This is a genomic window from Listeria marthii, assembly GCF_014227425.1.
Classification (GTDB): Bacteria; Bacillota; Bacilli; order Lactobacillales; family Listeriaceae; genus Listeria; species Listeria marthii.
In genome coordinates this window covers 173,014-288,356 of sequence record NZ_JAASWB010000003.1, presented here as the reverse complement: position 1 = coordinate 288,356, position 115,343 = coordinate 173,014, and the positions used below count along the sequence as shown (strand labels likewise).

General features: G+C 38.1%; 111 protein-coding genes, 1 other RNA gene, 1 riboswitch and 2 other annotated features (2 of these 115 only partly in view). Of the genes, 20 read left to right on the top strand and 92 right to left on the bottom strand.

The genetic code is table 11. The annotated features are described in order from the left end of the window. Together HCJ55_RS06785 and murB are read right to left on the bottom strand one after the other, a co-directional pair. On the bottom strand, positions 1-960 hold the 5' portion of the coding sequence (locus tag HCJ55_RS06785; protein ID WP_008947797.1) for an AI-2E family transporter. The gene continues 78 nt to the left of window position 1, outside the view; only the first 960 of its 1,038 coding nucleotides appear in the window; the start codon lies at positions 958-960; its stop codon lies beyond the left edge, outside the window. 29 nt (positions 961-989) lie between these two features. After that, positions 990-1,886, bottom strand: coding sequence for a UDP-N-acetylmuramate dehydrogenase (murB, locus tag HCJ55_RS06780; protein WP_008947798.1), 897 nt, complete (start codon positions 1,884-1,886; stop codon positions 990-992). Between the two features lie 214 nt (positions 1,887-2,100). Here murB and HCJ55_RS06775 point away from each other — a divergent pair, with 214 nt between their 5' ends. Next, positions 2,101-3,084, top strand: coding sequence for an ABC transporter ATP-binding protein (locus HCJ55_RS06775; RefSeq protein ID WP_185502221.1), 984 nt, complete (start codon positions 2,101-2,103; stop codon positions 3,082-3,084). Then, positions 3,081-4,595, top strand: coding sequence for an ABC transporter permease/substrate-binding protein (locus tag HCJ55_RS06770; protein WP_185517538.1), 1,515 nt, complete (start codon positions 3,081-3,083; stop codon positions 4,593-4,595). The genes HCJ55_RS06775 and HCJ55_RS06770 overlap by 4 nt, the downstream gene beginning before the upstream one ends. A gap of 38 nt (positions 4,596-4,633) precedes the next feature. Here HCJ55_RS06770 and HCJ55_RS06765 read toward each other — a convergent pair whose 3' ends face one another. The 8 genes from HCJ55_RS06765 to HCJ55_RS06730 all read right to left on the bottom strand — a co-directional run bounded on the left by HCJ55_RS06765 (position 4,634) and on the right by HCJ55_RS06730 (position 12,002). Beyond that, the gene (locus HCJ55_RS06765; protein WP_008947801.1) at positions 4,634-5,464 is read right to left on the bottom strand and encodes a hypothetical protein; all 831 of its coding nucleotides are present in this window, start codon (positions 5,462-5,464) and stop codon (positions 4,634-4,636) included. A gap of 137 nt (positions 5,465-5,601) precedes the next feature. Continuing rightward, positions 5,602-6,948, bottom strand: a complete 1,347-nt coding sequence (locus tag HCJ55_RS06760) for an Nramp family divalent metal transporter (RefSeq protein WP_185517536.1) — start codon at positions 6,946-6,948, stop codon at positions 5,602-5,604. A 112-nt stretch (positions 6,949-7,060) separates the two neighbouring features. Further along, positions 7,061-7,732, bottom strand: a complete 672-nt coding sequence (locus HCJ55_RS06755) for an ABC transporter permease (protein WP_008947803.1) — start codon at positions 7,730-7,732, stop codon at positions 7,061-7,063. A 14-nt stretch (positions 7,733-7,746) separates the two neighbouring features. Next, positions 7,747-8,673 (bottom strand): osmoprotectant ABC transporter substrate-binding protein, encoded by a 927-nt coding sequence (locus tag HCJ55_RS06750; RefSeq protein WP_008947804.1) that lies wholly within the window; start codon positions 8,671-8,673, stop codon positions 7,747-7,749. 1 nt (position 8,674) lies between these two features. Next, the gene (locus HCJ55_RS06745) at positions 8,675-9,331 is read right to left on the bottom strand and encodes an ABC transporter permease (RefSeq protein WP_008947805.1); all 657 of its coding nucleotides are present in this window, start codon (positions 9,329-9,331) and stop codon (positions 8,675-8,677) included. Between the two features lie 3 nt (positions 9,332-9,334). Beyond that, complete coding sequence (locus HCJ55_RS06740) at positions 9,335-10,519, bottom strand: betaine/proline/choline family ABC transporter ATP-binding protein (RefSeq protein ID WP_008947806.1); 1,185 nt, start codon at positions 10,517-10,519, stop codon at positions 9,335-9,337. A gap of 291 nt (positions 10,520-10,810) precedes the next feature. Further along, on the bottom strand, positions 10,811-11,371 hold the full coding sequence (thiT, locus tag HCJ55_RS06735; RefSeq protein WP_008947807.1) for an energy-coupled thiamine transporter ThiT: 561 nt from the start codon (positions 11,369-11,371) through the stop codon (positions 10,811-10,813). A 67-nt stretch (positions 11,372-11,438) separates the two neighbouring features. Continuing rightward, positions 11,439-11,549, bottom strand: a riboswitch (TPP riboswitch). A gap of 69 nt (positions 11,550-11,618) precedes the next feature. After that, positions 11,619-12,002 carry an MmcQ/YjbR family DNA-binding protein gene (locus HCJ55_RS06730; protein ID WP_061114292.1) on the bottom strand — a complete coding sequence of 128 codons (384 nt, stop codon included), beginning with the start codon at positions 12,000-12,002 and terminating at the stop codon, positions 11,619-11,621. A 139-nt stretch (positions 12,003-12,141) separates the two neighbouring features. Between HCJ55_RS06730 and HCJ55_RS06725 the strand changes: the two genes are divergently transcribed. Further along, a complete protein-coding gene (locus tag HCJ55_RS06725; protein ID WP_185502226.1) occupies positions 12,142-13,743 on the top strand; it encodes an ABC-F family ATP-binding cassette domain-containing protein in 1,602 nt (533 codons plus the stop codon). A 40-nt stretch (positions 13,744-13,783) separates the two neighbouring features. On the opposite strand, the gene HCJ55_RS06720 is transcribed toward HCJ55_RS06725, so the two are convergent. The 8 genes from HCJ55_RS06720 to HCJ55_RS06685 all read right to left on the bottom strand — a co-directional run bounded on the left by HCJ55_RS06720 (position 13,784) and on the right by HCJ55_RS06685 (position 23,867). Further along, complete coding sequence (locus tag HCJ55_RS06720) at positions 13,784-14,434, bottom strand: hypothetical protein (protein ID WP_185502227.1); 651 nt, start codon at positions 14,432-14,434, stop codon at positions 13,784-13,786. A 53-nt stretch (positions 14,435-14,487) separates the two neighbouring features. Beyond that, positions 14,488-15,828: a dihydrolipoyl dehydrogenase family protein gene (locus HCJ55_RS06715; protein WP_185517534.1), complete on the bottom strand. Its 1,341-nt coding sequence runs from the start codon at positions 15,826-15,828 to the stop codon at positions 14,488-14,490. A gap of 88 nt (positions 15,829-15,916) precedes the next feature. Beyond that, positions 15,917-17,584 carry a ribonuclease J gene (locus HCJ55_RS06710; protein ID WP_185502229.1) on the bottom strand — a complete coding sequence of 556 codons (1,668 nt, stop codon included), beginning with the start codon at positions 17,582-17,584 and terminating at the stop codon, positions 15,917-15,919. Positions 17,585-17,603: 19 nt separating this feature from the next. Further along, complete coding sequence (gene dapA, locus HCJ55_RS06705) at positions 17,604-18,485, bottom strand: 4-hydroxy-tetrahydrodipicolinate synthase (RefSeq protein WP_185502230.1); 882 nt, start codon at positions 18,483-18,485, stop codon at positions 17,604-17,606. A 14-nt stretch (positions 18,486-18,499) separates the two neighbouring features. Further along, positions 18,500-19,711, bottom strand: a complete 1,212-nt coding sequence (gene dapG, locus HCJ55_RS06700) for an aspartate kinase (protein ID WP_185517532.1) — start codon at positions 19,709-19,711, stop codon at positions 18,500-18,502. Between the two features lie 11 nt (positions 19,712-19,722). Continuing rightward, positions 19,723-20,766, bottom strand: coding sequence for an aspartate-semialdehyde dehydrogenase (locus HCJ55_RS06695; protein ID WP_185502232.1), 1,044 nt, complete (start codon positions 20,764-20,766; stop codon positions 19,723-19,725). 197 nt (positions 20,767-20,963) lie between these two features. Next, on the bottom strand, positions 20,964-23,129 hold the full coding sequence (locus HCJ55_RS06690) for a peptidoglycan D,D-transpeptidase FtsI family protein (protein WP_185517531.1): 2,166 nt from the start codon (positions 23,127-23,129) through the stop codon (positions 20,964-20,966). A gap of 129 nt (positions 23,130-23,258) precedes the next feature. Then, entirely contained in the window at positions 23,259-23,867 is a 609-nt protein-coding gene (locus tag HCJ55_RS06685) for a superoxide dismutase (RefSeq protein ID WP_008947817.1), read from the bottom strand. 302 nt (positions 23,868-24,169) lie between these two features. On the opposite strand from HCJ55_RS06685, the gene HCJ55_RS06680 reads away from it, so the two are divergent. The 4 genes from HCJ55_RS06680 to HCJ55_RS06665 all read left to right on the top strand — a co-directional run bounded on the left by HCJ55_RS06680 (position 24,170) and on the right by HCJ55_RS06665 (position 27,249). Further along, a complete protein-coding gene (locus HCJ55_RS06680) occupies positions 24,170-24,970 on the top strand; it encodes a DUF1189 domain-containing protein (protein ID WP_008947818.1) in 801 nt (266 codons plus the stop codon). A 112-nt stretch (positions 24,971-25,082) separates the two neighbouring features. Next, positions 25,083-26,189: a flavodoxin-dependent (E)-4-hydroxy-3-methylbut-2-enyl-diphosphate synthase gene (gene ispG, locus HCJ55_RS06675; RefSeq protein WP_185517529.1), complete on the top strand. Its 1,107-nt coding sequence runs from the start codon at positions 25,083-25,085 to the stop codon at positions 26,187-26,189. A 35-nt stretch (positions 26,190-26,224) separates the two neighbouring features. Next, on the top strand, positions 26,225-26,932 hold the full coding sequence (locus HCJ55_RS06670) for an AzlC family ABC transporter permease (RefSeq protein WP_185517528.1): 708 nt from the start codon (positions 26,225-26,227) through the stop codon (positions 26,930-26,932). Continuing rightward, complete coding sequence (locus HCJ55_RS06665; protein WP_185517526.1) at positions 26,923-27,249, top strand: branched-chain amino acid transport AzlD family protein; 327 nt, start codon at positions 26,923-26,925, stop codon at positions 27,247-27,249. Before HCJ55_RS06670 ends, HCJ55_RS06665 begins: the two co-directional genes overlap by 10 nt. A gap of 83 nt (positions 27,250-27,332) precedes the next feature. Here HCJ55_RS06665 and prsA1 read toward each other — a convergent pair whose 3' ends face one another. The 7 genes from prsA1 to cshB all read right to left on the bottom strand — a co-directional run bounded on the left by prsA1 (position 27,333) and on the right by cshB (position 33,687). Next, positions 27,333-28,214, bottom strand: a complete 882-nt coding sequence (gene prsA1 / locus HCJ55_RS06660; protein ID WP_185479896.1) for a post-translocation chaperone PrsA1 — start codon at positions 28,212-28,214, stop codon at positions 27,333-27,335. A 137-nt stretch (positions 28,215-28,351) separates the two neighbouring features. Continuing rightward, complete coding sequence (gene zurR, locus HCJ55_RS06655; RefSeq protein ID WP_003721950.1) at positions 28,352-28,777, bottom strand: transcriptional regulator ZurR; 426 nt, start codon at positions 28,775-28,777, stop codon at positions 28,352-28,354. Next, positions 28,758-29,636 (bottom strand): zinc ABC transporter permease ZurM, encoded by an 879-nt coding sequence (gene zurM / locus HCJ55_RS06650; RefSeq protein WP_008947824.1) that lies wholly within the window; start codon positions 29,634-29,636, stop codon positions 28,758-28,760. The genes zurR and zurM overlap by 20 nt, the downstream gene beginning before the upstream one ends. Continuing rightward, entirely contained in the window at positions 29,611-30,384 is a 774-nt protein-coding gene (gene zurA / locus HCJ55_RS06645) for a zinc ABC transporter ATP-binding protein ZurA (protein WP_185517525.1), read from the bottom strand. Before zurA ends, zurM begins: the two co-directional genes overlap by 26 nt. A 145-nt stretch (positions 30,385-30,529) precedes the next feature. Continuing rightward, positions 30,530-31,456: a manganese-dependent inorganic pyrophosphatase gene (locus HCJ55_RS06640; RefSeq protein ID WP_185502238.1), complete on the bottom strand. Its 927-nt coding sequence runs from the start codon at positions 31,454-31,456 to the stop codon at positions 30,530-30,532. 15 nt (positions 31,457-31,471) lie between these two features. After that, a complete protein-coding gene (locus tag HCJ55_RS06635; protein ID WP_008947827.1) occupies positions 31,472-32,365 on the bottom strand; it encodes a deoxyribonuclease IV in 894 nt (297 codons plus the stop codon). Positions 32,366-32,379: 14 nt separating this feature from the next. Then, positions 32,380-33,687 (bottom strand): DEAD-box ATP-dependent RNA helicase CshB, encoded by a 1,308-nt coding sequence (gene cshB, locus HCJ55_RS06630; RefSeq protein WP_008947828.1) that lies wholly within the window; start codon positions 33,685-33,687, stop codon positions 32,380-32,382. Positions 33,688-33,832: 145 nt separating this feature from the next. On the opposite strand from cshB, the gene HCJ55_RS06625 reads away from it, so the two are divergent. Further along, positions 33,833-34,828, top strand: a complete 996-nt coding sequence (locus tag HCJ55_RS06625) for a 4-hydroxy-3-methylbut-2-enyl diphosphate reductase (protein ID WP_185517523.1) — start codon at positions 33,833-33,835, stop codon at positions 34,826-34,828. Positions 34,829-34,873: 45 nt separating this feature from the next. Here HCJ55_RS06625 and HCJ55_RS06620 read toward each other — a convergent pair whose 3' ends face one another. The 9 genes from HCJ55_RS06620 to recO all read right to left on the bottom strand — a co-directional run bounded on the left by HCJ55_RS06620 (position 34,874) and on the right by recO (position 45,373). Next, positions 34,874-35,995, bottom strand: coding sequence for a Nif3-like dinuclear metal center hexameric protein (locus HCJ55_RS06620; RefSeq protein ID WP_008947830.1), 1,122 nt, complete (start codon positions 35,993-35,995; stop codon positions 34,874-34,876). Continuing rightward, positions 35,992-36,696 (bottom strand): tRNA (adenine(22)-N(1))-methyltransferase, encoded by a 705-nt coding sequence (locus HCJ55_RS06615; RefSeq protein WP_185517521.1) that lies wholly within the window; start codon positions 36,694-36,696, stop codon positions 35,992-35,994. Before HCJ55_RS06615 ends, HCJ55_RS06620 begins: the two co-directional genes overlap by 4 nt. A gap of 67 nt (positions 36,697-36,763) precedes the next feature. Next, complete coding sequence (gene rpoD, locus HCJ55_RS06610) at positions 36,764-37,888, bottom strand: RNA polymerase sigma factor RpoD (RefSeq protein WP_003721960.1); 1,125 nt, start codon at positions 37,886-37,888, stop codon at positions 36,764-36,766. Positions 37,889-37,982: 94 nt separating this feature from the next. After that, positions 37,983-39,866: a DNA primase gene (gene dnaG, locus HCJ55_RS06605; RefSeq protein ID WP_185517519.1), complete on the bottom strand. Its 1,884-nt coding sequence runs from the start codon at positions 39,864-39,866 to the stop codon at positions 37,983-37,985. 19 nt (positions 39,867-39,885) lie between these two features. Beyond that, positions 39,886-40,326 (bottom strand): YaiI/YqxD family protein, encoded by a 441-nt coding sequence (locus HCJ55_RS06600; protein WP_008947833.1) that lies wholly within the window; start codon positions 40,324-40,326, stop codon positions 39,886-39,888. 189 nt (positions 40,327-40,515) lie between these two features. Further along, positions 40,516-41,340, bottom strand: coding sequence for a pyruvate, water dikinase regulatory protein (locus HCJ55_RS06595; RefSeq protein ID WP_003730433.1), 825 nt, complete (start codon positions 41,338-41,340; stop codon positions 40,516-40,518). Positions 41,341-41,374: 34 nt separating this feature from the next. Continuing rightward, the gene (glyS, locus tag HCJ55_RS06590) at positions 41,375-43,441 is read right to left on the bottom strand and encodes a glycine--tRNA ligase subunit beta (protein WP_185502243.1); all 2,067 of its coding nucleotides are present in this window, start codon (positions 43,439-43,441) and stop codon (positions 41,375-41,377) included. Continuing rightward, positions 43,434-44,324, bottom strand: coding sequence for a glycine--tRNA ligase subunit alpha (glyQ, locus tag HCJ55_RS06585; protein ID WP_008947835.1), 891 nt, complete (start codon positions 44,322-44,324; stop codon positions 43,434-43,436). The genes glyS and glyQ overlap by 8 nt, the downstream gene beginning before the upstream one ends. Before the next feature lie 67 nt (positions 44,325-44,391). Next, positions 44,392-44,565, bottom strand: a binding site (T-box leader). A gap of 40 nt (positions 44,566-44,605) precedes the next feature. Beyond that, positions 44,606-45,373, bottom strand: coding sequence for a DNA repair protein RecO (gene recO / locus HCJ55_RS06580; RefSeq protein WP_008947836.1), 768 nt, complete (start codon positions 45,371-45,373; stop codon positions 44,606-44,608). A gap of 140 nt (positions 45,374-45,513) precedes the next feature. On the opposite strand from recO, the gene HCJ55_RS06575 reads away from it, so the two are divergent. Continuing rightward, entirely contained in the window at positions 45,514-46,140 is a 627-nt protein-coding gene (locus tag HCJ55_RS06575; RefSeq protein WP_185502244.1) for a DUF4352 domain-containing protein, read from the top strand. 47 nt (positions 46,141-46,187) lie between these two features. On the opposite strand, the gene era is transcribed toward HCJ55_RS06575, so the two are convergent. The 16 genes from era to HCJ55_RS06495 all read right to left on the bottom strand — a co-directional run bounded on the left by era (position 46,188) and on the right by HCJ55_RS06495 (position 61,550). Beyond that, complete coding sequence (gene era, locus HCJ55_RS06570; protein ID WP_008947838.1) at positions 46,188-47,093, bottom strand: GTPase Era; 906 nt, start codon at positions 47,091-47,093, stop codon at positions 46,188-46,190. Next, on the bottom strand, positions 47,090-47,485 hold the full coding sequence (locus HCJ55_RS06565) for a cytidine deaminase (protein ID WP_008947839.1): 396 nt from the start codon (positions 47,483-47,485) through the stop codon (positions 47,090-47,092). Before HCJ55_RS06565 ends, era begins: the two co-directional genes overlap by 4 nt. Before the next feature lie 24 nt (positions 47,486-47,509). Next, positions 47,510-47,905, bottom strand: coding sequence for a diacylglycerol kinase family protein (locus HCJ55_RS06560; protein WP_008947840.1), 396 nt, complete (start codon positions 47,903-47,905; stop codon positions 47,510-47,512). Next, on the bottom strand, positions 47,883-48,368 hold the full coding sequence (ybeY, locus tag HCJ55_RS06555) for an rRNA maturation RNase YbeY (RefSeq protein ID WP_008947841.1): 486 nt from the start codon (positions 48,366-48,368) through the stop codon (positions 47,883-47,885). Before ybeY ends, HCJ55_RS06560 begins: the two co-directional genes overlap by 23 nt. Before the next feature lie 17 nt (positions 48,369-48,385). Further along, positions 48,386-50,542: a cyclic-di-AMP phosphodiesterase PgpH gene (gene pgpH, locus HCJ55_RS06550; protein WP_185502245.1), complete on the bottom strand. Its 2,157-nt coding sequence runs from the start codon at positions 50,540-50,542 to the stop codon at positions 48,386-48,388. A 15-nt stretch (positions 50,543-50,557) separates the two neighbouring features. Continuing rightward, positions 50,558-51,517: a PhoH family protein gene (locus HCJ55_RS06545; RefSeq protein ID WP_003726017.1), complete on the bottom strand. Its 960-nt coding sequence runs from the start codon at positions 51,515-51,517 to the stop codon at positions 50,558-50,560. Positions 51,518-51,704: 187 nt separating this feature from the next. Further along, the gene (locus HCJ55_RS06540) at positions 51,705-52,151 is read right to left on the bottom strand and encodes a GatB/YqeY domain-containing protein (RefSeq protein ID WP_003736634.1); all 447 of its coding nucleotides are present in this window, start codon (positions 52,149-52,151) and stop codon (positions 51,705-51,707) included. 19 nt (positions 52,152-52,170) lie between these two features. Beyond that, positions 52,171-52,344 (bottom strand): 30S ribosomal protein S21, encoded by a 174-nt coding sequence (rpsU, locus tag HCJ55_RS06535; protein ID WP_003719762.1) that lies wholly within the window; start codon positions 52,342-52,344, stop codon positions 52,171-52,173. Positions 52,345-52,541: 197 nt separating this feature from the next. Continuing rightward, positions 52,542-53,309: a 16S rRNA (uracil(1498)-N(3))-methyltransferase gene (locus HCJ55_RS06530; protein ID WP_185502246.1), complete on the bottom strand. Its 768-nt coding sequence runs from the start codon at positions 53,307-53,309 to the stop codon at positions 52,542-52,544. Further along, positions 53,310-54,254: a 50S ribosomal protein L11 methyltransferase gene (gene prmA, locus HCJ55_RS06525; protein WP_185517517.1), complete on the bottom strand. Its 945-nt coding sequence runs from the start codon at positions 54,252-54,254 to the stop codon at positions 53,310-53,312. Positions 54,255-54,326: 72 nt separating this feature from the next. Next, positions 54,327-55,457, bottom strand: coding sequence for a molecular chaperone DnaJ (dnaJ, locus tag HCJ55_RS06520; protein WP_008947846.1), 1,131 nt, complete (start codon positions 55,455-55,457; stop codon positions 54,327-54,329). 142 nt (positions 55,458-55,599) lie between these two features. Next, entirely contained in the window at positions 55,600-57,441 is a 1,842-nt protein-coding gene (gene dnaK / locus HCJ55_RS06515) for a molecular chaperone DnaK (protein ID WP_185502248.1), read from the bottom strand. Positions 57,442-57,474: 33 nt separating this feature from the next. Next, on the bottom strand, positions 57,475-58,050 hold the full coding sequence (grpE, locus tag HCJ55_RS06510; protein WP_008947848.1) for a nucleotide exchange factor GrpE: 576 nt from the start codon (positions 58,048-58,050) through the stop codon (positions 57,475-57,477). Between the two features lie 41 nt (positions 58,051-58,091). Further along, the gene (gene hrcA / locus HCJ55_RS06505; protein ID WP_185391397.1) at positions 58,092-59,129 is read right to left on the bottom strand and encodes a heat-inducible transcriptional repressor HrcA; all 1,038 of its coding nucleotides are present in this window, start codon (positions 59,127-59,129) and stop codon (positions 58,092-58,094) included. Between the two features lie 146 nt (positions 59,130-59,275). Then, complete coding sequence (hemW, locus tag HCJ55_RS06500; protein WP_185517515.1) at positions 59,276-60,433, bottom strand: radical SAM family heme chaperone HemW; 1,158 nt, start codon at positions 60,431-60,433, stop codon at positions 59,276-59,278. Between the two features lie 88 nt (positions 60,434-60,521). Next, positions 60,522-61,550 (bottom strand): NAD-dependent epimerase/dehydratase family protein, encoded by a 1,029-nt coding sequence (locus tag HCJ55_RS06495; RefSeq protein ID WP_185517659.1) that lies wholly within the window; start codon positions 61,548-61,550, stop codon positions 60,522-60,524. 112 nt (positions 61,551-61,662) lie between these two features. Between HCJ55_RS06495 and HCJ55_RS06490 the strand changes: the two genes are divergently transcribed. Beyond that, positions 61,663-62,100, top strand: coding sequence for a MerR family transcriptional regulator (locus HCJ55_RS06490; protein WP_185517513.1), 438 nt, complete (start codon positions 61,663-61,665; stop codon positions 62,098-62,100). 46 nt (positions 62,101-62,146) lie between these two features. Here HCJ55_RS06490 and lepA read toward each other — a convergent pair whose 3' ends face one another. Further along, positions 62,147-63,973, bottom strand: a complete 1,827-nt coding sequence (gene lepA / locus HCJ55_RS06485; protein ID WP_008947853.1) for a translation elongation factor 4 — start codon at positions 63,971-63,973, stop codon at positions 62,147-62,149. Positions 63,974-64,217: 244 nt separating this feature from the next. On the opposite strand from lepA, the gene rpsT reads away from it, so the two are divergent. Continuing rightward, on the top strand, positions 64,218-64,472 hold the full coding sequence (gene rpsT / locus HCJ55_RS06480; RefSeq protein WP_003726526.1) for a 30S ribosomal protein S20: 255 nt from the start codon (positions 64,218-64,220) through the stop codon (positions 64,470-64,472). 85 nt (positions 64,473-64,557) lie between these two features. On the opposite strand, the gene holA is transcribed toward rpsT, so the two are convergent. From holA to HCJ55_RS06420, 12 genes are all read right to left on the bottom strand, one after another. Next, complete coding sequence (gene holA, locus HCJ55_RS06475; protein WP_008947854.1) at positions 64,558-65,589, bottom strand: DNA polymerase III subunit delta; 1,032 nt, start codon at positions 65,587-65,589, stop codon at positions 64,558-64,560. Between the two features lie 67 nt (positions 65,590-65,656). Further along, complete coding sequence (locus tag HCJ55_RS06470) at positions 65,657-67,879, bottom strand: DNA internalization-related competence protein ComEC/Rec2 (RefSeq protein WP_185517511.1); 2,223 nt, start codon at positions 67,877-67,879, stop codon at positions 65,657-65,659. Between the two features lie 34 nt (positions 67,880-67,913). Continuing rightward, on the bottom strand, positions 67,914-68,474 hold the full coding sequence (locus HCJ55_RS06465) for a ComE operon protein 2 (protein ID WP_008947857.1): 561 nt from the start codon (positions 68,472-68,474) through the stop codon (positions 67,914-67,916). 71 nt (positions 68,475-68,545) lie between these two features. After that, entirely contained in the window at positions 68,546-69,148 is a 603-nt protein-coding gene (locus HCJ55_RS06460; RefSeq protein ID WP_185502255.1) for a helix-hairpin-helix domain-containing protein, read from the bottom strand. 100 nt (positions 69,149-69,248) lie between these two features. Beyond that, a complete protein-coding gene (locus HCJ55_RS06455; protein WP_185517508.1) occupies positions 69,249-69,980 on the bottom strand; it encodes a class I SAM-dependent DNA methyltransferase in 732 nt (243 codons plus the stop codon). A 56-nt stretch (positions 69,981-70,036) separates the two neighbouring features. Then, complete coding sequence (gene rsfS / locus HCJ55_RS06450; protein ID WP_185391406.1) at positions 70,037-70,393, bottom strand: ribosome silencing factor; 357 nt, start codon at positions 70,391-70,393, stop codon at positions 70,037-70,039. 4 nt (positions 70,394-70,397) lie between these two features. Beyond that, a complete protein-coding gene (gene yqeK, locus HCJ55_RS06445; RefSeq protein ID WP_185517506.1) occupies positions 70,398-70,973 on the bottom strand; it encodes a bis(5'-nucleosyl)-tetraphosphatase (symmetrical) YqeK in 576 nt (191 codons plus the stop codon). Then, complete coding sequence (locus HCJ55_RS06440) at positions 70,960-71,526, bottom strand: nicotinate-nucleotide adenylyltransferase (RefSeq protein ID WP_008947862.1); 567 nt, start codon at positions 71,524-71,526, stop codon at positions 70,960-70,962. Before HCJ55_RS06440 ends, yqeK begins: the two co-directional genes overlap by 14 nt. 18 nt (positions 71,527-71,544) lie before the next feature. Further along, positions 71,545-71,835, bottom strand: a complete 291-nt coding sequence (gene yhbY, locus HCJ55_RS06435; protein WP_185391409.1) for a ribosome assembly RNA-binding protein YhbY — start codon at positions 71,833-71,835, stop codon at positions 71,545-71,547. Beyond that, a complete protein-coding gene (gene aroE, locus HCJ55_RS06430; RefSeq protein WP_185517504.1) occupies positions 71,835-72,656 on the bottom strand; it encodes a shikimate dehydrogenase in 822 nt (273 codons plus the stop codon). Before aroE ends, yhbY begins: the two co-directional genes overlap by 1 nt. 19 nt (positions 72,657-72,675) lie before the next feature. After that, on the bottom strand, positions 72,676-73,776 hold the full coding sequence (gene yqeH, locus HCJ55_RS06425; RefSeq protein ID WP_185391411.1) for a ribosome biogenesis GTPase YqeH: 1,101 nt from the start codon (positions 73,774-73,776) through the stop codon (positions 72,676-72,678). Beyond that, positions 73,773-74,294, bottom strand: a complete 522-nt coding sequence (locus HCJ55_RS06420) for a YqeG family HAD IIIA-type phosphatase (protein WP_008947866.1) — start codon at positions 74,292-74,294, stop codon at positions 73,773-73,775. The genes yqeH and HCJ55_RS06420 overlap by 4 nt, the downstream gene beginning before the upstream one ends. A gap of 163 nt (positions 74,295-74,457) precedes the next feature. On the opposite strand from HCJ55_RS06420, the gene HCJ55_RS06415 reads away from it, so the two are divergent. Continuing rightward, complete coding sequence (locus HCJ55_RS06415; RefSeq protein ID WP_185502260.1) at positions 74,458-76,266, top strand: M3 family oligoendopeptidase; 1,809 nt, start codon at positions 74,458-74,460, stop codon at positions 76,264-76,266. Between the two features lie 35 nt (positions 76,267-76,301). On the opposite strand, the gene HCJ55_RS06410 is transcribed toward HCJ55_RS06415, so the two are convergent. The 6 genes from HCJ55_RS06410 to mltG all read right to left on the bottom strand — a co-directional run bounded on the left by HCJ55_RS06410 (position 76,302) and on the right by mltG (position 80,838). Then, positions 76,302-77,003: a 5'-methylthioadenosine/adenosylhomocysteine nucleosidase gene (locus tag HCJ55_RS06410; RefSeq protein ID WP_008947868.1), complete on the bottom strand. Its 702-nt coding sequence runs from the start codon at positions 77,001-77,003 to the stop codon at positions 76,302-76,304. 49 nt (positions 77,004-77,052) lie between these two features. Next, positions 77,053-77,685, bottom strand: a complete 633-nt coding sequence (locus tag HCJ55_RS06405) for a YrrS family protein (protein ID WP_185479871.1) — start codon at positions 77,683-77,685, stop codon at positions 77,053-77,055. A 50-nt stretch (positions 77,686-77,735) separates the two neighbouring features. Further along, positions 77,736-78,218 (bottom strand): transcription elongation factor GreA, encoded by a 483-nt coding sequence (greA, locus tag HCJ55_RS06400; RefSeq protein WP_003722004.1) that lies wholly within the window; start codon positions 78,216-78,218, stop codon positions 77,736-77,738. 192 nt (positions 78,219-78,410) lie between these two features. Then, entirely contained in the window at positions 78,411-79,040 is a 630-nt protein-coding gene (gene udk, locus HCJ55_RS06395) for a uridine kinase (RefSeq protein WP_003747779.1), read from the bottom strand. Next, a complete protein-coding gene (locus tag HCJ55_RS06390; RefSeq protein ID WP_185506848.1) occupies positions 79,037-79,690 on the bottom strand; it encodes an O-methyltransferase in 654 nt (217 codons plus the stop codon). The genes udk and HCJ55_RS06390 overlap by 4 nt, the downstream gene beginning before the upstream one ends. 77 nt (positions 79,691-79,767) lie before the next feature. Continuing rightward, the gene (gene mltG / locus HCJ55_RS06385) at positions 79,768-80,838 is read right to left on the bottom strand and encodes an endolytic transglycosylase MltG (protein WP_185503533.1); all 1,071 of its coding nucleotides are present in this window, start codon (positions 80,836-80,838) and stop codon (positions 79,768-79,770) included. Between the two features lie 202 nt (positions 80,839-81,040). Between mltG and HCJ55_RS06380 the strand changes: the two genes are divergently transcribed. Next, entirely contained in the window at positions 81,041-81,667 is a 627-nt protein-coding gene (locus HCJ55_RS06380) for a DedA family protein (protein ID WP_008947873.1), read from the top strand. Positions 81,668-81,712: 45 nt separating this feature from the next. Here HCJ55_RS06380 and HCJ55_RS06375 read toward each other — a convergent pair whose 3' ends face one another. The 6 genes from HCJ55_RS06375 to HCJ55_RS06350 form a co-directional block, all read right to left on the bottom strand. Then, a complete protein-coding gene (locus HCJ55_RS06375; RefSeq protein ID WP_185502265.1) occupies positions 81,713-82,015 on the bottom strand; it encodes a DUF1292 domain-containing protein in 303 nt (100 codons plus the stop codon). Between the two features lie 15 nt (positions 82,016-82,030). Then, on the bottom strand, positions 82,031-82,447 hold the full coding sequence (gene ruvX / locus HCJ55_RS06370; protein ID WP_003730148.1) for a Holliday junction resolvase RuvX: 417 nt from the start codon (positions 82,445-82,447) through the stop codon (positions 82,031-82,033). Then, entirely contained in the window at positions 82,444-82,716 is a 273-nt protein-coding gene (reoM, locus tag HCJ55_RS06365; protein WP_003719797.1) for an IreB family regulatory phosphoprotein ReoM, read from the bottom strand. Before reoM ends, ruvX begins: the two co-directional genes overlap by 4 nt. Before the next feature lie 91 nt (positions 82,717-82,807). Next, on the bottom strand, positions 82,808-85,447 hold the full coding sequence (alaS, locus tag HCJ55_RS06360) for an alanine--tRNA ligase (protein WP_185502267.1): 2,640 nt from the start codon (positions 85,445-85,447) through the stop codon (positions 82,808-82,810). A 308-nt stretch (positions 85,448-85,755) separates the two neighbouring features. Next, positions 85,756-86,451 (bottom strand): ABC transporter ATP-binding protein, encoded by a 696-nt coding sequence (locus HCJ55_RS06355; protein ID WP_008947876.1) that lies wholly within the window; start codon positions 86,449-86,451, stop codon positions 85,756-85,758. An 8-nt stretch (positions 86,452-86,459) separates the two neighbouring features. Continuing rightward, positions 86,460-87,956, bottom strand: coding sequence for an ABC transporter permease (locus HCJ55_RS06350; protein ID WP_185517502.1), 1,497 nt, complete (start codon positions 87,954-87,956; stop codon positions 86,460-86,462). A 166-nt stretch (positions 87,957-88,122) separates the two neighbouring features. On the opposite strand from HCJ55_RS06350, the gene pieR reads away from it, so the two are divergent. Continuing rightward, a complete protein-coding gene (gene pieR / locus HCJ55_RS06345; RefSeq protein WP_008947878.1) occupies positions 88,123-88,809 on the top strand; it encodes a two component system response regulator PieR in 687 nt (228 codons plus the stop codon). Continuing rightward, the gene (pieS, locus tag HCJ55_RS06340; protein WP_185502270.1) at positions 88,806-90,245 is read left to right on the top strand and encodes a two component system sensor histidine kinase PieS; all 1,440 of its coding nucleotides are present in this window, start codon (positions 88,806-88,808) and stop codon (positions 90,243-90,245) included. The genes pieR and pieS overlap by 4 nt, the downstream gene beginning before the upstream one ends. Positions 90,246-90,285: 40 nt before the next feature. Here the strand turns inward: pieS and recD2 are convergent, their stop codons facing one another. From recD2 to HCJ55_RS06305, 7 genes are all read right to left on the bottom strand, one after another. Beyond that, on the bottom strand, positions 90,286-92,682 hold the full coding sequence (gene recD2, locus HCJ55_RS06335; protein WP_185506852.1) for an SF1B family DNA helicase RecD2: 2,397 nt from the start codon (positions 92,680-92,682) through the stop codon (positions 90,286-90,288). 24 nt (positions 92,683-92,706) lie between these two features. Beyond that, positions 92,707-93,345, bottom strand: a complete 639-nt coding sequence (locus HCJ55_RS06330) for a tetratricopeptide repeat protein (protein WP_185480320.1) — start codon at positions 93,343-93,345, stop codon at positions 92,707-92,709. A 42-nt stretch (positions 93,346-93,387) separates the two neighbouring features. Further along, positions 93,388-94,128, bottom strand: coding sequence for an alpha/beta hydrolase (locus HCJ55_RS06325; RefSeq protein ID WP_185517500.1), 741 nt, complete (start codon positions 94,126-94,128; stop codon positions 93,388-93,390). Between the two features lie 118 nt (positions 94,129-94,246). Further along, entirely contained in the window at positions 94,247-95,362 is a 1,116-nt protein-coding gene (gene mnmA / locus HCJ55_RS06320) for a tRNA 2-thiouridine(34) synthase MnmA (protein ID WP_008947884.1), read from the bottom strand. 18 nt (positions 95,363-95,380) lie between these two features. Then, complete coding sequence (locus tag HCJ55_RS06315) at positions 95,381-96,529, bottom strand: cysteine desulfurase family protein (RefSeq protein ID WP_185517498.1); 1,149 nt, start codon at positions 96,527-96,529, stop codon at positions 95,381-95,383. 114 nt (positions 96,530-96,643) lie between these two features. After that, positions 96,644-96,838, bottom strand: a non-coding RNA gene (ssrS, locus tag HCJ55_RS06310) — 6S RNA. Positions 96,839-96,908: 70 nt separating this feature from the next. Then, positions 96,909-98,192: a replication-associated recombination protein A gene (locus tag HCJ55_RS06305; protein WP_185502274.1), complete on the bottom strand. Its 1,284-nt coding sequence runs from the start codon at positions 98,190-98,192 to the stop codon at positions 96,909-96,911. Between the two features lie 147 nt (positions 98,193-98,339). Here HCJ55_RS06305 and cymR point away from each other — a divergent pair, with 147 nt between their 5' ends. From cymR to HCJ55_RS06285, 4 genes are all read left to right on the top strand, one after another. Beyond that, positions 98,340-98,762 (top strand): cysteine metabolism transcriptional regulator CymR, encoded by a 423-nt coding sequence (gene cymR, locus HCJ55_RS06300; protein ID WP_008947887.1) that lies wholly within the window; start codon positions 98,340-98,342, stop codon positions 98,760-98,762. A gap of 244 nt (positions 98,763-99,006) precedes the next feature. Next, a complete protein-coding gene (locus HCJ55_RS06295; protein WP_185517496.1) occupies positions 99,007-100,212 on the top strand; it encodes an ammonium transporter in 1,206 nt (401 codons plus the stop codon). 13 nt (positions 100,213-100,225) lie between these two features. Beyond that, positions 100,226-100,591, top strand: coding sequence for a P-II family nitrogen regulator (locus tag HCJ55_RS06290; RefSeq protein ID WP_185502276.1), 366 nt, complete (start codon positions 100,226-100,228; stop codon positions 100,589-100,591). A 149-nt stretch (positions 100,592-100,740) separates the two neighbouring features. Next, positions 100,741-101,121, top strand: coding sequence for a hypothetical protein (locus HCJ55_RS06285; protein WP_008947890.1), 381 nt, complete (start codon positions 100,741-100,743; stop codon positions 101,119-101,121). A 44-nt stretch (positions 101,122-101,165) separates the two neighbouring features. On the opposite strand, the gene aspS is transcribed toward HCJ55_RS06285, so the two are convergent. Next, positions 101,166-102,941 (bottom strand): aspartate--tRNA ligase, encoded by a 1,776-nt coding sequence (gene aspS / locus HCJ55_RS06280; RefSeq protein ID WP_185517494.1) that lies wholly within the window; start codon positions 102,939-102,941, stop codon positions 101,166-101,168. 1 nt (position 102,942) lies between these two features. Then, on the bottom strand, positions 102,943-104,220 hold the full coding sequence (gene hisS / locus HCJ55_RS06275) for a histidine--tRNA ligase (protein WP_185502278.1): 1,278 nt from the start codon (positions 104,218-104,220) through the stop codon (positions 102,943-102,945). A 63-nt stretch (positions 104,221-104,283) separates the two neighbouring features. After that, positions 104,284-104,510: a binding site (T-box leader), on the bottom strand. Positions 104,511-104,669: 159 nt separating this feature from the next. On the opposite strand from hisS, the gene HCJ55_RS06270 reads away from it, so the two are divergent. Continuing rightward, positions 104,670-105,953 carry an N-acetylmuramoyl-L-alanine amidase family protein gene (locus HCJ55_RS06270; protein WP_008947893.1) on the top strand — a complete coding sequence of 428 codons (1,284 nt, stop codon included), beginning with the start codon at positions 104,670-104,672 and terminating at the stop codon, positions 105,951-105,953. 38 nt (positions 105,954-105,991) lie between these two features. On the opposite strand, the gene dtd is transcribed toward HCJ55_RS06270, so the two are convergent. From dtd to yajC, 8 genes are all read right to left on the bottom strand, one after another. Continuing rightward, positions 105,992-106,444: a D-aminoacyl-tRNA deacylase gene (dtd, locus tag HCJ55_RS06265; RefSeq protein WP_008947894.1), complete on the bottom strand. Its 453-nt coding sequence runs from the start codon at positions 106,442-106,444 to the stop codon at positions 105,992-105,994. A gap of 14 nt (positions 106,445-106,458) precedes the next feature. Next, positions 106,459-108,675 carry a RelA/SpoT family protein gene (locus HCJ55_RS06260; RefSeq protein ID WP_008947895.1) on the bottom strand — a complete coding sequence of 739 codons (2,217 nt, stop codon included), beginning with the start codon at positions 108,673-108,675 and terminating at the stop codon, positions 106,459-106,461. Positions 108,676-108,880: 205 nt separating this feature from the next. After that, entirely contained in the window at positions 108,881-109,402 is a 522-nt protein-coding gene (locus HCJ55_RS06255) for an adenine phosphoribosyltransferase (RefSeq protein WP_003727399.1), read from the bottom strand. Beyond that, a complete protein-coding gene (gene recJ, locus HCJ55_RS06250; protein ID WP_185517492.1) occupies positions 109,392-111,743 on the bottom strand; it encodes a single-stranded-DNA-specific exonuclease RecJ in 2,352 nt (783 codons plus the stop codon). The genes HCJ55_RS06255 and recJ overlap by 11 nt, the downstream gene beginning before the upstream one ends. 105 nt (positions 111,744-111,848) lie before the next feature. Beyond that, on the bottom strand, positions 111,849-112,193 hold the full coding sequence (locus HCJ55_RS06245; protein WP_185502281.1) for a LapA family protein: 345 nt from the start codon (positions 112,191-112,193) through the stop codon (positions 111,849-111,851). A gap of 95 nt (positions 112,194-112,288) precedes the next feature. Beyond that, positions 112,289-114,553, bottom strand: coding sequence for a protein translocase subunit SecDF (secDF, locus tag HCJ55_RS06240; RefSeq protein ID WP_008947898.1), 2,265 nt, complete (start codon positions 114,551-114,553; stop codon positions 112,289-112,291). Between the two features lie 101 nt (positions 114,554-114,654). Continuing rightward, on the bottom strand, positions 114,655-114,945 hold the full coding sequence (locus HCJ55_RS06235) for a post-transcriptional regulator (RefSeq protein ID WP_185391599.1): 291 nt from the start codon (positions 114,943-114,945) through the stop codon (positions 114,655-114,657). 143 nt (positions 114,946-115,088) lie between these two features. Further along, positions 115,089-115,343: the 3' portion of a preprotein translocase subunit YajC gene (gene yajC / locus HCJ55_RS06230; RefSeq protein WP_008947900.1), read on the bottom strand. It continues 66 nt past the right edge of the window; the window shows 255 of its 321 coding nt (coding positions 67-321); its start codon lies beyond the right edge, outside the window; it ends in the stop codon at positions 115,089-115,091.

Here is a 115,343-nt window from a genome sequence, read left to right as displayed (position 1 = left end):
TACAACTGGAATACCAACGATTAATCCCCAAATCCCAAAGAAATGCTCTCCGAAAATAAGAATAATGAAAGTATAAAAAACTGGTAAATTGGTTTTTGCCGACATAAGTTTTGGATTAAGCACATAAGATTCTAATGCATGGATAATGATAACGACTATTAAGATGTAGAAAATATATTCTACGCCACCGATGGAATAACCGATAATCGTTAGCGGGATAAGCGAAATAATAACCCCAGCTACCGGAATTAATCCAAGTAAGAACACCATAATCGATAAAGTCATCAATTGCGGGAAACCTAAAATCCAAAGCGCGATCGTTGTTAAAAACGCATTTACAAGCGCGATAATAAATTGAGCTTCGATTACTTTACCGAAAGTCGCAACAAATTTGGACCCGAAGAACTTCACTTCCTCGTAGATAAAAGCAATTTTACTAGTAGAAAATTGATTCGTGAAGGAAACTAGATGCTCTTTTCCAAGAGAGAAAAATAGGCTTAACATGAGCGCGATAAACACATTCATCAAGACTGTCCCAACGTTCGTTAAATACGTTAAAATCATCGAAACCCCTTGCTCTGTGTACTTCATAATATCAAATTGATTCGCTAAGCTAACAATATAATTAATGAAATCATTGTTGCTATCTGTTTTTAAGAACGTATTACCGAATTTCACCAACTGATTTATTTGATCCGCTAAGACAGGAATGTACTTAACGAATACAAACACGATGACGGCAGCAATTAAAGCATAAAGTAGCAATACAATAATTTGTCGATAAATCGAGATTCTCCGTAAAATAAAGTTTTCGAGACGTGTTATCAGGTAAGAAAAAATAAATGTTAATAAAATAATATTCATTTGGCTTCTGAGTAAGTATAAGACGAAGGCGATTAATATAAAGACGCCAACCCTTCGTACGCTGCGATTTTGTAAAAATGAACTAAGCTCTTTCAAAAATAGATGACCTCCTACTTGTGTTGTGGCTACTTATCTTCGCCAATAATTTTAACTTCTGTTTCTAGTTCTACATCGAATTTCTCACGGACGGTTTTTTGAACATAGGCAATTAAATCCATGTAGTCTGTGGCAGTTGCGCCGCCGATATTTACAATAAACCCAGCATGTTTTAAGGAAACTTGAGCCCCACCGATAATATGTCCTTGTAAGCCGCTGTCTTGAATGAGTTTACCGGCAAAATGACCTGGTGGACGTTTGAACACACTTCCGCAAGAAGGATATTCTAGTGGCTGTTTTGATTCGCGTGCTGCGGTTAGTTCATCCATTTTTGCTTGGATGGCATTTTTATCCTCTAATGCTAAAGAAAAAGTTGCATCCAGTACGATGTAATGTTTCTCAGCAATGGTGCTAAAGCGATACGCTGCTTTTAGTTCTGAGCGCTTTAATTTTTTTAGTTCGCCCGTTTGTGTTAATACGGTAGCAGCTTCTAAAACATCGCTGATTTCGCCGCCGTATGCGCCGGCATTCATATGTAATGCTCCACCAATAGAGCCAGGAATCCCACACGCGAATTCGAGGCCACTAAGGCTTTCATCAAGTGCAAATTTGGCCGTATCGATAAGTTTAGCACCACTCATTGCAGTAATTTGTGTGTTGTTTCTTTCAATTGTTTGGAGTAAATCAAGATGTAAGATAACACCGCGAATTCCGCCATCTTTAATAATAAGATTAGATCCGTTACCAAGAATAGTTAATGGAATTTTATTTTGGTGGCAGTAAGATACTACTTCTTGCGTCTCTTCTATTGTTTTCGGCATAACGAAAATGTCTGCCATACCACCTGTTTTTGTATACGTGTAGTTAGATAAGGGTTCATTTAATTTTATCGTTATATGTGGGAACTGTGTTTGTAAGTTATTCATTATTTATTTCAAACCTTTCATGGTTGTAGTTTAAAAATCACTTTCTTTATTTTATCATGGAACCGCACTTTTACAAAGAATTCCAGAGTTTTTTTAACAAAATAGGAATATTTAAGTATATTTTAGGGTAATTGGATGATATGTTCTTGAGTATTAAAATTAAAAATGTTAAAATATAGAACATACATTCGATTAAAAAGAAAGGGATGAAAAAATGATTCGTTTTGATAATGTGTCAAAAAAATATAACGAAGATAAGACTGCTGTAAACAACGTGACTTTAGATATCAAGGATGGCGAGTTCTTTGTTTTCATCGGGCCGAGTGGTTGCGGGAAAACGACAACATTAAAAATGATTAATCGCTTGATTCCACTAACAACTGGAACCATTTATATTAATGAAAAGCGAATTAGTGATTACGATATTCATGAACTTCGCTGGGATATCGGCTATGTATTGCAGCAAATTGCACTCTTTCCTCATATGACAATTGAAGAAAATATTGCGATTGTTCCAGAATTAAAGAAATGGAGCAAAGAAAAAATTCACGACCGGATTACGGAATTACTAGATAGTGTTGGCTTAGATCCAGAAAGTTACCGTAATCGTAAGCCAGCAGAACTTTCAGGTGGAGAACAGCAACGTGTTGGAGTCGTTCGCGCCCTTGCAGCTGATCCAGGGATTATTCTGATGGATGAACCTTTTAGTGCGCTTGACCCTATCTCTCGCCAACGTTTACAACAAGATATTTCTGCGCTTCAAAAGAAAATTAAAAAAACCATCGTATTTGTTACGCATGATATGCAAGAAGCTCTTGCGCTTGGAGACCGAATTTGCGTAATGCAAGGCGGCGAAATTGTTCAAGTAGCTACCCCGGAAGAAATTATCAAAAATCCGGAAAATGATTTTGTTAAAGATTTCTTAGCATCTGGTCATGCTTTCAATACGCCAATTTTAGAAGGTAGTTTTACGGTCAATGATTTAATTGAAGCTGATTTGTTTTATGCGTATCAAGCTAGCGATGGCACACTTGGCATTTCGTCCAAGGAACCTGTCGAAAATCTTGTACGCCGCATTGCTGAAGAACAATCGATTCCTGTGACAGACGAAATGGGTAATTTTATTGGTACGATTGCAAATAAACATGTGATGCAATTTTTAGCGCGTCATCTAGAAAGTTCGGGTGAGCTGGTATGAATACACTTCTAGATACATTTGCTGTCCGTAAAGATGAACTGTTCACGGCTTTAGTGCAGCACATTCAGATTTCTTTCGTCTCTCTTTTTATTGCCGTGTTAATTGCGTTACCGCTTGGGATTTACTTAACTAGACATAAGCGACTTGCTGAGCCAATTATTCAAGTGGCTGCCATTTTCCAAACGATACCGTCTCTTGCCCTACTGGGATTATTAATTCCGCTAGTTGGTATTGGGATTGTACCGGCGATTATCGCGCTTGTTATTTATGCCCTTTTGCCGATTTTAAGGAATACATATACTGGGATAAAAGAAGTAGATCCGGCACTTGTCGAAGCTTCACGCGCAATGGGAATGAACAAATGGAAACGACTATACAAAGTACAACTACCGCTTGCGATGCCTGTAATTATGGCTGGTATTCGTACGGCGATGGTATTAATTATCGGTACCGCAACACTTGCCGCATTAATTGGCGCTGGCGGACTTGGGGACTTAATTTTACTGGGGATTGATCGCAATGATAATAGTTTAATTTTACTTGGTGCTATTCCAGCTGCATTACTAGCTATCTTGTTTGATTTCCTACTGCGTTTCCTTGAAAAAGCATCCTTTAGAAGCACGATTATTACGATTTCAGCAGGGATTTTACTCACCGCCGCAATCATTGTCGTTCCTTATTTTGCGTCCGATAAAAAAGAAATTACAATCGCTGGTAAATTAGGTGCAGAGCCAGAAATTTTGATTAATATGTACAAGTTAGTTATTGAAGACGAAACGGATTTAAAAGTTAATGTGAAGCCTAATATGGGTAAAACAAGCTTCGTATTTAATGCCTTAAAATCCGGTGATATTGATATTTATCCTGAATTTACAGGAACAGTATTAGAAACCTTCTTAAAAGAAAATGCGAAAACCCATGATCCTGAGCAAGTTTATACGCAGGCACGTGACGGTTTGGCAAAAGATTTTAACATGACTTACTTAAAACCGATGAAATACAACAACACCTACGCACTTGCGGTATCACCTGAATTTGCGAAAGAAAACAATTTGGAAAAAATATCTGACCTCGGTCCGGTATCCGACCAAGTCAAAGCAGGATTCACGCTTGAATTCAAAGACCGTTCGGATGGCTATAAAGGCATTCAAGATAAATACGGCCTGACATTCTCAAACTTGAAAACAATGGAACCAAAACTGCGCTATAATGCGATTAAATCTGGGGATATTAACTTATTAGATGCTTATTCGACAGATAGCGAACTAGCTCAGTATAAATTAAAAGTACTGGAAGATGATCAGCAACTCTTCCCTCCTTATCAAGGTGCGCCACTTATGCTGACAAAAACATTAGATAAATATCCAGAACTGAAAAAACCATTAAACAAACTCGCTGGAAAAATTACTGACGATGAAATGCGTAAAATGAACTACGAAGTGAATGTAAATGGTAAATCAGCTTATACTGTTGCTAAAGATTATTTACAAGATCAAGGTATAATCAAATAAAAAAAGCTAAGTGGCGTAAAAACCACTTAGCTTTCTTTTTATTGTCTGATTAAATTTTTAACTTTATTAACGTTTGGTTTATAGAAACGACAATGTGTTTCAAATTCTTTATTAAATTCAGCTGCTCGTTGGGTTAAGGATTGCTCGTGATCTAACATTAAGCCTTCTTCAAGGAGCGGTGTAAGGGAAATGATTTGGTCGAAAACTAGACCAGCATTCGTGTCGCTTAAAACAGAAACCATTTTGCCAAGTGCTTTTTGTTTTTCTGTAGGAAGCTCTTTTTGATGAAGATGGAACCATTTTGCGAGTTGTTTACGATTTTTGCGCGTTGCTTCTAAATAAATGCTTTGCGCATAAGCCGCTTTAGCAAACGCAATCGATAAGTTTTCAGCAGATTCCCAGTCTTCGTCTAAAATTTCCCCTTGCATCTTGATTTTTTGATTGAGTAAACTAATATCTTCTTGATAAATATCCATTTTGTGTTGTTGTTGTTTGTAGACTTCCATCGCTAAATTAAGTTCATCAATGGTTGGCTGCATTTTTTCACCAAAAATAGTATTATCATTTAAAATTAATTGTGTTTGTTCTATTTTTTCAGCAATAATGCTATCGCGTTCTTTAATTACGTGCGCTCGTTTACCTAAGTATTCAAAATAGAAGTTATACTTTTGAATGCGATTAACAACTGCTTCTGCTTCTTTCACTGTCACTGGTTCTTCTTCGGAATTTAAGACAGTCACACCAGCTACTTTACTTAATTTGGTATAAATAATAATCGTGTAAACTTCGCCGTCCAAATTGATTGTGTACGGTAGTTTATGTTGCTGCTCTAAAAGCCTTTTATGTTGTTTTAATAGTTTATCCGTCATTGTTATTCAACACCTTTACTACGCCATTAGTATTATATAATTCAATTATATAGTATAAAGATGAAAATTTCGAGGGAAAGAAATGAGAAAATTATTTTTAATTGTTTACATAATATAATTATTGTCCTCTTACCTCTTTACAATGACGTTAAAGTATAGAATAACAAGTAGATATTTAAGACAGCGATGAAAATGGCGACCGTCCAAGAAATGATTTTTAACCATGTCGGGTTAACGAATTCGCCCATCTTCTGTTTATCGCTTGTAAACATGACTAACGGAATAACTGCGAATGATAATTGCATCGAAAGAATAACTTGGCTAAATATTAATAGTTCATTTATTCCATTTGCTCCGTATAAAGCTGTGATAACAACTGCTGGGACGATTGCCAGTACACGTGTTAACAAGCGGCGAACTACTGGTTTTAAACGGATATTTAAGAAACCTTCCATAACAATTTGCCCAGCTAGTGTGCCTGTTAATGTAGAGTTTTGTCCGGAAGCAAGTAAGGCTACAGCAAATATGGTGCTGGCGATGCTGCTACCAAGTGTTGGATTAAGTAATTTATAGGCATCCTCAATTCCAGCTACATTATGTTGCCCGGTAGTATAAAAGGCTGCCGCAGCTAAAATTAAAATCGATGCGTTAATTAATAAAGCGATCGTTAAGGAAAAAGTGGAATCGATAAATGAAAAACGAATTGCCTCTTTCTTCCCTTCTTTTGTCCGAGCATATTGTCTTGTTTGCACGATAGATGAATGCAAATATAAATTATGTGGCATTACTGTCGCGCCAAGAATACCGAGTGCAATATAAAGCATTGCGGGATTAGTAACGATTTCTGATTGTGGGATAAACCCTTTAGCAATTGCTTGCATGTCTGGATGAGACATCACCATTTCTGCTCCGAAGCATACTAGAATCGTAACCATTAAAGTAATAACAATCACTTCGATATAGCGGAAACCTTTATGTTGTAAAAATAGCACGAGAAAAATATCTAACGCGGTAATACAAACGCCCCAAATTAACGGAATGCCGAATAGTAAGTTAAGCGCAATCGCACTACCGATAACTTCGGCGATATCAGTGGCGATGATTGCTAGTTCGGCCAAAATCCAGAGGACAAAGCCAAATGGTTTCGAAAAATGATCACTAGATGCCTGTGCTAAATCTCGACCAGTAACGATGCCTAATTTAGAGGCAAGTGATTGTAATAGTACGGCTAAAATATTAGAAATTAAAATAACAGATAATAAAGTGTAACCAAATTCTGATCCCCCAGCAATAGATGTTGCCCAGTTACCAGGATCTACATAACCTACCGCGATAAGTGCGCCTGGCCCCATAAAGGCAAATAATTTCCGGAAGAATTTTGCGTTTTTTGGAATAGCGACTGAATTATTGACTTCGCTCAAGCTGGGAGCATTTTGTGCTTTTCTCCAGCTTTGTTTTGTGCGTTCTGTTTTCTCCTTTTTCATGCTCCCTGACCTTCTTTCGTTTATGATAAAAAGTTTACTACGGGAAACATTTTTTGTCAAACGAAAAACACAACCTTTTGTTGAAGATGAGAGGTTGTGTTTTCGAGCGGTTCTATAAGGCTTCGGTTAATGATTTTCTTTTGTTTTTCACTGGGTTTAATGTGCGTTCGACCCAACCAAGTAGCAGATCGGCTAAAATGGCCATGACTGCCGTTGGGATTGCACCAGCTAAAATGATCGCGGTACCGTTTGTAGCATTAGTTCCGCGGACGATGATGTCTCCAAGGCCTCCTGCTCCAACGAATGTCCCGATTGCTGCGACTCCAATCGCGATAACAAGTGCATTTCTGATACCTGCCATAATAACGGATAATGCAAGTGGCATTTCGATAAGGCGTAGCACTTGCCATTTTGTCATTCCCATTGCTTTACCGGATTCAAGAAGCGCCCCGTCGACGTTTCTAATGCCTGTGTAGGTGTTTTTTAGAATTGGTAGTAAAGAATATAGGAATAAGGATAAAACGACTGTATTCGTCCCTAAGCCCATGATGAGCATAAGTACAGCTAACAGGGCGAGTGCTGGGATTGTTTGGATGATATTGGCAATTTGGATAACCCAGCCGGCTAAGCGTTTTTTCCTAGCAATATATACTCCGAGTGGTATTGCAATGATTGCTGCGAAGATAACTCCGTAAGCACTCATTAAGAAATGCCGCCAGAACTCTTCCATGACATAACTTCCATTTGTTTGGTAATAGTCAATTAATTGTTTTAATGTTTCCATCTTTTGGCACCTCCTTAGTTTTTACCGTCAAAGTAATTATTTTTTTGTAGGAATTCTTGCGCTACAATGGATGGTTCTTTTAATTTGCCATCTGCCTCATAATTAAGCTTTTGCATTTCTTCAGTGGAAATTTTACCTTTTAGCTTATTAATCGTAGTTTTTAGTTCTGGGTGTTTCTTTAAAATTTCATCTGTTGCGAGTGCTGAAGCGTCATATGGTGGGAAGAATTTTTTATCATCTTTTAATAGTTTTAAGTTGTATGTTGGGATACGGCCGTCTGTTGAGTAACCAAGCGCCACGTCCATTTGATTGTTTTTAAGCGCAGTGTAAATTAAGCCAATTTGCATTGGGAAGATTTTCTTGAATTCGATGTCATAGGCTTTTGAGAATGCTTTATAGCCGTCTCCTTCGCGTTCCATCCAAGAATTATCAACGCCAGCAGTGAGTTCATTTTCCACTTTGCGCATATCACTTACGGTATTTAGGTTGTATTTCTTAGCGGTATCTTGACGCACCATAAACACATAAGTATTAGCAAAGCCGTAAGAATCAAACCATGTTTGGTGGAAACGTTCTTCAAACCCTTTTTTAACAGCAGCTAAGGCTTTTTCTGGGTCTTTAATAGCATCTTCGCCGAGTGGCCCAACTAAATCGGTTCCAGTGTATCTTGTAGCTGTAATATCTACATCACCGTTAAGCATTGCTTGGTGTTGCACGATAGTTGATCCGAGGTTGTTGACGATTTCTACTTTTAAGCCCGTGTCATGCTCAATCAATTCTTTTAAAATATTGGAAACGATTTGTGACTCAGTTGTGGCCATTGCACCAATACGGATAGTATCTTTGGAACTTCCTCCAAGACCTGGTAAAGAACAACTAGATAAGAAAAGCGAACTGGTTAGAAGTAGCACGCTGAATAATGCGATTAATTTTTTCTTCATATCATTCTCCCCCTTCCCGAGCTTCGCGGATGGCTTTTGGAGTGAGGCGATATTCTAATTTTCCAAGCGCGAATTCTACTACAAGGGCTAAAATGGTTACTGGAATTGCTCCGCCGAGAATTAAATCTGGACGGTATAAGTTCAAGCCATTAAAAATAAAGTCTCCAAGTCCGCCAGCACCAATATAGGAAGCAAGTGTTGCCCAAGCGATAACGTAAACGGCAGATAAACGAATGCCGGCCATAATAATTGAGATAGAATTAGGAATTTCAACATTTACAATCAGTTGCCAATTCGTCATCCCCATTCCACGACCAGATTCGATTAAATTTTTATCAACCCCTCGAACCCCGATAAAAGTGTTACGCAAGATTGGTAAAAGCGCATAAATAAATAGCGCAATAATCGCCGGTAGCGTTCCAACCCCAAGAAATGGAATAATGAATGCCAAAATGGCGAGTGATGGGACAGTTTGAAGAACACTAACTACACCAATAACAAAGTTCGCTACTCTTGGTGAACGAGTGAGTAAGATTCCAGTTGGTACCGCAACGACAATCCCTAAAATAACGGCAGATAAGGAGATAAATAGATGTTGCCATGTTTGGACAAGTAAGTTATGGCCGTTTTCTTGAAAAAAAGTAACAATTGCGTCCATAGCTTATCCCTCCTGCTTCATTTCTGGCTCTGTCGTTTCGGAAGCGGCATGTTCCTCCTGCGTTTCTGCTCCTTCGCCCCAGATGGAATCATAAACGATATCTACTAAGCTCGCACGAGTGACAATCCCGACAAGCCGTTTATCTTTATCAACGACCGGAATATATTTATAGCCACGTTTTAATATCCGTTGCACTGTATCGCGAAGTAACGTATCTTCATTGACATAAAAAACGTTTTTCTCGATTATATCCATAACAGAAGTTGCAGTACGACGATTTAAATCAATTTGCTCTACGTCGATAAAGCCTTTTAATACATTGCCTTCATCCACTACTAGTAACGTATCTACTCGTTTTTCTTTCATAATAGTAATCGCGGCTTGTAGTGATTTATCCGCTGTAATAGAAACGGGATTCGTATTCATAATTTGCGCTACTTGAGTAACATCTGGTTTCGCTTCAATTAAGCGATCTTTCCCGATGAAATCACGCACAAAGGAATTCGCCGGATTGCGTAAAATTTCATCTGGCGTATCAAATTGAACGATTTCGCCTGCTTTCATAATAACGATACGGTCTGCAAGTTTAATTGCTTCATCCATATCATGCGTAACGAAAATAATCGTTTTTCCAAGCTCTTTTTGCAAGTTTTTGAATTCTTCTTGAAGAGAATCACGAGTAATTGGATCTAGTGCGCCAAAAGGTTCATCCATTAAAATTAAATTTTGTTCAGCCGCAAGCGCTCTCAGAACACCGATACGTTGTTGCTGTCCACCACTTAATTCATAAGGATATCGGTCTAAAAACTCTTCTGGTAAATCTACTAATTTAATTAATTCTTTGGCCCGTTCTTGTTTTTTCTCTTCGGACCATTTAAGTAACTTTGGAACAAGGACGATATTTTCACGAATCGTCATATGTGGCATTAAGCCAATTTGTTGGATAACATAACCAATCGAACGTCTTAGTTTGACAGGATCTTCCGCCATGATGTCTTTGTCATTAATAAATATTTTACCTTCTGTAGGTTCAATAAGCCGGTTAATCATCTTCATTGTTGTCGTCTTTCCACAACCACTTGGACCGATAAAACAAACAAATTCTCCTTTATCGATGCTAAGAGTTAGATCATTAACAGCTTTTTTGCCCCCTTTATAAGTCTTCGTTACGTGTTCAAATTTTAACACGCTTATACACCTCCATTTTTTCTTTACCACTACCAAAAAATTGGCAATCGATAAATATTTTCCCTAAAGAGTACTGATTTAAACTTTTTAAATACAAAAAAAACAGCTTAAAGACAGTGTTACATTCAAACGGAAGTTCCTAGACAAGATGATTTCGTACTTGTGGCACGTGTGACATCGATGCTAAACTTTAATCGTGAAAATGAGCATTGTAATAAGCTGCAATATAGTATTTATTTAATTATAACACACTTAAAAAGGCCCAAAAGCAAATGCTCTCGGACCTTGTGGTTATTTTGGTAAGAATAATTTGGGTGAGGTTTTTAGTAATATCGAGATGACGATACCAGCAACAATGACCGTAGCCAAGCAGCTAGCCCCATTCATGACAATCGAAAACAGCTGAGCGCCCCAACCTTGAAAAGCATAAGCCCCCCAGAATAACACGCCAGCAACATAATGCCAAAAATATTTAGCAACGCCACCAATAATCATGGTTCCCCACGCCCATTGGATTGCCTTTTTAAGTTGATTAGCAGCTAAATTGCTTCGAACTTGCTTACTGAATACGCCACTAAACGCAACAAAACTGAAAGCTAAAATGTACTCAATAAATGCTTGTGACGGCATTAAAATATAGGCTTTCCCAGTGAGAAAATGTAGTAACCCCCACAGTAGTCCAGCGAATCCAGCAGCCCAAAAACCGCGGCGGATCGCAATCACATACATAGGAATCATTCCCAGTGAAATCGAGAAACTAGAGCCGATGTCCAGCGGGATAAAACTTAGTACCATCGCCACTGCGGCAAAGATAGCACACTCAAGTAAAATGATTAATCGTTTGTTTTGCATAAAAAATAAACTCCCCTCTTCTTTTTGGTCAAAAACGTACCCCAGAAGAAAGCAGTTTCTATGGTTAGAAATGCAATCGCCACAATCCCTACGCTCGTATTAACGAACAGGTTCAAAGGGTCAGAATCCAAAAACACGTGGACTCAATCTCAGCTAAGAAGCCCCCCCTGTGGTAACGTCTATGAAATTATCGTACAACAATTATTATAGCATGCACTTCTTTTTTGTAAAGAATTTTTTCTTTTCTTTAGTCATTTGCAGAAAATTTCACAGTATTTTGCGCTTTTTTCGGCAATTTATCAAAAATAAGCTGATAACTATTTTGAATTAACGCAAATTCAGTTTCAGCTTCCACATCGTATTTTTCATTAATAACAAGCGTAATCCAATGCTTTTTATTTAAATGATAGCCTGGTTTTATGCTCAAATATTCATCGCGCAACAAATCAATTCTTTCAGGCTGACATTTAACGCTGACATATAAATCCCCGTGGTATAAATGTATCAGTGCGAATATTTTACCACCAACCGTTAAGGCATGCGTTTTTTTATCAAACGGAAAAGTTTCTTTGGCAGCTTGTAAAGTAAGACAAAGCGCGACTTTTTCTTGTAAAGTTTGCTCGTAATCCATCCAGCTCTCCTCCTTATTTTCATATTATAACATTTATTTATGTGTGTATGCTTTCTTTGCTTCACTAACCATGTTAAAATAGAAGTAATTGTGCTTTTTCTGATTTCAAGAAGAAGTAACTTAGTATTGGAGGAAGAAAATGTTAACTGTAAATAATGTTGGCTTACGCTACGGCGATAAAAAGCTATTTGAAGATGTTTCGATTAAATTTTTGCCAGGTAACTGTTACGGTCTTATTGGCGCAAACGGTGCTGGTAAATCAACGTTCCTAAAAGTGCTTTCTGGCGAGCTTGATTCACAAAGTGGTAATGTGCATATTGGTTCAGGTGAGCGTCTAGCTGTCCTTCGCCAAGATCATTTCCAGTATGATAATGAACTTGTTCTTAACACTGTTATTATGGGACATGAACGTCTATACAAAATTATGGACGAAAAAAATGCCATTTACATGAAAGAAGATTTCAGCGATGCAGATGGTATCCGTGCTGCGGAACTTGAAGGCGAATTTGCTGAATTAAATGGTTGGGAAGCGGAATCTGAGGCTGCTGTTTTATTAAACGGCTTAGGTATCCCTACTGACTTACACGGAAAACTTATGAAAGATTTAACTGGTGGAGAAAAAGTGAAAGTGCTTCTTGCGCAAGCTTTATTCGGTAAACCAGATATCTTACTTCTGGATGAGCCTACCAATCACCTGGACATCCGTGCGATTCATTGGTTAGAAGAATTTTTAATCAACTTTGATAATACTGTTATCGTTGTATCCCATGACCGTCACTTCCTAAACAAAGTGTGTACGCATATTGCGGATCTTGATTTCAGCAAAATTAAATTATATGTCGGAAACTATGATTTCTGGTATGAATCAAGCCAATTAGCTCAAACAATGATGGGCGATCGTAATAAGAAAAAAGAAGAAAAAATGAAAGAATTACAAGAGTTTATTGCCCGGTTTAGTGCCAATGCATCTAAATCCAAACAAGCAACAAGCCGTAAAAAAATGCTCGAAAAAATCACGCTGGAAGATATTCAACCTTCTAGTCGTCGTTACCCTTTCATTCAGTTCAAACCGGACCGCGAAGTTGGGAATGACCTACTAACAGTAACAAACTTATCTAAAACAATTGATGGCGTGAAGATTCTTGATAATCTTTCCTTCTCCATTAATCGTAATGACAAAGTTGCTTTAGTTGGCGATGATGAAGTTGCTAAAACCGTTCTTTTCCAAATCCTTGCTGGCGAAATGGAACCTGACGAAGGTAGCTATAAATGGGGTATTACAACTAGCCAAAGCTACTTCCCGAAAGATAACTCCGAATTCTTCGAGGAAAACGATATGAGCCTTGTGGAATGGTTACGTCAATTCTCTCCAGAAGATGACAGTGAAGCATTCTTACGTGGATTCCTTGGTCGTATGCTATTCAGTGGTGATGAAGTACTGAAAAAAGTACGCGTCCTATCCGGTGGAGAAAAAGTTCGTTGTATGTTATCCAAAATGATGCTTTCAGGTTCTAACGTTCTTTTACTAGACGAACCTACTAACCACTTGGACTTAGAATCAATTACAGCATTAAATAATGGTTTGGAAGGTTTTAAAGGCGCAATGATCTTTGCTTCCCATGACCATCAGTTACTACAAACAATCGCAACTCGTATTGTTAACTTATCAAAAGACCAATTTTACAATAAAGAAATTTCTTATGATGAGTATTTAAAAGAAGTTATGAATGTAACGGAATAATAATAAAAAAACAATATCCCATTTTCGGGATATTGTTTTTTTATTTTAGTTCAATTTTGCCTGTTTCTGTTGTAATTGGTGTGGATGAATCTTTTAAATAACTAAGGAAACTATAAGAAACCCATGTAATATCAGACACTTTGTCTAATTTATCGACTGGGAAAACGATTTTCCCCTTGGCCGTTTCGCCAGGCTTAATTTCGGTTGTGTCGAAATTAGATAAAACAGCGTCCCCACCATTCAAATCTACTTTATTTGCTTCTAATTGTCCTTGATTTGGATATGTTTCAAGTACTTTAGATGCATTGTTGGTGATTTCTAAAGCGATTGTAATGCTACCTTCAACTGACTTACTTTCTAATGTTGAATAAGTTTCTTTCTTTTCGACCGTTATCGTACTGATTTTTTTCTTAATATTATCTGCGGAATCTTCATAGTTTACTTGATATGTCTTTGTTTCTTCTGGGGTAGTTTGACTTGTTCCTTTAGAAGAATAGTTAAACACATCATTTTGCACTTGTTGATAATGTGAAAAACTAACAATGATACCAATAATTGAGCCAATCATTAATAACGTCCCTGCGCTTGTTAAAATAGCACCGATTTTCCGTTTGGCTGGGAAAAATAAAATAACGATACCTGCGATAAAAATTAAGAAAGCACATATTCCGGCAATAATCCAAATTTCCATCTTATTTGCTCCTTTTTATGCGAATTTCTCCCTCACTATAACATATTTCTTCTTTAGTTCAAAGCAGTTAAGTCACTTGTTGGGGATGGATAAGCGAAAATAACGGATTGTAAATCCACTAAAGTTAAATTTGCTTTCATTAAAAGCGCGATATAATTAATCATATAATCCGCTTCTTCACTAAGGAAATGAGCCCCTTTTATTTGCCCAGTTTCCCTGTCTTCAATTATTTTTGCGAGTGCGATTGATTCGTTTGTTCGTTTATAAGTGTACCAATTTGTTGTGTCATGCTGTTTGATTTGGTATTTTTCTGGGTCTGCTTTAGCCTCTTCTATGCTAATACCAATACTTGCGAGTTTCGGGCTCGTAAAAACAACACTTGGGATTGCTGGATAATTGACTTTTTCGTCGCCTCCTAGGATGTTTTTAGCGACAAATGCGGCTTCGAGACTGACAACTGGGGTTAACGGCGCGCCTTTTGTGTCAGCTACATCACCGCACGCATAAATATGAGGATTAGTAGGTATTTGTAGTTTTTCATTAACGACGATGCCTTTTTTCGTATAATCGATATTTGCTTTTTCTAGTGATAAATGGTCGATATTAGGCTTTCTACCGGTTGCACCAATGATTAAATCTGTATTTAACGAAAAGCCATTTTTACCTTGAAGATGTAGTTTTTCACCATTTTTTTCGATTTTAGTAATATCTGTATCAAAATGGAAATGGACGCCCTCTTCTTTCATACTGGAAACTAATGCAGCGACAAAATCAGGGTCGAATTTCTTCAATGGTGCACTATTGTGATGAATAACATGCACTTCTCGCCCTGTTGCCTGTACAATCGACGCAAATTCAAATGAAATATAACCACCGCCGATAAAAACGACTGAATCTGGTAGTTTTTCGAGTGATAAGAAATCATCACTTGTTTGGATATATTCTTGTCCTTCCACTTGGAGCTTGCTTGGCGTAGCACCGGTTGCGATAACAATTTTTTTAGCAGTTAGTATATCATCACCGACTTGTAACGTATTTACATCTTGAAAGCTTGCTGGGCAAAAGAATGTTTCAATGCCTGCGTTTTGAAAACTTTCTAAACGGCTTTCAGGAACGTCTTCTACAAAGGTTTCTTTAAATGCCATTAAATCTGTCCAGCTAATCGTTGCGGCTTGCTTAATCCCTTTGCCACGTAATCTTGTAGAAAGGTTTCTTGCTTCTGCAGCACCGACAAGGACTTTTTTAGGGTCACATCCTCTGAGTACGCATGTTCCGCCCCAACTCCGCTCTTCTACAATTGCGACTTTTAATCCGGCTGCCTGCGCTTCAAAAGCAACGGTTGTTCCGCTTGCGCCGCTCCCGATGATAACTACATCATATGTAAAATTTGCCATGTAAATCACTCCTTCCTAGCATGTTTTCCCGTCTACTTTCACTTTTAAACGAAAAAAACTGCCACACACGAATGTGTAGCAGTCAATTCTAGACTTCCATAATGATTGGTAAAATCATTGGACGACGTTTTGTTTGTTCAAATAAGTAACGGTTTAATTGGTCACGAATATCTTGTTTTAATTTCGCCCATTCAAAGCCAGTTTCTTGTAGATTTTTTTCGACAATTTTTGTAACAACTTTGGAGGATTCTTCAATTAAATGTTCGGACTCGCGTACATAGATAAAGCCGCGTGAAATAATTTCTGGTCCGGATGTGATTGTTTTTGATTTGCGATTAAGTGTTACCACGACGATGAAAATACCGTCTTCTGAAAGCAGTTTACGGTCGCGGAGTACGATGTTTCCAACGTCACCGACACCTAACCCATCAATTAAGGTATTTCCAGAGTATACACGGTTTCCAGCAGTCATTTTATCATTTTTATATTCTAAAATTTCGCCTTTACCTACGATGAATACTTCTGATTTAGCCATACCAACTTCATGTGCTAATTTAGCGTGACTGATTAGCATGCGATATTCTCCGTGAACAGGCACGAAATATCTTGGTTTTAATAAGTTAATCATCAATTTTAAATCTTCTTGGCTTGCATGTCCAGAGATGAAAAGATTATTACTCATTGTTAACACTTTGGCACCAGCTTTATATAACATGTCCATTGTTTTCGCCATCATTGTTTCCAGTGATGGAGATGGTGTTGTTGTAATGTAAACTGTATCGCCTGGTTTGATGTTAAGTTGTGGGTGATTTCCTTTTGTCATTAATTGTAGTGACTGGATAGGTTCGCCCAGATTACCTGTTTCGATAATAGTAATTTCGTCATCGTTATATTTTTTTAGTTCTTTTAATGGCACGATTAAGTCTTCTTCAATAACAATTTTGCCTAAGCTGCCAGCAATTTCGAAAACGCGTTCTAGTTCTTTACCAACAATCGCGACTTTACGTTTTGTTGCGACAGATGCATCAAGCACTTGTTGCAAGCGGATTAAATTAGATGCCACACAAGCGACGATAATTCGACCGTCTGCCATTCGGAAAGCATGTCTAATTTCTTCTTCAATTAAACTATCGCTAGAAGTTGTTCCAGGGTGTTCTGCTTCTGAACTATCAGAAAGTAATGCTAGTACTCCTCTTTCACCAAATTCTGCAATATGGCTTAAATCAGAAGCATAACCGTCTTTAGCTGATTGATCGAATTTGAAATCACCTGTATAAACGATAGAGCCTTCACTTGTTTCAAGTACAATCCCAACAGAATCAGGAATTGTGTGCGTTGTACGGAAAAAGGAAACATCAATTTTAGCAAATGATAAGGTTGTTTCTTCGTTAACAACATGGAAATTTTTGAAGCGTAGTTTACGGTGCTCTTTGAGTGCAGATTTTGCAAGCGCAATGGTTAATTCTGTCCCGTAAACTGGCGCTTTGATTTTTTGAAGTAAGTACGGTAATGCACCGATTGCGTCTTCATGACCATGCGTTAAAAGAATGGCTTTCACGCGATCTTTATTTTCTTCTAAATATTTAAAATCAGGGATAACGATGTCAATTCCTAGTAATTCATTTTCGGGGAACATTAGGCCTGCATCTAAAATAAAGATATCTTCGTCTATTTCTACTACATATAAATTTTTGCCACTTTCATCGACACCGCCGAGTGGAATGATTTTTATGTTTTTCGCTTTTTTGATTGTCAAAGCGTAGACCTCCTTTGAACTATTTAGAAAGTCCTTCTAATATAGCTTGTAATTTCGTTCCTTGTTCAGCATTCAAATCTACAAGTGGTAGTCTTACAGGTCCAACACTAATGCCTTGTTGGTTAAGTAAGTATTTTGTTGGTGCTGGGTTTGGTACAGAGAATAGGCCATTCATAAGTGGAAGCAATTCCCGGTGGATACTTGCTGCTTTTTGAACCTCTCCTCGTTCAAATGCTTGGATCATTTCTTGCATTTCATTTCCTACCACATGGCTTGCAACGGAAATAACACCGTCTCCACCTACAGCAAGGATTGGTAACGTTAAACTATCGTCACCACTGTATACTTGGAAATCGTCCGAAGTTTCAGCAATGATTTTACTAATATTATCCAAATTACCGCTAGATTCTTTTACACCAACAATGTTAGGTAATTTTGCTAAACGGATGATTGTTTCTGGTTCGATATTAACGACACTACGACCAGGGATGTTATAAATAACGACTGGTAAATCAGAAGCTTCCGCAACTGCTGCAAAATGTGCGTATAAACCGTCTTGATTTGGTTTATTATAATATGGTGCAACGATTAAAACAGCGTCAATACCTCCGAGTTCAGCCACTTCTTTTGTGAAAGCGATTGTTTCGGCTGTGTTATTGGAGCCAGTTCCGGCGATTAATTTCGCACGTCCGTCATTTGTTTCAATTACTTGGCGGAATAATTTTATTTTTTCATCATGGGATAACGTTGGTGATTCGCCTGTTGTTCCAGCGATTACTAAACCGTCTGAGCCATTTGCGATTAAGTGGTTCACGAGATGATGAATTCTTTTTTTGCATACTTTATCTTTTTCTGGGTGAATTGGTGTCACCATTGCTGTAATTACTTTCCCTAAATCCATCTTTCATTTCCTCCTTACTTAATTTCCAAACAAAATACGTCATGAAGGGCATTGACTGCTGAAATTAAGTCCTCTTCTCTTACTAATACCCAAATAGTTGTGTGACTATCCGCTGATTGTAAAATTGGGATATTTTTTTCAGATAATGCACCTACGATTCTTGCTGTAACACCAGGAACTCCTGTGATTCCGGCACCGACAATGGAAACTTTTGCACAAGCTTCTCGGACAGTTGTTTGTAAGTTTGCTTCTTCTAATAATTGTTTCACTACATGACTTTTTTCTTCTGGGACTGTAAAAATAACAGATTGAGTAGAGATGTTAATGAAATCAAGGCTGATTCCAGCGTCTGCTAATATTTTAAAAGCTAGTTGTTGTGCTTTTACTGTCTCTGTTTGTACTGATATTTGGGTAAGGTTTGTAACGTGTGCTACGCCTGTTACCATGCGTTCTTTCACATCAAAATGGCCTGAATCATCGGTCAGTGACGTAACGAGTGTTCCCGTACTTTCTAAATAAGTAGAGCGAATACGCATTGGTATTTTGGCAGTCATCGCAATTTCAACAGCACGTGGATGAATGACTTTAGCGCCTTGATACGCCATATTGCTTACTTCGTTATAACTTACGCGCGGAAGTGAACGAGCATGCTCCACGATACGAGGATCAGCTGTCATCATACCATCAACATCCGTAAAGATATCGATGTAGTCTGCTTGTAACGATACGCCGAGCGCTGCAGCGGATGTATCACTTCCACCGCGACCAAGTGTGGAAATATCTCCTTGGTCAGTAATTCCCTGAAAACCAGCAACTACTGCGACATCAAGGGATGTTAAGGCATTTTTTAAACGTGTGGTATCCACTTCTGTGATTTTTGCGTTTAAATGATCATCGGATGTGATGATACCTGCTTGTCCACCAGAAAATGCTTCTGCTTTAATGTTAGCTTCTTTAAGCATGTTTGTGAAAACAGATGCAGAAATAGTTTCGCCAACAGAAAGTAAAGTGTCTTGCTCTCTGGCAGTTAGCTTAGTATTTTTAGCGCCGATAAGTTCTAACAGCGTATCAGTCGCATACGGATCGCCGTACCTTCCAATTGCTGAAACAACAACGACGACTTTGTAACCTTCTTTTAAGGCATGTTTGATGTGGTTAAATGCCATCAAACGTGACTTTTCATTTTGGACGGATGTTCCGCCAAATTTTTGAACAATGATTTTCATTTCTTACACCTCTAAATAATCGCTAGTTTGACTAAACTTTCAGCTATTTGAATCGAATTCCATGCGGCACCTTTGAGTAAGTTGTCAGAAACAATCCACATGTGGAAACCTTTGGGATCGTCAATGTCAGCGCGGACGCGACCAACGAACACTTCTTTTTTACCTGCAGCTTCAATCGCTTGCGGATATACTTGATTTGCCGGGTCGTCTTCAAGCACAACACCAGGGGCGTTTTTAAGCGCATTTTGGATATCTTTCGCACTTACGCCGTCTTTATCTACTTCAATATAAACACTTTCAGAATGACCACTAACTACCGGAATCCGAACACATGTAGCGGAAACTTTCATTGTGTTGTCTTCCATGATTTTTTTCGTTTCATTGATCATTTTCATTTCTTCGTATGTATAATCATTTTCTGTGAAAACATCAATTTGTGGTAACGCGTTAAAAGCGATTGGATAATGTTTTTTGTCCCCTTTTACGGGCATGATTTGTGGAGTGAATTCCTCGTTATCTAAAACTGCTCTGCTACCGTCTTTTAGTTCTTGAATGGCACTTACACCAGAGCCAGAAACAGCTTGATAAGTGGAAACAATAATGCGGTTTAATCCAAACGTTTCTCGAATCGGTTCGAGTGCTGCTACCATTTGAATGGTGGAACAGTTAGGATTGGCAATTATTCCATTATGGGAGAAAAGTGCTTTTTCATTTACTTCTGGAACGACTAGTGGGACTGTTGGATCCATACGGTAAGCACTTGTGTTATCAATAACAATAGCTCCGCGTTTCACAGCTTCTTTTGCGAGAGCTTTAGAAACAGAACCGCCCGCACTAAATAAAGCGATATCAACGCCTTCAAAACTTTCAGGTGTTGCTTCTTGAATAGTTACTTCTTCCCCGCGGAAGGCTAGTTTTTTTCCAGCAGAACGAATAGAAGACAAGAATGAAACTTGCTTTATCTTAAAAGTCGCCGCCTCTTCTAGTAATTCAATCATTTGGGTACCAACTGCACCAGTAGCACCTACAACTGCGACATGATAGCTTTTTGTCATAGTTTACAATTCCTCCTTCAATTTAATCCTCGTATTTCTGCTCGAAAACAGAAATCTGGTTAATTTTACACTTACTTTATCATACCATAAACAAAGCCATTTCGCAGTTTTTTATACGTATTAACGACTATTTTTTTAAATTGTTTGTTAGTTTGAAATAAAAAAACCACTTTCACGTAAATGAAAGTGGTTTTTGATTAATTTTCGGTTTGTTCGGATTGTGCTTTTGCAGCTGCTTCTTTATTGTTAATTGGTTGTTCTACTTTTGATTCGTCTTTGTTTGACTCAGCGCGTTCTTTTTTAAGCTCGAAATATTTATCGAATACTTCTTTAGAGATTTTCATGTTTGTTTTTTGGTCTGTACCGTATGGACGATAAATCCAAGGAACAACAACGGAAATCGCTATCTCTGGCTTTTCAACGGGCGCATAGCCGACGAAAGTAGTGTTCCAAACGCTGGCCATTTTGTTGCCTTCTTTTGGTCCATCGTAGAAAGCATCTGCTGTACCTGTTTTACCTGCAACGTCGTAATCGCTTGAAGTGAAGACGGTTCTTGCGGTACCAGTAGAACCATGTGTTACTTCATAGAAACCTTGTTGCACTGTTTTTATGTCACTTTCGGAAACGCCAATTTTATTTAATACTTTTGGTTCGTTAGCTGTTGCAAGTGTTCCAACAGTATCACCATCTGTACTAGGGTTTCTAATTTCTTTTACCATGCTTGGCGCAATTCTTGAACCACCATTAGCAATTGTTGAAACGTATTGTGCCATTTGTAGTGGTGTATACGAATCATATTGTCCGATAGCGAAATCGAGAATTTTACCAATTGTTTGGTCGTCCCCTTTGTAACCAGTTTGTTCGCCGGGAAGGTCGATGCCTGTTTTTACACCTAGGCCGAACTGATTATAATAATAACGCATATCGTCAAAAGTACTTAGTGGTGCTCTAAGTGGTCCATTTGGTACATAGTTGGCGCCACCCATTTTCATTGCTACTTGATACATGTAGGAGTTAGAAGAAATTTCTAATGCGCCAACAGGATCAAGTGGTCGATTGCCAGCTCCGGTTCTATTAAACCAAGAACTCTTTGGTTTCGTTCCTTTTAAAGCGATTGGTTGGTCAGTGAAGACGGTTTTGTTTGTAATAGCGCCGTCCATAATACCGCCAAGAATCGTGGAGCCTTTTACAGCGGAACCCATTGCGTAAGCTGTCGTAAATGTACCTAGGGAATAATCTTCAAATTCGCCTTTGTCATTTAACTTTTGACCTGCAAGTGCGAGAACTTCTCCGGAATATGGATCCATGGCAACAACGAATGCGCGGTCAAAAAGGTCAGAACCGGCATATTGTTTCCCTTGTTTAATATTTTTTTGGAGAATTTCTTCTACAGCTTTTTGGAATTCGACATCAACGGAAAGAACTAAATCTTTTCCTTTGGAGCCTTCGTATTTGCTGACAGTTTCGATGATGTTTCCTTTAGAATCAAGAACGCTCTCGGACTGGGATTTAGATCCAGCGAGAACACTTTCATATTGTGCTTCTAAATAACTTTTACCGACGCGGTCATTACGGCTATATCCTTGTGATAAGTAATATTCCGCTTTGTCTTTCGGTAAACCTTCTTTCGCTGTGGAAACGGAACCTAAGATAGAACGTAATGTTTCATCATAAGTATAGTAGCGATTCCAGTCAGTCGTTGTGTCAACACCAGGTAAACTGTCCATGTTTTCACTAACGCGAGCGATTTCTTCATCAGTTACATCTTTATTTTTGACAACCGATTCTGTCATTGCATAACCAGTAGTCATTTTTTTGTAAATGGTTGCTACTTTTAAATCTTCGGTCGTTAAACTAGCAATATCATCTTTTGTTACTTTTTCTACTTGGGCTTTGTATGCTTTAGCTGCATCAAGTGCTTGTTCTTTCGCTGATAAGCGATTGAGGGATTCGGTTTGATGCGTTAAAATCCAGTAATCTTTTAGATCACGGTCGGTTAGCTTTTCAGGCTCGACTGTAATTAGTTTTTGTAGCGTTTGAGCTACGTGAAGCGTTTCTGCTGTTTCTGTTTGTTGGCTACGTGTGTAAGTGATTGATTTGACGGCAGAGTTACCTACTAATAAATTGTAATTCCGGTCATAAATGCTACCACGTGGTACATTTTTGGAAACTGTTACGTTATCGGTCTCTTCTAATTGACGTTTGTAAGTATCCCCTTGTACGATTTGAACAATTCCAAGTCGTAAAATTAACACGGAGAATAAAATAAATATAATAAAGAATAGAATATTTAAACGTAGTGGAATGATGGCGCGTTTCTTCTTAGTGGAATCTTTTTTCTTTTTTCTAAAATTTAGTTTCACGCATAGTTACCTCACTTTTCAATAATACCTTTCCCTATTGTAGCTGAAAAAGCATGATTTTTCCACTGTAAGTTGATTAGAAATTCATTAGAAATAAAAAAAGACCCACCTAAGTGAGTCTTTTGATTATTATTTAGCTGCGTCAAAGCGTTTGTTAGCTTCATCCCAGTTAATAACATTCCAAAATGTGTCGATATATTCAGGACGACGGTTTTGGAATTTAAGGTAGTAAGCATGTTCCCAAACATCTAAGCCAAGAACCGGCGTTTTGCCATCGCTTAGTGGAGAATCTTGGTTAGCTGTAGAAACGATTTCTAATTTGCCACCATTAACTACTAGCCAAGCCCAGCCAGAACCAAAACGTGCTGCAGCTGCTGCATTGAATTTTTCTTTAAATTCGTCAAAAGTACCGAATTCGCTTTCGATTGCTGCTTTTAAGTCACCAGTTGGAGCACCGCCACCATTTGGGCTAAGAATAGACCAGAATAATGTATGGTTAGCGTGACCGCCACCATGGTTACGGACAGCGCCGCGAATGTTTTCAGGAACGCTATCTAAGTTAGCAACTAATTCTTCAGCAGATTTGCTTGCAAGTTCAGGATGACCTGCAACCGCTTCGTTTAGTTTTGTAACATAAGTATTGTGGTGCTTTGTATAGTGAATTTCCATTGTTTCTTTATCAAAATTCGGCTCCAAAGCATCATAAGTATAAGGTAGTTTAGGTAATTCGTAAGTCATTAAAAGTTCCTCCTTGTATTGTTTTTACGTGAAAAGAAATGACATATAAGGCAAAAGTTTCATGTCCCATTTCGATAGAACTACTATTAACCTTAAAAACAGTTTCTTCTTACACCATTTAGCCTACCATGCTCCCGAAATGCTTGCAATTTTTCTGCTCAGTGATGTTTCAATATTGATTTTGCTCTCGTTTCAAGCTATGATTAAGTTTAGGTGGAAAAAGTACGCTCTTTTGCACATACATGTATCTTTTTCCCTTAAACTCAAAAAGTTAAACCATTAGGTGAGGTGTTGAAAAAAGAATGAATATTTTTAAACGCTTCTGGAAGAGTTTGTATTCCCCTGCGGATATTGCATCGTTTCGAAATGATAAAATCAGAAAAAGTATCGTCTACATTATCGTTTTATCATTCGTAACATTCCTTCCATTAGCATACTTTACGAACGTTACGACAAAAAATGCGCTAAAAGTTGGCGAAGAAACGATTACAAATGAGATTCCGGATTTTAAAGTGACAGATGGTAAGTTAGTTTTAACGGATGATACAGTTAAAAATGTCCCTATCTCGATTGATCAAGATGAATTACATATTTATTTTGATGCTTCCGGTACACTTGATAAAGATGATATTGATAATAAAATTGCTTCGTATGACAGTGCAGTTGCTTTTCTTTCAGATAGTATTTATATTACTGCAGCCGGTGTTTCTCAATCGGTTAGTTATGAAACAGCAGGAATTAGCGACAAAGCAGATTTAGTTGACTTATATACTTCTATTGAGTCATTAGCTAAGTACTTTATTCCAATTGCATTAATGGTTCTCTTTATTTTCACGCTAGGTTCGGTATTCTTCCGTGTAGCACTTTATGCGTTATTCGGTTTTATTCTTTCTGGATTTGGTCGAACTGGTATCGCCTTCCGTCAAAACTGGATGATTGCTGCCTATAGTATTACACTAGCGGCCGTTTTTACAATGGTTATGGAAGCCTTACAAATTATTATTCCTTTTGGAATGGAGATAAATATGGTCGTGAGCATGATTTTCGTGTTCCTTGCGATTCGTTCAATTCCTCCAAGCGAACCAACTGTTTTAGACAAATAATTTTTAGCCACTTGCTTATGCAGGTGGCTTTTTTGTGGCGTTATTCACGTGATTTTGTTCTATAAAAATGGTATGATAAAAAAATCAAAGCTAGACTAAAGGAGCGATTTCTTTGAATGAAAGAACATCTCGCGAACATACTCGCCCAGTCCAAGTTGGTAATTTAACAATTGGTGGTAATAATGAATTAACGATCCAAAGTATGACTACGACAAAAACACATGATGTCGAAGCAACGGTAGCGGAGATTCACCGATTAGAGGAAGCTGGTTGCCAGATTGTTCGGGTAGCTTGTCCAGATGAACGAGCGGCAAATGCGCTTGCTGCTATCAAAAAAAGAATTCATATTCCCCTCGTAGCTGATATCCATTTTGATTACAGATTAGCACTGAAAGCCATTGATGCTGGCGTGGATAAAATTCGCATTAATCCTGGTAATATCGGTCGCCGTGATCGTGTCGAAAAAGTAGTTAACGCTGCTAAAGCGAAAAATATTCCGATTCGAATCGGCGTCAATGCTGGCAGCTTAGAAAAGAAAATTATCCAAAAATATGGTTATCCTACTGCGGATGGTATGGTGGAAAGCGCCCTTGCCCATATTAAAATTCTTGAAGACTTAGATTTTCATGATATTATCGTTTCTTTAAAAGCGTCTGACGTGAATTTAGCAATTGAAGCGTATGATAAAGCTAGTCGCGCATTTAAGTACCCTCTTCATCTTGGAATTACGGAATCTGGTACTCAATTTGCAGGCGGGATAAAAAGTGCTGCAGGGCTTGGCGCAATGCTTAGTTTGGGCATTGGAAATACTTTACGTGTATCGTTGAGTGCAGATCCTGTCGAAGAAATAAAAGTGGCACGTGAATTATTAAAGTCATTTGGCCTTTCATCTAATGCAGCCACACTCATTTCATGCCCTACTTGCGGACGGATAGAAATTGATTTGATTCGGATTGCTAATGAGGTGGAAGAATATATCGCTACTATCAAAGCGCCGATTAAAGTTGCAGTACTTGGCTGTGCGGTAAATGGCCCCGGAGAAGCACGCGAAGCAGATATTGGAATTGCCGGTTCAAACGGAGAAGGACTCCTTTTTAGACATGGGAAAATCATTCGAAAAGTACCAGAAGCTATTATGGTAGACGAATTAAAAAAAGAAATTGATCTTTTAGCAGAAGAATATTTTGCTAAAAAAATAGAACTGGAAAACCTGGGATAATTGCCTCCAGGTTTTTGTGTTAAGGGGGGCTTTCTTTGGAAAAAGAAAATGAATTAAGTTTTTATGATGGTGTTAAAGCATGTCTGCCTACGGTGCTTGGCTATGCTGGGATTGGGATTGCTGCAGGCGTAGTTGGAAAAGCTTCCCATTTAAGTCTTTTAGAAGTGACGTTACTTGCGGTTATTGTCTATGCGGGTGCGGCTCAATTTATTATTTCTGGTTTATTATTGTTACAGAGTCCGATTTCAGCCATTATATTTACTACTTTTTTAATTAATTCAAGGCATTTTTTGATGAGTATGGCCGAGGCTCCTCACTTTAAAAAATATTCTCTGTGGAATAATATCGGGATTGGCGCCCTTCTCACGGATGAAACGTTTGGGGTTTCGATGAATCAAATTGGAAATAAAAAGCCAGTTAGTGCCAAATGGATGCACGGGATTAATGTGACGGCCTACTTGGCGTGGATTGTTGCTTGTATTGTGGGTGCTTTTATAGGGAATTGGCTGCCGAATCCGGAACAATTTGGGCTGGATTTTGCTTTGTCAGCGATGTTTATTGGTTTGCTTTATTTACAAGTGGTGAGTGATAAAAGTAAAAAAATCAGTACGAGTTTGCTAGTGATGATTCTTGTTGCGCTGTTTTTAGTCCTCTTTATGCGTTTTATGACACCTGAGTTAGCTATTTTAACGGCAACGCTACTTGGCTGTTTGATGGGAGTGATATTAGAAAAATGGCGTTAAGTTCGTATACTTTATATGTAATTATTGGTTGTGGTCTTGTTACCTTTATACCGCGTGTTTTGCCGTTTATTTTTGTCCGTAAGTTACAGCTCCCGGATGTAGTGATTCGATATTTATCTTATGTCCCTCTCTGTATTCTGACAGCTCTTTTCGTTCAAAGTTTATTAGTTACACGGGAAAATGGTTTTCCGGGAATCAATGTTGAAAATTTGCTTGCTTCATTGCCTACTATTTTGACGGCAATTGTAACTAAAAATTTAATGTGGATTGTTATCGTTGGGATCATTTCCATGGCGATGATTCGTTTTTTTGCATAGAAAAGCCCTTTACTGGAGTGTGTTTTTGACGGGAATCAAAACCAGTAAAGGGCTTTTTATTTATGGGTGGATCCGAAGTAACTTTAGTTAGATGTTGTTGTGCTAGTTGATGAAGTGTCTGTATAATCAGCAAAAGCATCTTTTAAATCGCTATCTTTAATATCAATGTTGGCTGCTTTTAATTCTTTTTTCAGTGCAGCTGTCATGTTTTCAGAAGTTAGTTGCGATTCGATATAAGCGGCTTTTACGTTCGCTTTTTCTTTTTCATACGTACCTTTTTCGGTTTTCTTCACTAATTGGATCAAGTGATAACCGTAAGTGGATTTGACAATACCACTAACATCATCTGTGTTTTTCAGCGCATAAGCTGCTTTTTCAAAGGTTTCGTCCATTTCACCTGGACCAAATGGATCTAATAGACCGCCATTTGTGCTAGTAGCTGTATCTGTAGAATATTCTTTTGCTAAATCGGCGAATTTTTCACCGTTTTTTAGTTTTGTTTGGATTTCTTTAGCTGTTGCTTCGTCGTCTACTAAAATATGGCGTACCGTAATGTCGGGTTCCCATGTTTTATAATAAGTTTTGAGCTTACTTTCGCTAACATCCATATTGGCTTCAGTCGCTTTTTGGACGAGTAGATTATACTCTAAATTTTCTTTGAAAGAAGTTTTTGTTAAATTATTAGAAGATAGCGTTGATTCAAATGAGTCACCGTATTGTTCTTCGTATTTTTTATATTCTGCATCGACTTCTTTTTCAGTTACGGTGTATTTATCTGCTAAGATTTTTTTGAAAGTAAGTTGTTGCACGACCTCATTACCGTAAGTCGTTTTCATGGCTTCATAAAGTTCATCTTGCGTGACACTTCCTGCATCTGTTTTTACAACAGCACTACTGCCACATCCAGCGAGCAATAGTAACGTAGCTGCTATTATGGAAATCATCACTTTTTTTAATTTTGTCAAACTGTTCCTCTCCTTCTTCTTTCGGCTACTTCTTACTTTAACGATAAAAAGTGTCCAGAATAAGAAACAAATATGAAATAACTATGAACAATATGCATAAAATAAAAAAAGGCCCGGATTTACGGACCTTTTTGCTATTAAGAGGCTTGTAAACATTCTGGGCATTCGCCGTAAACCTCGAATTTATGGCCGTCAATTTGGTAACCAGGTAATGCTTCGGTTAAAAAATCCATTGGGCACATCATAATTTCTTTTGTTTTACCACATTTCATACAAATAAAGTGATGGTGATGATGCTCGTGTGTACAAGCTAAACGGAAATTGCGCTCACCAGAAAGATCGGTTTCTTCAAAAATACCTAACTCGACAAATAAAGAGAGATTACGGTAAATCGTATCAAAACTGATTCCTGGGAAATCATCTTTCATATTTTCTAACACATCTTTTGCTGTTAAATATTTATTTTTACGAGCTAGTAAGTTAATTAGAAATTCACGTTTATCTGTGTGTTTATAGCCTTTTTCTTTCATTTTCATGAGTGCTTCAGTTGCTGTAAGTCCCATTTTCCTCACCTCGTTTTGAAATTAAGATTTTTTGACGTATTTTTTGATATAAAATGGTGACGATTAAAAGTAGCACGGAAATAATAACGATTGCTCCACCGGGCGCTAAGTTTAAATAATAAGCGGTAAATAAGCCACCAATAACGGCAATTTCACCAAACAAAATCGACAATAGAATAGTTTGTTTAAATCCTTTGGCGATACGAATAGCTGCTGCAACAGGTAATGTCATTAAAGATGATACGAGTAAAATACCGACAATTCGCATGGAGGACGCAATAACCAGCGCGACTAACACCATGAAAATGATATCAAATACTTTCGCTTTTAAACCGGAAACTTTCGCATATTCTTCATCAAATGATAACAGAAATAGTTCTTTATATAAAGATAAAATAACGATAAATACAATAATCGCAGTCACGACAATCGTGATCATATCTGTACGACTTACGGCACTTACACTACCAAATAAATAACTAAATAAATCAGTATTGAAGCCATTTGCCAAGGAAATAAAAATAACGGAAAAGCCCATACCAGCCGACATAATAATCGGAATGGCAAGTTCTTCAAAATGTTTATAGACGGTGCGTAATTTTTCCATTAATAAGGATCCTACTACCGAAAAACCAAAGCCGAGATATAGTGGATTGAGTGCGGCTAGTGGCAAGTAAGTTTTGCTTAAAAATAAACTAACAGCAATCCCCCCTAGCGTCACATGGCTAAGCGCATCTGCCATTAAAGAAAGCTTTCTTACGACGATAAAACTTCCGAGTAATGGAGCAATAACGCCAATAACAAGCCCAACGATAAATGTATTACGAATAAAATCATACTGGAGAAGCGTCGCAATCACGGCAAGTATCCTCCCTTCTGCGTTGTTCGGCTAATATTTCAAGTTCGCGGTCGGCCAAATAATGTTGATATTCATGCGCAGAACCATCGAAAATAATGCGTTTATTAATGCTAATGACATGATTAACATACGTATTCACGGCCATTAAATCATGTGTTACAAGCAAAAGTGTCATTTCTTCGGTCCGATTTAATTCGGCTAAAAGCTCATAAAATGCTTTTACATTCTCAACATCGACCCCAACAGTTGGCTCATCTAAAATTAACAACTCTGGTCTACTTACTAACGCACGTGCAATAAAAACACGTTGCTGTTGTCCGCCAGAAAGTTCCCCGATATTGCGATTTAGATAATCTGTCATTTCTACTCGCTTCAAAGCGTAATCAATGTCTTCTTTATCTTTATTGTTTAAGGTTTTAAATAAGCCTTTTTTCTTTGTTAACCCACTTGCGACCACTTCTTTTACTGTGGCTGGAAATGCGGAATTAAAAGCGTTTGATTTTTGGGAAACGAAGCCGATTTTAACCCAATCTTTGAAATCTGCTTGTTTTTCTCCAAATAACGAGATACTACCTTGTTGTTTTTTGAGTACACCAAGAATTAATTTTAACATGGTTGATTTACCGGAACCATTAGGACCAATTAAACCAGTAAAACTGCCTTTTGCTACTTGAAAATGAATGTTTTCTAAGGCATGTTCTTTATCATAATGATAGCTTACATTATTTACTTCTATGATTTTGTTCATTCATGTTTCTCCTTTGACAGCATTTGCTAGCCGCTTTTACTAGTATATAAAATAATGGTTAAAATGTAAATCGTAATTACTTCGAATTAAAAATTTGGACAAAAAAACCTGGAAAAGATGGTTGTCATTTTCCAGGTTAGTATTATTATTTAGCGAATGTATCTGTTAAAATTGGAACCACTTGTTTTTTACGAGATACAACACCTTTTAGTGGTGCTTGATTTTCGATGAATTTCACACCATAAGCTTCTTCGACAATGTCTGTTTTTGAACCGATAGCAATTCCAACAGAGTCATTAGTAAGAATGTTTGTGATGACGAACAAGTATAAATCAAGTCCTTTTTCCACAATCGTATTCGTAATAAGTGCTTCTACTTCTGCGCGGCGGCTAAGTACATCGTTCACATCAACTACATTAATTTGGGCGATTTCTACTTTGTTATCGTTCATGTTGAATTCTTTCGCATCCAGTAATAGTTCAGCAACAGATTTTTTACTAACATCTGCTCCAGCTTTAAGCATTTCCATGCCGTACGCTTGAATATCAACTTCTGCGATAAGCGCTAATTTTTCTGCAGCAACTTTATCTTCTTCTGTGCATGTTGGTGATTGGAAAAGAAGTGTATCAGAAATGATAGCAGAAAGCATAAGTCCTGCAACAGTTTTACTTACTTCTACTTCATTTTCACGGAACATTTTTAGAAGGATTGTTGTTGTACATCCAACTGGTTCAGCGCGGTAATAAAGTGGATCAGATGTTTCGAAGTTAGCGATACGATGATGGTCAACAACAGCAGTAACTGTCACATCATCAATATCATCTACACTTTGTTGGCGTTCGTTATGGTCAACAAGAGCTACTTCAGAAACTTCATTTGCAACTGTTTGAACTAGACGTGGAGCTGTTACTTGGAAATAATCAAGAACAAAAGCTGTTTCACTATTAAGCTCGCCTAAACGAACCGCTTCAATATCTGCTCCTTGTGCTTTTTTTAATTCTGCGTAACTAATGGCAGAACAAATCGTATCTGTATCTGGATTTTTATGACCGAATACAAGTGTTTTTGTCATTATTTTCGTCTCCTTTTAGCTGTTTTGAATTTTATTTAATAAATCTGGGTCAAATTCGCCATTTCTTAGCATTGCGATTTCCCATTCGTATGGTGCTTTTTTTGATGCTTTATCTTCACCAACATAAGGTGTTTCAAGAATTTTTGGCACATCTGCTAGTTGCGGATGGTGCACAATATAATGAAGGGCATCAAAGCCAATATGGCCAAAACCGATATTTGCATGTCGGTCTTTATGCGCGCCTCGTTCGTTCTTGCTATCATTGATATGTAGTACTTTTAAGCGATCAATGCCGACAATTTTATCGAATTGATTTAATACGCCATCAAAGTCATTCACAATATCGTAACCTGCATCATGCGTATGACAAGTATCAAACGTAACGGATAATAATTCGTTGTGCGTCACACCATCGATAATTTGTGCTAACTCTTCAAAAGTGCGGCCACATTCGGAACCTTTTCCAGCCATTGTTTCTAAAGCGATTTGTACATCTTGGTCATGTATTAATGCTTCATTCAGACCTTGGATAATTTGTTTGATTCCTTTGTCCGCTCCTTCGCCAACATGTGCACCGGGATGTAGAACGATTTGCTTGGCACCAAGCGCACGCGTACGTTCAATTTCAGATTGTAAGAAATTAACCCCTAGTTCAAATGTTTCTGGCTTAACTGAGTTGCCGATATTGATAATATAAGGCGCGTGAACAACGATGTCAGCCATATCATGAGCTTTCATATGTTCTAGGCCTGCTTCAATATTTAACTCTTCAATTGGCTTTCTACGCGTGTTTTGCGGAGCTCCAGTATAAATCATAAACGTATTAGAGCCGTAAGAAGCTGCTTCTTCACTTGCGCCAAGAAGCATTTTCTTTCCGCTCATTGATACATGAGAACCTAGTCTTAGCATAATTCATTCCTCACTTATCGTTTTTTCCGTCTTTCGCGACGTTTAATTTCGTTCATTTTGTAGTTAATTTTCTTTTTATAGTTTGGTTTACCTTTTTGTTTCGCTTTTTTACGCATACCAATTTCACGTGGATCGGCTGTTTCACGTTTTGCTTCACGTTTTGCACGACGGTTGCGGTCTTCTAGTGTAACGAATTCTTTATTTTTCCAGTCAACATGCTTAAATTCAATCCCCATTTTTTCCAGTTGGTTTAGGCGATCTTCATCAGCTGGTTCAAATAAAGTAAGTGCGATACCAGAATGTCCGGCGCGACCAGTTCGGCCTGTACGGTGAATGTAGAAATCTAAGTCATCCGGTAATTCATAGTTTACGACATGACTAATTCCTTGGATATCAATACCACGAGCAGCTAAATCTGTCGCAACAACATATTGATAATCTAAGTTTTCGATTTGTTTCATTGTCCGTTTACGTTCACGTGGGTTGACGTCACCATGGATTTTGGCTACTTTAAGTCCACGTTCAACTAATCCGTTTGCTACTTCATCAGCTGTTGTTTTTGTATTAGTGAAAACAATCGCCAAATAAGGTTGCGAACCGACTAAAACATTTTTAAGTAAATCTATTTTGTTACGGCTACGAGTGGCCATAATACGGTGTTCCACTGTTTTTGAAGCTGCCACTTTTGGTTGGATATGCTCATAACGCGGATTTTCCATATATTTGCTTAAAAATGGTTTTAATTTTTGCGGAATTGTTGCGGAAAATACAAGCATTTGTAAATTAGCTGGCATTTTTCCAGCGATATGGTCGACATCGTTTAAGAATCCCATATCAAGTGTCATGTCTGCTTCGTCAATAACGAGTGTTTTCGCTGTATGAACAAATAGAGCTTGTTCGCGGATTAAGTCATTGATACGACCAGGCGTTCCGACAATAATTTGTGGTTGTTTTTTTAGTTTATCAATCGCACGTTGTTTATCCGTACCACCAATAACAAGTTGTACAGCGATTTCTTTTTCACTGTATTTCGTTACTTTGCGAATTTCATTATAAATTTGAGTAGCAAGCTCACGACTTGGTGCCGTAATAACTGCTTGTACTGCATCTTTTTCAGGATTCACATTGTTAATAATTGGCAAAATAAAAGTATGGGTTTTCCCTGTACCTGTTTGAGATTGTCCAATGATACTTTCACCTTTTAAAATGCCTGGGATTAGCTTCTGTTGTACTTCTGTTGGCTCATAGAATCCTAATTTATCTATTGCAAGTCCAATAAAAGGTTGAAAGCCGAATTGGTCAAACCTTGATTTCTTCGTCATAAAATATTTCCACTCCGTTCTATACCTAGTAGCCATTATAGCACATAATTGGACATTCGTGCGCGCGATAAGACAACTTTGTCAAAACAATCAAAGTCTATTATACTAAATAGTGAATCTAACACAGAAATGAGGATGTTTTCGAATGGGAATTATCAAAATATCCCCTCGTGGTTATTGTTACGGAGTCATTGATGCGATGGTGATTGCTAAAAACGCTTCGATGGATCCGAATTTACCTCGGCCTATTCATATTTTAGGTATGATTGTTCATAATAAACATGTCAGCGACGCCTTTGAATCGATTGGTATTTATACAGTGGATGGCGCGAATCGAGAAGCAATTTTAGATAAAATAACGACTGGGACGATTATCTTTACAGCGCACGGCGTCTCTCCTGCTGTGAAAGCAAAAGCGCTAGCAAAAGGATTAACAACCATTGACGCTACCTGCCCAGATGTGCTTCATACGTATGATTTGATTTTAGAAAAACAAGCAGCTGGTTACCAAATCATCTATATCGGCAAAAAAGGACACCCGGAACCAGAAGGCGCATACGGCACAGCGCCAGATGTTGTTCATTTAGTAGAAACGAAAGCGGATATTGATGCCCTTTCATTACTCTCTGATAAGATTTTTATTACAAATCAAACTACGATGAGTAAATGGGATGTAGCTGATTTAATCGATTATATAAAAGTAAAATACCCGACGGCGATACCCCATCAAGAAATTTGCATGGCTACTCAAGTGCGTCAAGAAGCTGTTGCCGAGCAAGCTAAAGATGCGGATGTCACTATTGTTATTGGTGATCCAAGAAGCAATAATACCGCGCGCCTAGCCCAAGTTTCTATTGAAAAGGCCGGCACACCAGCTTATCGGATTGCCGATATTTCAGAATTAGATATTCAGTGGATTAAAGATGTGCAAAAAGTGGCGGTAACCGCTGGAGCAAGTACACCAACGCCGCTTGTACGAGAAGTACTTGTTTTCTTAGAGCAGTTTGATGCGGCAGACGAATCTACTTGGGAACGAACACATCGCTCTGATTTTGCTAGTGTTATCCCAAAAATGAAAAATAAAAATATGGATGAAAAAAGACGCCAACGTTTAGTTCACCTAAAAAATGGCGGTAAATAAAAAAACGACTAATTCTCTTTAATAAAGGAGTTAGTCGTTTTTTTATTAACAAAATTGGAATGGATCTGTATTTACTTCGGAAACTATAAATTCTGCTTCATAATCTAAAATCTTCGCTTGTTCTTCCATTTTAGTTTTCAGATAGCCCTTCATCACTTTTTCGATATTATGGCCAGCATCAATCGTTGGAAGATTAATAGCTAATAAATCATGCCCTGTGTGGTAATAGACATCCCCAGTAATAAACACATCTGCACCAGTAGCTTTTGCTTGGTGAATAAATTTATTTCCATCGCCACCGATAATCGCTACTTTTTTGACCGTTGTTTTTAAATCACCAATAAAACGAACATTTTCAATGGCAAAAGCGGTTTTTAATTTATCTATAAAGGAAACCATGCCGAGTTTTTTCGGTAAAGTGCCGACACGACCTAGTCCTTCTTTGTAAGTTTGCGTTTCTAGCGTATAGACATCAATTGCAGGTTCTTCATATGGATGCGCAATTTTCACTGCTTTTGTAATCGTCTCTGTTAAATATTGCGGGAAAATCGCCTCTATTTTAACTTCGGGAATGGAAGTCAGCTGCTCTTTTTCACCAATCGTTGGGTTGGCGTCTGCTCCTGGTTTAAAGGAACCAATACCAGTTGTGTGGAATGTGCACTCTGAATATGCAGTTCCGATTTGGCCAGCACCGTTGTTGACAAGCGCTAAACGAACACTTTCTAGTTCATTTTCGGGTACATAAACAGCGATTTTGCAGTATGGTTCTGTGTAGGTTTCTTCAATCATCGTTGTATCTTGCAGATTGAGTAATCCTGCCAGAATGTCATTTACACCACCTTGAGCAATGTCTAGATTAGTGTGTGCTGCAAAAACAGTGATATCATGTTTGATTAATTTTTTAATCATTTTCCCTTGTTTTGTGGTTGTATCAATGTGTTGCGTTGGGCGATATAAGAATGGATGATGGGCGATGATTAAATCAACTTTTTTTTCGATAGCTTCATCCACCACTTCTTCTAACACATCTAAAGTAAACATGATTTTTCTTACTTTTTTTGATAAGTCACCTACTTGTAAACCAATGGGATCTCCTTGCATTGCGAGCTTTTTAGGCGCGATTTTTTCCATTATCGCTGTATATTCATAGCCATTTGCGACTTTCATTTTAGCACATCCTCTACTAATGCGATTTTATGTTCTAATTCACGAATTTTCGCTTGGTTTTCCGTTGAAATTGGTTGATTGTTAGAAATCGTTTGGATAATATTTTGCCATGTGTTGGTTTCGTGACGCCATTTACTTTTGAAAATAGCGCTTTGTTCTTGTAGTAAACATGGTCCGAAAAATATTTCTTGCTTCGTCCAAGTAACTGGTTTTTCAGATGGCGTTAACACCATAATTTCATAAATCTTATTATCTTCCCGTAAAATTGCTTCGGATGTAATAAGCCAGTTGTTTTGTTCGGACCATTCTCTTAGTTGCCAAGCTGCAATATTCGGTTGCAAAATTAATTTGGTTACGCCGATTAATTTTGCTGCGCCTTCTTCTAAAATAGTACGTATTAAAGCGCCACCCATTCCAGCAATCACAATTGTATCAATCGCATCTTCTTTTTCGATAACAGCTAAACCATTGCCTTTTCTGACATCGATTTGTTCTGTTAAGCCCGAAGAACGTACTTGTTTTTGGGCAGATTGAAAAGGTCCGTCAACCACTTCGCCAGCAATAGCGAAAGAAGCCGTTTGATTTTTGATTGCAAAGCATGGTAAATAAGCATGATCGCTTCCGATGTCTGCAATTCGTTCATTTTTTGTTATGTAAGAAGCCACTTTTTCGAGTCGCTTCGATAGTTGCTCTTCGTTCATTTGGTTCCCTACTTTCATTTTCATTAAAAAGGCAGGAGAACGATTTGTCCTCCTGCCCGGTTGTGCATTATTCCAGGAAGTCTTTCAATTGTTTGCTGCGGCTTGGATGACGTAATTTACGTAAAGCTTTGGCTTCAATTTGACGAATCCGTTCACGAGTTACACCAAATACACGACCAACTTCTTCTAAAGTGCGCGTACGACCATCATCTAGACCGAAACGTAAGCGAAGTACGTTTTCTTCACGGTCCGTTAATGTATCAAGCACGTCTTCTAGTTGTTCTTTTAGTAATTCGTACGCTGCGTGATCGGATGGTGAAGTCGCATCTTGGTCTTCGATAAAATCGCCAAGGTGGGAATCATCTTCTTCGCCGATTGGTGTTTCAAGAGAAACTGGCTCTTGTGCGATTTTAAGGATTTCCCGAACTTTTTCAGTTGGTAAGTCCATTTCTTCACCGATTTCTTCAGGTGAAGGATCGCGGCCTAAATCTTGTAATAAGGAGCGTTGTACACGGATTAGTTTGTTGATTGTTTCAACCATATGCACCGGAATACGGATTGTTCTAGCTTGGTCCGCAATCGCACGGGTTATCGCTTGACGAATCCACCACGTTGCATAGGTACTGAATTTAAACCCTTTATTGAAGTCAAATTTTTCAACGGCTTTCATTAGTCCCATGTTACCTTCTTGAATTAAATCAAGGAATAACATACCACGACCAACATAACGTTTTGCAATACTTACAACTAGACGAAGATTGGCTTCTGCAAGACGTCCTTTGGCTTCGATGTCGCCAGCTTCGATACGTTTTGCTAAGGCAATTTCTTCATCTGCTGTAAGTAAGTCTACTCGACCAATTTCTTTTAGATACATGCGAACAGGGTCATTAATTTTTACGCCTGGTGGTACACTCATATCTGTTAAATCAAAGGATTCAGTTTCTTCTTTTACAAGTTCTGTTTCATCTGGATCCTCGTCATCTGCATCGTCAGAAACTTCAATTCCTGCTTCACCAACATGTTCTAAATACTCATCCATTTGATCGGAATCCAAAGTGAATGGAGCTAATCTGGCAGCGATTTTTGCATAAGTTAAAATCCCCTTTTTCTTACCTTCTTCTATCAGGGCTTCTTTTACTTGCTCAACACTTAGTTCAGCAACTGGTTTTGTGTTTTTTGTTTTATCACTCATAACTGCCTGTATTCCTCCTTCCAAAATGCCGCTAACCTCATTAAAAGGCTTCTCTTAGGTAATAATACCATCATTTAGCGGTTTTAAAACGTTATTAATCCAATTGGCCGCTGTTTAATTGACGGTTGAGTTGGACAATTTCGAGCATGACGCGAATTTCGTTTTCATTATCGTTTTCACGATTATACGTCGCTAGTTCTTGCTCAAGTTCTTTCTTCTTTTGTTCTAATTTATACCGTTTTAGACTTCTAATATAGTCTTCAAACTGGGGTTTACCTTGTTCATCTGGACTAATAACCATTTCTAGGCTGCTAATAAGTCCTTTCATTGCAGCATCAGGAACACTATCCATGAATTTTGTTGGATCCGCATCATTACCTTCCGCAAAATAACCAATTAGATAGGTATAAAGTGCTTCGTAATTATCATGGTAAAACGTCGTATCACCGAGAAGTTGCTTAATTAAAAGAAAATTATCTCGGCTTTCCATCATTGCTTTCATTAGCTGCTGCTCTGAGATAGTATGGGCAGATAATTTTTGTTGTGTTGGCTGCTCAAAAGAAAATAGCATTTCTGTATCTTCTTGCGGCATCATCCCCATAAAAGAATCATCTATTGGTGGTTCATTATAACTAGCCATTTGTTGTGATTTTTGACTATTTTTTAGTGACTGCTGTAATTGTTGTTTTAAGGTTTCGATGGTTAATTCAAATTCATCTGACAGCTGTTTTAAGTATAATTCTCGCTCTACAGCTTGATCCAGCTTTGCAATTTCACGCAGACAATCATCTATATAAGCGATTTGATCTGTTTCATTTTGCAAATTACGTTCTTTGCGCAAATAGTGAATTTTAAAAGCGGTCCAAGTCATTCGTTGTTGCTTATAGATTTCTTTGAATTTTTCTGCGCCACTTGCTCTAATGAAGTCATCGGGATCTTTTCCGGCGGGGAGTTGCAAAACAAAAACATCTAAGCGATTCCGTTCAACTAGAAGTGTCCCTGCTTTGTAGGCAGCTTCAATTCCAGCACGGTCACCGTCATAACAGATAATAGCTCGATTAGTGAGCCGTTTGATTAAATCTGCATGTTCTTCCGTTAAGCTAGTTCCCATCGAAGCAACGGCATTTTGAACACCAGCTTCTTCTGCGGAAATAACATCCATAAAACCTTCCATGAGCGTGATTTCTTCTTGTTTTCGAATAGCCTGTCTTGCCTCAGAAAAATGGAATAACGTCCGTCTTTTATTAAAAATAGGCGTTTCAGGACTATTTAAATACTTCGGTCCGTCATCACGATCAAATAAGCGACCAGAAAAAGCAATAATTTGACCACGATCATTCGTAATAGGAAACATAATTCGATTCCGAAAACGGTCAACCATTTGGCCATCATCACGTTCGGATAAAAGTCCGGCCATGCCAGCAAGCTGCAAGTCCATGCCTCTTTTTTCTAGAAAAGAAGTAATCGTTGCATGGTGATTTGGTGCAAAGCCAATTTGGAAGGTGGTCATCATTTGTTCAGACATACCGCGTTCTTTCAAATAGGTTAATGCTGCTGCGCCTTCTTCTGTTTCCATCAAAATATAATGATAGAGTTTGGCAGTCAGTTGGTGCATTTCGACCATTTTTGCCGTTTCAGAAGTTTCTTTTGGTAAATTACTTGTGTCGCGTTCTTCTGGGAGCTCGATAGACACATCTAAATGGCTCATATCTGCTACTTTTTTAACAGATTCGACAAAAGTGAGTCCATCATGTTCCATCAGAAAAGAAAAAACGTTGCCTCCCTTACCACACCCAAAACAATGGAAAATCTGCTTTTCTGGTGATACGGAAAAAGATGGCGTTTTTTCGCCGTGGAAAGGACATAAGCCAGAGTAATTACGCCCCTGCTTTTTTAATTGGACATAATTACCAATTATATCGACTATATCCGCTTGATTCCGGACTTGATCAATTACTTCTTCAGGAATCCGCGCCATTTTGACAGTCAACTCCTATTTACTTATTTTGCAAAAATGTCGTCAATCGATCTTGGAAAAGCGAGCGATCAGCATCACTCATTGCTTTTGGACCTTTGCTATATTTGCCTTGTTGCCTTTCTTTGGCGTGTCTATAGCGAATATCTAACATTAATGACATTTCTTCTTCTCGGTAAAGTTCGCCGCGATTAGAAAAGACAAATGTGCCTTTTGCAAGTAGAATGCTAGCTAGGCCAATATCTTGTGTTACGATAATATCGCCTTTTTTGGCTAAATTCATCATTCGCATGTCCGCTGATTCTTTTCCTGTGTCAACAAAAATCCAATTCTCTCCGTTCGTATTGACAGAGTAATGGTTAAACGAGGCGACAAAAGTAACTTCTAAGTGAAATTCTTTTGCTACTTGTTTTATTTCTGACTTGACTGGACAAGCATCGGCATCAACCAAAATTTGTGGCACACATTCCATCCTCTCTTCAAAATCTATGAAGGCACGTTAAAAAACGAGTTTTTCCACCCGTTTTTAAAATAATATGCATAGATTTAGCTTTTTTATAAGCGAAATTAGATTATACGGGAAGATACTAACTTTTACAAGCAGATTTCCCCGTATAATATATATATTCGCCACAAAAAGCAAAAGTCCTTCTTATAATTCTAAATTTTCATCAACAATTTCACCAATGTGGATTAAAATCTCATTTGCTGTCTCTTCAATGGCTTTATTCGTCACATCTAAGACGAAACAATTAAGTTTACTTGCTAATTTATTAAAAATCGCTAGCTCTTCATCGATACGTTGATTACTTGCGTAAGTTCCAGCACCAGGTAAACCAATCGAGATTAGGCGTTCTTGTCTGATTTTCGTTAATTTTTGTTTACTAATTTTCAGACCGATGATTTTCTTAGGATCAATTTCAAAAAGTTCGTCTGGAATTTGTGCTTCTGGGACGATTGGGATATTAACGATTTTTAATCCTTTAAGCGCTAAATATTGCGATAAAGGTGTTTTGGATGTTCGCGAAATACCAATTAATACATAATCCGCTTGCAAAATGCCTCTAGGATTACGTCCATCGTCATTTTCAACGGCAAATTCGATTGCTGCTACTTTAGTGAAATACGCTTCATCCATCGAACGAACACGTCCTGGTTCAGAAAGTGGCTTGATTTTATACGTTTCCTCTAACTGGTTTAAAAGCGGGCCAAATAAGTCAATGATTGGCACACCGAAAGCTTGAGCCGTTTTGTTTAGCTCTTCTCGAACGCTTTCTAGTACAATCGTATGCACGATAATACCATTATTTACGGCCACTAAGTCGACAATTTCTTCAATCATATGGGAAGAGTCGACGTGGTGAAAACGATGAATAAACTTCGGTGTTTGACCAAATTGACTAAGTGCTGCTCTTGTCACAAGTTCGGCCGTTTCTCCTGTTGAATCGGAAACCACGTATACGGCTGGTTGAGTCATACATACTTCCTCCTCTTTGCTCAAAATCTTACTTTTATTTTACATTAATTTCATCCATTTGAGCAAATTCTTTAATAAAGCTTGCCAGTTCGAATAGTAAAGCTAGACGGTTGTTTTTCAATTCGTCATTGTCGCTCATAACTAGCGTATTGTCGAAATAAGCATCGATTGTTGTACGCAAATCGGCGAATGCTTTTAGTCTTTCAATGATGGTTAAACCGGCATAATCGAATTTCAGTTTTTCTAACTTATCAAACAAAGCTTGTTCGTATTCATTTTCAAATAATGCAGGATCTACTTCCACGCCATCTTCGTATTTTTTAGAAATTTTCACTACGCGGCTAAGTGCTTCGATTGTTGGACGGAACCATTCTGCTTCAGCGTGTTCATTTAAAATTTGGGCGCGGTCGATTAGTTGTGGAATCACGTTTGGATCGCCGGCGATGACTGCATCAATAATATCATGACGAATGTGATGACCTTGCAGAATAACACGTAGGCGATTTTTCAAGAACGTCTGTACTTCTTTTTTCACGTCTACACCAGGTAACTCGGCGGAACCTTCTGCGCGTTCCATATCAACAATGCGAGAAATGACTTCAAGCATTGGGATGTCCCAACCATTTGCTTGGATAATACGCATCGCTCCAAAAGCACTACGGCGTAAACCGAATGGATCGGCGGAACCTGTTGGAACAATATTGACACAGAAGAAGCCGATTAATGTTTCTAATTTATCCGCAATCGCAATTAGGGAACCTAAATCTGTTTGCGGCAACTCGCCTTCTGCTGAATTTGGTAAATAATGTTCACGAATCGCGGTAGCAATTGCTGGTTTTTCACCTTGTAACAACGCATATTTTTCTCCCATTAAACCTTGTAGTTCTGGGAATTCACCGACGATATTTGTTACTAAATCAAATTTATAAATATTAGTTAAGCGGATAATGTCTTGTTTGTCTTCTTCTTGCCACTCTAAGTAGTCAGCAAGCATTAACGCTACTTTTTGAACGCGTTTCATTTTTTCTGTTAAAGTACCTAATTTTTCATGGAAAACGATATTTTGTAGTTTAGCTACGGCTTGGTCAATCGTCATTTTTAAATCTTCTTGATAGAAGAAATCCGCATCAGATAAACGAGCGCGCAACACTTTTTCATTTCCGCGTGCTACGGTTTCCAGATTTTCATGATTACCATTACGCACAGTAACAAAATGTGGTAATAATTCTCCTTCTTTGCTGAAAACTGGGAAATAACGTTGGTGTTCTTTCATCGTAGTGATTAAAACTTCTTCTGGTAGTTCCAAATATTCTTTTTCGAAATTTCCAGCTAAAACAGTTGGATATTCGACAAGGTTTGTAACTTCTTCTAGCAAATCAGCGTCCTCTTTAATTTGCCAGTTTTCCATTGATTCTAGTTCGCGTAATTGTTCAGCGATAGCTTGTTTCCGGTCTTCGGCATTAACAACTACGAATTGTTCTAATAAGGCATTAGAATAGTCGCTTGGTTGTTTAATTGTAGCTGTTTTTCCTAAGAAACGATGGCCGCGTGATGTATTACTTGTTGACACACCAGTAATCTCAAATGGGATGATTTCTTCGCCGAACATCGCGATAAGCCATTTGATTGGGCGGATGTAGCGTAAATCATTGCTACCCCAATGCATACTTACAGGGAAAGTCATACTTGTTACTACTTTTTCTAAGTTTGGAAGTAATGCGGTTGTTTTTTCGCCGATCACTTCTTTTTTAATGTAGATATATTCAACGCCTTTAATATCACGGAAAGTAAGGTCAGCTGGCTCTACTTTTTGACTTTTTGCGAAACCTAGTGCCGCTTTTGACCAATTGCCGTCCTCGTCCAAAGCGATTTTTTTCGCTGGGCCTTTTGCTTCTTCCACGCGATTGGCTTGTTCTTCTGCCATTTCTTCGACAAGAACAGTTAAACGTCTTGGTGTCGAATAGGTTTTAACTGCGCCATATTCGATTTTATTCTCATTTAACCAGTCAGTTACCCGTTTTTCTAATTGCGCAACAGAACTAGTCACATATTGTGCGGGCATTTCTTCTAAACCAATTTCTAATAAAAAGTCTTTACTCATGACGTTTTCCTCCCTCTTCTTTGAGTAATGGGAAGCCCAATTTTTCTCGTGATTCATAAAATGTTTTCGCGATACGTCTTGCTAAGTTTCTGATTCGACCAATATACTGCGCGCGTTCCGTTACTGAAACAACGCCACGAGCGTCTAATAGGTTAAATGTATGCGAACATTTCAATACGTAATCATATGCTGGGAAAACGAGTCCATCTTGCATTTGGCGCGTAGCTTCTCTTTCGTATGTGTCAAAAAGGGACAACAACATGTCTGTATTGGACGTTTCAAACGCGTATGTGGAGTTTTCGAATTCTGCTTGGAAGAAAATATCGCGGTAGCTAATACCTTCTGTCCATTCTAAATCAAACACATTTTCTTTGTCTTGAATATAACTTGCTAAACGTTCTACGCCGTAAGTAATTTCGGAAGTGACAGGGAAACATTCTAAGCCACCTACTTGTTGGAAATAAGTGAATTGAGTGATTTCCATACCATCTAACCAAACTTCCCAACCAAGACCAGCACAACCAAGTGATGGATTCTCCCAGTTATCTTCTACAAAACGGATATCATGTTCTAATGGATTAATTCCTAATTTTTCTAAAGAACCAAGATAAAGCTCTTGAATATTGTCAGGAGAAGGCTTCATCACGACTTGGAATTGGTGATGTTGGAATAATCTATTTGGATTTTCTCCATAACGACCATCAGCTGGACGACGAGATGGCTCCACGTATCCTGCTTTCCACGGTTCTGGACCAATTGCTTTTAAGAAAGTGTACGGACTCATTGTACCGGCACCTTTTTCCACATCATACGATTGCAACATAATACAACCTTGCTCGGACCAATAATCTTGTAATGTTCTAATCATTGTTTGTAAATTCATTGCTTCCACCTCCAAAAATAATTCAGCCAATATAAAAACTCTCGTCTCTATATGCTGATTTAAAGCATATAGGGACGAGAGTTAGCTCGCGGTTCCACCCTATTTGGAATTGAAATAATTCCCACCTTGATTTCGCTGTACTCCAGAACGCCTTCACAAAAAGTTAAATATCCGGCTTCCACCAAACCCGAACTCGCTAAAAATAGAGCTTCTTGTTACTATTTTCCTTCAACGTACCTATTAGTTGATATATTAAAAGATACTGTATTTTTGCTAAAAAGTCAATCGTCGCTCTCTTTTTTTAACATATTTTCCCATTTATCCATATCGCGTAAAAATTTCCTGCTTTTTAAATATAAACCGGAATATTCATCGTAGTAAGTATCAATTGCTTTTTGGAGCCATTCTTTTGTTTCTGGTTTGACATCAATGTTGCCTAGTCTATCTAATTGGAAGATAAAGAATAACCGTAAAAGCTTCACCACATTTTCTGGCAAATGCATCCGGTAACGATCTCTATCAAAACAACGATGGCAAATAATCCCATTACTTCTCGTTGAAAAATCAAAATGTCCGGTTGTTTCACCGCAGATAGCACATTTATCCATAGTTGGATAGAGCCCAAGAACAGGCAACATTTTCATTTCATAGATTTGAGTAAGGATTTGTGGGTCGTACCCTTCATCTATATCACGCAAAATTTGAAAAGTTAGTTCATATAAGTATGGGTTCGGTTGACGCTCTTCAGTTGCTTTATCAAGTAGTTCGCATACATAGGTCGCATAAGCCGTCATAAAAATATCTTGTTGGATAGAAGAAAAGTTTTCTATTACTTCGCCTTGTTGAAGCGTGCCAAGACCATTTCCGCCGAAAAAAGTAAAATAACCATTCGTAAATAATTGGGTTACTGCGGCTAGTCTGCTTTTTGTTTTTTTTGCGCCGCGAGCTACCACACCAATTTTCCCAAATTCACGTGTATACATTCGGACAATTTTATCTGATTCACGGTAACTCGTTTGCCGTATCACGATTCCTTCGCATTTTTCCATGTGGTAAGCCTCCCTTTTTTCATACGGTTTATTATAACATTTTCTTTATGTTTATGTCTTTTTAAATTTTTTGCTATCTTTCCGAGCTTACCTATTGTAAAATAGAGAAAAAGGCATGAAAAGAAAGGATTTTTTAAACTATGGATATGTTACTTATATTACTTATCAGCTTATTTACACTCACATTCATAGGTGTTGTTGTGGGAATTATTTTGCTTATTGTAAGAAAAGAAAGATGGGCAGGAATTATTGTTGCTGGATTATCATTTGGAATTGGCTTTTTCGTATTAATAGCTGGTCTAAATGTAGTGACGGCTTCACTGTCTAAATTAGCTAATAACCCATTTTCTATTTATAATTATGAATCCGGCGAAGATACGAACACCAGTAACTTCGAGGAAGACTATGATGAAAATTATTACGATGACTACACAGATGTAAACTTTGGTGAAGCTGTTACGATTGAAAATGGTAGCACAGTCACTATTTCCAAACCTGAACTTTCTCAGAAAAAAGAAGGTTATGAAATTTATAAAGTAAAAGTGAAATTTGAAAACACAAGCTCTGATCCAATTGAGTTCTTTTCTGAAGACGTTTCATTGTATGATGATACCGATGACGATTATGGACAACAAATTACAGAAGATGCATTCTCTGGAGAAATTCAAGCTGGTGAATCAAAAGAATTAACACTTTACTATGAAGTGTTTAACTCAGGCCCATATGATGTCGAGTATGACAACTATAACTGGACTGAACAAGAATAAGTAAAAGCATCTGGCACACAATTTCGATTGTGTACCAGATGCTTTTTTTAATACTCTTCGCGGTCGAAACCGTAATCTTGTAAATAATGTTCTTTGTCGCGCCAATTCTTTTGAACTTTTACCCAGATTTCTAAAAATACTTTAGAACCGAGCAAGCTTTCAATTTCTTTTCTCGCACGCATGCCGATTTGTTTAAGCATTTGACCTTGTTTACCAATGATAATGCCCTTTTGTGTACTTCTTTCGACAATAATTGTTGCATTGATAGTAAGTTTTTCTGTCTTAGGATTTTTTTCAATCCCTTCGATAACTACAGCAACCGAATGCGGCACTTCTTCCCTAGTTAATTGTAAAACTTGTTCACGAATTAGTTCGGAAATGATGAACCGTTCTGGGTGATCCGTAATTTGGTCTTTTGGATAATACATAGGTCCGATTTCTAAATTAGCGTTCGTTTGCTCTAATAAATTAGGCACGTTATTCCCTTGAAGTGCTGAGATAGGGATGATTTCTTCAAAATCCATCAACTCACGGTACTGTTCAATCAATTTGAATAAATCTTCTGGTGCAATTAAATCAATTTTATTAATTAAAAGAAAAACAGGTGTTTGCACGTTTTTAAGTTTTTCAATGATAAATTCATCACCGCGACCAAATCCAGTAGATGCGTCGATTACAAAATAAATTAAGTCTACTTCTTGGAATGTGTTTAATGCGATTTTTACCATGAAATCGCCTAATTTATGTTTTGGTTTATGTATTCCTGGTGTATCGATGAAAATAATCTGTGATTCATCAGTTGTGTAAACGCCTTGTACTTTATTTCTCGTAGTTTGGGCTTTATCACTCATGATTGCAATTTTTTGACCGATAATATGATTTAATAAAGTTGATTTCCCAACATTAGGTCGCCCAACTATAGCTACAAATCCTGATTTAAATGGTTCGCTCATAACATATCCTCCGATGTGAATGCGCCTGGTAAAAGTTCTTTCACTGTTACCGTCGCTGTTTTTCCTGTTAAGTTTGTTAAAATTACTGGCATATCTGGTGCGCAAAACTCGCTAATGACTTGTCTGCATGCCCCGCACGGCGAAACCGGGCCATCTGTATCGGCTACGACAACCAGTTGTTTAAAATCGCGTTTTCCTTCTGATACAGCTTTAAAAATAGCTGTTCGCTCTGCACAGTTGGTTAAGCCAAATGATGCATTTTCGATATTACAACCAAGTACGACTTCATCATCCGTCGTAACAAGAGCTGCTCCTACTGGAAATTTTGAGTAAGGAACATACGCAAATTCTCTTGCTTGTTTAGCGAGTGAGATAAAATTATTTTCTTTCATTTACCAAGTCACAATCCCTTCTTTTTATAAAAACATCTGGCAAAAGTATGGTATGAATATAATTAGTCCGATAAAACTTGCAACAAATGCGGCTAATAATACCGCACCTGCAGCTACATCTTTCGCTTTCTTCGCTTCATCAATATACTGTTCTGTTGCTACATCTACCGCTCGTTCAATCGCTGTATTAACCATTTCTAGTATTAACACGCCAAAAATAGATAGGATTAATAACGTCCACTCTGATTTAGTGACATGGAAGAAAAAGCCGCAAATAACAACAGCGAGAGCCGCAAATGTATGGAACCGCATATTTCGTTCTTCTAAAAAAGCCGTTTTTAACCCAGTAAAAGCATGATGAAAAGATTCTGCATAATTTTTACTGCGCTTGTATTTTCTATCTTTCAAGTCCATAAGCATCCAACACTTCTTTTTGTAAGCCGAACATTACTTTTTCTTCGTCAGGCTCCATATGATCATACCCAAGCAAGTGCAGCAATCCATGAACTGCTAAGAAACCTAATTCTCTTGCTTTTGTATGTCCGTAATCTTTTGCTTGTTCTTCTGCTTTTTCAGTGGAGATAATAATATCACCAAGCATGCGAGGTGTTTCAAGGTCAAACTCGCCCCAATCAATTTCTGTTTCCCCGTCGCCCATTTCTTCAAGCGCAAAGGAAATAACATCCGTTGCTTGATCTTTGTCACGGTATTCCCGGTTAATTTCACGAATACCTTCATTTGTTGTAAAAGTGAGTGAAAGTTCTGTTCCTTGCTCGATTTTTAAATAACCAGCAGCAAATTGCAGAATATTTTCCACTAGTTCTTTATCTTCGTCAGGTAGCTTGCTTGTTTCATCCAGTAAATCAATCTCTAAGACCGTCATCTTGTGTCCCCCCTATTTCAATCTTTGTCATCAGGATATTGAATTCGTTGATGATATATTCCATTTAATGTGGCGATTAATGTGTCACGAATGATTCTAATTTCTTTAATCGTAATATCACATTCTGTAAACTGCCCATCTAGGAAGCGATCTTTAATGATTCCATCAATAATTTCTGTTATTTTTGCCATCGTTGGTTCTGTAGAAGAACGAACCGCAGCTTCCACGCTATCAGAAATATTAATAATCGCAATTTCTTTTGTTTGTGGTTTTGGTCCGCTATAACGATAATCGGCTTCTTTTACATCTGGATTTGTCTCTTTTGCTTTAAAATAGAAGTATTTAAGCAATGTTGTTCCATGATGTTGTAGCGCGATATCGATAATTGGTTGTGGCATATGATTTTCTTTTAAAATCTCTGCGCCATCTTTTGTATGCGAGAGAATTATATCACGACTTTGTTCTGGTGTCAGCCTATCGTGCGGATTAATTCCTTGTAATTGATTTTCTACAAAATATGGTGGTCTTAACGTTTTACCAATATCGTGATAAAAACAACCAACACGAACAAGCAAACTGTTTGCGCCAATTTTATCGGCACAGGCTTCGGCTAAATTGGCTACCATCATACTATGATGATATGTTCCAGGCGCTTTCATTAGTATTTTTTTCAGTAATGGATGGTTTGGATTGGCAAGTTCAACTAAACGGCTCGTAGTTAATAAACCGAAAATCGTTTCAAATAACGGAATAACTCCCACGCCAAGAATAAATGCACCAAACCCACCTAAAAAAGCGTAACCGATTGCCATTAAAGTAGAAACTTGTAATAGCGTACTGTTGTTTATGAATAACAATAGTAACACATAAACCATATTTATGATGCCAACCATAAATCCTGAAAACATAATGGCCGAACGTCTACTGTAATCTCGCAAAGCTACTACGCTCGTCGCACCACTCAGTAGGATAAAGACAGTTATACCGCTGTTGGCGTCATTTTGAAAGGTTAATAAGCTTGTTACAGCGATAAAAATGACACTCAAAAAGGCATATTTCTCGTTAAGTAATATTTTTAGTATCATTGGCGCAAATGCTGCTGGGAATAAGAAAGCAATATTGCTGATATTTTGTGTTTCTAAGAATAAAATAATTAACAACATAAATAGCGAAACAACATATACAGAAGAAAAAATCAACATCGTTTGCATTTTTTTCGCTTTAGGTTGCGTCTGTTTTTTCGTGTAAAGGAACAAGATTGCTGCTAGTGCAATAATGAAAATCGCAAAACCGGCATATTGTTTTACAGGCATTTTTTGATCGAGTAAATGCAGCATTTTTAGCTGGCGATAGGTTTCTCTATCAACGATTTGGCCTTCTTGTACAATAACTTGTCCTTGTAAAATTTTCACAGGAACAACAGATTGTGCCGCTTCTTTGCGTCTGGCATCGGTTTGCTCTTCATTATAAATTTCGTTAGGTACGATTGCATAAGAAACTAATACTTTCGATACGTTTTTGTAATAAGAAGGTATAGCAGATAGTTCAATATCATCGCGTGCTCTAATTTTGACGGAATTTAGATTTTCATCACGGATTTTATTTTCCATGGTTTTAGCCACTTCAGTTGTTACAACATCTTCCATAATGTTAAAATCTTTATTTTTCGCTTCGATTAAAGTAGTAAGCACTTCATCGGATATGTTAGAAGTTATTTTTTCGGATACATTGTTTGATAATTTGTCTTTTAAGTTTTTTAGTTTCGTTTCTGTTGTCGTTGGTGCGGGAGCTGGTTTATCCTCTTTTTTTGCTTTTTCTTTGTTTTTTGTGTCGTTATCTTCGGCCTCTGCATTTACTTCATTTACATAGGCGAATACACTTTGGATAAGGGCTACTCGATTTTGACCAGTTTCGCGATTGTAGACATAGACATCTTCTACGGCATCGCTTGCTTTGGTCCGTTCTTCTTTCGTTTTTTGTGTATCTTCTACTGTTTGCGGCGAACGAATCGTTTTTTCAGCGACTTGGAATAATTTGACATTGTATGATTCCGGTTTCGTCATTTGGCAAACGAGAAAATACGCTATAACAGCAAAACAAACAAGGAGCAGCGGAAAAAGGTATTTCTTTCCACTTTCGATGTACCAATTTCTCCATTTCTTGGGTAGTTTCACATCTTAGTCTCCTTTCTAATTTTGTTTCCCTTCGTAAGCTTTAATTATTTCAGCAACTAATGGGTGTCTGACTACATCATGATGTTCAAAATAAACAAAACCGATATCTTTGACGTCTTTTAAAACTTGTTCTGCGTTTACTAGGCCACTGGTTGCGCCTTTTGGTAAGTCAATTTGCGTCATATCGCCATTGACAATCATTTTAGAATCATAGCCAAGGCGTGTTAAAAACATTTTCATTTGTGCGATGGTCGTATTTTGTGCTTCATCCAAGATAACAAAGGCATGATCTAACGTGCGTCCCCTCATATAAGCCAGAGGAGCTATTTCAATGACGCCGCGGTCCATTAACCTTGTTGTATGCTCTGTGCCGAAAATATCGTATAGCGCATCGTATACAGGTCGTAAATAAGGATCTACTTTTTCTTTTAGGTCTCCTGGTAGAAATCCTAAGCTTTCGCCAGCTTCAACGGCAGGTCTTGTTAAGATGATTTTGCTGACATTTCCTTTTTTCCATGCGTCTACTGCCATAACCACTGCAAGATATGTTTTACCAGTACCAGCTGGGCCGACGCCGAAAACGATATCATGTTTTTTGATCATTTGAATATAGGTTCTTTGTCCGAATGTTTTAGGGCGAATAGGCATCCCTTTGGCATTCTTCGTAATTTCTTCTTCAAATAATGTGTGGAAGTAGATTAATGTGCCGTTTCTTTGCATTTTTACTGCTTGGGCAATGTCGCGACCATCAATATGAATGCCTCGTTTTACAGTTAGAATAAGTTCATTTAAAACGGCTGTCGTATGCTGTACAGGTTCTTCTTCTCCTGTGATGGATAATGATTCTCCCCGTGTAATAATTTTTACTTGAAGTAATTCTTCTAAAAGTTCGATATTCTTATTATTATTGCCGAATAAATCTTGAATATTTGTGTCATCAGATAATTCGACTACTTCATTAAATTCATTTAGCATTGGCTAACCCCTTCACCTGTTATAAGTGCCTTGATTAGTTATATTATACACGAAATTGCCTTGCTTGAAAAACGAAGCGATAGCAACTACGCAAATCGAGTAAAAATAAGCATAAAAAAACAGGATTTCCTCCATAAAATACGAAGGAACCCTGTTTCTTAATGTTTCAAAACTAGTTTGAATTAGTTTATGAAAGATATTTTTTTACGAATTGGTTAACAGCACCGCCGTCAGCTTTGCCTTTTACTTTAGGCATAATTGCGGACATTACTTTGCCGAAATCAGCTTTACTAGATGCGCCAACTTCTTCGATAGTTGCTTTCACAATATTCTCAAGCTCTTCAGGAGTCAATTGTTTTGGCGCGTAGTCCTCAACAATGACAATCTCGGAACGGACTTTATCAGAAAGGTCGCTACGTCCAGCTTTGTCAAACTCTGCTAGAGAATCTCTGCGTTGTTTGAGTTCGCGGGAAATCACGGTTACTTCATCATCCGGAGTAAGATCTTTCACACCTTGGTGAATTGCTTCGTTTTGTAAAGCTGCTTTTAACATACGAATAACGGAAAGTTTTTCTTTCTCTTTATCGCGCATCGCTTGTTTCATATCTTCATTTAACTTGTCAAGCAGTGTCAACGAAATCATCGCCTTTTAATTAGAATTTGCGTTTTCTTGCTGCTTCGGATTTTTTCTTACGTTTTACGCTTGGTTTTTCATAAAATTCGCGCTTTCTGGATTCTTGCAAAGTTCCACTTTTGGAAACAGTACGTTTAAAGCGACGAAGAGCATCTTCAAGCGATTCGTTTTTACGAACTACTGTTTTTGACATCTCTCTTTCCCTCCCTCCGGCACTTACATGCACTCACTTAAATCCTTCATTTAAGTTCCAGAATAGGACATAACGGAAAATAAATTATGAATTATTCTGAAGTAATGCAGATAAGCATTCACTCATTAAAAATTATATACGAAACATCGGGCATCGTCAACATGAAATCGTTAACTTTCGCATAAAACTTTGAAATGTTATTCGTTTTTACTTTTATAAAGGTCAAAATAGAACGAAGCGGCGGATAAAACATAGAGTGGAGCAGTTTCCGTTCTTAAAATTCTTGGGCCGAGTCCAGCGAGTTTTGCATTCACTTCTTGAAGGAGAACTAGCTCTTTTTCGCTAATACCGCCTTCTGGTCCGAAAATACATAAAACAGACTGTCCAGGCTTGATTGTTTGGAATAAACTGGCAAGCGCGCTGTCCTCGCCTTCTCTGGCACTTTCTTCATATGCTGCAATCACATAGTCATAATGCACATGGTCGAACATTAATTCTTTAAAGCTGGCAGCATAATGCACTTCTGGTATAATCGTCCGATGTGATTGTTCGGCTGCTTCTTGCGCGATTTTTTGCAGACGTTCGATTTTTTTGATGACTTTTTTATCATCCCATTTCACTACAGAACGTTCTGCTTTGAAAGGAATAAATTTATGCGCGCCTAGTTCGGTGGCTTTTTGGATGATCAGTTCTAGTTTATCACCTTTCGGGAGGCCACTCGCAATTGTGATTTCAATTGGTAACTCCGTATTTTCCTCCAACCATTTAACGAGATTTAATAGCACTTCCTCGTCATTAATGGCAGTTATCGCGGCGATACACGTTTTTTTACTTGGGAAAGCGATAAAAACTTGATCGGATTCTTTCATTCGCATGACACGAATCATATGATGAAAATTTTCTCCTGTTATGCTGATTGTATCGTTATCGTTTTCGAGTTCGTTTGTTACGAAATAACGTTGCATTTATTCCACTCCTCGTTTGGAAATAATCGCAACCCAGTCCCCTTGTTGCTCGATTTTTTCGATAATAAGTCCAGCATTTTTCAGCGCTTCTTCTACTACTTTTGCTTTATCTTTAATAATTCCGGAAGCGATGAAAATCCCGCCCGGTTTCAGTGCCGCATAAACATCTTCAGGGAAAAGTAAAATAACTTCGGCTAAAATGTTTGCGACTACGATATCAACGTTTGTTTTATTGATATCTTGAAGTAGATTGTTTTGTTTCACGGTAATGATATGTTCTGTTTTGTTCAGCTGAATATTTTCTTCGGCTGCACGAGTGGCAATTTCGTCGAGATCCGTTGCTAAGATAGACTTAGCACCTAATTTGGCACTGGCAATACTTAATACGCCTGAGCCGGTTCCGACATCAATAATATCGTCCCCTGGTTGCAAATAGTCACTTAAAGCGCGAATACATAGTTGGGTAGTCGGGTGGGTTCCTGTACCAAAAGCCATTCCTGGATCCAGTTCAATGATTATTTCGTTCGCGGATGCTTCGTAGGTTTCCCAGCTAGGCACGATTGTAATTCTGTCGGTGATTTGAACCGGATGATAGTATTTTTTCCAAGCAGTAGCCCATTCTTCGTCGTCTACATCATTTACAACAAATTGAAATTTACCTAATGGGATATCAAAAGTTGTGAGGTTTTTCAAGGTTTGTTCGATTTCTGGGATTTGCTCTACGAATTCAGATGTTTTTAAGAAATAAGCTTTAATGATTACGCCTTCTTTTGGATAATCTTCGCGTTTAAGCGCGTAAATTTCACCAAATTTATCTTCGCGTTCACGCAAAAAGTCAGCTACATCTTCAATTGATACGCCGGCTGCGCCAAATTCTGTTAAAACATTTGCCACTGGCTCTACTGCTTCGTTTGTTGTATGGACTTCTACTTCTGACCATTCCATTTTTTAACACTCCTTTAGTATGTAGAAAAGGTCGATGGTTGCTTCTCGCACAACTATCGACCTCTACGTTCATCAATCGCCTTTAAAAGCTCGTTTCATTTTGTCAAAAAATCCGGATGTTTGCTCATCTACTTTGTCTCCTGTAGTGGAAGCAAATTCGCGTAAGATTTCTTTTTGTTTATCATCTAGTTTTTTCGGAACGATTACTTTGACGATGACGTGTTGATCACCTGTTCCGTTGCCACGAAGATGCGGAACGCCTTTGCCACGTAAGCGGAAAGTTGTTCCTGTTTGAGTACCACTCGGAATTTTCAAGCGAACTTTACCGTGAACAGTTGGAACGTCAATTTCGTCGCCTAAAGTTGCTTGTACGAATGTGATTGGGACTTCTACATAAATATCATCTGCTTCACGTTCGAAAAATTCATCTGGAATAACGACAAATACAACATATAAATCGCCGTTAGGTCCGCCGTTAATGCCTGCTTCCCCTTCGCCAGATACGCGCATTTGTTGACCGTCATTGACACCAGCTGGCACTTTGACTTTGATTTTTTTCGTTTTTGTTACGCGGCCTTTACCGTGACATGTGGCACATTTTTCTTTGATTTCTTTACCAGTACCATTACAGTATTGACATGTGCGTTTATTAACTACGCGGCCGAATGGGGTATTTTGTTCCACGTTAATAGAACCTTTACCGCCACAATGGCTACATTTTTCAGGTGTAGTTCCTGGTTTTGCCCCGGAACCGTGACATGTATCACAGTTTTCTTCGCGAGGGATTTCGATTTCGGCATCTTTACCAAAAACAGCTTCTTTGAATTTAAGACGCATCGTATATTGTAAATCGCTACCTTGTCTTGGGGCATTTGGATCTTGTTGACGTCCGCCACCACCGAAGAACGTGTCAAAGATATCTTCAAATCCGGAGAAGCCTCCGCCACCAAAGCCACCACCAGCACCGCCGCCGAAGCCTTGGTTTGGATCTACATGTCCGTATTGGTCATATTGTGCACGTTTTTGTGGGTCACTTAATGCTTCATAAGCCTCTGATATTTCTTTGAATTTCTCATCAGCGCCTGCTTCTTTATTTATGTCCGGATGATACTGTTTGGACAGTTTCCGGTAAGCTTTTTTTATTTCGTCCGCTGAGGCGCTTTTGGAAATACCAAGCACTTCATAGTAATCTCGTTTTGCCATCCGCCATCACTCCTGTCCATGATAGATTTTTATAGTCCTAACGTATTGTAACATTTGAAAGAGATGTTGTAAAAACTTTATTTCAGATAAAAAGCCAAAGCCACAGTAGACTTTGACTCATTATCCTTACCTGTTAAAAAGATTATTTGTTTTCTTTGTCGTCGTCATTTACTTCTTCAAATTCAGCGTCTACGATGTCGTCATTTTGAGGAGCTTCTTGACCTTCTGCGCCGCCTGCTGCTTGTTGTTCTGCTGCAGCTTGTTCGTATAATTTAACAGATAGGTTTTGAACGATTTCGTTTAAGCTTTCTGTTTTTTCTTTAATTGCATCGAAATCTTCGCCTTTAAGCGCTTCTTGTAATTCGTCGCGAGCTGCTTCTGCTTTTTTCACTTCTTCTTCGTCTACTTTTCCTTCTAGATCTTTCAATGTTTTATCAACAGTGAATACTAGTTGGTCAGCGTTGTTGCGAAGTTCTGCGTTTTCTTTGTTCTTTTTATCTTCTTCCGCATTTGCTTCTGCGTCTTGAACCATTTTTTCGATTTCTTCGTCTGTTAAACCTGAAGAAGATTTAATAACGATGTTTTGTTCTTTACCAGTTCCAAGGTCTTTCGCACGAACTGTTACGATACCATTTTTGTCGATATCAAATGATACTTCGATTTGTGGAATACCACGTGGTGCTGCTGGGATATCCGCTAATTGGAAACGACCTAATGTTTTGTTGTCTTTTGCCATTGGGCGCTCACCTTGAAGCACATGAATATCTACGGCTGGTTGATTGTCAGCTGCTGTAGAGAATGTTTGAGATTTAGATGTTGGAATCGTTGTATTACGTTCGATAAGTGTAGTCATAACGCCACCCATTGTTTCAATACCAAGGGATAATGGAGTTACGTCAAGTAGTACAACGTCTTTTACATCACCAGTGATTACGCCACCTTGAATTGCAGCACCCATTGCTACAACTTCATCTGGGTTTACACCTTTATGAGGTTCTTTGCCTAATTCTTTTTTGATTGTTTCTTGAACTGCAGGAATACGAGTAGATCCACCAACTAAAATAACTTGGTCAATATCGCTTGCAGAAAGGTTTGCATCTTTTAATGCTTGACGAGTTGGCGCAATTGTACGTTCAACTAAGTCATGAGTTAATTCATCAAATTTAGCACGAGTAAGTGTTACTTCTAAGTGAAGTGGACCAGCTTCTCCGGCTGTGATAAATGGTAAAGAGATTTGTGTGCTTGTTACGCCAGAAAGATCTTTTTTCGCTTTTTCAGCTGCATCTTTCAAACGTTGAAGCGCCATTTTGTCTTGGCTTAAATCAATGCCATTGTCTTTTTTGAATTCAGCTACTAGATAGTCAATGATTTTTTTGTCAAAGTCATCTCCACCTAGTTCGTTGTCGCCGGCAGTAGAATGTACTTCAAATACGCCGTCACCTAGTTCAAGGATAGATACGTCAAAAGTACCGCCACCAAGGTCAAATACTAGGATTGTTTGGTCTGTTTCTGTTTTATCCATACCGTAAGCAAGTGCTGCCGCTGTTGGTTCATTAATGATACGTTCTACTTCAAGTCCAGCGATTTTACCAGCGTCTTTTGTTGCTTGACGTTGTGCATCGTTGAAATAAGCTGGAACTGTGATAACTGCTTTATCTACAGTTTCACCAAGGTAGTCTTCTGCATAGCTTTTTAGGTATTGCAAAATGATTGCACTGATTTCTTGTGGAGAGTAGTCTTTTCCTTCTACTGCTTCTTTATAGTTAGTACCCATGTGACGTTTAATAGAACTTACTGTGTTTGGATTTGTGATAGCAGCACGTTTCGCTACTTCACCTACTTGGCGTTCGCCGTTTTTGAAACCAACTACGGAAGGTGTTGTACGTGCGCCTTCTGGGTTAGGGATGATTTTAGCTTCTCCGCCTTCTAATACTGCTACTGCAGAGTTTGTTGTTCCTAAGTCAATACCGATAATTTTGCTCATTGTTATTTCCTCCTGTTATTCAGTAATTATTTTTTATTGATTTACTTTTACCATTGATGGGCGAATAACCCGATCTTTTAATTTATAACCTTTTTGAAGTTCGGCAGTGATTTCGTTGCTTTCTGCATTTTCATCACTGTCTTGCATAACGGCTTGATGGAAATTCGGGTCGAATTGTTCGCCGACAGCCGGAATTACTTCAATGCCTTCTTTTTCAAAAGCAACAAGAATTTGGTTGTATACCATTTCCATTCCTTTTAAAATTTGCTTCACTTCTTCTTGGTCAGAACTCGTTGCAAGTGCTTTTTCAAAACTATCTAGTGCAGGCAGTAAATCTTGCGCTAGGCTTTGCGAACGATATTTCTGGCTAGCATCACGGTCTGCGATATGTCGTTTTTTGACGTTTTCGAAGTCCGCTTGCATACGAAGATAGCGATTTTCCACTTCATCAAGTTTGTTTTCAAGTTCTAAAATCTTCGTTTGTTCCTCGGTTAAAGCATCAGCCGTAGCTTCTTCTTCAACAGTTTCTTCTGATTCATCTAAAATGTTTAATTCTTCTTGTTCGATTTCATCAGCTAGTCTTTCTTTTTTGTTCTTTTTCTCAGACACTTTAGCCACCTCCTGAAAAAACTTGTGCTTTTTCAGCCTTCCTAATTTTGGTTATCACGATAAAGTTTGGTTAACACATCGGTTAAATCTCGGCTCATTACATCAACAAGTCCCATCATTCTGCTATATTCCATTCTTGTTGGGCCTAAGAGTACGATACCGCCAACGCGTTCGCCAGCAATATTATACGTCGCTGTAATGATACTACAATCTTCCATTAGACTATTATTGTTTTCTCGACCAATCTTAACTTGAAGGCCATCGGGAATATCCCTAAACAATTCATACACATCTTGTTCTTCTTCCATCAAATGAAGCATCTCACGGACTTTATTAATATCATGAAATTCTGGTTGGTTGAGGATATTCGTTTTTCCGCCAAAATACACTTTTTGTTGACTTGCTTGAGCAAAAGAATCGGAAAATACATGCATAAAGCTTTCATAGTTTCTGACATGCTTGCCGAGTAGTTCTTTTACTTCCATTGGTATTTGTACTTTTAAATCATCAAGCGAAAGTCCAATCAATCGTTCATTTAAAATGTTGACCATTCGTTCAATATCGGAAAGCGTGGAGCCCTCAGGTATTGTCACAAGATGATTATCAACATGCCCTTGATCGGTAATTAAAATGAGCATTGCTTGAAAATTATTAATTGGTACAAATCTAAAGCCACTTAAATGATTTTTCGTCGCTTCAGGACCAAGCAAGATGGACGTGTAATTGGTTAAATCGGATAACATTAAAGCTGAATTTTGGATAAGTCCTTCCATTTCATAATAATTCTCTGAAAAGAAAGAACGAATCATTTGCCTGTCGGATTTATCGAGCTTTTTGGGCTGGAGTAAATAATCGACATAGAAGCGATACCCTTTCTCAGATGGAACTCGTCCGGATGAAGAATGCGTCTTTTCAATAAAGCCGTATTCCTCGAGGACACCCATCTCATTACGGATAGTCGCGGAACTATAAGGCAAACCTTTTTCCTTCAGCAAATTCTTTGATCCAACCGGCTGAATAGTCCAAGTGAAATGATCGATGATGGCACGGAAAATCAAAAGTTGTCTTTCTGTTAACATAGCAATCACCTCTTTTAGCACTCCATAACGTCAAGTGCTAAATACAAGTATAAATTTACCAAACAATTCCACCTTAGTCAACCGAAAACACTCGATTTCAGACTAAAGTAGGATTGTTTGGTCAAAAAAGGTCAAATGATGCGGTTTTAAAGAAATTCTTGGAAAACGTTATTCCCTAAAAATCTTCCGCTTCTTGTAAGCGCCACATTTTCTTCGTTATTTTCGAGCCAGCCTTTAGCCATTGTTTTTTGAATGGCATGGGCAAAAGTAGTATCTAAATCTTGGCCGAATTTTTGTTTGAAGTGGCTTTTATTTACACCGTCCACTTTTCGCAGTCCTAAAAACATTTCTTCTTCCATTTTTTCTTTTAGCGTAAGTTCTTTTTGTTGGAACGTTGGTAGTTTATTTTCTTGTAAGGGTTCCATGTATTTTTTGATTGGTCCAAAATTGCTGTATCGTGTGTTGCCTACATAACCATGTGCTCCGGCGCCGAATCCGTAATAATGTTCGTTGCTCCAGTAAGTAATATTGTGTTTACTTTGGAAGCCTTCTTTGGCAAAATTACTAATTTCATATTGTTTGCGGCCGTGCTTTTCCATTTCGTTCAGCAGTAAATCGTACATATTTGCTTCGGCGTCTTGGCCGGGAAGGAAAAGTTTTCCTTTTTGCATGAGGTTGTAGAAAATCGTTTTTGGTTCGATGATCAGTGAGTATGCGGAATAATGGGGTAAATCCAAATCAAGTGCTTGTTTTAATGTGTCTTGGAAATCCGCTTCTGTTTGGCCTGGTAAGCTAAAGATTAAATCGATACTCACATTTTCGAAGCCGATTTTGCGCATATTTTCAACGGATTGATAGACGTCTTTCACGGTATGAATACGGCCGATTTTTTTGAGTAGCTCGTTGTTGAAGCTTTGAACGCCCATACTAATACGGTTGACTCCATGATCTTGCATTGCTTGTAATTTGGATAGCGAGAGATCCCCCGGGTTTGCTTCGAAGGAAAATTCGATATCTTTTTTGAGTGGTAATATTTCTTGGATAGCTGTGCAAAGCCTAGCAATTTGTGCTTCGTTTAAGGTCGTAGGTGTTCCTCCGCCAACAAAAACCGTGTCGACTGGTGCGATTGGTCCTTTTGCGGCTGTGAGTTTCATTTCTTTTATTAGTAAATCTACGTATTCGTCGACAGGTTGTCCTTCTAAGAATACTTTATTGAAATCGCAGTAATAGCAAATATGTTCGCAAAACGGAATATGGATGTATACCGCTGAACGCTCATTACTCGATTGGTTCGTATTTATCATTTTCATCAATTCCTTGCACTTAAAATTTGCTTCGTTGTCCATTAGTCAGTTTAACATATTTTTAAGTGCTTATGTGCTGGATTCGCTTTTAATCTAGTAAACCGTACTTCGCCAAACTATCAACTGCCTCTAAGACAGCTTCTTCTTTGGTAGAAATTGGCGTCCAACCTAACATATTTTTTGCTTTTGCGTTACTTATTTGGCGATTCATATTAATCATTAGCTCGCCTTCTTTGGCATGTTTGTTAAATAAGGCAGCTGCTCTAATAGCAGCATTCGGTAAAGTTTTTTGCGGCATTTTAGAAATGAGTTCGGGACGCTCTTGGCGCAGTAAGTGAGCGATATCTTCCATACTGATTTCTCCGTCTGCAGATGCGATAAATCGTTCGCCGTTTGCTTCTTTAGTAATCATTGCGCGGATGTGTAAATCAGCTACATCTCTTGCATCTACTACATTCAATGGGATATTTATGACACGCTTCATGGAGCCGTTCAATAGATTTTTGAGTAAATCAAAGCTTCCGGATACATGGCTACTTTGCGATGGGCCAAAAATGGCTACTGGATTAATCGTCGCAAATTCTAATTCTGTTTCGTTCTCCATAAATTTCCAAGCTTCTTTTTCTGCGATTAGTTTCGATTTTTCATAGGTCGATAATCCTTTAGCAAACTCATCGGTCCAAAATTCTTCTGTTGTGATGCTCGTTTTGTCTGCGTTACTAAAACCAATTGCGCCAAAATTAGAGGTCATAACTACTCGTTTTACTTTGGCCGCTTTGGCTGCTTTTAAAATTCGCGTGATCCCATCTATTGCTGGGCGGATTAATTCATCTTCGTTTTTAAATTTACCGAAAAATACTGGTGATGCGACACTCAGCACATATTCGCAGTCGAGCATAGCTTCTTTCCAACCTGCATCTTTGGATAAATCAAGTTCAACAAAGGATAGTTGCGTAAAATCTGTTATTCCATTATTTTTCAGTATTTCGATGATAGTGTCTTTACTTTTTAAAGAACGGACTGTTGTTTTGACATGGTAGCCTTTTTGCAATAATTGAAAGATAATATGCATTCCTAAAAATCCAGTTCCGCCAGTTACTAATACGTTGTTTTTCATCATAAATTCCTCCGATAATATTAAATTTTGCTTATTTGTTTTATTAACTTTATACTTACTCTAAACCCTAGAGTATGGTATAGGGCAAGTAAATTAATTATTGGAGGAAAAAATGACTTATTCTATTAAAGAGGTATCCAAAATATTTAATTTGTCGATTTATACATTGCGTTACTATGATAAACAAGGTTTGCTACCGTTTGTTTCTAAAAATCAGTCTGGATACCGCGAATTTACGGAATCAGATTTGAAATTAATTCATACAATTTGTTGTTTGAAAAATACGGGAATGCCACTAAAGCAAATCCGCACGTATATTGATTGTGTTATGGAGGGGCCTGTTTCTATTGAAACGCGGAAACAGTTACTTTTAGATCATCGGACAGTTGTTTTGAAAAGCTTAGCGGATTTAACGGAAAATCTAAAAGAAGTGGATGTGAAAATAGCGAAGTATTCCTCCCCTGATGCTGTAGAAGTTATTACCGCTGAGCGAAATTATGTCAGCATGGAGAAGAAAAGTCATGATTTAATTTATCCTTATCATATATAAAAAAAGTTGTGCCATGAACGTATTTGTTCATAGCACAACTTTTTTATTATTTCGATTCATCCATTTTCAAGATTGCCATGAAGGCCTCTTGTGGAACTTCAACGGAACCGATTTGTTTCATCCGTTTTTTACCTTCTTTTTGTTTCTCTAGGAGTTTCCGTTTACGAGATACGTCCCCACCATAACATTTTGCAAGTACGTTTTTACGCAGTGCTTTAATAGTAGAACGAGAAACAATTTTTGTTGCAATTGCTGCTTGGATTGGTACTTCAAACTGTTGTCTTGGAATAAGTTCTTTTAATTTTTCAACGATAATTTTACCACGCTCGTAAGCAAAATCACGATGAACGATAAAGCTTAATGCATCTACTTTTTCGGCATTTAAAAGAATATCCATTTTCACAAGTTTAGAAGCTTTATAGCCAATTAATTCATAATCAAACGACGCATAACCTTTTGTAGATGATTTTAATTGATCGAAAAAGTCGTAAACAATTTCCGATAAAGGAATTTCGTACACAATACTTACTCGGATATCATCTAAATACTCCATCGTAATGAAGTTTCCGCGTTTATTTTGTGCTAGTTCCATAACTGCTCCAACGTAATCATTCGGTACCATGACTGTTGCTTTTACGTATGGCTCTTCCACGCTTTCAATTACACCAGGTTCTGGCATTTCAGCAGGATTATCAACCACGATGTTTGAACCATCTGTTAAGTTTACATGGTAGATAACGCTTGGAGCAGTAGTGATTAAATCAATGTTAAATTCACGTTCAATCCGCTCTTGAATGATTTCCATGTGTAGTAATCCTAGGAAACCACAACGGAAACCGAAACCTAATGCTTGAGAAGTTTCTGCTTCAAATTGAAGAGCCGAGTCATTTAGCTCCAGTTTTTCTAAAGCATCACGCAGGTCATTGTATTTAGAGGAATCAATTGGATAAAGACCGCAATAAACCATTGGATTTAATTTACGGTAACCATCCAGTGCTTCTTCGGCTGGATTATTTGCAAGCGTGATTGTATCACCTACTCGCGTATCACCAACATTTTTGATAGCAGCTGTTAAGTATCCAACATCACCAACAAGTAATTCGTCGCGCGGTGTTGCCTTCGGAGAGAAAACGCCCACTTCTGTTACTTCGAATTCTTTACCATTCGACATCATTTTAATTCTGTCACCAGCTTTCACAACGCCGTCCATGATACGAATATTGGCAATAACGCCACGGTACGCATCAAAAACAGAATCAAAAATTAGTGCTTTCAGTGGTTTATTTACATCTCCGGAAGGTTCTGGTACTTTTTCAACGATTTGTTCAAGAATGTCTTCAATACCGATACCTGATTTCGCAGAAGCAAGTACAGCCTCAGACGCATCTAAGCCAATAACATCTTCAATTTCTTCACGGACTCTTTCTGGGTCGGCTGCTGGTAAATCGATTTTATTAATGACAGGCAAAATTTCTAAATCATTATCAAGCGCTAAATAAACATTGGCAAGTGTTTGTGCTTCAATGCCTTGTGCAGCGTCTACTACTAGAATCGCTCCTTCACATGCAGCCAAACTTCTTGATACTTCATAGGTGAAATCGACATGCCCTGGTGTATCAATCAGATGGAAAATATATGTTTCTCCATCTTTTGCTTTATATTTTAATTGTACAGCATTTAATTTTATGGTTATCCCGCGTTCACGTTCTAAATCCATCGAATCTAGTAGCTGATTTTTCATTTCACGATGCGTTAAAGCACCTGTTTGTTCTAAAATCCGATCAGCGAGTGTAGATTTACCATGATCTATGTGCGCGATAATCGAAAAGTTTCTAATTTTCTTTTGTCTTGCATTCATTTCTTCTTTGTTCATTTCCCCAGCTCCTGATTAGAACTCATCGCATAAATCCGATGGCAAGCTATCCTTGATTATATCAGTAGAACGCTTAACATTCAATGACTTCTTTATTAAATACAGATAAATTTAAAATAAAATAGAAAGTATTATTGCAATATGGCTGTGATTTCGGTATAATAGCATTTGTTCTGATATAATTTAAAAAGGTATGTTATATGAAATAAATACTACCTCATTAGTTTGGACGGAGGTGAATGGAATGCCAAATATTAAATCTGCAATTAAACGTGTAAAAACTGCTGAAACTCGCAACAGCCGTAATGCATCTCAACGTTCTGCAATGCGTACTGCTATCAAGAAATTTGATGAAGCAGCTGCAAACAACGCGGACAACGCGAAAGATCTTTACGTAGAAGCATCAAAAAAATTAGATAGCGCTGTGAGCAAAGGATTGATTCACAAAAACAATGCTGCTCGCAACAAATCTCGCTTAGCTGCTAAATTAGCTAAATAATACCGAGTTCGGTATAAAACATCACACCTTGTGTGGTGTTTTTTGTTTGTAAAAATAGCTTTGTCGCTAAGGACAAAGCTATTTTTTATACTGACTTTTGACGATTATCCTGTAATTCAAATAAAAACCATTCGAGTTTCTGTTCTTTATCACCAAAACCTGTTTTCATTTCAAAATCTATTTCTGCTAATCGTTTTAAAGCCTGATTTAATTGTCGTTCTGAGAAATTCTTTGCTTGTTTAGATGCTAACTTTACGCGAAACGGATGCACCTTTAATTTAGTTGCAGCTTGTTGTTGTGAGTAGCCCTGTTGTTCTAGCAGCTTTAATTGGTTCAGCAATCGGAATTGACTAGAAATTAATGCTAGTATTTTAATAGGCTCCTCTTTTTGTTTTAATAAATCGTAATAAATTCGGAGTGCCCCACCGATATCCATGGCAATCATCTTATCTAGCAACAAGAAGATATTTTGCTCTAGTGAGCGAACGACTAAAGATTCTACATCTTGAACTGTAATTTCTTTAGTATCAAAACAATATAGCATTAATTTTTGTAATTCATTCATTGCTGTTGTTAACTGACCACTAGTTAATTCGATAAGTCGAGTTATGGCTGTTTGTGACATTTGCATGTGATTCTCGCTTATTTTTGCTTCAATCCATTTTTTTAGTTCATTTTCATTAGGGCGTTTCGCTTCTATAACTGTAGCCGTCTTTTTGAGTAATTTAGTCAGCTTTTTACGTTCATCCAGTTTTTCTACACGTGCCACAAAGCATAGCACAGAGTAGTCTACAGGCTCGTTGAGATATGCTTCTAATTTCGCAGTATCATGTTCTACTTTGTTTTTACTTTTTTCGGTCGTTAAAAAGAGCGGATTGTTTGCCATAACTAGACGTTTGTCACCAAAAAATGGCATGCTTTCTGCTTCTTGAACGACTGCTTCGATTGGCATTTCCTCTAAATCTAAATTGGCATAGTTAAACTCTACCTCTTCGCCATCTAAAATGTTATCTATCAAAAGTTGCTTCGTTTCGTTAATAATATAATCTTCTGTCCCAATGATTAAATACACTGGGGTTATTTTTTTGGAGCGTATTTGTTTCCATTCTGGCAGCATCTAATTCGCCTCGCTTCACTCTTATTTCTCTTTCTATGGTAAAACATGAAATAAGAGATAGCAAGTTTTATTTCAAAGTCGCTTCAAAGCCTTTTCCAAATGTATAAATTATTTCTCCTTGTAAGTCTGTTCGTAAAATCGTAGTCTCTGCAGCCTCTAGCGTTTTTAAAGTTTCTGCATGAGGGTGACCAAAACGATTTTTCACTCCACAAGAAATAATGGCAAAAGTTGGTTGGACTTGTTGCATAAATTCTTTGGATGTCGAAGTCTTGCTACCATGGTGTCCTACTTTTAGAATATCTGCTTTAACTGGTTGATCTAACAGTTTTTGTTCTCCATTTGCCTCTAAATCTCCGGTAAAAAGCCACACTTTATTATCCAATATCGCTTTCAAGACAATGGAGTCGTCGTTTCCCCCAACACCCGCTTGCGTTGGGTACAAGCATTCAAAACGATTTTCACCCACTTGCCAGTTCGCTCCCGCTAAAATAATTGTTTGCTTTACTTGCGGCATAGCATCAAGCGCTTCTTTCATGATCGCTTTATTTTCGGCTCCTTGCGCAAAAATAAGTTCTTTAATAGAAATATTTTTCGCTAAGTCATCGAGCCCTTCCATATGATCTGCGTCACTATGTGTAATGATTACTTTATCTAGACTACTAATTCCTTTAGATTTTAAAACTGGTGTAAGTGTACTCTCGCCAATTGTAAATGGCTTCCTCTTTTTCGCCCAATCTTCTTTCTCAAATGGAAGTTGTCCACCGGTATCAATTAAATAATTGCCTTTGTTATAAGGTAATTGAATTAAAATGCTATCCCCTTGCCCTACATCAACAAAACTAACTTTGCCAATAAAATTAAAACTGGAAATATAACAAAGCATACAAAAAAAGATAAAAATCCCTATCGGAAACTTTTTCTTTTGCCATTGATAAAAGAACAATAGGATTGTACCTATAATTAAAACAAGAATAATAGTATTCGGTCTTCCAGTCACAAGTGTTTGCCGCGGTATCTTTGCTAAAACATTGGTGAAGCTTTCGATAAATTGGATAAGAAACGTCAGCACGGATTCAGGAATAGCTGAGAGAACCGGGGAACACATAGATAATAAAAAGACACTTATACAACCGGGTAATATAATAATTGTAAAGATTGGAACATATAGCAAGTTGAAGAAAATCCCTACCCATGAAAAAGAGTAGAAATGATACATCATCACAACGGATGACATCATCGTTGAAACAAAGGAAATAGCGAGTGACTTAGTGAAGATATTCTGTTGCCTAGTTAATATTTGACATGAGGATAAAATAATGCCGAATGATACTGCATAGGAAAGCTGAAATCCCACTTCGTAAATGACATATGGTTGTAGCAAGAAAAATAGCACAAAAGATAAGCAAATAACCGAAAATGAACTCCATTTGGTAGCATATTTTTCTGATAGCAAAAGTAAGGCTGTCATTGTTGCTGCACGAATAACCGGCGGATTTGCTCCCGTGAGAATAATGTAAAAAGGTAAAAAAATAAGCAAGCAGAGTACGGCTCGCTCCCGTGTTATACCAAATTTCAATAATAAGAAATAGATAGCCCCCACTAACAAATTAACATGAAGTCCGGAGATAGCTAGTAGATGGACAACACCCATTTGTTGATAGGTTTCATACATTTCAGGCGAAAAACCATTTTTTTCACCAGTAATTAACGCGAGAAAGTAAGGATTTATTTTTGGAGAAATATTTTCAGTTATATGTGTTATTGTTTGTAAACGGATATTTTGAATGCGCATTAAGGTGGATGGTGAAACTTCATCTGAAATCGATAGTGAGCTTGCTTGAAGAACATAATGTATCCTTTGGCGTTTAAGATGTTCTTGGTAATTAAATTGATTTTGGTTACGATTGACTTGAGGTGTCTCTATATTTGCAGAGACAGAAATAAACTGTCCGTATTGTAGATTTTTTAATTGTTGTTGTTCTTCTTCCGTTGTGATTTTATAACTTAATTGGAATTTTTCTTTTTTACAGCGTGAGATAGCTTGAAAACTGTCACCATCAACCTTTAAATTATCTATTATTTGACAGTTTCCACTAAATTCAGTTGCTGTAAAGGAGGAAGTATTTGATTTTTCTACAATAAATAAAAAGCTATATATTAGGAGATAGATGAGGATAAAAAGAAGGATCATTTTGGATTTTTTAATAAAAGCGATTAAACCGAGCAAACAAATACATATGGGAACGAAAGAGCCTGCAAAAGTCGCACAAATAATAGCTAAAACAATCATAGCTAAATATCGCTCGATAACGTTCCCTCCTTATTTAGTTCAATTTTTCTGAGATGTTTTGGTACAGTTGCTCTGCTTTTTCTGGTTCAATATTTACTTCGACTGCTGCTTCTTTAACTAAAGTATGCATTTTTTCTTCGTTCCAATTATTTACTTGGAGAACAGATTCATCAAATTCTACTTTTTGTAATTCAACACCAGCAATCTTAAACAATTCTAAAGCGTACGAATGGTTTTTATAGTCTTTCGCGAAATAAACTTTCTTGATTCCTGCTTGGATAATTGATTTCGTACAAGCAAGACAAGGGAAATGCGTCACATATAATTCCGCATTATCTGTAGTGGCACCAAATTTGGCACATTGTAGGATGGCGTTCATTTCTGCATGTATAGTTCGGATACAGTGACCGTCTACAACGTAACAACCATGTTCTGCGCAGTGATCTCCACCAGCGATGGATCCATTATATCCGCCCGCAATAATACGTTTATCTCGAACTATTGTCGCACCTACCATTAGTCGTGTACAAGTGCTCCTTGATGATATTAGATGACTTTGCGCCATAAAAAACTGATCCCATGCGATCCTTTGCACATTAAAAACTCCCTTATGATTTGATAAATATTAGTATAGGTGTTCAGAAGGAAGTTCGTCAACCACTTTTATTAATTAACATCCAAAAATTCTTTTAACTTTTCAACTGTCTTTTCGCCTATGCCAGAAACATTCTTTAAATCTTCTATTGTTTGAAATAAGCCTTCTTTTTCGCGGTACTCTATAATGGCAGTTGCTTTTGAGTCGCCAATTCCTGGTACTTGTTGTAAATCTACTTTTGTTGCGCTATTAATATTGATTTTATCGGTTGTACTTGTTGTTTCTCCCGTATTTGATGCAGGTAAATCTGGTCCTTCCTCTCCTTTTTTGTAGACATAAATACTCATCTCATCTTTTAATTTTTCTGCTAAGTTTAATTTGCTGTTATCCGCCTCTTCTGTGAGCCCTCCTGCAATTTTCACCACATCTTGCACTCTAGCATCCGCTGGTAATTTATACACACCAGGTGTCCGCACGGCGCCTTTAATGTCAATGTATAGATGGTTTGGTGTCTTTACTTCTTCTTTAACCGGTTTTTCTTCTTTCGTCACTGTTTGTTTTGCCGATATTTCCTCTGTCTCTCCATTTGGCAAACAAATATATACTAATCCAGCACAAAGAATAGCAACGCCAATTAATAAATAATTTTTGTGTTTTTTCAGAAGCTCCATCATGTCTATCACCGCCTTAATATACTATTCGCCAAATCCGTTCAAATTCCTTTTTGCAAACGAAACGGAAAATTGCATAAAAAAAGAAAGTAATCTTGGAAAATTACTTTCTTGCCACGAAAAAGATTCTTTCGCTTGTATTCGTTGGTTTTTCGAGGCTAAAATCAGCGTAAACATCTATTTTCGTAAATCCAGCTTTTTTTAATACATTTTCATAAGTGGAGATTGGATAGGTTCGTTCTTTGTGTAATTCATCTACTCGATTATACGTATCATCTTCCCCTAAAATGTAAAAAGTTAGCTCATGTTCGACGGAATGCGGATACTCGCCAGGAAAAGAATTCCAAATGGTTGAAATCTCCTCATCGCTATCGCCGTAAGAATAATCTTTAAAGCCTTGCTCTATTTTATATACAGAATGCACATCAAATAAAAACAAGCCATTTGGTTCCAAATGTGTTGATACTGATTGAATTGTGTCCTCAAGCGCTTGTTCTGTTTCCAAATAATTAAGCGAATCACAGAAGCAGGTAATAACATCAAAAGTTTGATTTAAAGCTAATTTTGACATGTCTTGTTCTAAAATCGGCAAATTAATTTCAGCGGCTGCCACTTTTTCTTTGGCAACGGCCACCATTTCTTTCGATAAATCCACGCCAGTAACTTGATGACCTAAAAAGCTTAATCGTAGCGCAAACTCTGCAGTACCACAAGCTAAATCGAGTACTTTTTTCGGTGTTTCACCAATAAAATCTGCAGAAAATTCTACCCATTCATCATAAAGTTCAGAATCCATGAGCCTATCATAGAATCCTGGAAAATATTCATAACTCATTATTAATTTCTCCTTAAAAAAACAGACGAGAATATTCCCGCCTGTTCTGTTTGTTATTAAGAAACAAACGCCGCAGAAACGTCCACTAGTGGCGCGTCTCCCCATAGTTTTTCTAGATTATAGTAAGAACGCTCTTCTTTGTGGAATACATGGATAATGACATCGCCTAAGTCGATTAATACCCATTGTGCCGCATCAAAGCCTTCTAAACGTTTCACATCCACTTGGTTTTCTAAAGCTTTTTCTTTAATTTCACGAGCGATTGCTTGGACTTGTTTGTCTGAATTACCGTGGCAGATAACGAAATAATCCGCGAAACTTGATAACCCCTTCATGTCTAATGCTAAAATATCCTCTGCTCTTTTATCGTCTGCTGCCTTTGCGGTCAGCATTAATGTATCGTAACTGTTCAAATTATTAATAGTCTCCTTCCAAATTTAAATTAACAAAATAATTGTAGGCATCCAGTGTATCTGGAAATACCAATTGTTGCTTTTTGATTAAGTGCATGATTGTGTTTGATAAAGCGAATAGCATTGCTTCGTCCAACGATTTAAGTGCTAATCTACGTGCTTTATATACGCCGGGAAATGTTCTTCCTTTTTCTGTATAGTCAGCTAAGTAGATAAGTTTATCGAAATCAGACATCGTCGCGCTTCCTGTCGTATGCAGACGAATCGCTTCTAGTATTTCTGTATCAGTAATACCAAATTCTTTTTCTGCCAGATAGGCACCAACTGGAGCGTGCCACAGCGAACGATGAAATTCCAGCAAACGTGGATCATAACCCTCGTCCTCGATGATTTTTCTTGCTTTATCATCGTCATAGTACTTGGCATAATCGTGTAGCAAAGCGGTTATTCGCGCTTTTTCTACATCCATATGATAATGTTCTGCAAGTTCTACAGCTGCTTTTTCTACGCCTAAAGTGTGTGTGAAACGTGCACTCGGCATAGCTGCTTCTACTTTTTTTAGCACTTCATTTCTTTCCATAAAGTTGATGCTCCTTTATATATGACCATACTTTTTCTGGTAAAAAGGCTTCTGCGTGTTCGATATCATTCCTAATTTCTGTGGAAGAAATAGTCGTTTCCGGCATGTCAATTTTAACGACATCATACGGAACTTCTGGTTGATAAAGCGGACGATTAACCCCAACAAATGTTACCATTTTTACTAAGTCATCTATATGATACCACTTTGGCAAATATTCTACCATGTCTCCGCCGATAATAAAATAAAAATCAGTATCCGGCTGCTCGCTTATCATATCACGCATTGTATCATACGTATAGGACTTTCCCGCGCGCATGAGTTCACGTGTATCAACTTCAAACGAATCAATGCCTTCAATCATCAATTGAAGCATTTCTACACGCGCCTCACTGGAAGCCATGCCACTAATATGTTTATGTGGCGGAATTTTATTAGGTAGAAAAAGGATTTTTTCAAGGCCAAGTTGTTGCTTGGCCTCTTCTGCCATGCGAAGGTGCGCTAAATGTGGTGGATCAAATGTTCCTCCTAAGATACCGACTTTATGTTTCATCGCAGGTTTCCTCCAGATTTACGGTAATTTAATTTGTGGCTTATTTACAGAAGTTTTATAAAGAATAATTGTTCTACCAATCACTTGGACGATATCTGCTCCTGAACGCGCGCTAATTTTCTCTGCAACGGTTTGCTTATCTTCTTCACAGTTTTGCAGAATCGAGATTTTAATTAATTCTCTCACTTCTAGCGCTTCTTTTACATGGATAATTAAGTTTGGTGATACGCTTCCTTTTCCTACTTGGAAAATTGGTTGGATATTATGTGCTTCTTTTCTTAAAAAACGTTTTTGTGTAGCTGTTAACATTAGTTTCCTCCTAATTGTTCGAGTACTGCTTCTTTCATCAGTGATCGCTCTGGTTTAATGCCAGTCCATATTTCAAAGGCAAGTGCCCCTTGATTAACAAACATTGGTAAGCCGTTTTGGGTAATAGCCCCGTTTTTCTTCGCTTCTTTTAAAAAGGCGGTTTCGGCTGGGTTATAAATAATATCAGAACAAATCGTTCCTTTTGATACATTTGCCAGTGAAATCGAACTTTTGTTTTTAGAAGCTTCTAGGCCGATAGAGGTAGTTTGAATGATAATCGTAAAATCAGCCAGCTCATTTTCTGCTTCTTGCAGTGTCATCGCATGGTGATTCGGATTACCTTTCGTCATTTCTATCGCTTTTTCCGTTGTACGGTTGGCAACGGTGATTTTGGCGTCTGTATGACTTGTAAGTGCAAGATAAATTGCTTTACTTGCGCCACCAGCACCGGTGATTAGAATCGAATCTTCCTTTGTAATTGGGCGAATTTCTTCTAATCCTTCTAAGTAGCCTTTGCCATCTGTGTTGAATCCGTACCATTTGTCCTCTTTTCTAAGCACAGTATTCACTGCCCCAGATGCTGCTGCAAGATCTTCTAATTCGTCTAAAAATGGTAAAATGCGCTCTTTAAACGGTGTCGTGATGTTAAAACCACGCACTCCAGAATCCATTAATTTTTTGATTTCTGTTTCAAAAGCGTCTTCTTCTATTAAAACAGAGTTATACTCCGCGTTCATTCCAAGTTCTTGGAAAATCCGATTTTGCATAGCTGGTGATAACGAGTGACGAATGGGATTTCCGATAACAACATATTTTTCCAAATGACAGGCCTCCTTAGTTTTAAACGAGTGATGTCCGGATAGTTGCGCTTACGCCTTCTGGAACCCAAGCAGTAACTTTCGCTCCGCCTTCTGGAATTGTCACCCAGCCAAGCCCAGAAAAGACGATATCCGCTTTTTCTTTCACTGTAAACGAATATGGTACGAGTTTAGGTAATGTTTTCATACCTTCTTCGGTTGGCGGTTGAAGAACAAGTCCCGCTTGATTTTCATATAATGCTTCTGCTTTTTCTAATTTCGTGCGGTGAATTGGTAAATTGTTTGATACGTAAACAACAAGCGATTTACGGCCACCTGAAACGTAATCCAAACGAGCAAGCGCGCCTAAGAACAAGGTTTGCTCTTCGTTTAATTGGAAAACAGCTGGTTTTATTTCTTTTTTAGGTGTAATAGCTTTTAATGTATTTGTATCGATGAAATGCGCCATTTGATGATGGTTAATAATTCCTGGTGTGTCGACAAGAACATTGCCATCTGCTAATGGGATTTCGATTTTATCAAGTGTTGTCCCTGGGAATTGTGATGTTGTAATCACATTGTTTTCTCCAGATGCTTGTTTGATAATACGATTGATAAGTGTTGATTTACCAACATTTGTACAACCAACCACATAGACATCTTGCCCGCTTCGTAATTCATCAATTTTCTCTAAAAGTGTATCGAATCCGTGGCCTTTTTCAGCGCTGACTAAAACGACATCTGTCGCCGCTAAGCCTTGCTCTTTGGCACGGGTTCTCATCCAACGTGTTAATTTATCACGTTTTAATGATTTTGGTAACACGTCTTCTTTGTTTCCAACAAGTAATACAGGGTTGCTTCCTGCAAAACGAGGAAGTCCAGGCAACCAACTGCCATCAAAATCAAAAATATCCACTACATAGACAATTAACGCTTGCTTTGAACTAATTTGATTTAAAATGCGTAAAAAATCATCATCTGTTAGCGCAACATCTTGAATTTCATTGTAATGCTTTAGACGAAAACATCTTTTACAAATAACTTGTTCATTATTGAGGGATGATTTTGGCGCATAGCCGATTTTGTCAGGATCTTCTGTTTGAATAATCGCCCCACAACCAATACATCTAATTTCTTCTGTCAAAGTGATTCCTCCCACTTAATTTGGTTTTTCTTTTCTAATCGTTTTAAAATAACGCTTTCCATCATTCGATTTAATTTTGTCGCCATTCCATCTGTTTGTTTCACAGGGCGAACAAAAATGGTTGTTAATTTTTGACGATTTCCACCGAATATATCTGTCATAATTTGATCACCAATCATCACAGTTTCTTCTGGTGTTGCATTTAGTTCTTTCAATGCCCAGCGGAAATTAGCGCCTAAAGGTTTTTTTGCCCGCGCTAAATAAGGGACATCAATCGCTTTTGCCACACGAGCAACTCGTTCTTCGTTATTGTTAGAAAAAATCATCACTTTGATTCCTTCTTCTTTCAATATAGTAAACCAGTTGATAACTTCATCCGTTGCATCTAGTTGATCCCATGCGAGCAGCGTATTGTCAAGATCAGTTAAAATAGTAGTCTTTCCCATTTTTCGAAGCTGCTCTGCTGTGATTCCAAATGGAGTATTCAACATTTTATCTGGTGAGAATTGCTTTAACACGTATTGGCACCTCATTCTTTTATTTAGTACAGTCTATTCTATCATACATTCAATTAGACTAATAATCTATAAATTTTACCATCTTTCTGCTTATTTTACAAAAAAAGCTTAGAAAAATGCTATAATATGAAAGGAAACGTTATATTTTTAAGGAGGCAAACAAATGTCAAAAGATTATGCATTAACATGGGATTTAGAAAATATATATGCTGGCGGCAGCGGTTCTGAAGAATTACAGCAAACGCTTCAAGAGGTAAAAGCTGATTTAGATAGCTTTGTCGCAAATGTCGCTGAATGGGAAGTTCCTGAAAATGTGGAAGCCTCTGCAGAATTTTTACTTCTAGTTAACCAAAACGCAGATATTTCAAAAATTTTACTTACAGCAGGTTCTTTTTTAGAATGCCTTGCTTCCGCTGATATCAATGATACACGCGCAAATGAGCTTTCTGCATTAATTTATCAATATGTTGCGACACTTGCGACGGCCGAAGATGAATGGCATGACAAATTTGCACAAGTTTCTGACCGTGTTTGGGACGAATTAATGCAACAAAACGGTTTATCGCAAATCAGCTTTATTTTAAGCGAAGCGCGTACAAATCGTCGTAAAAAAGGCAGCAAAGAGCAAGAAGCGGCTATTAACTCTTTAGCTGTTGATGGTTATCGTGGCTGGTCTGACCACTATGATACGATTGTTGGTAAACTACGCATGCACGTGACAATTGACGGGGAAGAAAAAGATGTTTCTGCTGGGCAAGCACTAAACTTGTTAAATCACCCAGATCGCGCAGTTCGTCAAGCCGTTTTCAAAGAATATACCCGCGTTTGGCAAGAAGAATCTCGCTTATTTAGTGATACTTTAAATCATTTATCTGGCTTCCGCTTAGCTACATACGAAATTCGTAAATGGGATAATATCCTGGATGAGCCTCTTGCTATTAATCGTTTAGATGAACAAACATTGAAATCCATGTGGAATGTTATCCAAACGAATAAACCTACTTTTGTTCGCTTTTTAGATCGAAAAGCAAACTTACTTGGTTTGGAAAAGTTGAGTTTTTATGATGTAGAAGCCCCTCTTGTATTTTCAAGCGAACCAAAGAAATATACGTATCAAGAAGGCGCAGAATTTATCATTGAACAATTTAATAAATTTAGCCCGAAAATGGCAAACTTTGCGGAATCTGCTTTTGAAAAAGGTTGGATTGAAGCAGAAGATCGTGATAATAAACGTCCTGGTGGTTTTTGTACCGACTTTCCTGTCGAAAAAGAAAGCCGGATTTTCATGACGTATGACGGCGCTCCTGGAACGGTCGCAACACTTGCACATGAACTTGGTCATGCTTTCCATTCGCACGTTATTCGCGATGAGCCGTTTGAAAACACTGATTATGCCATGAACGTTGCAGAAACAGCTTCTACTTTTGCAGAAATGATTATTGCCGATGCTTCTGTGAAAGATGCCAAAACAAAAGAAGAAAAAATCACGTTACTTGAAGATAAAATTGGTCGTAGCATCGCCTTCTTTATGAATATTCATGCGCGCTTTATTTTCGAATGTAACTTCTATGAAGCACGTAAACAAGGTGTTGTTTCAGTTGATAGACTTAATTCTTTGATGGAAGAAGCGCAACGAGAAGCTTACTTGGATGCACTAGACGAATACCATCCACAATTCTGGGCTTCTAAATTACATTTTTATATTGCTGATGTACCGTTTTATAACTTCCCGTATACGTTCGGTTACTTGTTCTCACTGGGTATTTACCATAAAGCCCAAGCAGAAGGCGCTGGTTATGAAGATAAGTATATTGCGCTGTTACAAGACACTGGTTCCATGACAACAGAACAACTTGCTGAAAAACATCTAGGTGTTGACTTACGTAAAGCTGACTTCTGGGAAGAAGCAGTTGCTCTTGCCGCTAAAGATGTAGAAGATTTCCTTGCTTTAACAGAAGAATATGTAAAATAAAAAAAACGCTTGGAGCTAAAACTCCAAGCGTTTTTTTAAATTGTTTTTAGTAATTCAATGATACACGTTGCCGATTGTTTCGCAGCTAAGTGAATAAACTCATCGAAAGAAATCGTCGCTTCTTGATTAGCTAAATCGGAAATAGCACGAATAATTAAAAACGGAATATCGAATTGGTAAGCAACTTGTGCAATTGCCGCTGCTTCCATTTCAACTGCTTTCACATCCGGGAAAAAAGTGCGGATTTTTTCATGCTGATCAGGACGCATGATGAATGAATCATTTGTGATAACTAGGCCATAAACGGCTTTATTTTCACTCGCAGCAAAATTTTCACGGTAAATTGTTTCTGCTTTTTTAAGAAGAACTGCATCCCCTTGATAAAAAGCTGGCATTCTTGGGACTTGGCCATATGTATAGCCGAATTCAGTTACGTCTACATCCCCATATGCTAGGCGATCAGAAATAATAACATCCCCAACAGCTAAACCTTCTGCCATACCGCCAGCTGAGCCCGTATTAATAATTACTTCTGGTTTAAAACGATCCGCCATTAGTGTTGTTCCGAGCGCTGCATTTACTTTACCAATGCCTGATTCTAAAAGCACTACTTCTTTGCCAGAAATTTGGCCGACGTAAAATTTAGCGCCGCCGATAACGATTTCTTCAACGCTTGGCATCGTATTCTTTAATAGTTCTACTTCTTCTTCCATTGCTCCAATAATACCAATTGTCATTATGTAACCTCCAAAAAAGCACAGTCGTTAACAGCTAACTTCTGTGCTTTTATCTTTTGTCGTTTGTTTTAAGTTCTTCTACTTTGGTTGGTTGCCATCCTTCACCGTCCACCCATGTGATATAAACACGATATGCTTTATCTGGGTCTTCTTTAGTAGAAAGCGTTCCAATTGATTGCGTTGCAGGGTCAGCACCTTGCTCTACAAACCAAAGCGATGTGTTCGAGATTGGAATATCTGTTGCTGCAGAAAAAGCTTTACGTTTTTCTTGCCAATCTACACTAGTGGAACTGTACGAATTCACATGATCGCCAGTTTGATCCGTGCCGATTGGTTTCCAGTCTTTGGTAATAACTTTCGCTACATTAGGATCGTCGCTTTCGGTCGTTTCCGTTGTTTTTTCATCGGAAGACTCTTTTTCTTTTTCGGATGATTTATCTGATTTAGCGGCATCTTCTTTTTTCGTTGTGGAAGATGCCGTTTTGTTTTCTTGTTGCGCTGGGTCACTCTCCGTTTTAAATAGCACAAAATACAAACTACCAATGATAAGTAAGCTTACCACGATAATTAAAACGTTTAAAACTAAGTTCGTCTTTTTTCGTTTTGTATTTTGTTGTGAGCGAGATCCTTCGACCAAATTTTGTTTAATGCGACGGTTATTTGATTGTCGTTTGTCTGCCATTTGCATTCACCACCTTATAAGTAACCGCTGTACAAAAACACCAGATAAAATTAAGATGCTGTGATTTTTTCGATTTTAACGCTCATGTCACCAGCTGGTGTTTGGATAGTTACTTCTTCCCCTTCTTTATGGCCAAGTAAACCTTTGGCAATTGGAGAATCATTGGAAATTTTACCTTCAAACGGATCTGCTTCTGCGCTACCTACGATTGTGTAAGTTTCTTCTTCGCCGTCTGGTAATTCGATGAAAGTAACTGTGTTTCCTAATGTTACTAAACCATTATGCGCTTCTGCAGCATCAATGATTTGTGCGTTACGAATCATATTTTCAATCGTAGTGATACGACCTTCAACAAATGCTTGTTCGTCTTTTGCGGAATCATACTCGGAGTTCTCAGATAAATCACCAAAACTACGGGCAATTTTAATCCGTTCTACTACTTCTTTCCGTTTTACTGTTTTAAGTTCTTGTAATTCATTTTCTAACTTTGCTTTCCCATCTAGGGTCATTGGAAATACTTTTTCTGTCGCCAATCGATTTCGCTCCTTTTGTTTGTTCATTATTGTATAGAAAAGCACGGAGATATCGCTCCGCACCTTCATCAAAAATATTACTACTCGTGTGAAAGATTAACATGCCACGCTAGAAATAGCAAGCAATTGTCTCTCTTTTTACTAGGAAAATTTTACCTTAATTTTCTCTATTTGACAAGTGATACCTGTTGTTTATACATGTTTTTGCAAGATTGATTCAATTTTTGTTGTCATTAAATCGATTGCTACGTGGTTCTCGCCGCCTTCTGGGATGATAATATCGGCAAATTTTTTCGTTGGCTCAATGAATTCATTATGCATCGGTTTAACGACGGAAAGGTATTGCTCGATTACAGAATCCATCGTCCGGCCACGTTCTTTCATATCACGTAACAGCCGGCGAATAAAACGAATATCGTCATCTGTATCGACATACACCTTGATATCCATTAAGTCTCTAAGTCGTTTATCTTCTAAAATTAAAATACCTTCTAAAATGATTACTTCCCGTGGTTCTTGGATTTCTACTTCTTCTTTTCGTGTATATTTGGCATAGTCGTAAATTGGTTTTTCGATTGTTTCATAACGACGCAATGCCGCAATATGCGAAATAAGTAAATCGGTATCAAAGGCTAACGGATGATCATAGTTCACTTTTAATCTATCTTCAAAACTAATGTTTGCTTGGTCGTGATAATAGACGTCTTGGGCAATCATCAAAATCGAGTGACCGCTAAAATGGTCGCAAATCGCTTTTGTTACGCTAGTCTTTCCTGAACCTGAACCGCCAGTTACGCCGACTACGATTGGTTTTTTTGTCATGATACGCCTCCAGTTTTCTTTCTTTTGGAAATAGATAAGCCGTCCCCGAGTGGAATGGTAGTTGTGTCAAAATCAGGATGTGTTACTAAGAAATCATTAAAATGGCGCATTTTTCTAGCAACACGTAATTTGCGTTGTTTTTCTGGTGACATATCCAGCGCTAATCCTTTGAAAAGAACATTATCACTGTAAATAACCCCATTTTCAGCTAAAGAACCGGTATAAATATGGAAAAATTTCTCGTATTGCGCTTTTGCTGCATCGATAAAGATTGCATCAAATGGTCCATGAGCCAAAATTTCTTCTGCGCCTTCAATAGCATCTGTTAATAATGGTTTTACTCTGTCAGATGCTCCGTAACGTTGAATATTATGTACGGCTTGTTTGTATCGTTCTTCGTCACGCTCAACAGTAATGATCTCTACATTTGGAAGTTGATCTGCCATTTTTAAAGCAGAATAACCAATTGCTGTTCCGAGCTCTAATATCCGCTTTGGCTTTTGAATATCCAAAATCTGTAATAAGCAATGTAAAGAATCTGGCTCCATAATGGGCACTTCATTTTCCTCTGCATAAGCCTCAAGCTCTTCAAAAAAAGGCGTGCTCTTAGGAATATGTTTTAATAAATAATCATGAATAATATCATTCACTGCTAGGATCCCCTATCTTTTAACAAACAAAGCACCTGCCAAAAACATGCGAAACATGCTTCTGACAAGTGGTTGTTTTAATTGTTTTTCGTAATATGCTCTTCTTTTAATTTATTGTGCTCTTCTAATGTTTTGGAGAAATAAACTTTGCCTGTTTTCGTGTTGGCTAAGAAGTACAAGTAGTCACTTTTTTCTGGGTAAAGAGCAGCTTCCATAGAAGTATCGCCACTATTGGAAATGGGACCTGGTGGTAAGCCGTTGTTTTTGTATGTGTTATATGGTGATTCTACTTCTAAATCTTTATAGGTTGTTTTACTTTTGTGTTCACCAAGCGCATAAAGAACGGTTGGATCGGTTTGCAAGCGCATATCTTTTGCTAAACGATTATAAAAGACGCTAGCAATCATTTTGCGGTCTACGTTTTCTGTTGCTTCTTTTTCGATGATAGAAGACATCGTTAAGAATTTGTGTACCGACATTTTTTGTTTGGTTAATTCATCGCGGTATTTAGCAATGTTCACATCTGTCGCTTTGACCATTTCAGTGATGATTTCTTCAGCAGATACATCGGTTCCTTTGAATGTATACGTGGCTGGATATAGATAACCTTCTAATGGATGTTTAATAGATTTATTTAAAACATCATTGGTTACTGTGTCTGGATATGCTTTAATCATGGACGCAACAAAAGTCGGGTCATCCATTGTTTTAAGCACATCAGCTTTTTTAAGTTTTGGTTGGTAAGCAACGATTCTATCTGCAATTTGATCCAGCGTATAACCTTCTGGAACGACTAATTTCGCAGGTGCAACCGTCTTACCTTCTTGCATTTTCTTAACGATCTGATCCGTGTTCATCGCTGGGCTAAATTCGTAATTGCCAGCTTTTAAATTCGTATCATTATTGTATTTTACATAAAACGAGAAAATAGAAGCATTATTAATTACATTTTTATCTTCTAAAATGGTAGAAATATCAGAAATGCTAGATCCTGCAGGGATTTCTACGACGATTTTCTCTTTGCTTGCTTCATCTTTTGGTTCTAGTTGTGATTTTACATAATAATAGCCTGAAAAAGTTGCAATCACTAGAATTAAAATAATAATAGAAATAATAATTGTAATTTTCTTACCTTTTGTGTTCTTCATTATAGACCTCATTTCATTGAAAACAATTCTAATCTATTATACCGATTATCTAAAAAAAATGCTATTCAATACGGAAAATTTTCTTAAAAAGTGACGTTTTTATTTTTTTTCGGTATAATTAGTAGCGTGATTTAACGAACAAGACAGAATCAGTCAAAGACTTGCTTCTGCCAATTAATTAAATATTGAAGGAGTCTTTTGGATGTTACATACTTTAATACAAAGTTTACAAGATTTCACGATGTGGTTAGTCGATTCGCTAGGCCACTGGGGTATTTTCCTTGGAATGCTGATTGAAAGTGTTTGTATTCCCCTCCCAAGTGAAGTGATTATGCTATTCGGTGGATTTATGGCTGAGGCTGGAAAACTCAACTTTTGGCTTGTTGTATTTGCTGGTATTTCAGGGAACTTGGTAGGCTCGCTAATCGCCTACTATATCGGGAAATTCGGTGGTAGAGCATTCGTATTAAAATTCGGGAAATACATTTTCTTGAACGTAAAACATCTAGATAAAGCAGAACTTTGGTTTGGTCGTTACGGCGCTCGAGCAGTATTCTTTGGCCGTGTCCTACCAGTTATCCGCACATTTATTTCTTTACCAGCTGGTATTGCAAAAATGAATGTCTGGAAATTTATTGTCTATACGATTTTAGGTTGTATTCCGTGGAACATTTTTCTTACATGGCTTGGTTATTCGTTAGGTTCCAATTGGAGTGTCGTGGAAAAATACACTCGTCCAATTAGCTATTTAATGCTTGCCTTAGTCATTGCGATTGTGGTCTATCTTGCTTATAAAGTATGGAATAAACGCGCTAGAAATGCAAAATAAAAAGCATGTCTTGACAGTTTTTGTCAGGACATGCTTTTTTAATTTTTATTCTTCGTCTTCGTCAGCTAGGAATGTAGCAAGAATTTCTTCAATCATATCCCATTCTTCGTCTGTTTCAACAGGTTTAAGTTCACCTTGTTTACCTTCTTCATGTTGAACATAGCTAGATGCTAGAATTTCGATTTCTTCGTCTTCGCCTTTTCCGGCTGGGAAATATAAAACGTAAGATTTGTCGAAGTCTTCAGAATCGAAGTCAAATAGAATTTCGTATGCTTCTTCTTTTCCTTCTTCATTTGTGATCCAAATAATATTTTCTTCTTCATGATTATGGTTATGTTCTTCTGCCATTAAATTCACCTCAAATTAATTAGTAGTGTCCAAATAGGACTGTAAAATCATTACTGCAGCTAACTTATCAATTACTTCTTTTCGTTTTTTACGCGAAACGTCTGCTTCGATCAAAGTTCTTTCAGCTGCAGAAGTGGTTAAGCGTTCATCCCAAAGTACAACCGGCAAACCGATTCTTGCTTCAAGTACTTCAGCATATATTTTAGAACTTTCAGCACGAGGTCCTATGGTATTATTCATATTCTTAGGAAGACCAACTACGACTTTTTCCACTTCGTATTCAAGCACAAGCTCTTTTACGCGGTCATAGCCGAATTGCTTTCTATTCTCGTCAATCTGAATTGTTTCTACACCTTGCGCGGTCCAACCAAGTGGATCACTTATCGCTACGCCGACTGTTTTCGAGCCGACATCTAAACCCATTATTCTCATTTCTCACCAATTTCGTTATTTTTCAGATACGCTTTGACAAGTTCCTCGATAATTTCATCTCGTTCTAAACGACGTATCATACTTCTAGCATCCTTGTGACGCGGAATATAAGCAGGATCGCCTGAAAGTAAATAGCCAACGATTTGATTAACGGGGTTATAGCCTTTTTCTTCAAGAGCAACGTAGACTTGTTTCATTAATTTTTTTACATCTTCTTCAATTGAATCATCGCCGAAGTTGTAAAACATTGTTTGATCTTTTGAATCCATAATCGAAGCACCTCATTCCTTCATGTATCTCTTTTCATTTTACACTATGTGAACAAAAATAACAAAGAAAAATGAGGCGCTTTGATGAAATTTATGCTTGTTGTTCTTTTACCCATGTGGAAACGTAATCAAGGGCCGTTCCTAGTTCTGCTGGATTTTTACCGCCAGCTTGCGCCATATCAGGACGTCCGCCGCCGTTTCCGCCGCATCGTGTTGCGACTTCTTTCAGTAATTTACCTGCATGGTAGCCTGCTTTGATTGCATCTTCGGAAACTGCGGAGATTAAGTTTACTTTATCGCCTTGAACAGCTCCTAGAACAAGGACACCACCGATTTTTTTATCTTTCCAGTTATCAACGAACTGACGTAATTGGTTCATATCTTTGGCATTTACTTGTTTAGCAATCACTTTGACGCCGCCAATTTCTTCTGGTGATTCAAAGATATCAGCACTTGCTGCACTTGCTAATTTACTTAGTAAGGATTCGTTTTCACGTTTCACTTCGCGTAAATCAGCTTGTAATTGTTCTACTTTTTGTGGTGTTTCTTTAGTTGTTGTTTTAAGTAGATTTGCTGCGTGTTTTAAGGTGTTTTCTTGTTCTGTTACAAAGCGATATGCTTCTTTTCCTGTTACAGCTTCGATACGTCTAGTTCCCGCACCAATACCTGTTTCGGATACGATTTTAAATAGGCCGATATCTGCAGTATTGCGCACGTGGACACCACCACAAAGCTCAATACTATATTTCCCTACTTGAACAACACGAACAACATCGCCGTATTTTTCGCCAAATAATGCCATAGCACCAAGTTCTTTTGCTTCTGCGATTGGCATTTCTTCAATAACAACATTGATTTGTTCCCAGATTTTTTCATTAACGATTTCTTCCATTTTCGTTAATTCTTCTTCGGTGATTTGACCGAAGTGAGAGAAGTCAAAACGTAAACGATCTGGAGAAACAAGTGAGCCAGCTTGGTTAACGTGCTCGCCTAATGTGTCTTTTAATGCACGATGTAATAGATGGGTTGCTGTATGGTTCTTGATTGTTTCACGACGTTTTACTTTGTCGACAGCAAGTTTCACTGTATCGCCTGTTTTTAATACGCCTTCTTTTACGGAAATTCGGTGCAAGTTTTGTTTGTTTGGTGCTTTTTGAACATCTTCTACATAAGCAAGACCAGTCTCACTCTCGATTGTTCCTTTGTCCGCTACTTGTCCGCCGCTTTCTGCATAAAATGGTGTTTCTTTGAAGATAACTTGTGCTTCTTCTCCAGCTGCCACTTCGTCAACAAGCGTGTCATTTTGGATTAAATACAAGATTTCAGAAACGTGTTCTGTCGTATTATAACCAACGAATTCACTTTTCTCTGTTAAATTAGCAAGTAATTCTCCTTGGACTTGCATGGATTTAACGTCTGCTCTTGCAGAACGAGCACGGTCACGTTGTTCTTTCATTTCTGCTTCAAAACCAGCGTGATCAACTTTTAAACCATGATCTTCTGCGTATTCTTCTGTTAATTCCACAGGGAAACCGAATGTATCATATAATTTGAAAATGTCTGCGCCTTTGATCACTTGTTCGTTTGTTTCTTTGGCGTTTTTAAGGATAGTTTCAAGAATTGCTAGGCCTTCATTTAATGTTTCATGGAAGCGTTCTTCTTCTGTACGAATCACTTTTTGGATGAAGTCTGTTTGGTTTTCTACTTCTGGGTAGAAACTATTCATGATTTTCCCAACAACTGGTACTAATTTGTACATGAATGGTTCGTTGATTGTTAAGACTTTTGCATAACGAACAGCGCGGCGTAGTAATCGACGTAAAATATAGCCACGACCTTCGTTTGATGGTAAAGCGCCATCGCCAATTGCGAATGCAACGGTACGAATGTGGTCGGCGATTACTTTGAATGCCACATCATTTTCTTGTTTTTGACCATATTTCACACCAGCAATTTGTTCTACTTCGCGAATAATTGGCATAAATAAATCTGTTTCAAAGTTTGTTGGTGCGTCTTGGATAATGGAAACCATACGTTCCAGACCCATCCCTGTATCAATATTTTGTTTTGGAAGTGGTGTGTAAGTTCCGTCTGGATTATGGTTGAATTGAGAAAATACTAAGTTCCAAATTTCTAAATAGCGCTCATTTTCTCCACCTGGATAAAGTTCAGGATCGCTAGCGTCGTCGCCAAAAGAAGGTCCGCGGTCGTAGAAAATCTCGCTATCCGGGCCACTTGGTCCAATACCGATATCCCAGAAATTATCTTCAATTTCGACAATGTGATCGTCACTTAAACCGATTTTTTCGCGCCATAATGTTTTTGCTTCTTCGTCTTCTGGATAAACAGTCACATATAATTTATCAGGATCAAAGCCAATCCATTTAGGGCTTGTTAGGAATTCCCAAGCGAACAAGATTGCGCCTTCTTTAAAATAATCGCCAATCGAAAAGTTTCCTAGCATTTCAAAGAATGTATGGTGACGCGCTGTTTTACCAACGTTTTCAATGTCGTTTGTACGAATGGATTTTTGTGCGTTAGCCATTCTTGGGTTGTCTGGAATAACGGAACCATCGAAGTATTTTTTCATTGTTGCTACTCCGCTGTTAATCCAAAGAATGGTTGGGTCGTTATTTGGTACAAGTGGTGCGCTTGGTTCAATCGTATGCCCTTTTTCTTTAAAGAAATCTAAAAACAGCTGTCTTACTTCTGCACTTGATAATTGTTTCATTTTTTATTTCCTCCTTTTGGTTTTTACAACAAAAAAAGCCTATATGATTGCTCACAGGGACGATTTTGGTGAAATCGCGGTACCACCCTGCTTGCAATGATATAGACTTTGTATCATTACCTCTTCAGTTATCTGTTAACGTGGATAAGACGGATCATCTAATGGGAGAGCAACTTTGGTGCAAGCGTGGTTTTCCTTCCAGCCAAGGGAAAACTCTCTAATCACGTGGAAACCAAAATCATATTCCTATCATGTATCAAATATTTATTCAACAATAAACTAAATTATAAAGAACGGATGGCTAAATGTCAACTGTTTATTAGACTATTCGTTGATTGTCTCTTTTCTACAAAGCTGCCGTTTTTAAGTGTTAGTTTTACATCGGATACTTTCGCAATTTCTGGGTCGTGCGTTACCATGATAACGCATTTGCCTTCTTTGTGGGCTAAATCTTGGAATAAAGTAACGACTTCTTTACTAGTACGCTCATCTAAGTTACCAGTTGGTTCATCGGCAACGATTAATTCTGTTTCACAGCAGAGTGCACGTGCTATCGAAACCCGTTGTTGTTGTCCACCGCTTAGTGTCAACACTTTTTGGCGTGCCATTTCTTCTGTAATACCGACTTTTTCTAGCATACTTAACGCAAAAGCTTTTTTATCCGGCTGATTAACATGCGTTATTTCCATTGCTGTTGTAACGTTTTGAAGAGCTGTCATGTACGTTAATAAATTGTAGCTTTGGAATACAATCGAGACATATTTATTTCTGAATTGTTGTAGGCCGATGCTTTTGAGTGAACTTCCTTTATAGAAGATATCGCCTTCTTTTTGCGTATCAAGCCCGCCTGCAAGGGATAAGAAAGTAGTTTTCCCTGAACCAGAGCTACCTACTACTGTGTAAAAAACACCAGCTTCAAAATCATAATTAATATCACTTAAAATGGACTCATCTTTCGTTTTATACCAATAAGAAATATTTTCAAACGTCAATACTTTGGTCATATCGTCACCTACTCCTGTTTAGTTAGAATTGTTTTTGGATTCATGCGAAGAACGAGTGCTGCCGGTAAAAGAACCGAGATAAAGGCGATGCCAATTCCAATTCCACCCATTTTCAGCATATCTTCTAATGTTACTTGAATGTCTAGTTCTTTGATTTGTTCGGTATTTTTCGTCAAGTTACTTACGCTGCCTGCGAATCCACCTGGGCCACCTTGACCGCTACCGCCTGGTCCGCGATTTTCTGTCGTACTCGTTTCGGTTGTTGATGAATTTTGTTGTTCTAGTAATTGATTTCCCGCTAATTGTGCAACATAATGACTACTTGCCGCAGCTAAGCCAAAGGAAATCAGTGCGACGATTAAAATTTCTACAAAAAATTGGGCAATTAATTTGCCACGTTTTTCACCGATAGCAAGAAGTACACCCATTTCGTATTTACGGTCACGCACTTGCATCATTACAAGTAAACCTAAGATTAGTGCACCAGCAATGCTGACGATGTAAACCACATTTTTGGAGAATGATGCTACGCTGTCGATTGGTCCAATCATTTGTTGATAAAGTGTATCATTCGCATCTAATTTAAATGTATCCCAATCGATACTATCCACTTTTTTCGCTTCTTTTTCAAAAGCAGAAATGTTCGCTGCGTCATCCATTGTATAAACTGCGGAATCTACAGTGTTTTTATAATCAGAGCCTTTAATTGTATTGGCTACTGTATAAGGAACGTATACTTTATTATAAGGATTTAGGAAAGAGAAGTTTTGTGCCATATCACTTCCTGAATCAGTTGTTTTATAAATACCAACGATTTTTAATGTTACTTTTGTATTGCCATCACTGGAAGTAACGGTGAACGAGTCGCCCACTTTCCAATCATTTTGTTCGGCTAAATTTTCTTCTACCATTGCGACATTTTTATCTTTGTCAGCGGAAGTAATGGCTACACCGCTAGTTAGTTCGCTTGTTCCTGCGTCAAAATCAGTGCTCGTTGCGGAATCTAGTAAGCCACTAATACTTAAATCGGCATCTACCATTTGCGGTCCGCCTTGGCCACCACCTGGGCCTTGTGTTTCAGTTGTAGTGGATGTGTCATCGCTTGAAGAAGTGTCGCCGGAAGATTCAATTGGATCAAATCCGGATGCTAAGGCTTGTGTGCTGGAATAATAATTATAGCTTGCTACATGATCTAATTTAGCCAAATCGTTCGCATCACTAACATCGATTGGGCTGCTCTCGTATTTTGGTTTTGCTTCGGTAGAGCTGCTTTCACTACTTGAAGCCTCTTCTCGCATCGCCTGCATTTGTTTTTCTCGGTCAACCGTAAGTGTCACCGTTCCGCCAAGTTGTTCTCTTGCTAACTCACTCGCTTTATCTGCGGCAGATTGAATAGTAAAGCCTGATAAAATAAGTACACAGACAACTGTGAAAATAATTAGTTGTAAAACAGATCTTCCTTTTCTTGCTTTCATGCTGAGCCATGCCCTCTTAAAAAAATTCATGTGTTTTCCTCCATTCGGTTTCTACTCCACTAAGATTACTGGGGAGTTATGAAGAAAGTATGAACAAACTATGATGCATATTTTAAACTTTCGCGAAAAAAATAATTAGGCTTGATTATTGCGTCTAATTAGGCTAGTTTTAATGTAAGAGGAGTGAGTACAGAATATGAAATTACTTATGATAGAAGATAATGTCAGCGTTTGTGAAATGATAGAAATGTTCTTTATGAAAGAAGAAATTGACGCAACGTTTGTTCATGACGGCAAACTCGGTTATGAAACGTTCTTTAAAGATGATTATGATATTGCGATTATCGACTTAATGCTTCCGAATATGGACGGAATGACTATTTGTCGTAAAATCCGCGAAGTAAGCGATGTTCCGATTATTATATTAACAGCAAAAGAATCGGAATCAGACCAAGTACTTGGTCTTGAAATGGGCGCGGATGATTATGTCACAAAACCTTTTAGCCCACTGACTTTGATGGCGCGAATTAAAGCTGTTACCCGCCGCAAAAATAGTGCAGCTCCTGCAGAAAATAATGAAGATATCCTAGAAACAACTTATTTCAAAATTAGTAAACGGACGCGCGAAATATTTTATCAAGGTGAATTACTTGATGCGCTGACGCCAAAAGAATTTGATTTACTATATTTCTTAATGCAACATCCGCGACAAGTTTTCTCAAGAGAACAGTTGCTAGAACAAGTTTGGGGTTATCAATTTTACGGGGATGAGCGTACGGTGGATGTTCATATCAAACGTTTACGCCAAAAAATCGCCACGGAAACAAAGCCGTTTTTACACACTGTTTGGGGTGTCGGCTACAAATTTGATGAAACGGAATGAAGCGAATGAAATTTAAATATGCCTATCAACTATTTTTCACGCAATTTATCATTTTGCTCATTGCTTGTATTATGATTGGACTGCTTGTCTCCCACTCATTAAAAGATTATTTTTACCAAAGCCAAGTAAATGACTTAACGAGTTACGGGGAAACGATTTCGATGGATATTCGTCATTCACCACAAGATGCGACCATTCAAGTTTTGAATACGTATCAACGAATTTTAGATGTAAAAAAAATCCATTATACAATCAAAAATGCGGATGACGAGACGATTTATCCAACCCAGCTAAATCAGCCATTACCCAAGGACTTCTCTATTTCATCTGATGATAAGAAAAAATTAGAAAGTGGCGAAACGGTAAGTAAAAAGATTGATAATCGTTTTAATAGAGAAATGACGATTGTGTATGTTCCGATTATGGATGGCAGCAAATTTGTTGGTTCAATCGTGCTGAATTCGCCGATAAGCGGCACCCAGCAAGTCATAGGTACAATTAATCGTTATATGTTCTACACTATTTTGCTTTCTATCACTGTGGCACTTATCCTTAGCGCGATTTTATCCAAGCTGCAAGTCAATCGGATTAATAAACTGCGTGCTGCCACCAAAGATGTTATTCAAGGTAATTACAAAGCCAGACTAAAAGAAAATAACTTCGATGAGATCGGCGCGCTTGCTATTGATTTCAATAAAATGACGCAAACACTCGAAACGTCCCAAGAAGAAATTGAACGTCAAGAAAAACGGCGTCGTCAATTTATCGCGGATGTTTCTCATGAAATGCGCACCCCGCTTACAACAATTAGCGGTCTCACAGAAGGATTAGTCAATGATATTATTCCAAAAAGCGAAACCGACCGTTGTATCGCGCTCATTGATACTGAAGCTAGGCGATTAACCAAATTAGTCAACGAAAATTTAGATTATGAAAAAATCCGTAGTAATAAAATCAAACTTCAAAAAACACGCTTTAATGGCAAGGAATTCCTTGAGTTAATTAAAGAGCAACTTGATTATGTAGCAAGCGAAAAAGGCAACACGATTACTGTAGCGATTGATAAAGATATGGCTATTTACGCAGACTATGATCGGTTAACACAAGTATTTATCAATATCGTCAAAAACAGTGTGCAGTTTACGGAAAATGGTCAGATTACTTTAACTGGTACGCAAGATTATAAAGAGTCTGTCTTAACAATTACTGATACTGGAATTGGCATGAATACCGAGGAGTTAGAACAAATTTGGGAAAGATTTTTCAAAGCAGATATGTCGCGGACGAATACCGCTTTTGGTGAATCTGGCATCGGGCTGTCGATTGTGAAGCAACTGATTGAATATCACGATGGGACAATTACTGCAACTAGTGAGCCAAATAAAGGGACAACCTTCACTATTCGCCTTCCATTTTTCCAAGATAATGAGCAATAAAAAAAGAACCGCCTTCTATTCAATTAGAAAGCGGTTCTTTTTATCCTGCCATAAATTGTTCTGGCGTAATTCCTTCCATCCCAATCATTGGATCAATTTCAGTAATATTTTCAGCAGTGAGTATTCGTTTATTCGTCATTTGTTCAAGCATCACATCTTCGCTCATTAAACGTTCAGAAAGAGTTGTATTGCGCTTATTTTCATCAATCCGCTCGATTCCCATTCGAAAGGCTTCTTCTTCTCCGCAAAGAATCAGAAATTGCTTGCTTCTCGTTACTCCGGTATAGAGTAAATCACGGCGCAACATGCGATAATAACTGCGAACAATCGGCATAATCACAATCGGGAATTCACTTCCCTGCGCTTTATGAATCGAACAACAATAAGCATGCGTTAATTGATTAAATTCTTGTCTATAATAAGAAACCTCTGTTTGATCAAATTGAACGACGATCATATCTTGTTTTTCGGTATTTTCTTTGGCATAAATAATTGAGACGATTTCGCCAATATCGCCATTGAAAACATTTTTCTCTGGTTGGTTAATTAGTTGCAATACCTTGTCATGAACCCGGTACTTAATTTCGCCAAACTGAACTTCTTTCCGACGCCCAGTATCATTTGGATTGAAAATTTCTTGCAACTTTTTATTTAAAACATCAATCCCTGCTGGGCCGCGGTACATTGGCGCTAAAACTTGGATGTCTTTTGCTCGGAAACCTTTATTTTTGGCATTTTTAACGACTTGTTCAACGACATCACCAATCTGATTCACTGTACAATGGAAAAAGGAGCGATCCGCCCTGTTTTTTGTGAAATCAGCTGGTAACATGCCTTCTTTAATATAATGCGCCATTTCAATAATGGACGAACCATCTTTTTGACGGTAAATGTCTGAAAGTGCCACGGTTGGAATTTGTTCTGACTCAAGAATATCTTTTAGCACTTGGCCTGGTCCAACAGACGGCAATTGGTCTTGGTCACCAACGAGCACAACTTGCATATGCGCAGGTAAAGCACGAAACAATTGATTGGCGAGCCAAATATCAACCATCGACATCTCATCTACAATCAAAAGGCGACCATCAATAAGTCTTTCGGCGTCATCGTCCATTTGTTCTTGCCCATTCATACCGAGCAAACGGTGAATCGTCATTGCCGGAAGCCCGGTTGATTCGGACATTCGTTTCGCTGCACGTCCAGTTGGGGCCGCAAGTAAGACGGGAAAAGTTGCTCCATCTTTGTACGCATGTGGATCAAGACTTACGCCATTCAACTCGGCATAAAGTTCAACAATCCCTTTAATAACCGTCGTCTTCCCTGTTCCAGGTCCACCAGTAAGCACGAGCATTGGAGACATTAAGGCTTGCTCTAAAGCTTGACGCTGCGAGTCTCCATAATGGACACCAATTCGCTCTTCCAATTCACCAAGAGCCAGTAAAAATTCAGATTGCGGAAATTGTTCTTGATATTCAGTTTGCTTCAACATGCGCTTTACATGATAGGCAAAACCACTCTCCGAATAATAAAGTGACGGCATATAAACGCGTGTATTTTCGGTAATTATTTTTTGTTCTTCAGCTAATTTTTCTACTTGAGCTACTAAAATTGCTTGTTCAATCCGGATGCCTTCACTTTCTTCCAGCAAATAAGTCACTTCGCCAAGCAAGACTTCTTGTTCCATATAGACATGACCTTGTTGCATGCAGACAGAATCCAACATAAATAAAATCCCCGCACGAAGCCGTTCTGGATGATTTCCACCAAGCCCAAGTTTCCGACCAAGTTCATCAGCTCGTTGAAAACCAATTCCTTTGACATCTTCTATTAATTTATACGGATTGTTTTCTAATACTTCGATTGCATTTTGCTTATAGGCTTGAAAAATCTTCATCGATAACTGCGGGCCAAAGCCATACTCATTGAGGCCGACCATTACATGTTCCAAACCTTGATTTTCTCGAAGCGACGCAAGCAAACTTTCCGCCGCGCCAGATGGTAATTTAGGTACCGTATTAAGCAAACTCGGATCCGATAAAATTTTCGTGATTGCATCATCACCAATTGTATCGACAATGTTTTCCGCCGTCACTTTACCAATTCCTTTAAAGAGTTCTCCGGAAAGGTAATTAATTAAACCGGCGCGAGACTGCGGCATTTCTTTACGAAACCTGTCTGCTTTAAATTGTTGACCAAATTTAGCATGTTCCTGCATTTTCCCGTAAAAAGTGTAGACTTCTTGTTCGTGAAGTGCTGGGAAAAAGCCTGTTACAATAATATCTTTTTCATCCCAATCCGCATTCGTTTCCTTCACAAGTAGGCGTACGACAGAAAAGAGGTTTTCGGCATTGTAAAAAATGGTGGACAGCATCGTGCCCTTCATGAAAAGTTCTTCTGGTGTATCGTCAAATAAGGCGAGAGAGTCTTGTTCAGCCATCCAAAGCCGCCTCCTTTCTAAAAATTATTCTGCTTCGTTTTCTAAATCTTGAATAGCATTTAACGCATTTTCAGCTAATTCATGCGGTACGCCAGTTGCAAGCGCGCGTTCAAAATATGTTTTTGCAAGTACGATATCACCTTGCCATGCTAGATAAGCCGCCCCAATATTATAGAGCGCATCTGGATCTTCTGGCTTAACAAGCAACACGCGTTCCAGCATCGTAATCGCATCTTCATAAAAGCCGCTACGAGCTAGTACAATCCCGTATTGGAATAACGCTTCTCCGTCTTCTGGATTTAACTCGACACTTCTAAGTAAATATGGCATCGCAAGCGTTAGCTCTTCCATTTGAACAAAACTCATTCCTAACATGAAAAATAAATCGCCATTTTCCATTCCTTGTTTGGTTGCATTTTGGAAGCTATCCGCCGCTTCTTGATAACGTTCTAATTCATAATATAAATTACCTAAGCTATAGTAAGCCGCTGGAACCGTGTCGTCCAGTTCAAGTGCTCTTTTGAAAAATAATTCCGCACGTTCAAAATCATCCATTGATAGCAACACGTTCCCGAAATTGATATAACCAACTGGATCGCTTGGATGTTCTTCAATCACTTCCGTAAATAATTTGACTGCTTCTTCTAAGTTGCCTTCTTGCATTTGTTTGATACCTAATTGGTTTTTATCCATTTTTCATCCCTCTTATCTTTCCTGATTTTTTACAGATGTATTCAGCCACGAAATAAGTGCATTTGCGACTTGATCTGTTTGTTCTGTTACGCTAATTGTCGCCTTTCCGTCCCCATGCTGTTCGCCGTAAGAACCGAATTGCGCGTGATTCCCACCTTCAATTGAAACAAAAGTGGTATCTTTAGGTAAGTATTTTTTATTTTTATCATAAGAATCTTGATTTAAGACGTCATCCTTCGTCCCAGTGATAGAAATGGCTGGAAAAGGAGCATTTTTGAGTGAACCTTTTTTGTCTGGATAACTAGCTAGGAAAAATGCACCTTCAATTTCAGACTCATTGTCGTGCGCGAATCTCGCAGACATCACGCCACCAAGCGAATGACCGCCAATCACAAATTTTTCATCTGGCGCTTCATCAATAATATCAGCCGCTCGATCTTTACCAAAAACAGCTAAATTGAGAGGCATTTCGACAATATACGTTTTATAGCCACTCGAAGCAAGTTTGTTTGCAAGAGGCGCATAACTAAGGGCATCCACAAACGCTCCAGGGTATAAAATAATACTCATGCCAGCATCCGATTTCCGCGGGGTAAACACAAGAATGTTGTTCTCTTCAAGTACATCCACTGTTTTAGATGAATTTGCAGCATCTTCTGCAATCGTAGAAGGTTCTGAGTTGAAATAAAAATATCCCCATATAAGGAGGCAAAATAATACAATCGCACTCCCAAAAATCGCTATCTTTTTCATAAAGGACCTCTTTTCCCTGTTTCGTATAATATTTTACCACAAAATCTGTTTAAAAAAACGCTTTTAAACAGGAAAAAACCGGAGTCTCGTAGAAAACAAGATTCTCCGGTTCCAATTTTTAGCCTACATAATCTAACTGTGTGCCATTTTTCCAAACAGTATCAATTGTTCCTCCACCAAGACAAATGTCGCCATCATAGAAAACGACTGCTTGACCAGGTGTAATTGCGCGTACTGGATCAGCGAAAACAACTTCTGCTGTACCATCTTCGCGTAAGTGTACAGTTACTTTTGTATCCGTTTGACGATAGCGGAATTTGGCAGTACATTCGATGGTTTTTGGTTTTTCAGCGTTGGTTGTAAAAGAAATATCGGTTGCAATTAAAGAATCCGAATATAATGTTTCATGGTGGAAACCTTGTTCAACAAACAAAACGTTCGCTTTTAAATCTTTACCAACAACAAACCATGGTTCGCCGTCGCCGCCAATACCTAAACCATGACGTTGTCCAATAGTGTAATACATTAAGCCATCATGTTTGCCAAGTACTTCGCCGTCTAATGTTCTCATTTCACCCGGTTGCGCTGGAAGATACTCACTTAAAAATTGCTTGAAGTTTCTTTCGCCAATAAAGCAAATTCCTGTGCTATCTTTTTTATCTGCAGTAGCAAGGCCAGCTTTTTTCGCAATTTCACGCACTTCTGTTTTTTCCATGCCGCCAAGTGGGAACATGACTTTTTTCAGTTGGTCTTGTGAAAGTTGGTTTAAGAAATACGTTTGGTCTTTATTATTATCAACGCCACGAAGCAATTCGATTTCGTCGCCTACTTTTTTCACTTGTGCGTAGTGACCAGTTGCCACATAATCCGCGCCGAGACTTTCCGCATGTTCTAGAAATGCCTTGAATTTAATTTCTTTATTACACATAACATCGGGGTTTGGTGTACGCCCAAGTTTGTATTCATCTAAGAAATACGTAAATACTTTATCCCAATATTCTTTTTCGAAATTAACCGCATAATACGGAATACCAATTTGGTTTGCTACTCGAATAACATCATCGTAATCTTCTGTTGCTGTACAAACGCCAAATTCGTCCGTATCATCCCAATTTTTCATGAAAATTCCAATGACATCGTAACCTTGTTCTTTCAATATATGAGCAGTGACTGATGAATCTACTCCGCCTGACATGCCGACAACGACACGAATGTCACTATTATTTGTAGTCAAAACTAGCTCCTCGCCTTCTTATATTTTCATTAAACGCGTTACTACTTCACTAATTTTCGTAGCCGCCGTTTCCACTTCTTCTAAATGATTGCCCAGTCCAAAACTAATCCGAACTGTTTCTTGAATTGCCGGATGATTTTCACCAAAAAGCGCTACTAAAACATGTGACGGGTCTATCGTTCCCGCTGTGCATGCAGAGCCACTTGATACAGCAATACCTTCCATATCTAAATTCATTAATAATTGTTCAATAGAAACACCCGGAAAACGTACACTAAAAACATGCGGTAGCGTATCAGCTTCTAAACCATTCACTTCAAAATCAAGATCCGTCGAACGCCAAATTTCTGCCATTCGTTTTTTAAAGGAAACATATTCCTCGTTTTTCAGTTCGCGTTCATTTGTCATAATAGTAGAAGCTGCACTAAAACCGCAGATTCCCGCTAAGTTTTCTGTTCCAGCGCGGCGTTTTCGTTCTTGTTCGCCGCCGTGCATTTGGTAAGCAAGTCGTGTCCCATTTTTGACGTATAAAAAGCCTACGCCGCGTGGTCCATTTATTTTATGAGAAGAAGTAGTTAATAAATCTACTCCTAGCTCCGTTACATTTATATTTAATAGCCCGTAAGCTTGTACTGCATCGGTATGAAAAATGGCTTGATGATCGCGCAACAATGCACCAATCTCCGTAATCAGCTGAATGGAGCCAATTTCATTGTTACCGTACATGATGGAAACGAGAATTGTATCTGGTCGTAAAGCTTTCTCTACGCTCTCTACAGACACGATCCCATGCTCATCTACTGGCAAATAAGTCACTTCAAAACCTTGAGTCTCAAGATATTCACATGTTTTTAAAACAGCATGATGCTCAATCTGCGAAGTAATAATGTGTGTTCCGTTTTCTTTATGTGCCAAAGCTGTCCCAATAAGCGCCAAGTTATCGCCTTCTGTACCACCGCTTGTGAAAATAATTTCTTTTTCCGTAGCGTGAATACTTTTAGCAATTGTGTGACGAGCTTCATCCAATGCTTTTCTTGCCTCTCGTCCAGCGTAATGAATACTGGAAGGATTGCCGTACGTATTAGTAATTGCGCCAAGCATTGTTTGGATAACTTCTGGATGAATTGGACTTGTCGCAGCATGGTCTAAGTAAATTCTGTTTTCCATTTTTTATCGCGTCCTTTTTTGTAGACGAATTCCTGTTCGCCGTTAATCGTTTCTTATTGTAACAGCAATACTCCTGTAAAGTAAAGAGGAATAACTCCTATTTACACGCAAAAAAGAAACCCCAATCGTACCGTTTAGGATTCCCTTCCTTTGAACCCGCTCTCAATTAAAGCAGGTGGGTGCTCTGTCTAACGGTTTGCACTTCCTCGTGTGAAGGCATGTGCGCCGCGCCGGAACTCCAAGCTCCCTAGGTATAAAAAATTGTTCGGTTCAAAAATATAGGAACTATATCGAATACATTAGGGTTTCTTTTCTTCATTTAGAATACCATAGGAGAGACGAAATTTCAATGTTAGCGACTTTTCATTTGGTACTTTTTTTATTCTTTTTTTGCTTTGTTTTCGTTAATTTTTTGGTACACGCCGGCGATTGTTTGCTCAAACTTAGAAGTGAATTTTGGTTCATAATATAATTTATTTTTGAGACGATCTGGTAAATATTGTTGATCAACCCACGCGTTATCATAATTATGCGGATATTTATAATCAATTGCCCGACCAAGTTTTTGCGCACCGGAATAATGTCCATCACGCAAATGGTCTGGCACTTCCCCGCTGTTCCCTTGGCGGATATCAGCTAAGGCCGAATCAATCGCCATAATAGCTGAATTCGATTTCGGCGATAAACATAGCTCGATTACAGCATTCGCAAGTGGGATCCGCGCTTCTGGGAAACCAACTTTTTCTGCGGTTTGAATTGCGGCTAAAGTATGTGCACCCGCTTGTGGATTAGCTAAGCCGATATCTTCATAAGCCATAACGAGCATTCTTCTACTAATACTCACTAAATCCCCAGCTTCAATCAAACGGCCCATATAATGTAGCGCTGCATTGACATCGCTACCTCGAACAGATTTTTGAAAAGCGCTTAAAACATCATAATGGGCATCGCCGTCTTTGTCATGAGCCAGGCTTTTCTTTTGCAAACACTCTTCTGCTACATCAAGCGTAATCCGAATTACTCCATCATTATTTGGTTCAGAAGAAATTACTGCTAACTCAAGTGCATTAAGCGCACTACGCACGTCGCCATTACTCGCTGTTGCAAAGTGTTTTTTCGCCACTTCATCTATTTCGACATGATAATCTCCTAGCCCGCGCTCTTTATCGGAAAGCGCCCGGTCCATCGTTATCATAATATCTTCCACCGTTAAAGGCTTTAACTCAAAAATTTGCGTTCTACTTCGAATAGCTGGATTAATAGCAATATATGGATTACTTGTCGTTGCGCCTATTAAAATTATTGCGCCACTTTCAAGTAATGGAAGTAAAAAATCTTGTTTAGCTTTGTCTAAACGATGTACTTCATCTAAAAGCAGAATCACTGTACCGCTCATTTTCGCTTCAGCTGCTACTACTTCCATATCTTTTTTATTGTTTGTTACTGCATTTAATGTCCGAAAAGCGTATTTTGTACTACCAGCAATCGCACTCGCAATCGAAGTTTTTCCAATTCCGGGCGGTCCGTATAATATCATAGAAGATAATTGTTTTGCTTTGACCATCCGGTAAATAATTTTATCTTTACCGACTAAATGCGTTTGTCCCACGATTTCATCAAGTGCTTTTGGGCGCATCCGGTAAGCTAAAGGTTGAATTGCCATATAACCGCTCCTTCTTATTTGCTTCTTTTCTATTATAACATAAGAACACCTGTGCGTTCACCTACTTGTTTCCTTTGCCTTCTTCCTGTAATTCCGATATAATAGATGCGGTATAAGCGGTTTCGAAATTACTGGAGGTAAATAAAAATGAAAATCACAACAAAAGGTCGTTATGGCCTAACAATAACATTAGAATTAGCGAAAAGAATTGGTGATGGTCCTATCTCTCTTCGCAGTATCGCTCAAGATAAAAATTTATCCGAACATTATTTAGAGCAATTAATCGGACCACTTCGTAATGCAGGAATTGTAAAAAGTATCCGCGGGGCGCACGGTGGCTATGTTTTAAATGGTGATCCTGAAAAAATTACGGCCGGCGATATTATTCGTACGCTAGAAGGCCCTATCGTACTTGTCGAGAGTATGGAAGATGAGGAAGCGGCACAGCGCGAACTATGGACTCGAATGCGTAATGCTGTTCGTGACGTGTTAGATCAAACAACACTGGCTGATTTGCTCAAGCATTCAACAGACTCCGAATTATCAGATGGTTACATGTTTTATATTTAATGGAAAAAGCCTATTTGCGAATAGGCTTTTTATCTGCCATTTAAACGGAATTTCCACCTTTTATTTATCAGATTATTCTGAAATAAATCCAGAAAACAACCAATTGAAAACGCTATATGTTAGATAATCTAACCAATTTTATTGAATTGATAAAATATTCTTGCCTTTATTTGAATTTAGTGTATTATGAACGCATAAATAAAATAATTCATGTTAGTTTATCTAACAAAAAGGAGAGTTGAGTATGGAATCAGTATTTATGTTCTTTTGTACTTTATTGGTTTGGTTAATGACACCAGGGATTGCATTATTTTATGGCGGTATGGTTCGACGCAAAAATGTGTTAAGTACCGCAATGTATAGTTTTAGCTCGATGGCAATTATTTCTATTCTTTGGGTGATTGTTGGATATTCGTTAGCTTTTGCACCAGGAAACGGCTTTATTGGTAGTTTCGACTGGACGTTCCTTCATAATGTCGGATTTGCTGCAAACGATACTTACTCAGATGCTATTCCACACGTTCTATTTATGATGTTCCAAATGACTTTTGCGATTTTAACCGTAGCTATCATTTCAGGGGCATTTGCAGAACGCATGAATTTCTCCGCTTACTTGATTTTCATTATTTTATGGTCATTGCTTGTTTACTCCCCTGTTGCTCACTGGGTTTGGGGCGACGGCGGTTGGTTGCGTAACCTTGGAGCGCTTGATTTTGCCGGCGGGAATGTAGTTCATATTAGTTCTGGTGTAACCGGGTTGATACTAGCCATTATGATTGGCCGCAGAAAAGAAGCGGACTCTGCATCGCCACATAACCTACCTCTCGCGCTGATTGGCGGTATTCTCGTTTGGTTCGGTTGGTATGGATTTAATGTTGGTAGCGCCTTAACGATTGATAATGTGGCAATGACAGCATTTGTTAATACGAACACGGCAGCTGCAGCAGGTATTATCGGTTGGGGACTTGTCGAATGGTTAACAAACAAAAAACCAACGATGCTTGGCACTATTTCGGGAGCAATCGCAGGTTTAGTTTCTATTACTCCCGCTGCCGGATTTGTTACCGTACCTAGTTCTTTAATTATCGGTTTCCTCGGCGGAGCACTTTGTTTCTGGGCTGTGTTCTGGTTGAAAGGAAAAGTGAAATACGATGATGCGCTTGATGCGTTTGGCCTTCACGGGATTGGTGGTATTTGGGGCGGCATCGCAACTGGCCTTTTTGCTACAACAAAAGTAAATGAAGCTGGAGCAGATGGCCTATTTTACGGTAACGCATCACTAGTAGTAAAACAATTAATCGCAATCGGCTCAACAGTGGCTTATGTCGCTATCGTAACCGCTCTAATCGTCGTAATTATCAAACTCTTCTTACCAATTCGTGTAAATGAAGAACAAGAATTTAAAGGACTTGATTTGACGCTTCACGGCGAAAAAGCATATCAAGAATAAGGGAGGCAACAATATGTCTGGATTAACAAAAATCGAAATCATTACTCGGCCAAATCGTTTTAATTTATTTCAAAAAGAACTCGCAAAAATCGGTGTAAGCGGCCTAACTGTTACAAAAGCACTTGGAACCGGTCTTGAAAAAGGCTTTATCGAACTGTATCGCGGCACGAAAAAAGAAACTAATATTCACGAACGAATGAAAATCGAAATCGTTGTATCCACTGTGCCAGTTGAGGATGTGCTTCGTGTCGTGAAAGAAACCCTTCGAACTGGTGAACCTGGCGATGGAAAAGTATTTATTTATCCAGTTAGTGAAGTCATTAAAATCAGCACTGGCGAGACCGGAGTCGATGCGTTACAAGATAAACCATCAAAATGAATAGTTAAAATGGTGAATTAATTAAAAATGGGGCCTCTATTCTAAAAAATCAATGAGAAATGGCGTTTACCCCTTCCGCTTCTTAGCTTTTACACTTATAATAAAAAAGGAAGAACGTTTAGAATAGATAAGGAGGCGCGAAATTCCCTATGCGTAAAATCCCCATTTTCACCCTTCTAGCAGCTATCCTGCTTTTCGGTGGCTATTATCTTTATCAGCACGCTTCGTCAAAAGTAGATGTTACCTTCAATTTCGTGGTAGATCAAAAAGCAAAAGATAATACCGTCACCGGCACAATCGATGGCGCTGGAAACAAATCCATTACACTACCGCTTTCTGAGGAGAGCTGGGATGCAGTAAAAAAAGGGAATCGCTACAATGTGGAAGCCACTTTTTATAACAAAAATAAAATCAGCTCCAATGAAGCGAAAGAATTGGACGGTCCGTTTTGGTCCAATGATTCCAATCAAGGGTTATTAGTTAATAAAGTACATGTAGAAAATATTCAAGAACTAAGTGATGATTTTTAAAACAAAAAGAAGCTGGGCGAATAGCGCCCAGCTTCTTTTTTATTTTAGTTTGATTCTTTTTTCACTGTTTCTAATTTCAATTCAGCAAGTTGAGCTGCACTAACCTCACCTGGCGCATTTGTCAGTGGGTCTACTGCGCTTCCTGTTTTAGGGAATGCAATTGTGTCACGTAGGTTGTTTCGACCTGCTAAGATCATTACAATGCGGTCTAATCCAAGCGCGATACCACCATGAGGCGGCGTACCATATTCTAACGCCTCCATTAGGAAACCAAATTGTTCTTTCGCCGATTCATCTGTGAAACCAAGCGCGCGGAACATTGATTCTTGAACTTCTTTTTTATAAATCCGCAGCGAACCACCGCCAATTTCATAACCATTTAAGACGATATCATACGCTTCTGCCATTACTTTAGAAGAATCTGTTTCAAGAAGTGGAATATCTTCTTCTTTTGGCAAAGTGAATGGATGATGCGCAGATACATAACGACCAGCTTCTTCGTCATATTCGAATAACGGCCAATCTGTTACCCATAAGAAAGCAAGTTCTTCTTCATTGATTAAGTTTAAGTCTTTACCAAGCTTATTACGAAGTGCACCAAGCGATGCTGCAACGATATCTGCTTTATCAGCCGCGAATAATAATAAGTCGCCATCTTCAGCTTGAAGTGCTGCTTGTAGTTCAGCCGCTTTGTCTTCAGGGAAGAATTTAGCAATTGGCCCTTTTAGTTCGCCAGCTTCCACTTTTAGCCACGCAAGACCTTTTGCACCGTAGTTAGCAACAAAAACGCCAAGTGCATCTAAATCTTTACGAGAAAAATTAGCTGCGGCCGCTTTTGCATTGATTGCTTTCACTTCGCCACCGTTTTCGATTGCGGATTGGAAGACTTTAAAATCAACATCTTTAACAACTTCGGAAACATTTTGTAATTCTAAACCAAAACGAATGTCCGGTTTATCGCTACCAAAACGATCCATTGCTTCTTTATACGTCATACGAGGAAACGGTTTTTCGATAGTGATGTTTTTCGCTTCTTTGACAACATCTACTAGCATGTCTTCCGTAATCGCTTGAATTTCTTCTTTTGTTAAAAAGCTTGTTTCTAAATCGATTTGCGTAAATTCCGGTTGACGATCACCGCGCAAATCTTCATCACGGAAACAACGAACGATTTGGTAATATTTATCAAAACCAGCTGTCATTAACAACTGTTTTAAAATTTGTGGAGATTGCGGTAACGCATAGAAGTTACCAGGATAAACACGGCTTGGTACTAGATAATCACGCGCACCTTCTGGCGTACTTTTTGTTAAATAAGGGGTTTCAATATCAAAGAAGCCGAGTGCATCAAGTTTGTTACGGAACGTTCTTGTTACCGTATGACGCATTTTGAAAATGTTATTCATTTCCGGGCGACGTAAATCTAAGTAGCGGTATTTCAAGCGAAGTTCATCCGAAACGCTCACGCCATCTTCAATATAAAATGGAGGTGTTTTAGATGTATTTAAAATTGTAATTTCTTCTGCTAAAACTTCCACTTTCCCTGTTGCTAATCTGTCATTAATGGCTTTTTCGCCACGAGCGTGCACTTTCCCTTTGATAGTCACGACAAATTCGTTTCGAACGCTATCGGCAATTTCTAATGCTTCTTTGGAAAATTCAGGATTGAATACTACTTGCACAATTCCTTCACGATCACGTAAATCGATGAAAATTAATCCACCTAAGTCGCGACGTTTTTGTACCCAACCATGAAGGACAACACTTTGACCGATATGGGTTTCGTTTAATTCTCCGCAGTAACTTGTACGTTTTTCCATTTTATTTCTCCCCCTTGGTGTTTGTTAGTTTTTCTAATATTGTTGTTTCAGACACAGCTTCTTGCTCGCCTGTTTCCATATTTTTCAATTGGTAGTTGCCTGATTGCAGTTCTTCCTCACCAAGAATGATGGTGTAAACAGCATTTTTTCTATTGGCATCTTTTAATTGTGCTTTGAATTTACGTTTTAAATAATCTTTTTCCGCGCTAATGCCGTTTTGTCTTAATTTATTTACAAGAGTTACGGCTTTTAGTTCTGCTTCTGGTTGCGCAGTAATCACGTATACTTCTAGCGGTTTTTTCGCAGGTATTTCGATATCCGCTTTTTCTAAGGCAAGTAAAATCCGTTCTACCCCAATGCCAAAACCGATTCCTGGTGTATCTGGTCCGCCAAATTCTTTGACTAAACCATGATATCTTCCTCCACCACAAAGTGTCGTTTTCGCGCCAAAACCTTCTTCCACACTCATAATTTCGAACGTTGTATGGTTATAATAATCTAAACCACGAACCATCGTTGGATCAATTTCAAAAGGAACACCTAGTGCATCTAAGTAACTTTTTACATTTTCAAAATACGCAACAGATTCTTCATTTAAAAAGTCCAAGATAGATGGCGCGGATTGGATAAGCGGATGGTCATGATCTTTTTTACAATCCAAAATGCGCAGTGGATTTTTATGCAAACGCACCTGACATTCTGCACAAAATTCATCAATATGTGGTTCAAAATGCGCAACAAGTGCTTCGCGGTGCTTCAAGCGACTTTCTTTATCACCAAGGCTATTAATAACTAATTTAATGTTTGTAAGTCCAATTTTCCGGAAAAACTCCATTGCTAGCGAGATAACTTCCACATCAATAGAAGGATCATCGCTTCCAAGTGCTTCAATGCCCATTTGGGTAAATTGGCGCTGTCTGCCACCTTGTGGACGTTCATAGCGGAACATCGGCTCATTGTAATACATTTTGATTGGTTGGCTCACTTCGCCGTATAATTTATGCTCAACGAAAGCACGAACAACAGAAGCAGTTCCCTCGGGTCTTAAAGTTAGGCTTCTACCACCTTTATCTTGGAAAGTATACATTTCCTTCGATACGATGTCTGTAGAATCACCCACCCCGCGTTCAAATAATTCCGTATGCTCGAAAATTGGCGTTCTAATCTCTTCGTATCGGTAGTTTTCGCAAACTTTTTTAAATTCCGTTTCTAGAAAATGCCATTTGCTAACCTCTTCTGGCAAAATATCTCGCGTCCCTCTTGGTAATTGCAAATCCATCACCATAAACCTCCTTTTTCTACTTCAAAATATAAAGAAAAACCCCCGTCACTTGTTATAAAAACAAGGGACGAGAGTTTATTTACACCCGTGGTACCACCCTAATTAGAACTATGAAAAGTCCTCACTTAAGTCAGTTAACGCCTGAATACGTTCTTGCTTACTGTTTTCAACAAGAAACCTCGAGAGTGTCTTTTCGGAAAATATAACTATCTTTATCCTTTCAGCCAAATGGGATAAATTCTCTTTATAGCATGGTTTTTCTTACTTTTCTCTGTCGCTAGTTTTAAATATGAATTATTCTAAGATTACTAAAAACACACTGAAAAGTCAACATTTTGCCAGTTTTTTTATAAAATTCCACTTTCTAGTTCCATGAAAGCGCATTTTATGGTAACATTTTACTGTCAGATAAAAGTTTATGAGTATATGGGTGGTGTTAGCTTTAAATGAAAAATAAATTCATTTTTATCACCGTTGTCTCCATTTTATTGATTGCAGCAGGTATATTTACAACCATTGCGATGGCGAATGCGAATTCCGTTGTCGTCAAAGCAGAAGTCTTAAATGTCCGCAGCGGTCCTGGTTTAGCATATGATGTAACGAGCCAAGCCAGAAAAAATGAAGTACTCCGGGTAGTCGGTGAAGAAAATCAATGGTACAAAGTTCAATTAGATAATGGAAATAGCGGTTGGGTTGCCAGCTGGTTAGTAGAAAATACTGACGTCAGCGCTGCAAGTAACAGTGTAGCTATTGTCTCATCTGATGGCGGCTTAAATGTCCGCGAAAAACCAAGTACCTCCAGTAATTCACTTGGCTTACTAAATAAAGGGGATCAAGTAACAGTAACTAGCCAACAAAACGGCTGGGCGCAAATCCAATACAATGGTAAAAGCGCATGGGTTAGCTCCGATTACTTAACAATCCGTGAATCTGTTACAAAAGTAGATGAAAGCGAACTACAAACAGTAACCATTCGCGATGACTCCACTAATATTAGAAATAAACCAAGCCGCGATGGTACCGTCATCGAAAAAGCAAATTCCGGCCAAGGGTTTGCTATCCAAGGAGTACAAGGTGACTGGTATAAAATTCGTACAACAAGCGGTGAAGAAGGTTATGTAGCTAACTGGGTCGTGGATGTTTCCGATAAAGGTCAAACATCTAGTCCACGTAGTAAAACAACCAAACTATCCGAAGCAACGATTGTTATTGACCCCGGACATGGCGGCAATGACCCCGGTGCAAAAGGTGCAAATGGCACAATCGAAAAAGAAATGACATTAAAAACAGCTAAACAATTAAAAGAAAAACTCGAATCCAGAGGCGCGAAAGTAATTTTAACAAGAAACAGCGATAAATACATTTCCTTAAAAGCAAGAACGAATGTAGCTGCCAAAAATAATGCCGATGTGTTTATTAGTATTCATTTTGACAGTTTAGAAGATACGAGTAAAGCAGTCAGCGGTCAAACAACCTATTATTATGATAATAGCGACAAATCGCTCGCAGAAAGTATTAATACAACGCTTGGGAACGACCTCCCTACTTCTAACCGCGGCTCAAGAGTTGGCGATTATTATGTAGTCAGAGAAAATTCACAACCGGCTGTACTTTTAGAACTTGGTTATCTAAGTTCCGCAAAAGATGAACGTAATATCAATTCCGCATCTTATAGAAGTCAAATTGCTGACTCTGTAACAGATGGCTTATCCAATTACTTCTCTAATTAAAAAAAGCGATCATTCAGATGACCTGAATGATCGCTTTTTTATTTTCGCATTTCGTCTGAATCAAGCATAATTGTAACTGGACCATGATTGACAATTTTCACATCCATTGCTGCGCCAAACACCCCTGTTTCAACAATAAAACCTGCCTCTGAAAGCTTTTGATTAAATAAGTCATAAAGCGCTTCTGCTTTTTCGCCTGGAGCAGATTTTGTAAAGCTCGGACGTTTCCCTCTACTAACATCTGCATATAAAGTGAACTGAGATACGCTAAGAATAGCCCCACCGCGTTCAGCTAAAGAAATATTCATCTTTTCCGACTCATCTTCAAAAATTCGTAGTCCAACGATTTTATTTGCTATATAGTCGACTGTTTCTGGTGTATCGCTATGAGTAAATCCAACTAACAGACAAAGACCACCAGCTATTTCGCCGATAACTTCCTCTTCCACTCTGACAGATGCTTCATAACATCTTTGTAGTAGTACACGCACTCCGCTTCACTCCTTTAGTTCATTAATCTTCTTACAGTATAGACATCTGGAATTTGTTTTATTTTATCCACTACGCGTTGTAAATGATTAATATTATGAATTTGCAGCGTAACAACTAAGGTTGCCATTTTATTATTATCGACTTTGGCATTGACGCCGTTAATATTGGAAGTCAAACTATTGATTACTTGCAAAATATCATTTAACAAACCGTTGCGATTATAGCCATAAATTTCGATATCGACATTATAATCATTTTTAGCTTGTGAATCAGTATCTTCCCAGTCAACATCGATTAGTCTTTCCGGCTCGATTGCTTGTACATTCGGGCAATCTTGACGGTGAATAGAAATTCCGCGACCTTTTGTAATGTAACCAACGATATCATCACCCGGTACCGGATTACAACATCTTGAAAGGCGAATCAGCAAGTTCCCTACACCTTGAACAACGACACCCGCATTGTGCTTAATCTTCAGTTTTTCATTATTTGCATCTGAATTGGATGGTTTATTTTCTGATTGTGTGAGTAATTTCTCTGTTTCTGCTTCGATCTCTCGTTCTTTACGCAGTTTTTCTGTTAGACGATTGGCCACTTGTAACGCTGTAATGCCATTATATCCAACTGCTGCAAACAAATCATCTTCATGCGAAAAGTTCAATTTATCTGCTAGTTTACGGAGATTTTCTGCTACCATGATTTTTTTCGGTTCGAATCCAAGCTGTCTGATTTCTTTTTCTATTAAATCGCGGCCTTTTTCGACATTTTCTTCTTTCGCTTGTCGTTTGAAAAATTGCTTGATTTTATTGCGCGCTTGAGACGTCTGAACTAATTTCAGCCAGTCGCGGCTCGGTCCGTAAGAATGTTTGGACGTTAAAATGTCAATAATATCGCCCGTTTTTAATTTATAATCTAGCGTAACAATTTTTCCGTTAATTTTTGCACCGATAGTTTTGTTTCCAATCTCTGTATGAACACGGTAAGCAAAATCAAGAGGTACAGAGCCATTTGGCAGCTCGTATACATCGCCTTTTGGTGTGAATACATAGACAACATCGGAAAATAAATCGAGTTTCAAACTTTCCATAAATTCTTCCGCGTTATCCGATTCATTTTGATATTCTAAAATTTCACGGAACCACGTTAGTTTGTTATCGAATGAAGTTTTGGAATTAACAACTTTACCTTCTTTATAAGCCCAGTGTGCCGCAACCCCGTATTCAGCGATTTGGTGCATTTCATGTGTTCTGATTTGGACTTCGAGCGGCTCACCTTGAGGCCCGATAACGGTCGTGTGAATCGATTGATACATATTCGACTTAGGCATCGCGATATAATCTTTAAAGCGTCCTGGCATCGGTTTCCAGCGCGTATGAATGATACCAAGAACAGCATAACAATCCTTGATACTGCTAACAACGATTCGAACTGCCAGTAAATCATAAATTTCGTTAAATTGTTTATTTTGTTCGCTCATTTTCCGGTAAATCGAATAAATGTGTTTCGGTCTACCAGAAATATCCGCTTGAATATTAAGTTCATCTAGGTTTTCATTGACGCCATCAATAACATCATGCAAATAGCGCTCTCTTGCATCCCGCTTTTGTTTCATTAAGTGGACAATGCGGTAATATTGTTGCGGATTTAAATAACGTAACGCTGTATCTTCTAGTTCCCATTTTACGCGAGAAATACCTAAACGATGCGCAAGTGGTGCAAAAATTTCTAATGTTTCATTCGCAATTCTACGTTGCTTTTCTACTGGCAAATGTTTTAAAGTCCGCATATTGTGCAAACGGTCCGCCAGTTTAATTAAAATAACGCGGATATCCTGCGCCATGGCAATGAACATTTTTCGGTGATTTTCAGCTTGTTGTTCTTCATGTGATTTATATTTAATTTTACCAAGTTTTGTTACACCGTCTACTAGCATGGCAACTTCACTGCCGAAAACTTCTTCTAAATCTGCTAGTGTGACTGGCGTGTCCTCCACGACATCATGCAAAAATCCTGATGCTACTGTCGATGGATCCATTTTTAATTCAACTAAAATGCCAGCAACTTGAATTGGATGAATAATATACGGCTCACCTGATTTACGAAATTGTTCTTTATGAGAATCGCGCGCAAATTCATACGCTTTTTTTACGAGCGCTAGATGTTCCTGATTCATATAATGAGAAGCCATATCGATGACTTGCTCAGCTGTCAGATTTTGTTCTTTCGCCATTTACATTCACCCTCTTATCCCTTGTCATATATACAACTTAAAAACACCCAATAACTGAGTGCTCTAAAAAATATTCTTGTCTAATATTATAGCATGAGGCCACTTTGTTTAGAAAGCACTTTTCCTTGATTTTTCTGATTTTCTAGTACTTTCCAGCATTTTTAATTAAAAAACTACCCCTAAAATCATAGGAGTAGTTTATTTTTTATAATTGCATCAGGATTAAACGGTCGTAACCATTTAATTTTTTGTGTCCTTCTAGTTCTTTAAGTTCGATTAGGAATGCACAACCAGCAACAATACCGCCTAGTTCTTCTACTAGTTTAATTGTAGCTTCGATTGTTCCACCTGTAGCAAGCAAATCATCTGTAATAAGGACGCGTTGGCCCGGTTTGATGGCATCGCTATGCATCGATAATTTATTTGTACCATATTCTAAGTCGTATTCCATTTCGATTGTTTCACGAGGAAGTTTGCCAGGTTTACGAACTGGCGCAAAACCGATTCCTAACGCATAAGCAACTGGGCAACCAATAATGAAACCACGTGCTTCTGGTCCAACAATGATATCAATTTTTAATTCTTTTGCATATTCCACAATTTTATCTGTAGCAAAACGATATGCTTCTCCGTCATTCATAAGTGGCGTGATATCTTTAAAAACAATACCTTTTTTCGGCCAATCGTTCACAATCGCTACGTAATCTTGTAAATCTTTAATTTCCATTTTCTAGTTCCTCCGCATTCGGGTAAATTGATGTTTCCATCATTGATTTCATCCAACTATGAAGCTCAGTATAATTGGAGTACAACAGTTTTTTTCTTGTAGTTATTTCTTCTACCTTTTGTTGATAAACAAGTGACTCGTCCAGATTACGTTTTTCAACAACTTCATTGATAATAATCTGACCACCATCCATTTTAGCAAATTCTAAATCAAAAAACACCTTTGACATGAAATCTATTTGATCTTTATTCCAGCCAAACTTTTGCATTAGCCGTGGTGTGTACTTTTCGATTGGAAATGGTTGAAATTTTTTAATGAGACTATATAGCTCTGCAAACGCTACTCGGTCCGGTATTGCTGGAATTTGATTACCTTCAGCAGCATCAAAATGGACAAAAATCCGCTCTGGTTTTGTTTCACGAACAATCGTTTCAATTAATTCGATGTTAGTAGGCATATCCGCGAAAACAAGTTCTTCCGTCTCGAAATCAGCCGTAAAATCAGCTTTTCCATCGACTAAAATATACTTTTGTTCCCCGAGCGTCGTAATGGTTCTTTCTTCAAAGCAAACGAACACTCTTGATGTGGCTTGTTCTTGAAGAATTCTCGCCCATTCCGACTTACTCCGTACATCAAAAAGTTGCCAGTGCGCGATATGAATATCCATCATTCGCAGCTGTGGTTTTTTGACATTATTCCATTCATTGATAGACAATTCCCCAACGACATTCACTGCAGCTGAAGGAGAAATTTTTTCTACCAAATCTCCGACGCCAAATCCGATAGAATCTAGTGTAGCATCACTCTCATCTGTCGCAAGCATTGTTTTTAAATGGGTTTTATCCGCCCCAATTCTTTTCGTCCCTTTCAGATGCATATTCTCTAAAAGGAAAATCGGTTTCGGATTGTCCATGCCGAACGGCGCTAATTTTTCTAACTGTGCAATAAACGCAACAGAAACATCCGCTAAATCAATTTTTTCTTCTATTTTTAAAGCCGGTCGGAAATCTTCTTCTGAAAGAAAACTAGCTTCTTCTTGTAATTTAGCTTCTAATTCAGCTAAGTTTTCAGCTGGTAACGTCAAACCTGCTGCCATTGGATGCCCACCAAAAGCAGTCATTAAATCGCGATGTTTATCCAGCGCTTGATACAAATGAAACGCATCCACACTCCGACCAGATCCTTTGGCAATGCCAGTTACCGGATCAATTCCGAGTACAATCGCCGGGCGAGAGTATGTTCCAACTAATTTCGAAGCAACAATACCGAGGATACCGGTATTCCAACCTTCTCCGTAAACAACGAGGACATTTCCTAACGTTTCTTTCGCTTCGATTACTTCCATCGCGAGTTTCGTTGTGTCTACTACTACTTGTTTCCGTTCTTTATTTGCATCATCAATTTCTTCTGCTAAGAAAAGCGCCTCTTCTGGATCTTCTGTTAAAAGTAAATCAGCAGCCGGATCAGCTGGACCTAAACGACCAACAGCATTAAGTCGCGGCGCCAAACCAAAACCAATCGTTTCTTCTGTCGCCTCTTCCAGCTTTAAACTAGCTTTTTTGGCTAAAACAGAAAGGCCGATATTCGCGGATTCGCGCAATTGACGCAAACCGAGTTGAACGAGTAAGCGGTTTTCGTCTGTTAAAGAAACTAAATCAGCAACCGTGCCTACAGCAACCAAATCAAGCAATTCCTTTGGTTCTTCTCCAAGCAACGCATGAGATAATTTATACGCAACGCCAACACCAGCAAGCTCATCAAATGGATAAGCCGACTTCGGATGTTTTGGATGGATAACCGCGACAGCTTCTGGCATTACTTCACGCGGCTCATGGTGATCTGTAACGATTACATCTAAGCCAATTTCTTTCGCATGTGTCATTACTTCTAGCGCTGCAATCCCATTATCAACTGTAATAATTAAATCCGTACCTTGATTTTTTGCCATATCAAATGCAGCAATATTCGGTCCATATCCTTCTGTAAAACGATTAGGAATGTAAAACTCAGTATTTGCGCCTAAATGCCGCAGTGTTTTCATTAATACCGCAATACTAGTTACGCCATCTGCATCGTAATCACCGTAGACTAAAATTTGCTCATTTAATTCTATCGCTTGCTTAATTCTAGCAACCGCAAGATCCATCTCTGCAAATAAAAATGGGTCATAGCTTTCATATTTTTCTGGGTGGAAAAATTTATCGAATTGTCCTTGCGTTGTAATTTTTCTTTTCCAAAGTAGTTTGGCAAGTGGAAGCGAGATTTTTAGCTGTTCTGCTAATTGACTTGCTTTATCTTCTGCTGCTTCCTCGATATTCCATAAGTATTTTGAATGAATCACATTACCCCACCTCTCAACCTTCCTATTATATCGAAAATCACTAGAAAAACCAAGAGGAATCTTCAAAACAAAAAACGCTAACTTCAAAAGTCAGCGTCCTTATCTTTATTTAGTTGTATCTACTACTTTTTCAGTATCACGTTTTTCCACTTGAGAGGAATGAGTTTTCATCGCTTTAGCAGCCGCCAGTTGACGTTCTACTTCTGCTTTTTCGGATGTTAATTGCTTTACTTTTTTCTTCATACCACGAGATTTCGCGATATTTAAGAAAAAGATAATCAAGCAACCGCAAAGAACCGACCCGATAATAATTAAAATTAATGGCCATTCTGCTTGAGCAAATAAAAAGTTCACTTCTACTGGATCTACATTGATAACTGCAAATATTGCAATAATAAGTGCTAAAATAATTCCCGCAATTACTTGCCACTGTACTTTATTTTCTTTCATTTTTTCTCCTCCTTGCAACAATTATCTTACTATTTACCCGTTTCCAGCCTATTAAAAACGGCCGAATCTCTTTTTATGAAATTCGGCCATTGTTTTTAAACGACAGGTTGTCCGTTATTACGTGGTTTTTTCTTTTTAACCGTGCTAATCGGTCCTTTTTTACGTAGTTGTCTTGCTTTAAATACGTACCATAATTGCATCGCCATAAAGATAGACGAGAATACACTGGAAACAAGTCCAACAAGTAAAGCAATGGAGAAGTTCAGAATAGACTCACTACCGAATAGTACAAGTGCAAGTACGGTGAAAATAACCGTTAAAATTGTATTGATCGAACGAGTAAATGTTTGACGCAATGCTTTGTTAACTGCATCGGCAATCTCTTCTTTCGTTTTAAAACGCTGCATCTTCGTACTAATATCCCGTATTCGGTCGGCGGTGACTATCGTATCATTTATCGAATAACCGATAACCGTCAGAACCGCCGCAATGAAGGTCAAGTCAACCTCCAGCCTTGTAACACTAAAGAAGATAAAGATGATAAATGCGTCGAATAGTAAGGACAGAATCGCCGCAATCCCCATATAAAACTCAAATCGTACCGCAATATAAAGTACAATCAACACAGAAGCCACACCGAGTGCCCAGAAGCCATTTTTGGCAAGTTCTTTCCCGACAGTTGGTGAAACGGTACTAATGCTTGGTTCGTGCTTATATTTGTCTTCAAAGTAATCTTTAAATTTAGCTACGTCATTTTGAGATAAAGTTCCTTTGTAAGAAATAACGGCTGTTTTAGAACCGGATCCTTGGAAAACAATATCATCCGATGGCATATCAATCTCTTTTAAATCTTTCTTAATTTGTGTTTCTGTCAGCGTTTGGTTCGCAGTTACTTCTGCGCGCGTTCCACTGGCAAAGTCAATGCCAAGGTTCAATTTGAATATCGAAAGAATAACGATACCCACAATGACGATAGCAGTAAAAATGGATAAGAACAGACGATGATGTTTAACAAAATCATAACGATCAAAGTGTGTTTTTAAGTTAAAGCTATTGATACCTTCGTGTAAGTTATGAATATCTTTACGTCTAACCGCAAAGAATCCTGGTTTATTGTTAAGCCAATTACTTTTCACTAATAATCCAAGTAAGAATCTTGATCCCCAAACGGCTGTCAAGAAGCTGACTAAAATACTAATGATCAGTACTGTAGCAAAACCTTTAATAGAGCTTGTTCCGAAGTAGAAGAGAACCGCAGCCACGATAAGCGTCGTTAAGTTACCATCTAAAATTGCACGGAATGCTTCTTTTCCACCAACTTCAAAAGCAGCTTTAGTCGACCTACCGACCTTGATTTCTTCTTTTATCCGTTCGTATGTGATTACGTTCGCGTCAACAGCCATACCTATCCCCAGAATCAAACCGGCAATCCCTGGTAAAGTAAGCGTCGCGTGAAGCAGACTCAAAATTAATAATACTAAATAAGTGTAAGCAACTAATGTAATCGATGCAACAACACCTGGTAAACGGTAAACTGCCATCATGAAAATAAAGATAGCCATAACGCCAATAATACCCGCTAAAATAGTTTCTTGTAAGGCATCTTGACCAAACTGTGCACCAACAGATGTAGAATAAACTTCTGTCATTTTCACAGGAAGCGCACCGGAGTTCAGAAGTTCAGCTAAATCTTTGGCTTCTTCCGTTGTAAAGCTTCCGGAAATCTCTACTTTGTCAGTATCAAGCACACTACTTACGTTTGGCGCTGACAAGTAAGCTGGATCTTTCTTCTCACGTTCAGTTTTGTATTTTTGTCCTTCTTTCCAATCTAACCAAATAACTAATTGATTGTCAGGTGCTTCTGCTAAAATTGTTTTTGTAACGCTAGCAAATTTATCTGCACTTTTTAGTTTTAAGGTAACAATTGGATTATTGCTTGAATCGAAAGCTTGTTTTGCCCCGCCTGCAACTAAGTCACTACCATTCATCATCATTTTGTCATTAGCGTCTCTAAATGATAATTGCGCTGTAGTGGATAGCATTTTCCGTGCTTCTGCTTGGTCTGTTATCCCAGCAAGTTGAACACGAATACGGTTATCTCCTTCGATTTGGATACTTGGCTCTGCAACACCTAATGAATTGATACGTTTATCAAGTGATGTTACTGTATCTGTTAACGTTTGTTTTGATACAGTGCCTTTACCATCAGCTGGCGAAACTTCATAAAGAACTTCGAATCCTCCTTGAAGATCCAAGCCTAGGTTAATGTTTTGCATAACCATTTTTGCAGTGCCAAATACAGCACCAAAGATAATTGCAACTACTAGAAAGAAAATAACTATCTTACTCTTTTTTACCATTTCTGTTTCGTTCCTCCCTCATCTAAACCATAACAAATCCCAGTCTAACAACAAATACTTCTATTTTTATGTACCAAACTCAAGCATTTGCTAACAGGCTGTTAATCTTCCACATTCGGTTGAAGCACATTCATCGCTTGAGAAACATGGTTATTAGATTCTTGTTCAGCTGTTGTCATAATAAATTGCATTAATTGTCCAATATTCATTTGCATAACATCATTGATTCGTTCATGCAAAGCAGGGGTTGTTTTATTCTTCCACTTTTCTTCAGTTAAAAATGCCCAAATGTGGCTTGCCTTAATTTCCCGGTAACCTAAAATATGAAAATCTTCTACTTTTATCGCAATCGCAGGTGCTAAATCTTCATACCATTCCGAAAATGCATCCATCATTAAGTCATCCCCTTTCTTAAACAATAAGCATATTCCCATTTTATCTAAAAAAAGCTTAAATGGAAAGTATAAGCTCTAATTTTATGGTTAAAAAATGCCATTTCACCGTTTAGAGGGAAATGGCATTTTTATTTCAAGTATTATTTGTTGTCTTCTACTTCCGTGTCATCAGAAATTGTTTCTGTTACAACTGAATTAGAAGTACCTTTTTCAAGTACAGTTCTTACTGCATTACGGTCAAAAGTTAATTTGCTGTTTCCGCATTTCAAAATGACTGTGCCATCTTCAATTGCTTCAACAATACCGTGAAGTCCACCAATAGTAATAATTTTATCACCTTTTGCTAAACTACTTTGCATATTTTGTACTTCTTTTTGACGTTTTTGTTGAGGTCT

Bases quoted from the DNA above. Each gene is read 5' to 3' on its own strand.
- HCJ55_RS06315 (WP_185517498.1), bottom strand. From the start codon at position 96,529: ATGGAAAACAGAATTTACTTAGACCATGCTGCGACAAGTCCAATTCAT.
- HCJ55_RS06745 (WP_008947805.1), bottom strand. From the start codon at position 9,331: ATGGACGCAATTGTTACTTTTTTTCAAGAAAACGGCCATAACTTACTT.
- ybeY (WP_008947841.1), bottom strand. From the start codon at position 48,368: ATGACGGTCTTAGAGATTGATTTACTGGATGAAACAAGCAAGCTACCT.
- HCJ55_RS06235 (WP_185391599.1), bottom strand. From the start codon at position 114,945: ATGGATGCATTTTCGGAATGGTATGAAGATTTAGCACCTGCGATTGCG.
- cshB (WP_008947828.1), bottom strand. From the start codon at position 33,687: ATGACGAAGAAATCAAGGTTTGACCAATTCGGCTTTCAACCTTTTATT.
- yqeK (WP_185517506.1), bottom strand. From the start codon at position 70,973: ATGGAAAGAAATGAAGTGCTAAAAAAAGTAGAAGCAGCTATGCCGAGT.
- HCJ55_RS06695 (WP_185502232.1), bottom strand. From the start codon at position 20,766: ATGACAAAAAGCTATCATGTCGCAGTTGTAGGTGCTACTGGTGCAGTT.
- aspS (WP_185517494.1), bottom strand. From the start codon at position 102,941: ATGGAAAAACGTACAAGTTACTGCGGAGAATTAAACGAAACCCATATC.
- dapA (WP_185502230.1), bottom strand. From the start codon at position 18,485: ATGGATTTAGGGAAAGTAATTACAGCAATGGTGACACCAATTCACCCA.
- dnaJ (WP_008947846.1), bottom strand. From the start codon at position 55,457: ATGGCAAAACGAGATTACTATGAAGTGCTTGGTATTTCCAAAAGCGCC.
- glyQ (WP_008947835.1), bottom strand. From the start codon at position 44,324: ATGAATTTACAAACAATGATTAGAACATTACAAGATTATTGGTCCGAG.
- hrcA (WP_185391397.1), bottom strand. From the start codon at position 59,129: ATGTTAACAGAAAGACAACTTTTGATTTTCCGTGCCATCATCGATCAT.
- HCJ55_RS06260 (WP_008947895.1), bottom strand. From the start codon at position 108,675: ATGGCGAAAGAACAAAATCTGACAGCTGAGCAAGTCATCGATATGGCT.
- HCJ55_RS06640 (WP_185502238.1), bottom strand. From the start codon at position 31,456: ATGACAAAAACACTTGTATTCGGTCATAAAAATCCAGATACAGATACG.
- prmA (WP_185517517.1), bottom strand. From the start codon at position 54,254: ATGGAATGGTCAGAAGTAGAAGTCCATACAACAAACGAAGCAGTAGAG.
- HCJ55_RS06765 (WP_008947801.1), bottom strand. From the start codon at position 5,464: ATGACGGATAAACTATTAAAACAACATAAAAGGCTTTTAGAGCAGCAA.
- dnaG (WP_185517519.1), bottom strand. From the start codon at position 39,866: ATGGCGCGGATTCCTGAAGAAGTAATTGATCAAGTCCGGAATCAAGCG.
- recD2 (WP_185506852.1), bottom strand. From the start codon at position 92,682: ATGGCTGAACAAGACTCTCTCGCCTTATTTGACGATACACCAGAAGAA.
- HCJ55_RS06490 (WP_185517513.1), top strand. From the start codon at position 61,663: ATGACTTATTCTATTAAAGAGGTATCCAAAATATTTAATTTGTCGATT.
- HCJ55_RS06290 (WP_185502276.1), top strand. From the start codon at position 100,226: ATGTCTGGATTAACAAAAATCGAAATCATTACTCGGCCAAATCGTTTT.
- HCJ55_RS06285 (WP_008947890.1), top strand. From the start codon at position 100,741: ATGCGTAAAATCCCCATTTTCACCCTTCTAGCAGCTATCCTGCTTTTC.
- HCJ55_RS06355 (WP_008947876.1), bottom strand. From the start codon at position 86,451: ATGACCAAAGTATTGACGTTTGAAAATATTTCTTATTGGTATAAAACG.
- HCJ55_RS06775 (WP_185502221.1), top strand. From the start codon at position 2,101: ATGATTCGTTTTGATAATGTGTCAAAAAAATATAACGAAGATAAGACT.
- HCJ55_RS06635 (WP_008947827.1), bottom strand. From the start codon at position 32,365: ATGCTAAGACTAGGTTCTCATGTATCAATGAGCGGAAAGAAAATGCTT.
- reoM (WP_003719797.1), bottom strand. From the start codon at position 82,716: ATGGATTCAAAAGATCAAACAATGTTTTACAACTTCGGCGATGATTCA.
- pieR (WP_008947878.1), top strand. From the start codon at position 88,123: ATGAAATTACTTATGATAGAAGATAATGTCAGCGTTTGTGAAATGATA.
- HCJ55_RS06460 (WP_185502255.1), bottom strand. From the start codon at position 69,148: ATGATGGAGCTTCTGAAAAAACACAAAAATTATTTATTAATTGGCGTT.
- pieS (WP_185502270.1), top strand. From the start codon at position 88,806: ATGAAGCGAATGAAATTTAAATATGCCTATCAACTATTTTTCACGCAA.
- HCJ55_RS06725 (WP_185502226.1), top strand. From the start codon at position 12,142: ATGTTAACTGTAAATAATGTTGGCTTACGCTACGGCGATAAAAAGCTA.
- HCJ55_RS06495 (WP_185517659.1), bottom strand. From the start codon at position 61,550: ATGAAAAACAACGTATTAGTAACTGGCGGAACTGGATTTTTAGGAATG.
- HCJ55_RS06730 (WP_061114292.1), bottom strand. From the start codon at position 12,002: ATGGATTACGAGCAAACTTTACAAGAAAAAGTCGCGCTTTGTCTTACT.
- udk (WP_003747779.1), bottom strand. From the start codon at position 79,040: ATGACAAAAAAACCAATCGTAGTCGGCGTAACTGGCGGTTCAGGTTCA.
- HCJ55_RS06625 (WP_185517523.1), top strand. From the start codon at position 33,833: ATGGGAATTATCAAAATATCCCCTCGTGGTTATTGTTACGGAGTCATT.
- holA (WP_008947854.1), bottom strand. From the start codon at position 65,589: ATGCTGCCAGAATGGAAACAAATACGCTCCAAAAAAATAACCCCAGTG.
- HCJ55_RS06440 (WP_008947862.1), bottom strand. From the start codon at position 71,526: ATGAAACATAAAGTCGGTATCTTAGGAGGAACATTTGATCCACCACAT.
- HCJ55_RS06295 (WP_185517496.1), top strand. From the start codon at position 99,007: ATGGAATCAGTATTTATGTTCTTTTGTACTTTATTGGTTTGGTTAATG.
- HCJ55_RS06615 (WP_185517521.1), bottom strand. From the start codon at position 36,696: ATGAACGAAGAGCAACTATCGAAGCGACTCGAAAAAGTGGCTTCTTAC.
- zurR (WP_003721950.1), bottom strand. From the start codon at position 28,777: ATGGGACTTACAGCAACTGAAGCACTCATGAAAATGAAAGAAAAAGGC.
- HCJ55_RS06410 (WP_008947868.1), bottom strand. From the start codon at position 77,003: ATGACAATTGGTATTATTGGAGCAATGGAAGAAGAAGTAGAACTATTA.
- HCJ55_RS06685 (WP_008947817.1), bottom strand. From the start codon at position 23,867: ATGACTTACGAATTACCTAAACTACCTTATACTTATGATGCTTTGGAG.
- HCJ55_RS06305 (WP_185502274.1), bottom strand. From the start codon at position 98,192: ATGGCAATTCAACCTTTAGCTTACCGGATGCGCCCAAAAGCACTTGAT.
- dapG (WP_185517532.1), bottom strand. From the start codon at position 19,711: ATGAAAATCATTGTTCAAAAATTTGGCGGAACATCCGTCCAAAATGAA.
- yhbY (WP_185391409.1), bottom strand. From the start codon at position 71,835: ATGTTAACAGCTACACAAAAACGTTTTTTAAGAAAAGAAGCACATAAT.
- glyS (WP_185502243.1), bottom strand. From the start codon at position 43,441: ATGAGTAAAGACTTTTTATTAGAAATTGGTTTAGAAGAAATGCCCGCA.
- murB (WP_008947798.1), bottom strand. From the start codon at position 1,886: ATGAATAACTTACAAACACAGTTCCCACATATAACGATAAAATTAAAT.
- lepA (WP_008947853.1), bottom strand. From the start codon at position 63,973: ATGAACAAAGAAGAAATGAATGCAAGACAAAAGAAAATTAGAAACTTT.
- HCJ55_RS06405 (WP_185479871.1), bottom strand. From the start codon at position 77,685: ATGGCAGACAAACGACAATCAAATAACCGTCGCATTAAACAAAATTTG.
- HCJ55_RS06375 (WP_185502265.1), bottom strand. From the start codon at position 82,015: ATGGCAGAAGAACATAACCATAATCATGAAGAAGAAAATATTATTTGG.
- mltG (WP_185503533.1), bottom strand. From the start codon at position 80,838: ATGAAGAACACAAAAGGTAAGAAAATTACAATTATTATTTCTATTATT.
- ruvX (WP_003730148.1), bottom strand. From the start codon at position 82,447: ATGAGAATAATGGGTTTAGATGTCGGCTCGAAAACAGTCGGCGTAGCG.
- HCJ55_RS06665 (WP_185517526.1), top strand. From the start codon at position 26,923: ATGGCGTTAAGTTCGTATACTTTATATGTAATTATTGGTTGTGGTCTT.
- HCJ55_RS06680 (WP_008947818.1), top strand. From the start codon at position 24,170: ATGAATATTTTTAAACGCTTCTGGAAGAGTTTGTATTCCCCTGCGGAT.
- recO (WP_008947836.1), bottom strand. From the start codon at position 45,373: ATGGAAAAATGCGAAGGAATCGTGATACGGCAAACGAGTTACCGTGAA.
- secDF (WP_008947898.1), bottom strand. From the start codon at position 114,553: ATGGTAAAAAAGAGTAAGATAGTTATTTTCTTTCTAGTAGTTGCAATT.
- HCJ55_RS06755 (WP_008947803.1), bottom strand. From the start codon at position 7,732: ATGGAAACATTAAAACAATTAATTGACTATTACCAAACAAATGGAAGT.
- HCJ55_RS06715 (WP_185517534.1), bottom strand. From the start codon at position 15,828: ATGGCAAATTTTACATATGATGTAGTTATCATCGGGAGCGGCGCAAGC.
- HCJ55_RS06560 (WP_008947840.1), bottom strand. From the start codon at position 47,905: ATGCTTATGGACTTGAAAGATAGAAAATACAAGCGCAGTAAAAATTAT.
- HCJ55_RS06575 (WP_185502244.1), top strand. From the start codon at position 45,514: ATGGATATGTTACTTATATTACTTATCAGCTTATTTACACTCACATTC.
- hemW (WP_185517515.1), bottom strand. From the start codon at position 60,433: ATGATAAATACGAACCAATCGAGTAATGAGCGTTCAGCGGTATACATC.
- cymR (WP_008947887.1), top strand. From the start codon at position 98,340: ATGAAAATCACAACAAAAGGTCGTTATGGCCTAACAATAACATTAGAA.
- HCJ55_RS06245 (WP_185502281.1), bottom strand. From the start codon at position 112,193: ATGAAAGAAAATAAAGTACAGTGGCAAGTAATTGCGGGAATTATTTTA.
- hisS (WP_185502278.1), bottom strand. From the start codon at position 104,220: ATGGATTTGCAATTACCAAGAGGGACGCGAGATATTTTGCCAGAAGAG.
- HCJ55_RS06545 (WP_003726017.1), bottom strand. From the start codon at position 51,517: ATGCTAAATGAATTTAATGAAGTAGTCGAATTATCTGATGACACAAAT.
- HCJ55_RS06750 (WP_008947804.1), bottom strand. From the start codon at position 8,673: ATGAAGAAAAAATTAATCGCATTATTCAGCGTGCTACTTCTAACCAGT.
- dnaK (WP_185502248.1), bottom strand. From the start codon at position 57,441: ATGAGCAAAATTATCGGTATTGACTTAGGAACAACAAACTCTGCAGTA.
- HCJ55_RS06470 (WP_185517511.1), bottom strand. From the start codon at position 67,879: ATGATTGTTTTAGCTATTATTTGTGCGACTTTTGCAGGCTCTTTCGTT.
- HCJ55_RS06565 (WP_008947839.1), bottom strand. From the start codon at position 47,485: ATGAAAGAAAATAATTTTATCTCACTCGCTAAACAAGCAAGAGAATTT.
- rpsT (WP_003726526.1), top strand. From the start codon at position 64,218: ATGCCAAATATTAAATCTGCAATTAAACGTGTAAAAACTGCTGAAACT.
- HCJ55_RS06455 (WP_185517508.1), bottom strand. From the start codon at position 69,980: ATGAGTTATGAATATTTTCCAGGATTCTATGATAGGCTCATGGATTCT.
- HCJ55_RS06720 (WP_185502227.1), bottom strand. From the start codon at position 14,434: ATGGAAATTTGGATTATTGCCGGAATATGTGCTTTCTTAATTTTTATC.
- HCJ55_RS06620 (WP_008947830.1), bottom strand. From the start codon at position 35,995: ATGAAAGTCGCAAATGGCTATGAATATACAGCGATAATGGAAAAAATC.
- HCJ55_RS06330 (WP_185480320.1), bottom strand. From the start codon at position 93,345: ATGCAAGAAGGCAACTTAGAAGAAGCAGTCAAATTATTTACGGAAGTG.
- HCJ55_RS06770 (WP_185517538.1), top strand. From the start codon at position 3,081: ATGAATACACTTCTAGATACATTTGCTGTCCGTAAAGATGAACTGTTC.
- HCJ55_RS06530 (WP_185502246.1), bottom strand. From the start codon at position 53,309: ATGCAACGTTATTTCGTAACAAACGAACTCGAAAACGATAACGATACA.
- HCJ55_RS06255 (WP_003727399.1), bottom strand. From the start codon at position 109,402: ATGGAAATTAAAGATTTACAAGATTACGTAGCGATTGTGAACGATTGG.
- HCJ55_RS06380 (WP_008947873.1), top strand. From the start codon at position 81,041: ATGTTACATACTTTAATACAAAGTTTACAAGATTTCACGATGTGGTTA.
- HCJ55_RS06760 (WP_185517536.1), bottom strand. From the start codon at position 6,948: ATGAAAAAGGAGAAAACAGAACGCACAAAACAAAGCTGGAGAAAAGCA.
- HCJ55_RS06270 (WP_008947893.1), top strand. From the start codon at position 104,670: ATGAAAAATAAATTCATTTTTATCACCGTTGTCTCCATTTTATTGATT.
- HCJ55_RS06595 (WP_003730433.1), bottom strand. From the start codon at position 41,340: ATGACTCAACCAGCCGTATACGTGGTTTCCGATTCAACAGGAGAAACG.
- HCJ55_RS06415 (WP_185502260.1), top strand. From the start codon at position 74,458: ATGTCAAAAGATTATGCATTAACATGGGATTTAGAAAATATATATGCT.
- era (WP_008947838.1), bottom strand. From the start codon at position 47,093: ATGAGCGAACCATTTAAATCAGGATTTGTAGCTATAGTTGGGCGACCT.
- rpoD (WP_003721960.1), bottom strand. From the start codon at position 37,888: ATGAGTGATAAAACAAAAAACACAAAACCAGTTGCTGAACTAAGTGTT.
- thiT (WP_008947807.1), bottom strand. From the start codon at position 11,371: ATGCAAAACAAACGATTAATCATTTTACTTGAGTGTGCTATCTTTGCC.
- HCJ55_RS06350 (WP_185517502.1), bottom strand. From the start codon at position 87,956: ATGAATTTTTTTAAGAGGGCATGGCTCAGCATGAAAGCAAGAAAAGGA.
- zurA (WP_185517525.1), bottom strand. From the start codon at position 30,384: ATGAACAAAATCATAGAAGTAAATAATGTAAGCTATCATTATGATAAA.
- alaS (WP_185502267.1), bottom strand. From the start codon at position 85,447: ATGAAACAATTATCAAGTGCAGAAGTAAGACAGCTGTTTTTAGATTTC.
- HCJ55_RS06325 (WP_185517500.1), bottom strand. From the start codon at position 94,128: ATGAAAAAGATAGCGATTTTTGGGAGTGCGATTGTATTATTTTGCCTC.
- rpsU (WP_003719762.1), bottom strand. From the start codon at position 52,344: ATGTCAAAAACAGTAGTTCGTAAAAACGAATCGCTTGAAGATGCTCTT.